Here is an 89,751-nt window from a genome sequence, read left to right as displayed (position 1 = left end):
TGGGATTCACCTGTGGGGGCGATTTCAATCGCAATGCGGACCGCAGGTTCGCCCTTCGGCCCTGAAGGGGGGACAGCTTCGCCGCCCTTGGCGAATGAATTCGCCCCCACGAAAAGCTGCCCAACCACCGAAGGTCGGCCTTGGGATTCACCTGTGGGGGCGATTTCAATCGCAATGCGGACCGCAGGTTCGCCCTTCGACCCTGAAGGGGGCAGCTTCGCCGCCCTTGGCGAATGAATTCGCTCCTACAGAAATGCAGCACGCAGTCGCTCGATCACCTCTCCCCTCCCCGGCCCCTGGATCGCGGGCGGATCGGGCCGCTCGCAGAACTCCCTCCAGACGAACAGGGTCAGTTCAGCACCATCGGTGGCGGTCTGTGGTTCGCCACCAGCGAAGGTCTCCAGCAGTCGATAGCGTTCATCCCGCCAGAACAGCTCCTCGACCCAGCCGTAGACGGGGATGCAATGGAAGTGGATCGGCCAGCCCGGCACATGGCCGTAGCGGCCGATATAGAGGCGGCACGGTTCGAGCAGTCGCTCCATGACCCGCTGCGTGCGCGCCATCAGCGGCCCCAGTTCCAGCAGAGCCTCATCTGGCAATTCATGAAAGGCCTCGACCCGCGCCCGGCTGCCCAGCATCAGGTAGCCCGGCAGCGCTGAATCGAGTCGGTGGTTGAGAATCCAGTGGTCGGTCTGGTGGACGATGAGGTCGGCGGGTATTTCCATGTTGCGTCCTTGCAGGTTTGGTACAGGGCGTGAATTCACCTGTAGGGGCGATTTCAATCGCCAAGCGGGCTATAGGTTCGCCCTTCAATCGCTCGATGATGGGTATCGCTCCGCTCCACCGCATCCTACGGAACCGTTCGATGCAGCAATGCAGGTGTGGGAGCGATTTCAATCGCGAAAGAATTTGCCCCCCGCAGAATGAAATTCAACGGCTAAGCAGCAGCCTGCCGCCCATGCCCAGCAGGAACACCCCCATCAGGGTCTCGAACACCGCCTTGAAGCGCATGAAGCCACCGCGCACGGCGGGGCTGGAGAAGAGCACCGCCATCCCGCAGTACCAGAGGCAGGAGACGCTGGCGCCGATACTGACGATGGCCGCGTAGAACCAGGCCGGCGCATGGGCCGGGACCATCACGGCGAAGATGCTGCCGTAGAAGGCCAGCGCCTTGGGGTTGGTCATGCTCACCAGGTAGCCCTTGCGGGCTGCGGCGAAGACGCCCGATTCAAGCGTGTCGGGCGCGGTGGCCAGCGGCTTGCGTGCGCCGAGAATCATCCGCACGCCGATCCAGATGAGATACAGGGCACCGGCCAGTTTGATGCCAAGGTAGAGCCATTCCACCTGCGTGACGATCAGGCCCAGCCCTGCCACGGCCAGCAGCGCCCAGGTGGCGGAAGCGGCGGCAAGGCCCAATCCGGTAGCCACACCAGCACGGCGGGAGCGCAAGGTCGCGGTGGAGGTGACGATGGCGAAGTTGGGGCCGGGGCTGACGACGCTCAGCATCAGGACACCGGAAATGGCCAGCAATGCACCGAGGTAATCCACGGCACCCTCCAGTCGTATGGGTCAGGGGAGATGCCGGCGAGTATATCCGGGAGCCGGGCCAGCCGGGATAGGCCGGTGACCAGGATTCAGACCGCGGTGACGGATTGGCGAAATCGGCGCCCCTCCCTCCGGAGAGAGAGGGAGCCATCAGTGGAAAGAGAAAGACCAGGACTTCAAGGCATGGCCGGAGGTTCGGCTGGCGGTGGGTTATCAATCGGAGGTTCTTCGTCCGGCTGGACGATCCTGGCCCGCGGGATACCCGCTGCGAACCAGCTCTGATTGGCCGCATTGCGAATCAGCAGCACGGGGCTGTCGCATGGGGTTGGTGGTGCGGGGGTGAACACGTCACGGATCACGAAGTCACCTTCGTCGGTCAGCGGCACGCCGGCCAGGTCGGTGCTGTGCTCCGTGAACGGTGCCACTGCGCCACAGAACAGCGTGGCGAACACCGACTGCCCGGTAGCCCTACCGATGTTGTTGCCCCCACCCAGGATCAGGCCACGGCCGCGTGCCACAAGGTCACCGGTCGCGCTCACCTGCGCATTGAAATTGCGGATCACCCAGATCTGCCCGGCTGGCTGCACACCGCGCACCAGGTTGCGGTTGACCACAGTGGCGATAGCCTCCAAACCCTGCCCACTGGAAACCGGAATCACACCAATGCCGCCCCTGAAGCGCAGCACTGCGTTGACGGCGGCCGGGTCAGCGGCCAGCGGATCACCGGCAGCCAAGCCACTGGCCGCCGGGTCAGTGGCAGCCAGAACACTGGCCGCCAGCGCTCCGGCGAGCAGCAGGACAGGAATGGTGAGGGCTGTGGGTCTTTTCATGTCGATACCTCCTCGCAGGCGCCCACTGGGGTGTCCGGCGGGCCGCCGCAATACAGAGAGAGGGAGTGCTCCATGAACCCTTGTGGCAAGGGCGAGCTGGCCTCGTGACCTGAGGGCCTCCGGAAATGAAAAAGTCGCTGCAGGGTCGCTGGCCGTGATGGGGTGGACCGGGCGAACTGCCTCTCTCCTCCGGTTGGTGAATGGGCCTTGCGCCGCGTCAGATAAACGCTGGGCCCTACCTTCCGTCAGAGCCGGCACGAACACGAACAACAGGATGGCGAGGGTGCGAAACTCTGGATGTATTGCACGGACCATTATATGCCCGTGCTACCAGCCCCCGGGCCCGCCTGTCCCGTGATGGCGTCCTGGCACTACCCTTCGTCGGGAAAGCGCCTCCCCGGCCTGGCAATGGCTGCCGGCCACAAGGGCCGGCAGCTGCACTTCATTAGAAGCTGAAATCCACCTTGGTCCAGAGCGTACGCCCCGGCTCGTTGATCGCCACCGGATCGGCCGGGAAGCCGAAACCAGCGTCTCCCGCACGATTCAGGTGTTCCGCGTAGGCCTTGTCGAAGAGGTTGTCGACGCCCGCGCTGACCTTGAGCTCCGGGCTCAGGCGGAAAGCGGTGTTGAGGGAGAACACGCCAAAGCCGGCGCTCTTGCCGAAGTCTTGCCCCACCACGTTGCCCTTGCCTTCGGCCACACGATTCTGCGCCGCCACCACGCGCCACAGGCCGCCAGCGCTCCAGTTGTCCTGCTCATAGGTGAGGCCGAGGCGTGCTTCCAGCGGAGGCATCTGCGGCAGGGCCTCGTCGTCCGAGCTGTTCTTGCCCCAGGCGTAGGCCAGGGTGGCGTCGCTCTTCCAGTGGCGATCCAGGCGCCAAGCCGCTCCCAGCTCACCGCCCATGATGCGGGCGTCGATGTTCTCGGCGCGGGAGGTGGGGCCCATCATCCCCGGCGTATAGGTGAACAGGATGTAGTCGCGCACCTGGCCCACATAGCCGGACGCCCAGGCTTCCAGGTCGCCGCTCTGGTACTGCACGCCGAAGTCGAGTTGGGTGGTCTTCTCTGGCTTCACCCCGTCGAAGGCATTGGCCGAGCCGGCTGGGCCGCGTCCCGGCGAGAACAACTCCCAGTAATCGGGGAAGCGCTGCACGTGGCCCAGTCCGGCGTAGAGGGTGGTGGGCGAATCGGCCAGGTCGTGCTCGTAGCGCGCGAAACCGCTGGGCAAGGTGTCGGCGCGGGTTTCGCCGAAGGTGGGGTTGGCCCGGCCCATCATGCCGCTGGTGGCGCGGAAGTCCTCGGCCGAGGCGCGATCCAGGCGGCCGCCGGCCACCAGACGATCGCGCGGCGCGAAGTTCCAGGTGGCCTCGGAGAACAGGCCGTAGTTGTGGAACAGCGCGTCCTTGCTCCAGGGGAACTGGTCGGCGTCGGTGAAGCGGCCGCTCATCATGTCGAAACGCGAGCTGCGCTTGCGGTGTTCGCTGCGCATCAGGTCCAGGCCGGCTACCCATTCCACGTCGGTCCAGCTGAAGGTGGCGGCGAAACGCCCGCCCACCGTGCGGCGGTCGACGTTCGAAGCCATCGGCATGGGCATCGAGCTGGCGGGATCGGGGCTGCGCAGGCGGAAGTTGTCCATCACGTGGTCGGCGTAGTTGTAGTAGAGCTGCGCCTCCAACTTGTCCAACACACCGCCGAGGTTGCTGCGCTCGAATCGCAGGCCGAGGCTTTCCCGCAGGAACTGGCTGCCGTCCATGCCGCGTCCAGCGTAGCGTGCTTCGCCGTCGCCCCTGCCGGCCGTGAGTTCCACCAGGGTGTCCGCGTCCGGCGTCCAGCCCAGGGCCACGTCACCGTTCCACTTGTTCCAGCGCGACGGCACGGTATCGCCGTTGCCATCCTCGTAGTCGTCCGCCTGGGCCTGGTTGCCCACCACGCGCAGGTAACCAAGTTCACTGCCCAGGGCGCCATCCAGCACCTTGTCGAAGCGTCCGTTGGAACCGGCCAGCACGCTGCCGCGCAGGCGGCTGCCGAGTTCGCCGAAGCGCTCCGGTTCACGGTCGAAGCGCACGGTGCCGGCAGAAGCGCCGGGGCCCCAGAGCACTGTCTGCGGCCCCTTGATCACGGTGAGCCGGTCGAAGGTTTCCGGGGAGATGTAGGAACTCGGCGCGTCCATGCGGCCCGGGCAGGCGCCGATCATCAAGCCGCCGTTGGTGAGCAGGTTGAGCCGCGAGCCGAACATGCCGCGCAGCACCGGATCTCCATTGGTGCCGCCGTTGCGGATGACGGAGAAGCCGGGAATGGTCTTCAGGTAGTCCGCCGCATCACTGGCGGGAACGGGTTGGCGGGGGTCTTTCGGGTTCGTCACCACGGTCAGGGGCGAACTCTGCTGCACGGCGGTAACGACCGTGGGCTCGATTTCTTCCGGCAGTCGTTCTTCGGTCACGCCGAGTCCGGACAGGGAGAGGCCGAGGAACAGGGCGAAACCCTGTTGCCAGCGCAGGCCGGCGGTGGTCGGTGTGAAAGGACGGGGGCAGTGGCGCGCAGCAGCGCGGCCTTGATGGTTGGGCTGTTTCATGAGTCTTCCAGAATCGATGGTCAGGCTGCCCCTCCGGGGCAGTGCGTCGGCGAATCAGGAAGAACGGGGTGGCGCGCGTGGCCGGGCGCCGGGGAACAGCGGCGCCTGCGCGGGCAGGCCAATGAACCGGGTTCGCTCCGGAGCACCTTCTACTGGCACCGCCAGGGCGGCAGCCGGCAGCGTGTTGCCCAGGGCCGGGCTCGCCGCCAGCAGGTTGCAATAGCCGCAGGCATCCAGAGGTGATGCCGGCCCATGGTGGCTGGGCATCGGAGACGGCTGTTCGCCGTGGTCGCAGGCCAGCTCCGTGAGCCAGCCGGGCAGCTCCGCTTGCGCCACGCGAACCTGCGATGCCAGGGCACCGAAATAGATCGCCAGCATCGCGAACAGCCCCAGCCACAGGCCCAGCCGCATCCGCACGGGCAAGGCCGTGGAATGGGCGTGACGATGGCGGATGCGTGGAGCAGCCATGGGCATCGGCGAATCCGGTTGCGTGGACAATCGAGCCACAGCGGCACCCCGAGAAAGGGATGCCGGCAGCAGCGTTCAGACGGAAGAATCCGGGTCTGGAGCGATGTCAGGCGAGCGGGGATGCCCGAGGATTGGCCGAAGGCCAGGCATGGCGCGGCGGGTGTTGGTCACCCCCGGCGCGGGGAAGCAACGGCGCCCTGCCCGCGCCGAGCAGCCAGGACAGCAGCACCACGGCAACAGCGCCGAGAATGACGCCAGAACAGAGCGGACAATTGAAGAGGCTGGACAAACTACTGGCGGCGCTGCCGCCGAGGTCGCCGTCCAGGGCCAGACCGCTGGCGGAATCTCCGGAGCAGAACTGCCCGCCGATGCCGCTCAGTTCCAGCCCCATCGCCTGGCCGTGGTGCAGGCCGCAGGCGAACAGATTGAACAGGACGCAGGCGTACAGCATCCAGGCAATCAGCGAGCGGTCTTGGCGGGCGAATTTCATGGGCGGGGACTCTAGCACCGGCGTTCCAGGGCCGGAAGCGGCAATGCCGTGTGGTGGATTGCCGCATGGAGACCGGCACGATCCGCTGCGCTCTCCCTGCTCCGCCCGGCTCCAGACTGGGAACATTGCCGAAAGGCCGGGCGGCGTCCGGATATCAAAAGGTGTCGATGGGAATCTTCAGGTAGCGGATACCGTTGGCTTCGGCGGGCGGCAGCTGGCCGGCACGCATGTTCACCTGCACCGCCGGCAGGATCAGGGCGGGCATGTTCAGGGTGGCGTCCCGCGCGGTGCGCATGGCGACGAAGGTCTCTTCATCGATCCCCTCGCGGGCGTGGACATTGTTCGCGCGCTGCTCGGCCACCGTGGTCTCGAAGCAGAACTCATCGCGCCCCGGTGCCTTGTAGTCGTGGCAGAGGAACAGGCGGGTTTCGCCCGGCATGCCGAACAGGCGCCGGATGGAACGGTACAGGGCACGGGCGTCACCACCGGGGAAATCGCAACGAGCGGTGCCGTAGTCGGGCATGAACAGGGTGTCGCCGATAAAGGCGGCATCCCCGACCAGGTAAGTCATGCACGCCGGCGTGTGGCCCGGCGTATGGATGGCGAACAACTCCAGGTTACCGATGGCCAGGCGATCGCCATCCTGCAGCAGAATGTCGAACTGACGGCCGTCGATGGGGAAGTCCTCTCCGGCATTGAACAGCGCACCGAAACGCTGCTGCACCTGGGTGATATGTCCGCCGATGGCCAGCGCCCCGCCCAGCTCGTGCTTGAGCCAGGCGGCGGCGGACAGGTGATCGGCGTGCACATGGGTTTCCAGCAGCCAGTCCACCGTCAGCCCCTGCTCGCGCACGTAGGCGGCGATCCGCTCGGCCCCCGCATGGGAGATGCGCCCGCTGGCAGCGCAGTAGTCCAGCACTGGATCGACGACGGCGCAGCGCCCGCTGACCGGGTCGCTGACCACATAGCTGTAGGAACAGGTGGCCACGTCGAAGAAGGCTTCAACACGGGGGGTCATAGGGGGCTCTCCTGGCCAGGTTTTCTCAAGCTTAGTTGCCTCCGCGCCAGGAGCCCGTAGAGAAGCATTCCCACCACCATGGCCATGGCGAACACCCAGGCCTGCCAGTGACCAGTCAGCAGCAGCGCGATGGCCGGCCCCGGGCAGATTCCGGCAATGCCCCAACCCACGCCGAACAGCAGGCTGCCACCCATCAGGCGACGATCGGGGTCGCGCCTCGGCGGCAGCTGGATTGGCCGGCCAAGCAAGGATACGGGCCGCTTCCGGACAAGGGTAAACACCGGCAGGGCCACCGCGATAGCGCCGCCCATGACCAGCGCCAGAGACGGGTCCCAAGCACCAGCCAGGTCGAGAAACGCAAGAACCTTCGCCGGGTTGGTCATCCCGGCCAACATCAGGCCCAAGCCGAAGACCAGACCGGCGATAAAGGCACTGAGCCGGTTCACAACGCTCCTCCCAACAGATGGCGCAACACGAAGACGGTCAGGAACCCCGTCGCCATGAAGCCGAGGGTCGCTACCAGGGAGCGCAGTGACAGCCTGGCCAGCCCGCAAACACCATGTCCGCTGGTGCAGCCAGAACCCAAGCGCGTGCCAACGCCCACCAGCAGACCGGCAATGAGCAGGCCCGCCCAGCCCGTCTCGATCCGGACCTCGGGCGCCTCGCTCAAGGCCACCCAGAGCAGTGGTGAGAGCAACAGGCCAAGCAGGAACAGGGCCTTTTCACCCAGCCCGCCGTCCTCTCGCTGAAGCAGGCTGCCAAGCAGGCCGCTGATGCCGGCGATACGGCCATTGGCAAGGATGAACAAGCTGGCGGACAAGCCGATCAGTGCGCCGCCGGCCAGGGCGCTCCAGGGAGTGAAAGCAGGCCAGTCGATATACATCGGGACTCCTGGCCAGACCGGCCACGGCAATTGGAATCACGCGATCATATACCCCCAGGGGTATGTAATCCTAGCCGGCAACCGACCCGGATGAGCGGCAACCACAGTTGCCGCCCCCGCAATCAGGTGTACTTGGTGAAGATGGCGCGAACGCGCTCGAGGGTCTCGCTAGCGTCCTGGGCCGGGTCGAGCATGGCCTCTTCCAGCAGGCAGACCAGCATCTGCTGGTAGGCCCGGTCCAGCGCTTTTCGCGAGGCGCTGAACTGTTGGGCGATTGCCTCGCAGTCCTCGCCACGGCGAATCATCGCCTGCAGGCCGCGAAGCTGCCCTTCGATGCGGGCCAGACGCTTGAGCATGGCGTCCTGGTGCGCGGCTACCACGGGGTTGGTCATCGATTGCCTCTCCTGGCGATTACCGGGGGGAGTATGACGTCAGCCAGGGCGCCCGTCTCGCCCGGCGCTCCCCTCCCCCTCAGGCCAACGCTTCAGAGCAGGCCATGAACTGATCCGCCGGCACCGGCTTGCCGAACAGGAAGCCCTGAAGCGAGTCGCAACCCAGCCCCGTCAGGAAGGCCTGCTGGGATTCGGTCTCCACCCCTTCGGCGACAATCCGCAGGTCCAGTGCCTGGCCGAGGGCGACGATGGCGGAGATGATGGCCGCGTCATCGCTGTCGCGCTCCAGGTCACGAACGAAGCCACGGTCGATCTTCAGTTCGTTGGCCGGCAGGCGCTTGAGGTACAGCAGGCTGGAGTAGCCGGTGCCGAAGTCATCGATGGACAGGTCGACACCCATCTCGGCCAGCTTGCGGAGGATCGCCAGGCTGGCGTCGGCGTCCTGCATGGCAGTGGTTTCGGTGATTTCCAGGGTCAGGCAGTTGGCCGGCAGCGCGTGGCGCTCCAGGGCGTTGCGCACGCTATCGATCAGACCAGCGTGGCAGAACTGAAGGGCCGAGAGGTTCACCGCCACCCGCCAGTCGTGGCGGCCCTCGGCGTACCACCGGCTCATCTGCCGGCAGGCTTCGTTCAGCACCCAGTTGCCAATGGGGATGATCAGGCCGGTCTTCTCTGCCAGCGCAATGAACTGGTCAGGCATCAGCAGGCCACGGCGCGGGTGCTGCCAGCGCAGCAACGCCTCGGCGCCGATTACCCGCTGGGCGTCAGCGGCGGCGAACTTGGGCTGGTAATGCAGCTCCAGCTCCCGGGCATCCAGCGCCTGTCGCAGGTCGTGGAGCAACTGAAGTTGATTGCGCGCGTTGGTATTCATCGACTGTTCGAAGAAGCTGTAGCCGTTCTTGCCCGCACCCTTGGCGTGGTACATGGCAGCGTCGGCATTCATCAGCAGGTCTTCGCGGGTAGCGCCATCGCCGGGGTACAGGGCGATGCCGACACTGGTAGAAACCCGCAACTCTTGACCGCCCACCATGAAGGCATTGCCCACCAAGGCCACCAGCTGGCTGGCGAGGGTCACGGCGTCGTCGGGTTCGCCAAGGTTTGCCAACAGGACGAACTCGTCGCCACCGATGCGCGCCAGGGTGTCCTCGGTGCGCAGATGGCTGCTCAGCCGCTGGGCCACCGCCCGCAGCAGCAGGTCGCCCACGTGATGGCCGAAGGCGTCGTTCACCGGCTTGAAGCCGTCCAGGTCCATGAACAGCAGGCCGAAGCAGCCACCATTGCGGTCCACCCTGCGGATCGCCTGGTCGATGCGGTCCTCAAGCAGGGTGCGGTTGGGCAGCTTGGTGAGATTGTCGTGCAGGGCCAGGTGCGTCAGCTCCTGGTTGGCCCGCTCCAGCGAGGCGGTGAGCTGGGCGGTTCGCGCTTCCAGGCGGGCATCCAGCACAGAAGTGAGCAGCGCGATGGCGAGGATCGCCAGGGTGACCGCGATCACCAGACTGGCCAGCCAGCGGCTGTCGAGCCCGGCTATCGCGGCGCCGCAGACACTGCCCAAGGGGAAATTGGCCGCTGCCATGCCGGTGTAATGCATGCCGACGATGGCCACGCCCATCACCAGAGCCGCGCCGATCCGTGCCAGGCGCACATAGGGGGTGTCCTGGCGCAGACGGAAGGCGATCCACAGCGCCGCACCGGAGGCGGCCACCGCAATGGCCAGGGAGAGTGAGAACAGGCCGGGGTCATAGTCGATGCCAGGCAGCATGCGCATGGCGTGCATGCCCATGTAGTGCATGGAGCTGATGCCGGCGCCCATGGTCAGTGCGCCGCAGAGGAGCTGCAACCAGGGCTGCTCGGGCTGGCTCACCAGCCACAGGGCGAAGCCGGATACCAGCACCGCGATCAGCAGCGACAGCAAGGTCAGCGGCAGGTCGTAGCCCAACGGAATGGGCAGGCTGAAGGCGAGCATGCCGATGAAGTGCATGGACCAGATGCCGATGCCCATCGCAACGGCACCGCCGCCGATCCACAACACCGCGCCACGTCCCTGGCTGCTGGTCACCCGCCCGGCCAGGTCCAGCGCCGTATAGGACGCGAGAATGGCCACCAGCAGGGAAATGAGAACAAGGGAATAGTCGTAGCTGCCCGTGAGCATGAAAAACCTATCAAGCGGAAAGCCAACCCGGAACGGGCGGCTGAAAACGGGTCGCATTCTAAACAAAGTCAGCCGGGGCGGTGACACCGTATGGCAGATTGCCGCCATATGACAGAAACGAGCAGCGCAGCTCGCTAATTACCTGTAGGGGCGATTTCAATCGCCAAGGGCGGCGCAGCTGCCCCCTGCAGATTCAAAGGCCGAACCTGCGGTCCGGTTGGCGAATGAATTCGCCCCCACAAGGATTTCCACCGGCAATACCGTGACCAGAACACACACCCTGTGGGGGCGATTTCAATCGCCAAGGGCGGCGCAGTTGCCCTATATCGAGCGGTCAATCGCGCGGCGGCTCCACGCCACGCAGGGGAATAGGCGCGGACATGACAATGGACGTCCGCGTCTCGCCAAAGTGGTTGATGCTGCCGACAAAGCGTTCCAGGTGGCGGATGTCGCGGGTCACCACCCGCAGGATGAAGGAGTCCTGCCCGGTGACATGCAGGCACTCCAGCACCTCGGGCATCTGCTGCAACTGGGCGATCAGTCGCGCCTTGTCCGGCTGCGGGGTGGTCATGCCGATCAGCGCCATCACCCCGTACCCGGCCTTCTCCGGCGAGACCGTGGCGCAATAGGCCTCGATCACCCCGGCCTCCTCCAGGCGCTTGAGCCGCTCGGAGGTGGCCGGCAAGGACAACGCTACTCGTGAGGCGAGGTCCGTCAGGGAAATGCGCCCTTCCCGCTGCACCACTTGCAGGATTTTCCAGGACTTGGCGTCGAGCTCCATTTTTCTCAGGCCTCCCGGGCTAACTTCGTAAATTATTCAGGCGATCACCCAAAACTTCCGTAATCCCTGCATTCAGCCTCAATGCAGTGCAACGCAAAATATTGCCCACGTCCACTGCCTCCGGAGCCTGATCATGGCGGCCCTGCTGTTTCTCAAATCCGTCCTGATCGGCCTGTCCATCGCCGCGCCTGTCGGCCCCATCGGCCTGCTGTGCATCCAGCGCACCCTGGGCCATGGCGCACGCATCGGTTTCATCAGCGGCCTGGGCGCCGCGGCGGCGGATGCCTGTTACGGGGCACTGGGAGCCTTCGGTATCGGAGCCATCACCCGCGCTTTCGTGGCGCTGGCCACCCCGCTCGCCATAGTCGGCGCCCTGTTCCTGGCCTGGATGGGCCTGAAGATGCTGCGCGCCACCCCGCCCGAGCGCGCGGCCAGTGCCAGCGACCCGGTGCATGCGCTGCCGGCGTTCGTCTCGGTGTTCCTGCTGACCCTGAGCAACCCGCTGACCATCCTGTCCTTCATCGCCATATTCGCCACCCTGTCCGGCGGCGAGGCCCTGGCCGGGGTGGACGGCCTGGTGATGGTGCTGGGCGTGTTTTGCGGCTCAGCCCTCTGGTGGCTGGCACTGAGCTTGGGCGTGTCCACCGTTCGCCACCGTCTGGGTGTGGGCGCCATGCAGTGGATCGACCGTACCGCCGGCGTCTTCCTGCTGGGCTTCGCCGCCTGGCAACTGGTGCGGGTGGTGGCTAGCTGAATCCAACACTCCGGCTAGCCAGCAGACCGGGTTCTTGTAGGGGCGAATTCATTCGCCAAGGGCAGCGCAGCTGCCCCTGAAGCATCAGGAGGCCGGACTTGCGGCCCGGTTGGCGAATGAATTCGCCCCTACAACGGATTCGTAGCCCCTGAGAACTGGGTAGCCCGGTGCCACTGCTCGTTACGCCCGGTAATCCCCACGCTCCCCAATCCTCGCTCCCTCGACCAATTAACCGATCTATATCGGCCTTTCCATTTATATGGCGCGGCATTTGCTTTCATATTTGCGACCTAAACAGATAGATATCGATTTAGGCCCCACTCAAGCCCACCCAAAGGTTGCCGCAATTGATCAAGCACAGACTCCCCCGCCTCCTGGGCGCCGCTTTGTGCGGCCTGCTCGCCACCCAGGCCCTGGCCGAAGAACGCACCCTGCGCGTCTACAACTGGTTCGACTACATCACCCCGCAGACGCTGGACAACTTCAAGAAGGAGAACGGCGCCAAGCTGATCTACGACATCTTCGACACCAACGAAGCGCTGGAAGCCAAGCTGCTCACCGGCAACTCCGGCTATGACGTGGTGGTGCCGTCCAACGTCTTCCTCGCCAAGCAGATCCAGGCCGACGTGTTCCAGCCGCTCGACCGCAGCAAGCTGCCCAACTGGAATCACCTCGACCCGCAGCTGATGAAACTGATCGAGGCCAACGATCCGGGTAACCGCTTCGCCGTGCCCTACATGTACGGAACGGTGCTGATCGGCTTCAACCCGGCCAAGGTCAAGGCGGCCCTGGGCGAGAACGCCCCGGTGGACAGCTGGGACTTGATCTTCAAGGAAGAGAACATCGCCAAGCTCAAGCAATGCGGCGTGGCGCTGCTGGACTCGCCGTCGGAAATCCTGCCCATTGCGCTGCATTACCTGGGTCTTCCGCCCAACAGCAACCAGCCCAGGGACTACGACAAGGCCGCCGAGCTGCTGCAAAAAATCCGTCCCAACGTCGCCTACTTCCACTCTTCCAAGTACATGGCCGACATCGCCAACGGGGACATCTGCGTAGCCGTCGGCTACTCGGGCAGCTTCTCCCAGGCGGCCAACCGTGCCAAGGAAGCGGGCAACGGCGTGGTGGTGGACATGCGCCTGCCCAAGGAAGGTGCACCGGTGTGGTTCGACATGCTCGCCATCCCCAAAGGCGCGAAGAACCCAGAGGACGCCCATGCCTTCATCAACTACCTGCTGCAGCCCCAGGTGATCGCCCCGGTCAGTGACTTCGTCGGCTACCCGAACCCGAACAAGGACGCCACCGCTCTGGTCAACCCGGAAATCCGCAACAACCCCAACCTCTATCCCACCGCCGAGGCCCAGGCCACGCTCTTCACCCTGCTGCCGCTGGAGCGCAATGCCGAACGCGCCCGCACCCGCGCCTGGACGAAGCTGAAGTCGGGGACCTGACGGTCGAAAAACCCGTGGGGGCGATTTCAATCGCTAAGGGCAGCGCGGCAGGCCTTCGGCCTGCTCAGCGACTGAAGTCGCCCTCACAAGTTTTCCCCCGCAACACCGAGCCCTGTAGGGGCGATTTCAATCGCCAAGGGCAGCGCCGCTGCCCCCGATTCACTCCCGCAATCAGCCCCTCCCCCATCACATCCCGCACCGGGTCTATGCTTTCTGGCGCGTTCTCCAAAGCGTTGGCAGCCTGCCAAAAGAAGTGGCACAGGCACACAAGGGGTTGGCACGGACAACAAGCTCCACGCCGACCGCCAGGGGCAGACTAGGACTGCAGATTTCTGCCCTGCACCCGCAACAAAGTCCAATAATTCAGGGAGCCGCCCCAATGCGAATAACCAGGATCCTCGCCCAATCAACGCTGGCCCTGGGCGTCTCGCTCATCGGCCTCGGCAATGCCAGTGCCGAGCTGCCGGCCGATACAGGCATCGGCCAGACCACCTTGCCCTTCCCGCCGGAACCGCACCGCGCATATATCGTCGACGTCGAGTTCGAGAGCTTCGTCGCTGGTCGCGTGACTGTGGTCGACCCCGAGAAGAAGAAAATGCTCGGCATGGTGCCCACCGGCTTCGCCGCGCCCTCTACCCTGAGCCGCGACGGCAAGACGCTGTTCACCGCCGACCTGTTTTACTCCCGTGGAACCCGTGGCACCCGCACCGACGTGCTGACCGCGTGGGACACCAGCACCCTGTCCCCCTCCTACGAAGTGCTGATCCCCACCAAGCGCGCCGAGGCCCTGACCCAGCGCTACTCCCTGGGCACCAGCTCGGATGACCGCTTCGTCTACGTCTACAACTTCACCCCGTCCACTTCGGTGACCGTGGTCGACGTCAAGGCCAAGGCCGTAGCCGGCGAAATCGCCATCCCTGGTTGCGTACTGAACTACCCGGTGGGCAAGCGTTCCTTCGCCTCCCTGTGTGGTGACGGCAGTCTGCAACTGCTGACGCTGAACGACGAAGGCAAGGAAGTCTCCCGCACCCACACCGCCTTCTTCGACCCCAACGCCGAGAAGCTGGTTGAGCGCGCCTACGCCGTGGGCGACATCTACTACTTCGTCACCACCACCGGCACCGTGCGCGGCGTGGACTTCTCCGGCAAGCAGCCGAAAGTCCTAGAAGCCTGGGAGCTGGTGACCGACGCCGCCGAGAAGAAGGCTGGCTGGGCGCCTGGCGGCTGGCAGCTGATCACCGTCGCGCCGAAGCTGAATCGTCTGTATGTGCTGATGCATGACGCCCATGAAGCGATGAAGTGGGAAGACCCGAGCCCGATCGTCTGGGTTTACGACCTCAAGACGCACAAGCGCATCGGTACCCTGGAAGCACCGAACCCGATCTGGAGCCTGCAAGCCACCAGCGACGAGAACCCCCTGCTGCTGGGCACCAACATCGCCGGCGGTCTGGAAGTATTCGACCTGAAGAGCGGCAAGCACACCGGCACCATGGAACGGATCCAGAAGACCGCGACCCAGATCCTCAGCCACTGACGAGGTGCAGCCATGCAACTTGATCCCATATTCATCATCGCCGCCGCCCTCGCGGTCGCGGTGATCCTGGCCAGCGCGGCGACCCACAAGCTGCGTGCGCCAGCGCGCTTCGCCAACCAGGTGGAGGATTACCAGTTGCTGCCGCGCGGTCTGGTACGCCCGGTGTCGCGTCTCGTGCCCTTCATCGAAGTGGCCGTGGCCTTCGCCCTGCTGGTGCCCGCCAGCCGTCACGCTGCAGCACTGGCCGCCGCCGCGCTGCTGGCCGGCTACGCCGGGGCCATCGCCATCAACCTGTGGCGCGGCCGCCGCGACATCGACTGCGGTTGCGCAGGCCCTGAACAGGCCCAGCCGATCCGCCCGGTGCTTCTGGCGCGTAACGCCGTACTGGTGAGCCTGGCGCTGGTCGCCAGCGTCGCCCCCCACAGCCGCGAGCTGGGCGCATTCGACATCTTCGTCGTGATCGCCTCCAGCGCCGCGACCCTGCTCCTGTATGCCGCTGCGGATGGCCTGATGGCCAACGCTCCCCGTCTGCTCAAACTCATTGGAAGGTGAATCATGGAAGCCCTAATCGTTTCCAACGTCCTGCTCTGGTGCCTCTTGATCGCTCTGGCCTTCGCCGTCATGGGCCTGGTGCGTCAAATTGGTGTACTCCACGGCCGTCTGGCCCCGGCCGGCGCGCTGATGGTCGACAAAGGCGTGGCCGTCAACGAACCCGCCCCGAAAGTCACCGCTGCCGACCGTAACGGCCGCCCGGTGAACTTCGGCTACGCCGGCGAGAAAGCCCAACTGCTGTTCTTCCTCTCGCCCACCTGCCCGATCTGCAAATCCCTGCTGCCGGCCATCAAGTCCATCGCCAAGGACCAGGCCGACCGCCTCGAAGTGATCTACGTCAGCGACGGCGACATGGACGCCCAGCAAGCACTGATCGCCGAGCACAAGCTGGAAGACGCCACCTACGTGGTCGGCCCGGAAGTGGGCATGACCTACCAGATCGGCAAGCTCCCCTACGCCGCCCTGGTCGACAAGGCCGGTGTGCTGCGCTCCAAGGGCCTGGTGAACTCCCGCGAGCACCTGGACAGCCTGTTCGAGGCCGAACACCTGGGCAGCGCCACTCTGCAGCATTACCTGCACAACCACGCGCACGACCACGGCGCGCACAACCACTAAGGAAGGGAGCCCTCCATGAAACTGCTAGACCGCCTTTTCGAGCGCTCCACGCGCCATGTCGCCGACACCACCTCCCGGCGCAAACTCCTTGGCCGCATCGGCTCCCTGATGGTTGCCGGCGCCGCCCTGCCGGTGCTGCTGCCCATCGACCGCACCGGCAAGGCCCTGGCCGCCGACAAGCCGATGGCCGGCGACCCGGGTGATCCCAACAGCTGCGACTACTGGCGCTACTGCTCCGTCGACGGCTTCCTGTGCAGCTGCTGCGGCGGCTCGGTGACCTCCTGCCCGCCCGGCACCGAGGCCTCCCAGGTGACCTGGATCGGCACCTGCCGCAACCCGGCCGACAACAAGGACTACATCATTTCCTACAACGACTGCTGCGGTAAGCACAGCTGCGCCCAGTGCGCCTGTACCCGCAACGACAGCGAGGAACCGGCGTACCGTCCGTTCAACAACAACGACGTCAACTGGTGCCTGGCGGCCAAGTCGCACATTTACCACTGCACCGTTTCCATCATCCGCGGCGTCGCGATCTGACCCGCCGGAGGGCTGCCATGCGTTACCTGTTGATTGCCGGACTGATGTGCGCAATGGCGGCCCCGCTGGCCATGGCCCGCGCCATTCCGGACCCGAACCAGAAGCACGCGCCAGGCAACGAAGCGCCGCAAACGCCTATCTCGCAGGCCGGCTACAGCACCCCGGTGAACTACCAGCTGCAATGCGCTGGCTGCCACCTGGGCGACGGTACAGGCTCCAAGGCCAACGACACGCCGAAGATGAAAGGCTTCGTCGGCAACTTCCTCAAAGTGGAAGGCGGCCGTGAGTTCCTGGTGCGTGTGCCGGGCATGTCCCAGTCGGCGCTGAACAACGCCCAGCTCGCCGAACTGATCAACTGGATGATGCGCAAGGACGGCATAGCCGGTAGCAGCGTGCCTGACGACTACAAGCCCTACACCGAGGCTGAAGTCGCCAAGATTCGCAGCGTCACCCTGCTCAACCTGCCGGACACCCGCGCCGGCCTGATCAAGCAGATGCGCGAAAAAGGCATCGCCATCGACGATGGCATGGACAACGCCTACTGAGTTTTAAGCTGGACGGCTTGTAGCCCGCCTCTATGGCGGGCTTTTTTTTGCGTGCCCCTTGTAGGTTGGTGCGGGCGGCGTTCCGCTAGAGCGAAGCGAAACCCAACAGCCGAGGTCCAGTGCTGCGATCAATCCTTCGACCTCGTGGCTCAACCACCTGGCTTACTGACCAGGAGCGCCGAAAGATGGCTCAAGACGGCTACTTCCACGGCCCCTTGATCATCGCCCTCGCTGAAAACAGCGCAGCTTGCAGAGTTGCCTGCGTGAGCACAGCGATAGACCGCGACTGTGCTGCCCGGTCCGCTTCCCGTGTGTCCGCAAAGGGTAAGACCGTCGCTCACCCCGCCAATCATCAAGCCGAGGCCATATCCGGGAGCGGTCCAGGGTCTACCAGGCATTGGTCCCCCAAGGACGAGCGCCGCCTGCATCTCCTGAAGCAACGAACGAGGGAGCAGTTGCCCGCTCAACAACCGCTCCAGCAGCAAGGCCGCGTCCGAAAGCGTGCCAAGCAGCAAGCCGTGATAAACCCAGCCCGGATCGTAACCGGACATTACTCCCCGACAGATACCGTCCAGCTGTTCGCCTGGCTTTGCGAGCGACACATGCGGTACGGCGAGAGGCGTCAAGACACGTTCCTTCAACGCCTCCTGCAGCGAAAGGCCAGTCAGACGCTCAATAAGTTGCGCCACGAACAGGTAACCCACATTGGAATATCGCCATTGGGTTCCGGGCGCGTATCGCAATCTGGAGGCGTCAAGCCGATTCAGCATCTCGTCGGTCGTCCAGGCCGTATCACCACGAGCAACGGCTGCATGGTATTCAGCCAGCTCACCGTAGTCCGCCAACCCCGCCTGATGGCGCAGCAATTGACGCAAAGTGAACGAGCCTTCCGGGAGAACTTCATCAAGCTCAATCAGGCCGTCACGCACTAATGACAAGGCAGCAGCAGACAACACGGTCTTGGTAAAGCTCCACCAGGGCACCACTGCATCGGGCTGCGTGGGCGCTAGCAGATCACCGTTCGATACGTCGGAAAAAAGCATTGGATAAATGTCCTTATCTGGTAGGCAAAGCCGAGCTTCCAGATGCCTACGGCAAGTCGTTTCACCGGGTAGCGGGAGATTACGCGGGATTGATCAGCGATCAAGGGGGGCCGCTTGCTCTAGCGCGCCGCTGAATTGAGGAGGCTTGTTCCTGCCTGTGAGCGGCCGTTTGCGAGCGGCTGCTGTCGGCTGGTGATTGCGGAGAATCGCCACCAGCGTCGCAGCGACCACCGATAAATGGATGCGCCTCCGTGCAGCGGGCTCGGTGACTCGCAGCCCCGAATCACACCATCACGCTCCTTTGGACAAGGGCTGCTCCATGGAAAGCCCGACACCTACTCGCATGCCTTTCATCTGCCGGCCCGCCTGGCTTTCCGAGCTGATCCGCTCTAGTCCGGCCTTCTGCTGGCTGCGATCCCTCCCCTCTCCCCGATGCGTTTTACGGCACGCAGTTTTTTCCTTGCATCAGTGGCAAAACGGATGCTAATTTTTTTTCATTGAGTGACCAATGAAAAAAGAGACAACGCCATGCCTAAGGTAGGAATGCAGGAAATACGCAAGAAGCAGTTGGTGGAGGCCACGCTCTCGCTAATCGGCGAGCAGGGCCTTGCCGGCACGAGCATGGCGCAAGTGAGCGCAAGATCGGGGATGTCCAACGGGATAGTGCATCACTATTTTTCGGACAAGAACGCCCTGCTTGAAGCGACCCTGCGGGAGCTGAACAAGCGGATCAACGCCGAGATCTTCAACCATCTCCGTCAATCCAAAACGCCCTCCGAACGGGTGCAGGCCTTCGTCGAAGGCAACGTCAGTGCATTGAACCTGACACGCGAGAACGTCGCCGCGTGGCTGGCCTTCTGGGCGCAGGTCCCGCAATTCCCACAGTTCCAGCGAATTCAGAACATTGTGGCTCGCCGCAGCCACTCGCTGCTTTTCCATGCCCTGGCGAAAAGCATGGACAAGACAACCGCTCGCTATAAGGCACAGATGATTGCGGTCTTCATCGACGGCCTGTGGCTGCGGGCAGCGGTTGACCCAACCCCGGAAACCATCGGCGATTCCCGACGCCTGGCTTATGAGTTCCTCAACAACCTCCTTGGCTATGACCTGAAGGTGTAGATATGAATAGCGATGAATATAAGAACTTCGATGCGGTGAGCCTTGTTCAACTGGTGCAGGCTGGAGAAGTCACCGCCCGGGAACTGGTCGACCTGGCGCTCAACGAAATCGAAGCCCAGGACCACGAACTGGGGGCAGTCGTGTCCATCGATGCCGAATCCGCCCGCCAGGCAGCCAGAAGCCATGGGCAAGGTGCACTGGCAGGGCTGCCTGTACTGATAAAGGACACGAATATCGATGTCCGTGGCTTTGCCACCAGACATGGATCGCGCTTGTACAAGGATGCCCCTGCGGCAGAGACAGATAGCGAACTCGTCGGGCGTATGCGCAAGGCTGGCGCCATCATTCTTGGAAAGGCCAAGACGCCAGAGTTTGCAGGGGATTTCGTCACCGAGCCCGAGTACTTCGGTCCCTGTCGAAACCCCAGGAACCCCAAGTACGCTTCCGGCGGTTCCAGTGGCGGCTCGGCCTGCGCAGTAGGAGCCGGCATGGTGCCCGTGGCCCACGGCACCGACTGTGGCGGCTCGATCCGCGTTCCTGCATCCGTCTGCGGTGTGGTGGGACTGAAACCCAGTCGTGGACGCAACCCTGTCGGTCCCCATGTTGGGGAGTTCGTCGGCGGCCTGGATAGCGAACACGTACTGACAAGGACTGTCCGCGACACCGCCTTGTTGCTGGACGTACTGGCCGGCTTTGAGTCTGGTGCGCCTTATGCGGCCCCACCTGCGCCAGCCTCCTGGCTCGAGAGCCTGAACAAGGCTTCTCCCTCGTTGAAAATAGCCTTCAGCTGCACCCGTCCCGACGGAACGGAAATTGACGAGTCCATTCGTAATGCAGTGCTCAATGTCCTGGAATTCCTCGGCTCGGAAGGCCACAAGTTGCGGGATTTTGGCTGGCCGGACCTTACTGGCGCAGGCGATGCCGCCGCCGTGTTCTGGCAGCTGGAGATCGAAGCACTGATGACACAGCAGGCAGCAGCTCTGGGCCGTCCCATAGCCGAAGGCGATGTCGAATGGATCACTTACGAAATGTACAAGCAGTCGAGCCGCCGCTCCGCTCTCGATGTACATAACGCGAGATCGGTGCAGAACCGCGTCTCACGTCGTATTGCCAACTGCTTCGAAGAGTTCGATGTGCTCATCACGCCGACTGTGGCCCTTGCACCACCCTTGATCGGCGGCTTCACGGCATCTGGAGAGAAGAAGCTGAATGTCTGGTACGAAAATGCATATGCCTTCTCTCCCTTCACCGAAATCTTCAACCTGACGGGACAACCAGCCCTTAGTTTGCCGGTCGGCATTATGGCTAATGGCCTGCCCATCGGATTGCAAATAGTCGGCAGATTTGGCGATGAAGAAACCATTCTCAGACTCGCCAATGAAATTGAAAGAAATTTCCCGCAAAAGTCCCCCCCCAGCCAGAATTGAAGTTCAGACCCTGATATTCCAACCCCGGCAGTTCAGCGAGAACTAGCCAAAAGACCACACGCAGGACGCAACCAACTAATGGCATGAATAGGCATGATGCTTATTCACCAATAGCGCTACGCTGCACCCGCCTCAAAGACATTGATCAATTTCAAGAGAGATAGATTCGATGAAAAGATAGACAACCATTAAACCTGGAGTTCAAAGATAGAAGCCTTGCACGCTTTCAGACAAAAATCTGAATACACCGCAGCCCTCGGGCGGAACTCCAACCCAGCAAACAAGTAAAAGTGGACCCAATCGCCAGTGGCATAGGGAACGCACCTTGAAATGGAAACTCAACTCTCCACCGGCGACTGAAAAGCCTGCGACCTGAATACCACTCAACTTATTTGCTCTTCTGCCTAACAAATGTACTACGACAAGAAATATAGGTACGACGATCATGTTAGCCAAAGAAACCCCCTCACCTGCTGGACGATTCAATCTGGAAGTACGCTCCATTGACCACGTTCCCTTATCGGAGCGCCATGGCAAAGCCTGGCATCTGTGGCCAATCTGGTTCTGCGGTGGAGCACAACTGACGACCCTGGCCGTAGGAATCATCGGGATCGGCATGGGCGCCAATCTGTTGTGGTCGGCCATTGCCATCATTCTTGGTTGCGCTTTCGGCACCTTGTTCATGGCCGGGCACTCCACTCAAGGCCCGCAAATGGGACTGCCCCAACTCATTCAGTCCCGTCCCCAATTTGGCTATCTCGGCGCCCTGCTCGTCTACTTGGTGGCCATCGTTACTTATGTCGGATACAACGCCTTCAACCAGTTGCTCGTAGGGCAAACCTTGCATGAACTGCTCGGTGTCTCCGAAAACGGATCGGCGATGGTCTTTTCCTTGTTGGCGATCATCATGGCGGTCGTCGGATACAACTCTTTCCATAAGGTACAACGCGGCCTGGCTTTTCTGATGGTCGCACTGATGCTGGTGCTGACTTTCGGCCTGGTCATGTTTACCAAGCTTCCAGCCAATCAGCTGGCTATTGGTGAGTTTAAACTTAATGCCTTTCTGGCCCAGTTCTTTGCTGCAGCCGCCTACCAACTGAGCTGGGCCATCTACGTCTCCGACTATTCCCGATACTTGCCCGCCAACGTCAGCGTGCGCGCCTCGTTCTGGTGGACATACATGGGCGCCATGATTGGCGGCGTCTGGATGATGCTGATCGGTGCCACAGCCGCGGCGCTCAGCCCTGGCCAGAATCTGGCGGCCGGCCTGGTCATGCTGGGAAACATGGTTTTCCCAGGGTTCGGCGAAACGCTCGTGATCATCTCGGTGCTTATTCTGATTACCAGCGCAGCGCAAAACTTCTACGGCGCTTCGATTACCTTGCTTAGCATCATCGACACGATAAAAACCCAAAAATCGACGCTCCTCAAACGTATTATTTCGATGTTGGCTGTAGGCGGCTCTGCAATGTTGATTGCGTTGACGGCTTCTGCTGACTTCGTCAAGGAGTTTGGTGATTTCCTGGCGATTCTGCTTTATCTGTTCACCCCGTGGACTGCAATAAATCTGGTTGATTTCTATGGCATCCGCCACGGGAAATACTCGATCAAGGAAATATTCAATCCGAACGGCATTTACGGAAAATGGAACTGGCGCGGAATTGGTGCATACATTGTTGGCTTCGTGGTTATGCTGCCTTTCTCCAATACCGGCCTCTACATGGGATATGTATCTGAAAAGTTGGATGGTGCTGATATCAGCATGCCAATCGGACTAGCCGCATCAGCCCTCGCCTACTGGTGGCTCTGTCGTTCGCAGAACATTCAGAAGGAATTGAGCAACGTACCGTCCTTTGACGCTATCCAACACATCTGAGACTACGTGGAGTTTCCAATGATGAAGCTTGCAATTCGTTGTGGTTGTGCGCTGGCAGCATTCATGTCTTTTGCCATTCAAGCAGAAGAACCGACGAGCTGTATGTCTCCTCGATTCGCAAAAATCGGATGGGCGGATCTCGAGTCAACGACGGCGCTTGCAAAGAACATACTTGTAGGGATCGGATATAAACCCACCGACGTTACACTCTCGATCCCCCTCGCCTGGGCTGGTCTGAAACGCAAGAATATTGACATTTATCTTGGCTACTGGAAGCCGTCGCAAGATGCGAATGCCAAACCTTATCTCGATTCCAATTCCGTTACGCAACTGCCGACACCGAACCTGACAGGTGCCAAGTTCACTCTGGCCGTACCTAGTTACGCGTATGAAAGTGGTTTACGCAGCTTCGATGACATTGCAAAGTTCAAAGACAAGCTTGGCGGAAAAATTTACGGAATTGAGCCCGGTGACGATGCGAACGTAGTCATTCAAAAGATGATTAAAGGCAATGAGCACAATCTGGGCGATTTCAAACTGATAGAGTCCAGCGAAGCGGGCATGCTGGTATCAATTCAACGTGCAGTTTCCCGCAAGGAGTGGATTGTGTTTCTCGGCTGGGAACCCCACCCCATGAACTTGTCCTACAAGATCCAGTACCTGTCCGGAGGAGATAAGGAATTCGGCCCCAATTACGGCTCGGCCGAAGTCTATACCGTCGTTGCAAACGGCTACCAAGAACGCTGCCCGAATGTCGCGAAACTGCTCGACAATCTCAAGTTCGACGTTTCCATGGAAGACGAGATCATGGCCCGGGTCGTCAAGAAGGAAGATCCAATGGAGGTCACGAAGGAGTGGTTGAAGGATCATCCAGAAGTCGTGGCGAAGTGGCTCGAAGGCGTCACTACGTTCAGTGGCGAACCTGCCCAGCAGAAAATCATGGCCTATTTGGGGCTCTAAGCCCGATTTCCTCGTCTGGATTTTTCGGGACGGATGTCTGCGTCACGTAGTGGCGTATTCGACAATGGACGTTCCAGAACCCAACGAAACCCTTGGCCCGGACTCTCCGGGCCTTTTTTCGTCATGGTCATGGCCCATTTGAATCCATTATTTCCACGGAGATGGAGAGTGGTGTCAGCTCAACGAGCTCTGCGCGGTGTCCAGGGCTTGCAGCAGTCTCGCCAACGCGTTTGTTGGCGTTTGTCCTTGTCGGGTTATGCAATGGAACGCCGCACTGTACGCAAGTCGCTGCGGTGCAATCGGACGGAGCATGGCGCGAGCGACCCAGATGTTGGCGTAGTGCGTCGGTAGATAGCCGATACAGGTGCCGGACGCTATCAAGGTGGCACTTGAGCGCAAGACGAGGCATTGAGCCCAGAACGGCCGTCAACCTGGCGTTACGAGGCCAGGCGCAATGCCGCCCAAACGAAGAAGCCCGCATAAAGCGGGCTTCTTGCTGGGATGGGACTGACTTCAGTGGAGGTCAGTACTCAAGCTTGGTGTACCGAAGCCTTCCAGGGACGCGTTTGATGCCTTGAGATACTGAGACCAGAACTGGCCGAGCGCATCCATGGTCTTGCCGGAGCGGTAGGCGTGCTTCACCGAATCGGTAACCAGGCCGGCGCCTGACACATAGACACGAGATCCTTGCAGATCAGCGTACAGCCCCTTGCTTTGCGCGAGCTTCAGCTCGTTGCTCACATTGAGCTGCTTGATCTGGTTGGCGGCGTAGAAGCTTGTGTAGTCGGAGTGCTCGAGCATATCCGAGATCAGGAAGACCACCCGATCATTCACGCCTTGCTCGCGCTCCATGTCTTCGCCCACTTTACGCAGGGAGTTCATGATTTCGCTCTTCGGGATGTCCTGACGAGCTTGGCGCAGGCCGTTCACGAACTGCTTGCCGAAGCCAGTCTGGAATGCCTTTTTCTGAGTGGTCAGGCACTGGTCCAGGCCACGCAGCTTGCGCATGTTCACATCATCACGGACTTCGCCTTCGAGCGGCATGTCCAGCTCCCCAGCGTAGGTCAGGCGCAGATACTCGCCAGGCAGGAATGCCGAGAAGGTGTACAGCTTGACGCGGTCACCGGCCTGAACGAAGCGATCGATCTGCCCCCAGCTGCTGCGCTGCAGATCCTCGGGCATCGGGATGGTCTGGTCGATGATGACCACCAGTTCGCGCCCCGTACCAGCTGGTTTGATCTCGCTCAGACCACTGCGCTCATAGCAGCTCTGCAAGTCGTTCCGTTCGGTGGCTAGCGCGGCACAAGGCAGCGCCAGCGCAAGAATCAACGCCTTGGCAGCTCTCACGACAGTGCTTCCTCTTTCTTGGCCGGGAAGAGCCCCAGCGCTTTCAGAGCCTGTTGCTGCTCACGAATATCGCGCAGCTGAGCTTCGGTGACGTTCAGCGCTCGGCTAGCCGCTGCAAGGCTTTCCTCTGGCAGGCCAGTGACATCATGGAAGTCAGACGCTTTGATAGCGGCGGCCGGTTCTACAGTCGGAGCAGTTACAGGAGCAGCAACAGCCGGTGCAACAGCGGATTCAGCCTGAGCGATCGGTGCAGCCGGAGCTACGGGGGCCGGCTGTACCGCAGGATTGGGTTGAGCAACGGCTTTCTGGGATACCTTGCCAGCCTTGTACTCGACATAGGCCAGGAAGTTGCGGTGAGCTGAATTCACACCCTCCAGGGCACCGAGTACGCCGGAATCGGTATGGTCGCGACTGGAAAGCATCGTCTGGAGGCGGCGCAGTTTGTCATCAGCGTGGCTGGCAATGGCAGTACGCTTCTGGTCCATGGCGTCCATCATTTCCTCAGCAGTGGCGTACTCATGAGTCAGGCGCCATGCGGTGTAGGAATGAGTGCCGGCGAAATAGTATTTGCTGGCCAGCCAGATACTGATGCCTTGGATGGCGATGTAGATCAGGGACAGCATGACGTAGGTGGTCAGGCTGGCCTGGCGGATGGCCTCCATCTTGTCTTCGATAGTGGCGTCCTGAGCGTCGTCATTGATGGCCTGAGACTCTTCCGGCAGATCAAATGGCGAGCCAACGCTGCTGTCGCTCTGAGCGGTGGCCTCGGCACGCATGCTGTTGACCATCTCAGTCTCAATGCTGTCGAGAGTGGCAGAGCGGACTACGAACGCACCAACGGCCATACAGGTGACGAAGGCACCGCAAACGATCAGCCAGAGGAATTTGCGGGAAACGCTGGAATTGACGTCACTCAAGCGAGCCAGCAACTGCTCATAGTCAGCGCTGTTGCTGTCCGAGAAGGAGTCTTCCAGGTTGATTGCCCTGTTAGCCTTCAGGGTACGGGAACGCTTGCTCGGCTCCTCCCCCTGCCACCAGTGACGTGCACGGGCAATCAGGGTGTTGTGGTGCACGGTATGGCCGGCGGCCTCAGCAAAGATCGCAGACGCCACTGCCAGCAGGATGGCGGTACCCGCCGTCAGGAGGTGACGGTCATTGGTAGAGGCATCCATGTTCATCCAGCCTGCGAGCACATAGGCAAACCCCATCGCCTCGATCAGAACCAGACCAACTACCAGGAACAGAACCCATGCCGGACGCGGAGAGCGGCCAGCTTCTCCGGCCTTGGCCAGGTAGTCGAGGGAGGCGTTATAGGCCTCCGGCCCCTTCATGTACTTCTTGAATTCGCGGTTGTACACGTTGGCCAGAGTAACTTCGTGATTGATCCAGCCATCGCTATCGACCGAGGACGGTTTGCGCGACAGGCGAGCAACAGTGCCGATCAGGGGGAAGCTATGCCAGACGCGGATCAGGAAGTAGGAAACCTGTTCCCAGTACTTCCATACGACCACGGCGCTTGCGAGCAGCAAGATGACGCCGGAGGTCAGCATCTGGTGTGCGAGGATCAACGACTTGAGTGCAGCAAAAGATAAGTCTTCCATTTAGGACTTCCATGACTTGTTTTATTTGGTGGCGGGAATTGGCATGTAGGACGCCACGTAGGCTTCCGATCCGGCGGCATAGAACAGGGCACCTTCGGTAACTTGCGCGTTGCCCTTGCTGAACACGAGATCCATGCAGGACACGGATGCCTTGTCACCCGTGGCGAACACCCGGTACAGCACCTGACTCTCTCCTTCGTAGGTGTTAGCCACCGCCTTGATCGTCTGAGCCTTGTTCTTGGTGTTTTGGTCGTAGTTCTGCACAACCTGCAGAATTGGCTGGCGATCAACTTGCGCGTTCTCGCGCAGGATCGAAACAGGCGACACCGTGACCAGGTGCCCATTTACGGTGTTGGCCCAAACGCGGTTGTTGTAGCCCGGCAGGTAATCCTTGGTAGCGTGGCGCTGCAGAGGTTTGTCATCGGCCATGCTCAGGACTTCGCCTGCATTCCGCGGCATATCGGCTTCGCAGCTGGCCATAGGCATTTCGTTAGCGTGAGCGGAGCCAATCAACTCAAAGCCGCTGCTCTTGGGCTTGATGCTCTGGGCCATGGACCAGTTGTATGCGTCAACAGGCTTGCCAGCGAAATCGACAGCGGGCTTGGTCTTTGCAATCGTCATAGCAGGAGCGCTGGTGCTGGCAGCAGTAGTCACAGGAGCAGGCTGCGCGGTGGCTACCGGTGCACTCGTGGTTGCAGATGCCTTAGCTGCCTGGCTGGCGGCCACGTGTGGCTTGACGGTCGTGGATGTACCGTAGTGCAGGTACTTGGTATTGCCTTCTTCAGCCTGAGCTCGCATGACCAAGGCCTGCTCGTTTGCCAGCTCCACGATTTCTACACGGCGGTTCTGGCCACGTACAAATGGATCGCTGTTGTCGGCGATCGGGCGAGAAGAGCCTGCGCCCTGGTAGAAGATCGCGGTGGCAGGAATCCCGGCCTGCATCAGTACCTTGCCTACGGTTCTTGCGCGGCGCTCCGACAGCTTCTGGTTGTACTCAGCGTTGCCGGTAGCATCGCTGTGGCCAACCACTAGCAGACGACGCTCCAGACGCTGCTCGGCTGCGACCTTCTGATCGGTAGACGCTGGCTTGGAGTACATTTGCGCCAGCTTGCCGACTGCACGCTGACCGCTTTCCGTAAGCTGGTCAGAGCCAGTGGCGAACATGCCACTGTCTTCGATCTGGGTAACTAGACCGGCTTCTTTCGGCACGGCAGTAACAACCGCGCTGGAAGCTACAGTCAACTGCTCGGTAGTGATCTTCAGATTTTCTTCCTTGGCGATGCGATCCAGCTCCTGGAGTCGAGACTGCCAGGCATAACCAAGCGCGCAACCGAGTGCGCCGCCAACCGCGCCACCAGCTATGGCGCCGTTCTTACCATTGAGTGCATACCCCGCTGCTGCGCCACCGACGACGCCGACTGTGCAAAGAACAGCCATGCCGTAGTCCTTGCCAACACTGTTGACGGAGTCTTTGAGGCCCTGCATTTGCTGGCTGGAGCAACCTGCTGCCGTTAGAAAGGCGCAACTGAGCGCCGTAAGGCGAAACGATCCCTGCATGATAGCTCCTTGCCGATCCACTTATTGACGATGGCAAATTGACACTTGCCAGCGCGTGGAATTTACAACGAGATGTGTCATATGGCCACTACGAAGCTGTCGCCGATCGTTCGCTTGGCGGTTGCAAGGTTATGGGGACGCGATCGTCTGCCCAGTTAGAAAGCCGCACCATAACGGCGTCGCCCCAAGCGAATGAATTCGCCCCCACAGCAAAAAGGGAGCGCTATGACACGGCTCGGTCATGTGTGCGGAAAGTGGATAGAACGGGTTCGCCCCTGCGAACGAAACTATCCCCGCGGCCTGGTAGCAACCTGCTGCTGGCACGCGCTCATTCCGAAACCATGAACCTTCCGAGGCTTGTATGACCACCCCCGCCGAGCAGCTGGAGCAACGGCTAAAACAACAAAAAATCACCGAAGTCGAATGCCTGGTCAGCGACCTGACCGGCATCGCCCGCGGGAAGATCTCCCCTACCAACAAGTTCCTCGGCGAAGGCGGCATGCGGCTCCCGGAAAGCGTCCTGCTGCAAACGGTCACCGGTGATTTCGTTGACGACGACGTCTACTACGACCTGCTGGACGAAGCCGACATCGACATGTTCTGCCGCCCCGACCCCGACGCGATTTTCCTTGTGCCCTGGGCGCTGGAGCCGACCGCCATGGTCTTCCACGACACCTTCGACCGGTACGGCAATCCGATCGAGCTGTCGCCGCGCAACGTACTCAAACGCGTCCTGAAGCTGTATGCGGACAAGGGTTGGAGGCCGGTCGTGGCGCCTGAGATGGAGTTCTATCTGACCAAGCGCAGCAGCGACCCGGACTTCCCCCTTGAAGCGCCGGTGGGTCGTTCGGGGCGCCCGGAAAGCGGCCGCCAGAGTTTCTCCATCGATGCCACCAACGAGTTCGACCCGCTCTTCGAGGACGTCTACGACTGGTGCGAAGCGCAGGGGCTGGACCTGGACACGCTGATCCATGAAGACGGCCCCGCACAGATGGAGATCAACTTCCGTCACGGCGACGCGCTGAGCCTGGCCGACCAGATCACCGTGTTCAAACGCACCATGCGCGAAGCCGCGCTCAAGCACGACGTTAGCGCCACCTTCATGGCCAAGCCCATCACCGATGAACCGGGCAGCGCGATGCACATCCACCAGAGCGTTCTGGATGTCGCCACCGGCAAGAACATCTTCGCCAACGCAGATGGCTCCAAGAGCGAACTGTTCCTCCACTTCATCGGCGGCCTGCAGAAGTACATTCCGAAGGTGCTGCCAATGTTCGCGCCGAACGTGAACTCCTTCCGTCGCTTCCTGCCGGACACCTCGGCCCCGGTGAACGTCGAGTGGGGCGAGGAAAACCGCACCGTGGGGCTGCGTGTTCCGCCCTCCTCGCCCGAGGCGATGCGGGTCGAGAACCGCCTGCCCGGCGCAGACGCCAACCCCTACCTCGCGCTGGCAGCCAGCCTGCTTTGCGGCTACCTGGGCATGGTCGAGAAGGTTGCCCCCAGCACCCCGGTGCAAGGGCGTGGCTATGAGCGCCGCAACCTGCGTCTGCCGATCACCATCGAGGACGCGCTGGCCCAGATGGAAGACTGCGAAGTGCTCGGTGAGTACCTGGGCCGCAAGTTCGTGCAAGGCTACGTGGCCGTGAAACGCACCGAGCACGAGAACTACAAGCGAGTGATCAGCTCCTGGGAGCGTGAGTTCCTGCTGCTGAGCGTCTAACCCGCCCCACCGCCATCACAACAAAAATACGGGAGTCGATATGAGACTGCTGCGCTACCTTGCGCCCTTTGCCCTGGCCACGATGGCCCAGGTCGCCCACGCTGAACCGACGATCAGCGTCTACAACTGGACCGATTACATAGCCCCCGACACCCTGGGCGAATTCCAGAAGACCACCGGCATCAAGCCGATCTACGACGTCTTCGATTCCAACGAAACCCTGGAGGGCAAGCTGCTCGCGGGCCGTTCGGGTTACGACGTGGTGGTGCCGTCCAACCACTTCCTCACCCGCCAGGTGCAGGCCGGGGTTTTCCTCGAACTCGACCGCAGCAAGCTGCCGAACTGGAAGCACCTGGACCCGAAGCTGCTCAAGCTGCTGGAACAGAACGACCCGGGTAATCGCCATTCGGTGCCCTACCTGTGGGGCACCAACGGCATCGGCTACAACGTCGAGAAGGTCAAGCAGGTGCTGGGCGTCGACCACATCGACTCCTGGTCGGTGATGTTCGAGCCGGAGAACCTGAAGAAGCTGCATGCGTGCGGCGTCGCCTTCATGGACTCCCCCGACGAGATGATCCCCTCGGTGCTCAACTACCTGGGCCTGGACCCCAACAGCACCAACCCGGCCGATTACCCGAAAGCCGAGGCCAAGCTCGCGGCGGTGCGCCCCTACGTCACCTACTTCCACTCGTCCAAGTACATCTCGGATCTCGCCAACGGCGACATCTGCGTGGCATTCGGCTACTCCGGAGACGTATTCCAGGCGGCGGCGCGGGCGAAGGAAGCCAAGAACGGCATCGAGATCGCCTACAGCATTCCCAAGGAAGGCGCGAATCTGTGGTTCGACCTGATGGCCATCCCGTCCGATGCGAAGAACCCGGACCAGGCGCTGGCATTCATCAACTACATCCTGGAGCCCAAGGTGATCGCCGGCATCAGCGAATACGTCGGCTACCCCAGTGCCAACGTTGACGCCAAGACGCTGCTCGACCCGGAGATGCAGAACAACCCCGAGGTCTATCCGAGCCAGGCCGTGCTCGACAAGCTGTACATCGCCAAGGCGCCGCCGCCCAGGATCATGCGCCTGATGACCCGCAGCTGGAGCAAGATCAAGTTCAACCAATGAATCGAGAACGACCCATGACTCACACCGAGGAGCATGCCGCGTCCTATTACGCCGCAACCGCCCGAGACAAACAGCTGTATCCCTCGCTCAAGGGGGATGTTCGTGCGGACGTTTGCGTCGTCGGCGGTGGGCTCACAGGCGTCAACACTGCACTGGAGCTGGCCCAGCGTGGCCACTCCGTCGTGCTGCTGGAAGCCCGGCGCATCGGCTGGGGCGCAAGCGGACGCAACGGCGGCCAATTGATACGCGGCATCGGCCACGACGTGAGTGGCTTCGCCAAGTACGTGGGCGAGGAAGGAGTCCGCTACCTGGAACGCGCGGGCCTCGACTCGGTGACCCTGGTGGCGGAGCGCATCCGTGACCTGAACATCGAATGCGACCTGCGCTGGGGCTTCTGCGAGCTGGCCAATACTCCCGCCCAGTTCGCCGCCATGGCCGAGGAGCAAGCGGAGCTGAATGCGCTGGGCTATCCGCATCAGACCCGGCTTGTGGGCGCCAGCCAGATGCGTGAGGTGGTGGCAAGCGACTGCTACGCCGGCGGCCTGATCGACATGGGCTCAGGCCATCTGCATCCGCTGGACCTGGTAAAGGGCGAAGCGCGCGCCGCCAAGGCCTTCGGCGCACAGATCTTCGAGCAGAGCCCGGTGCTGCGCATCGAGCACGGCAAGACTGCGATCGTCCACTGCGCACAGGGACGCGTGCTGGCGGACAACCTGGTGCTCGGCTGCAATGCGCACCTGGACGAGCTGGAACCCAGGCTGACCGGCAAGGTGCTGCCCGCCGGCAGCTACGTGGTCGCCACCGAGCCGTTGTCCGAGGAACTGGCAGCGCAGCTGATCCCGCAGAACATGGCGCTGTGCGACCAGAAGGTGGGGTTGGACTACTACCGCCTGACGGCTGATCGGCGCCTGCTCTTTGGAGGTGCCTGCCATTACTCCGGTCGGGACCCGAAGGACATCGGCGCCTACATGCGGCCGAAGGTGCTCAAGGTATTCCCACAGCTTGCGCAGGTGCGGATCGACTACCAGTGGGGCGGCATGATCGGAATCACCGCCAATCGCTTCCCTCAGGTAGGACGGCTCAAGGCGCATCCGAACGTGTTCTTTGCCCAGGGCTATTCCGGTCACGGACTGAACGTGACGCACTGGTCGGCCAAGCTGCTGGCAGAAGCCATCCATAGCGGTCAAAGCAAGGGGCTGGACCTGTTCAGCGCGGTACCGCATCTCACCTTCCCCGGCGGCAAACTGCTGCGCTCCCCGCTGCTGGCTCTGGGCATGGCGTGGTATCGGGTGCGGGAATTGCTGGGCTGATAAATCGGCCCTTGTAGGATGGGTGGAGCCTGGGCGATACCCATGCTGCGGCGAACGCGATTGATGGGTATCGCTTCGCTCCACGCCATCCTACGGTCTATGCCAACGATCAGGCCCGGCCGCCCTGCTTGACGGTGGTCTTGGGGTATTCGCCGAAGAGCGCGTGGTAGGACTGGGAGAAGCGGCCCAGGTGCCAGAACGACCACTTCATAGCCACTTCGGCCACCGTCATGCCCGACTCGGCGGCGCCCAGCAAGTCGCGGCGAGCCGCATTCAGGCGACGGTTTCTGAGCCACACGATGGGCGGGATGCCGGCATAACGCAGGAAGGATTGCTGCAGGCTGCGCGTCGAGACGCCCGCTTTCGCGGCCAACTCGGTCATCCCGAAGTTCTCTTCGGGGCAATCGTTCACCACTTCCTTGACCCGCTGCACGACCCGTTTGGCCTGGACCATGGAGCGCGAGCGATGCCCGTCGCCCAACGGAGCCTCGCAGAGCAGGGAGAAGCAGTCGGACACGATGGTTTGCGCGACGCCGGGAGCATCCATTTGGTGCTGGCCGCCGGACGCGCCCGTGAGCATGTTGCTGAGCGAGGCCGCGACCGACCTGCAGTTGTCGGATCGAAGCGGCGTCAGCACGAGGTCATTGAACCCATCGAGCGGTTGACCCCACTGCCCCGCCTGCTTGATCACCACCGCCACCTCGCGGTAGTTCTCCGGCGTGACCCAGGCATTGCGGGTCTCGCCATCGAGCAGATAGAGCGTGTTTTCCGACATGTCGAAGCTGAAGACCAGGGCGCCGGGGGGAGCATGGAATTCCTGCTCCACACGAAGGTTCATCTGCTCTTCATAGAGCTCGATCCCCTCGACCTCGGCATGCAGGATTCGCCCCGCGAATCGCCCGGCAGACATCTGCGTGTACTGCTGCTCCCAACCGGGAATGGCTATCCGCTGCTGGTCTACTTCTTGTGCTTCGACAACCCTGATTACCATACCCAGGCCTGCTGGTTTCTTAGGCCCGGAAGGCTATCAACCGCCATGAGCCACGTGCAAGTCGGGAAGCGCGTGGCAGTTACTGATAAGAGGCGCCACGCCCCATCAATTGGGGTTGTGCTCAAGCTCCGTGAGATAACGCCTGCCAGCCTCCACGTCGTAGATGTGGAAGTTGTTCATCATCCGCCCATACAGGTGCAGGCTCACGGCGCGCTCGCGTTCGACGGGAACGCCAGTGATGTGAATGTGATCGGGGTTGGGCACGAAGCTGGTAACCGCACCAGGCGGCAGAAGAATGACACCCCCGCGAACCAGTTCGATTCCCTCATCACGGGAGCGATCTGCAGACAGGCAGACGTAGCTACGCTCCTCCAGCACGCCTTCGACTATCCCCACCACACCCCAACTGCCGTGGTCATGCACGGGCGTCCACTGCCCGGGCATCCACACCAGGGCGTACAGCGACAGGCCGTCGTCCTCGGCCCGATAGATGAGATTGCGCGAGTAGTGCCCGGCATCGCTGCGATAGTGCTCCGGCTCCAGAAAGCCGGGGGCAACGTCGATCAATTCCCGCATGAGCGGAGCCAGGGCCGCCACGCATTCGCAAGGCTCCGACTTCATGCGGCTCAGTTCCGTCGCGCGGTCGATGAATCTGCTCAATATCAAGTTCGGCACGTGCCCTGCCCTCCGAAAGCTCCGGTCGGTCTGATCACGGGCAAAGGGAATTCCGGCTTTCCCGCAACGAAACTCAATGTAGTAGGTTTTCGCGCCGATACCGTCGACCTCTTTAGCTCGGCCTGGATCGTAGGATGGGTTGAGCTTGCGATACCCATCGGCCGAGGTCCGCATGGCTTACGTGCCCCCCCCACCGTGCGTGTCTGCACCAGGGCGTTGGAGGGGGCAACTGCGTTGCCCTTGGCGAATGAATTCGCCCCCACAGATTCCGAGTCAGTCGCCTGCCGAAGCCTCAGCTGACCGGCTCAAGTGCACTGGAAAGTACCACCCGGTTCCGCCCGGCTTTCTTGGCCTTGTAGAGAGCCAGGTCGGCCTCGATCAGCAGGCGCTCGATGCTCAAACCGCTGCCATTCTCGACCACCACGAGGCCGATGCTCATGGTGACCGGGATCGATGTGTGGTTTGGCAGGCCGACCTTGGAATCCGCCACCGTGTGCCGAATACGCTCGGCCACGGCGATGAGTTCTTCGGCGGAGCGGCCCGGAATCAGAATCGCGAACTCCTCCCCACCCAGGCGGCCCAGCAAGTCACTGCCCCGCAGGCAACGCTGGATGCGCCCCGCTACCGCGATCAGCACGGCGTCGCCGGCGGAGTGGCCGTGGGTATCGTTGATCTCCTTGAAGTGATCCAGGTCGATCATCATTACCCCGACGGAGGACGAGACGTCGTTCAGTTGTTCCTGGGCCCTGTCAAGAAAGTCCAGGCGGTTGCTCACGCCGGTCAGGCCATCGCGCGCGGCCATCTGCTTGAGGGTGATCAGCAGCTTGTTATTACTCTGCATCACGCTGGACAGCATGATCGGACCGGGGACGATCAGGAACACGCCAAGCCGGAGGGAGATGAGCAGCGCCTCATCGTAAGGAAAGGAATGGGAAAAGTTGATCAGCATCCAGGCGCTGGCCATCAGGGTGAGCAGCGAGGTGGCGAATACCGAGTAGGTCACCGCGCACCACAGCAGCGCGGGCACCGGAAATGCGATGGCGCCAGGGCCGCCGATGACGATGGCGCCCATGCAGGAGACGAATAGCCCGAACACCGGAAGCATGCCGCGCCAGCGGATCGGTGCGGCGCTGTGGCTCACCATCCTTCGCGTCAGCGCGGCGGGCTCGGGCATGCTCAGGATGACGGGCAGTATGCCGATGTAGTTGGCGAACTCGGTGACGAACCAGAAGATGAAGCCGATCAGCATGCCGCCGCCGAACAACAGCGGATTGGCGACCGCCCCCACCAGTCCGGACGCCGCAGCACCGCACGCACCGGCGATGGCGAGCTGAAGTACCGCCATCGGCTGGCGGATACCCATCACACCCTTGGACAGACGCTTGTAGACCGTATAGGTCGCCGCCACGCCCAGGAGGTTGGCGACGGTGAGAATCCCCGCCTTGAACAACCCGGAGCCGGTCAGCAGGTCCGCAGCGAGGAAGGCCGCTGTCGAGAAGAGCCAGCCAAGCGGGCTCGCCGAGGCCGGCACCCTGAGCATGAAGCCGGCCATGGTGGCGTTGGCCAGCCACAGCGAGGCGAGATGGTTTTCCGGACGGGTGAGGATGCCCAACAAGCACCCGATGAATACGAGCACCGCGAGCGCCAGAGGTGCGCCCAGCTTTCCTTGGTAAACGTGCCAGATACTGCGTTCGTTATTCTTCTGGTCTTCACTCATGGCATGTCCTGGAAACTGCCGACTACTCCGACACTTAGCGTGACTGATGGGCGTAGTGTCAATTTACAATCAGTGAAGACCGACGGGCTGCACTCTGCCATCTCCAGTGGATGGTGGGCTGGCGTGCTGGTTCGAGGGGGCAACGCTGTTGCCCTTGGCGAATGAATTCGCCCCTACAGGGAAAGCGGTTTGGGTATACGGGTTAGTTTGGAGCAGGCCCGTCTGCCCCTCGCCCTGAATCGCGCTGGATGGCTTGGCCCGGCAACTGTAGGGGCGATTTCAATCGCCAAGCAGACCGAAGGGCTGCCCTGGTAGAGCGTTGCGTTTGGCAGAAACCTTCAGGGGCGGTAGCCCTGGGACAGGAGCCAGCCCTGGACCATGCGGCGCTGCGGCTCGGGCAATCCAGCCAGGGCCTGGTTGAGTTCCCCTCGCTTAAGTGCGGCGACGAGGGGCGCGAGTTCGATGCCTTGCAGATGCCAGATACCCAAGGGCTGGTCGGCCGTGATCACAACGTCCACCTCTTCAATCAGGTCGCCGTGAATCACCGGTGCCCGCTCTACCCTCACCTGGCTGAAATCCGCCGGGACGTGCATGGGCTCGGCATCCGGCCAGCTGCGCCGGTCGCGCCAGAAGGGTTGGTCGGGCCAGCGTTGTTCCAGGGCGTAGAAGTCTCGGCCAGTGCGGGCGAAGCGCAGGAAGAGATGCTCTACCCGGCTCTGGTGGAACTGTCGGGCCAACTCAGCTCGGTCAGGGCGTTGCAGCATCGTGTTGATGACGGCCGGAGCCTGCAGCGCAGAGGACAGGGACTGGAAGATGCCATTGCCGGAAAGCGGGTCCACCGCCATCGCCGCATCCCCTACCCGCAACCAGTTGGGGCCGCTGGCCTCATAGAAGAGGATCGCCGTGCTGCTGCGGGCGTGGAGGCTGGCGGGCTCCAATGCGGCGGCGCCGAACAGTTCGCGCACCAAGGCGGATTCGGCGCGGCGCTTGGCGCAGTAGTCCGGCAGCTGGTCCTTGGGCGGCAGGCCACCGGCGTCCTGGGTGATCTGCCAATAGCAGCGGCCATCAGCGAGGCGCGCCATCCAGGCCCAGCCATCGGGCAGGCTTTCCACCGCCGAACCGCGATAGCCCGGCGCCTCCTGCCACTGATTGAGCAAACTGAGGGTTTCCGGCCCGCGCAGGCGGCCGCCGGCCAGCGGTGCTGAACGGCCTCGGGCTTCGACGAGGAAGTCGGCGCGCAGCGGTTCGTTGGAGTCGAGATGGATCAGGTGGCCGGCATCGGTGCTTTCCACTTTCAGCACGCGGGCTTCCAGCGCTTCGATTCCCGCCTCGCGGAGGTCTTCGCGGATGGCCGCATCGAATTGTGGGCGGTCCAGCAGGCATTCCTGGTTGATGGACTGGCCGTCGCCATTCCACAGCACGCGTCGAGGCGACGGCGCGGCTGCACAGGCCAGCGCACGTTGGAGGCCGGCCTGGCGCAGGCCGTCCAGCACGCGCTGGGACACGCCTTCCACCGCCGCAAAGCGCCGCCATTCGCTGGCCACACGCACGGAGTAACCCAGCCGCTTCAGCCCCAGGGCCACCGCCGCGCCGGCCGGTCCGGCGCCGAGTACGACGATGTCAGTCATGGCCACGGCGCTCCGGGCCGATGAAGGTTGCACCGTCCCGTAGCCACTGGAGCACCGCCTCGCGGCTTGCACCAGGCTGGGACCGCAGGTAGCCCGCGATGATCCCGGAGAGTGCCGCGCAGCCCACGCTGGAGCCGGCCACGCCATTGGCGGCGGAGACATGGGCGCCGAAGTCGGCCTGGGGACTGTTCAGCCAAGACCATTGCCCCGGTGCGCAGCGGGCGTCGCCGGTTACACGGATCACGCCCGGATAGGCGGCCGGATACACCGGCTCGCCCTGCGCCGGGCTGGAAGCGCAAAGCAGGATGCCGGAGGCCTGGGCCAGCACGCAGGCCTCGCGCAGCACCGGGCGGTCGTTGCGCAGGCCGAGACTCATGTTCACCAGCGCAACGTCCTGCTCGATCAGCCAGTGCAACGCGGCGGCGACCTGCAGTGGGCTGGTCTGCCAGCGGTCGCCGAAGACCTGGGCAACGCAGAGGCGAATCGGGCCACTTTCGCGAGTCAGGGTGTCCAGTACCACGCTGCCATGACCCAGGGAGTCGGGTTGGGATTCGCCCTCCTGCAACTCCCCGCCGTCCAGCCAGAAGCGCCTGGCCAGTGCGACCTGATCGCCCTGCCCAGGCGCAAAGCCGCTGTCGATGATGCCAATGGCAAGCTCAATGGCCATGGCTCACCTGCTCCGGCTCCAGGCTGTGCAACTGGCCTTGTTCCAGGCGGAAGGCGATCTCGGCCTGGGCCAGGGTGGACGGACGGTGGCTGATGAGAATGCGGGTACGGCCAAAGAAGAGTTGGTCGATGGCGGCGATCACTTCCCGTTCGGTGGCTTCGTCCACCGCCGAGGTGGCTTCGTCCAGCACGAGGATGAGCGGGTCTTGCAGCAAGGCGCGGGCAATGGCGATGCGTTGTTTCTGGCCGCCGGAAAGCTGCTGGCCGCGCTCGCCCAGGGGGCTGTCCAGGCCCATAGGCAAGGATTCGATCAGGCTGTCCAGCCGGGCCAGCCGCGCCACCTGCTCCAGGGCATCGCGCGTGGCCTCTGGGGCACTGTAGGCAAGGTTCTCGGCCAGGGTGCCACGGAACAGAACGATGTCCTGGCTGACCACGGCGATGCGCCGGCGCAGGGCGAAGAGGTCCAACTCGCGCAGGTCCGCGCCGTCCAATAGCACGCGGCCCTGATCCGGGTCGTAGAAGCGTTGCAGCAGGTCGATGAGGGTCGATTTGCCGACGCCCGAAGCGCCGCTGATGGCCACCTTGAGGCCAGCGGGGATCACCGCATCCACCCCGCTCAGCACAGCGCCGGCGCGCTGTTCATGGGCGAAGTGCACGCCCTCAAGGCGCAGCTCTCCCCTGCCCTCCGGCATGGGTTTGGGCGACTCGGGCTGGCGTACCGGCACCGGTTCCTGTTGCAGCTCCATCACCCGGCCAAGGCTGACGGTCATGCGTTGCAGCGCCACGTAGAGGCCGAGCAGGCTCTGCACCGGGCCCACGGCCATGCCGAGATAAGTGGAAAAGGCGATCAGCGCGCCCAGTTGCCAGGTGCCCTGGATCACCCAGTAACCGCCGATGAGGAACGCGCAGGCGCGAGACAGCGAGGTAAGCGTGCCGGGCACGGCGTGGGTGAAGAATTCGGTGACCTGCACCCGCAGCAATTGGCTCATGTAGCCCTGCCCCAGCCCTTCCAGACGGCGCGACTCGCGCTTCTGCTGGCCGGCGGCCTGGATGAATTTCATCGCCGGCAGGGTTTCTACCAGGAAGGACGACACATCCGCCGAACGCTCACGCAGGCTGCGTACTTCGCGCTCTACCTTGCGCCGCATCCAGCGCAGCCAGAGCACTTCGATGGGAATCAACAGCGCCAGCAGCAACGACAGTTGCCAGGACAGCAACAGCATCAGCGCCACCGCGCCGATCAGGCCAATGACACTGGAAACCGCCGAGAACAGCGAATCCACGGCGAAACGCTGGATCTCCGCCACGTCGCCATCGAGCCGGGACAGAATGTCGCCGATGCGCTTGCGGCCGTAGAAGGCTGGCGAGAGTTGCTGGAGATGGCGATAGAGGTCGTCCCGCAGGGCGAAGAGGATGCGCCCGGAAAGCCGCGTGTGCAGGTAGCGGTTGATGCCGGACAGCATCGTGCCGAGGATGCCGACGGCGATCATCGCGACGGCCACCTGCACCAGCTTGCTGAAATCCTTTGCCAGCAGGCCGTCGTCGATCAGGGTCTTGGTCAACCAGGGCTGGGCCAGCACCAGCAACGAGGCACCGAGGGACAGGCCGAGCAGCACCAGAATGGCGCGCAGTTGTGGACGGATGAAGCCGTAGAGCCAGGCCAGGGCACGGCGCAGCAGGTCGGGGTTGCTGGTTTCTACAAGTTTGAGGAAGAGGCGGGTCATGGATTCACTGCCAAAGTGGGCCGTAACCCTGTAGGGGCGAATTCATTCGCCAAGCAGGCCGAAGGTCTGCCTCTGGATATTCGGGGCAACTGCGTTGCCCTTGGCGAATGAATTCGCCCCTACAAGGACCGTTCGCCCCTACAAGGAATTGAGTCATCCCCGCAGCTGCTTCAACTTGCGATACAGCGTCGCGCGGCTGATGCCCAGGGAATCGGCGGCGGCCGAGACATTGCCCTGGTGGCGGTCCAGCGCGCCGCGGATCAGCTCCAGTTCGTTCTCGCGGATGCTGCCCGGCTGGCGGCAGCTGGCGGTCAGGTCGTCCAGCAGGCTGTCGGTGAGGTGGTCGAGGCCAAGCACCGTCTCGCCCTCTTCACGCATGGCCAGGGCCGAGCGCAGGACCATTTCCAGCTGGCGAATGTTGCCCGGCCAGTCGTAGCCGGCCAGCAACTCGTTGAGGTCCTTGTCGAGACTGACGTTGGTAGCGCCGAACTTGTGCAGCACGCTGCCGATCATCCCCGCCAGGTCATCCCGCTCACGCAGGGCCGGCAAGCGCAGGCTGACGCCGTTGATGCGGTAGTAGAGGTCCTCGCGGAAATGCTTGTCCTGCACCAGGCGCTTGAGGTCTCGGTGGGTCGCGCAGATCACCGCAACGTCGATGTCCTGCTCTTCGCCGGCACCGAGCGGCGCCACCCTGCGCTCCTGCAACACGCGCAACAGGCGCGCCTGCAGGCTGAGCGGCATATCGCCGATTTCATCGAGGAACAGGGTGCCACCGTGGGCCTGCATCAGCCGGCCAACCATGCCGCCCCGGCGAGAACCGGTGAAGGCGCCTTCGCGGTAGCCGAAGAGTTCGGATTCGATCAGGCCCTCGGGAATGGCGGCGCAGTTCACCGCCACGAAGGGCTTGTCGGCACGCGGGCCGGACTGGTGCAGCGCGCGGGCCACCACCTCTTTGCCAGTGCCGGTCTCGCCCAGCAGCAGCACCGGCAGCTCGTTGGCCAGCCCCTGACGGGCCATGCGCAGAGCGCGGGCGAAACGGCTGTCGCGGCCGGCCAGTTCTTCAAGTATCTGGGTTTTCTGCGCGGACGGAGCCTTGGCAGCGGGTGCTGGACCACTGAGGTTGGTATGGCGCGGCACCTGCAAGGCGCGGAAGAAGAATTCGCCTTTGGCGGTCTGCACGCTGCTCACCCCGCCCTGCAGCAGGCGTGCGATGAACTGCGGCGAACGCTCACCGATGAGGTCGCTGGACCGCCGGCCCACCAGGGCTTCGCGGCGAATCTGCAGCAGGTCGCAGGCGCGCTCGTTGGCAGCCAGCACTTCGCCATCCAGGCTCAGCGCCAGCAGGCCGTGCCAGGCGCTGCCGAGATATTGCGGGCGGTTGTGGAAGGCCAGCACCAGTTGGTCCGGGTAGCAGAGGCCGAACATGCGGCTCTCGATGTTTCCGGCCGCCAGCATCAGCGTGGAGAGGTTGTCCTGAGGCTGGGCCATGACGCCTTCGCGGGTCAGGTCGAGCACGCCCACCACGCGGCCCTGCGGGTCACGCAGCGGCACCGAGGTACAGGAAAAGGGGCTGAGGCGGTCGAGGTAGTGCTCGCCGCAGTTGATCAGCGTCGGGCGCCCTTCGACCACGGCGGTGCCGATGGCGTTGGTGCCACGCAGGGATTCGCTCCAGCAGCTGCCGGGCTTGAGGTCGCGCAGGCCGAAGGTCTTGAGGTATTCGGTCTGGCCCTCGATGGCGAGGACGTTGGCCTGGGCGTCGCCGAGGATGATCAGCCCGCCCTTGCCCTGCTGGCTGACCAGGTATTCGAGTTCCGGGGTGGCGGCGTCGATCAGCAGGCGATTGCTGTCCAGCAGCAGTTGCAGGTCGTGGCCCTGCTCCAGCCCCACCTGGTCGCCTTCCAGGCAGTTGAGGCCGTGCTCCAGGCTGCGTCGCCAGGAGGCATCGATTTCGTCGCGTAGCACGCCCTGGGGCAGTTCGCCCTCGCTGGCCAGCTTCAGGCGGAACTCCCGCGACTCTTGCAATGGATCGGCAGCGGTTTTTATTCGAATGTCTTGCGCCATCTCTCGCTCCAGCGTGCGCCCCGGCTTGGGCCGGCGGTTGGTCGCACGCCTTGAATGTCTACACCCCCGGCCCGCGTCCGTAAAGAGCGGGCCACTTCCCCCGCAAGGAGCAAGTATCAAGCCATTCCGGCCGTCGCTTGCCGTTGCGGTGCGTAGTTGACAGTCAGGTTGGCACAGGTTTACGTTAACGTAAAGGTAAACACAGAGACGGCCCCTTCCATGCCCACCACCTACAGCATTTCCGACCTGGCCCGCGAACTGGATGTCACCACCCGCGCCATCCGCTTCTATGAAGAGCAAGGCATGCTCAGCCCGGAGCGCCGTGGCCAGGAACGCATCTACAGCCCGAAGGACCTGGTGGCGCTGAAGCTCATCCTGCGGGGCAAGCGCATCGGCTTCTCGCTGGCCGAATGCAAGGAACTGATCGACCTCTACGACCCCAGCAGCGGCAACCGCAAGCAGTTGGAAACCTTCATGGGCAAGATCGCCGCGCGCCGCGCGCAGCTTGAACAGCAGCTGTTGGACATCCAGCAGATGCAACTGGAACTGGATACGGCCGAGGAACGCTGCCTGGCGGCCATGGCCGAAACCGAACGCAAACAGGGCGTCAATGCCTGACCCCTCCCCCACTCACCGACAATGACAAGCACAGGTGTAACGATGAGCTATCCCACCCTCAACTTCGGTCTCGGCGAGACCATCGACATGCTGCGCGACTCCGTCTACCAGTTCGCCCAAGCCGAACTGGCTCCGCGTGCCGCCCAGATCGACCGCGATAACGAGTTCCCCATGGACATGTGGCGCAAGTTCGGCGACATGGGCTTGCTGGGCATGACCGTGGAAGAGGAATACGGCGGCACCAACATGGGCTACCTGGCCCACGTGGTGGCCATGGAAGAGATCAGCCGCGCGTCCGCCTCGGTCGGCCTGTCCTACGGCGCCCACTCCAACCTGTGCCTCAACCAGATCCGCAAGAACGGCACTCACGAGCAGAAGCTCAAGTACCTGCCCAAGCTGTGCTCCGGCGAGCACGTCGGCGCGCTGGCCATGAGCGAGCCCAACGCCGGCTCGGACGTGGTGTCGATGAAGCTGCGCGCCGAGAAGAAAGGCGACCGCTACGTGCTCAACGGCAACAAGATGTGGATCACCAACGGCCCGGACGCCAACACCTACGTGATCTACGCCAAGACCGACGTCAACGCCGGTTCGCGCGGCATGACCGCCTTCATCGTCGAGCGCGACTACAAGGGCTTCTCCCGCCACCAGAAGCTGGACAAGCTGGGTATGCGCGGCTCCAACACCTGCGAGCTGGTGTTCGAAGACGTCGAAGTGCCGGAAGAGAACATCCTTGGTGCGGAAGGCCGTGGCGTGGCCGTGCTGATGAGCGGCCTGGACTATGAACGTACCGTGCTCTCCGGCGGCCCGACCGGGATCATGACCGCCTGCATGGACGTGGTGCTGCCCTACGTGCACGAGCGCCAGCAGTTCAAGCAGTCCATCGGCGAATTCCAGTTGGTGCAAGGCAAGCTGGCCGACATGTACGCCGGCATGAACGCCTCCAAGTCCTACCTGTACAACGTGGCCAAGGCCTGCGACCGCGGCGAGGAATCGCGCAAGGACGCTGCCGCGGTGATCCTCTACACCGCCGAAATGGCCACCAAGATGGCCCTGGACACCATCCAGCTGCTCGGTGGCAACGGCTACACCAACGAGTACCCGGCCGGCCGCCTGCTGCGCGACGCCAAGCTCTACGAGATCGGCGCCGGCACCAGTGAAATCCGCCGCATGCTGATCGGCCGCGAGCTGTACAACGAAACCCGCTGATCGCCACACCTCGCTCCTGTAGGAGCGAGCTTGCTCGCGAACAAGCATTCGCCAGCAAGCTGGCTCCTACAGGAAAGCGCCGGTACAGACACTCGACGGAGCGCGCCAGATGGCCATCCTGCACACCCAGATCAATACCCGTTCCCCGGAGTTCGCCCGCAACAGCGCGGCGATGCTCGACCAGGTCGGTGCCCTGCACACGCTGCTCGGCCGCATCCATGAAGGCGGCGGCGCCAAGGCCCAGGAACGCCACACCTCGCGCGGCAAGCTGCTGCCCCGCGAGCGCATCAACCGCCTGCTGGACGCCGGCTCGCCCTTCCTCGAAATCGGCCAGTTGGCCGCCCATGAGGTGTATGGCGAAGACGTACCCGCCGCTGGCGTGGTGGCCGGCATCGGCCGCGTGGAAGGCGTGGAATGCATGATCGTGGCCAACGACGCCACGGTGAAAGGCGGCTCCTACTACCCGCTGACCGTGAAGAAGCACCTGCGCGCCCAGACCATTGCCCAGCAGAACCGCCTGCCGTGCATCTATCTGGTGGACTCGGGTGGCGCCAACCTGCCGCGCCAGGAAGACGTGTTCCCCGACCGCGAGCACTTCGGCCGCATCTTCTTCAACCAGGCCAACATGAGCGCCATGGGCATTCCGCAGATCGCGGTGGTCATGGGCTCCTGCACCGCCGGCGGCGCCTACGTGCCGGCGATGTCCGACGAAACCATCATGGTGCGCAACCAGGCCACCATCTTCCTCGCCGGCCCGCCGCTGGTGAAGGCCGCCACCGGTGAAGTGGTGACCGCCGAGGAACTGGGCGGCGCCGATGTGCACTGCAAGACCTCGGGCGTGGCCGACCACTACGCCGAAAGCGATGAACACGCCCTGGCCCTGGCACGCCGCAGCATCGCCAACCTCAACTGGCGCAAGGCCGGCGAGCTGAACCTGCGTGCCCCACTCGCCCCGCGCTTCGCCAGCGATGAGCTGTACGGCGTGATCCCGGCCGACGCCAAGCAACCCTTCGACGTACGCGAAGTCATCGCCCGCCTGGTGGACGACTCCGAATTCGATGAGTTCAAGGCGCTGTTCGGTACCACCCTGGTGTGCGGCTTCGCCCACCTCCACGGCTACCCCATCGCCATCCTCGCCAACAACGGCATCCTCTTCGCCGAAGCCGCGCAGAAAGGCGCGCACTTCATCGAACTGGCCTGCCAGCGCGGCATTCCGCTGCTGTTCCTGCAGAACATCACCGGCTTCATGGTGGGCAAGAAGTACGAGGAAGGCGGCATCGCCAAGCACGGCGCCAAGCTGGTGACAGCAGTGGCCTGCGCCAAGGTGCCGAAGTTCACCGTGATCATCGGCGGCAGCTTCGGCGCCGGTAACTACGGCATGTGCGGCCGAGCCTACGACCCGCGCTTCCTGTGGATGTGGCCCAACGCGCGCATCGGCGTGATGGGCGCCGAACAGGCCGCCGGCGTGCTCACCCAGGTCAAGCGCGAGCAGAGCGAACGCGCTGGTCACAGCCTGAGCGCCGAAGACGAAGCTCGCATCAAGCAGCCGATCCTCGAGCAGTACGAGCGCCAGGCGCATTCGTACTACTCCAGCGCGCGGCTGTGGGACGACGGCGTGATCGACCCGGCGCAAACCCGCGACGTGCTGGGCCTGGCGCTTTCCGCCAGCCTCAACGCCCCGATCGAGCGGACCACCTTCGGCGTGTTCCGGATGTAACCCCTGCTTGCGACCGGTGGAGCCATCGTAGGAGCCAGCTTGCTGGCGAACCCGGGTTCCACCGCTGATCGCGAGCAAGCTCGCTCCTACAGGAGAGCACGATGACCGACTTCAACACCCTGCAACTGGACATCGCCGACAACGGCGTCGCCACCCTCTGGCTGAACCGCCCGGAGAAGAACAACGCCTTCAACGCCGGCATGATCCGCGAACTGATCCTCGCCCTGGACGCCGTCAAGGAACATGGCAAGGTGCGTTTCCTGATCCTGCGCGGCCGTGGCCGACACTTCTCCGCCGGCGCGGACCTGGCCTGGATGCAGGAATCCGCCCAGCTCGACTACAACGCCAACCTCGACGACTCCCGCGAGTTGGCCGAGCTGATGTACAACCTCTACCAGCTCAAGGTGCCGACCCTGGCCGTGGTGCAGGGAGCCGCATTCGGCGGTGCACTGGGCCTGATCAGCTGCTGCGACATGGCCATCGGCGCCGTGGACGCGCAGTTCTCTCTGTCCGAAGTACGCATCGGCCTGCTGCCGGCCGTCATCAGCCCCTTCGTGGTCCAGGCCATCGGCGAGCGCGCCGCGCGCCGCTATGCCCTGACCGCCGAGCGCTTCAGCGGCGAGCGTGCCCGCGAACTGGGCCTGCTCGCCGAGTGCTACCCGGCCGAGGAGCTGGATCAGGCCGTGGAGAGCTGGACCGCCAACCTGCTGCAGAACAGCCCGCAGGCCATGAGCTCCACCAAAGACCTGCTGCGCGAAGTCGGCAGCGGCGTTCTCTCCCCCAACCTGCGCCGCTATACCGAAAACGCCATCGCCCGTATCCGCGTAAGCCCCGAAGGTCAGGAGGGCCTGCGCGCCTTCCTGGAAAAACGCAAACCGTCCTGGCAGGAGCAATAACAATGATCACCACCCTGCTGATCGCCAACCGCGGCGAAATTGCCTGCCGCGTGATGCGCACCGCCAAGGCGCTGGGCATCCGTACCGTCGCCGTGCACAGCGCCATCGACCGCAACGCCCGCCATGTCCGCGAGGCCGATATAGCCGTGGACCTCGGCGGCGCCAAGCCGGCCGAAAGCTACCTGCTGGTGGACAAACTGATCGCCGCCGCCAAGGCCAGCGGCGCCCAGGCCATCCACCCCGGCTACGGTTTCCTCTCCGAGAACGCCGGTTTCGCCCGCGCCATCGCCGACGCCGGCCTGATCTTCCTTGGCCCGCCGGCCACCGCCATCGATGCCATGGGCAGCAAGTCCGCCGCCAAGGCCCTGATGGAAGCCGCCGGCGTACCGCTGGTGCCCGGCTACCACGGCGAAGCCCAGGACCTGGAAACCTTCCGCACCGCCGCCGAGCGCATCGGCTACCCGGTGCTGCTGAAAGCCGCCGCTGGTGGTGGTGGCAAGGGCATGAAAGTGGTCGAGCGCGAAAGCGAGCTGGCCGAAGCCCTGGCCTCCGCCCAGCGTGAAGCCCAGTCCGCCTTCGGCGACTCGCGCATGCTGGTGGAGAAGTACGTCCTCAAGCCGCGCCACGTGGAAATCCAGGTGTTCGCCGACAGCCACGGCAACTGCCTCTATCTGAACGAGCGCGATTGCTCCATCCAGCGCCGTCACCAGAAGGTCGTCGAGGAAGCCCCCGCCCCCGGCCTCTCGCCGGAAATCCGCAAGGCCATGGGCGAGTCCGCCGTCCGTGCGGCCCAGGCCATCGGCTACGTCGGTGCCGGCACCGTGGAATTCCTGCTGGATGAACGCGGCGACTTCTTCTTCATGGAGATGAACACCCGCCTGCAGGTGGAACACCCGGTCACCGAAGCCATCACCGGCCTGGACCTGGTGGCCTGGCAGATTCGCGTCGCCCGTGGCGAAGCGCTACCGATCACCCAGGAGCAAGTGCCGCTGATCGGCCACGCCATCGAAGTGCGCCTCTACGCCGAAGACCCGGACCAGGACTTCCTGCCGGCCAGCGGCCGCCTCGCCCTCTACCGCGAAGCCAATGCCGGCCCCGGCCGCCGCGTGGACAGCGGAGTTGCCGAAGGTGATGAAGTCTCCCCCTTCTACGACCCGATGCTGGCCAAGCTGATCGCCTGGGGCGAAAACCGCGAGGAAGCACGCCAACGCCTGCTGGCCATGCTCGATGAGACCGCCGTGGGCGGCTTCAAGACCAACCTGGCCTTCCTCCGTCGCGTGCTGGCCCACCCCGCCTTCGCCGAAGCCGAGCTGGACACCGGCTTCATCGCCCGTCACCAGGAGCAGCTGCTGCCCACCCCGGCCGCCCTGCCCCCGGCCTTCTGGCAGGTAGCCGCCGAAGCCTTCCGCCAGGGCGAAGCCGGGCGTGTGCGCGGCGATGACCCGCACTCGCCGTGGAGCCGTAACAGCGGCTGGCGCGCCGGCCTGCCGAGCGAAACCGACCTGCATCTGACCTGCGGCGACGAGCGTCAGGTGGTCCGCCTGCGTGGTGCCGCCACCAGCCCGATCCAGCTCAAGGGCGAGCAGATCACCCTGGAACAGGACGGCCTGCGCCGCCAGCACCTGGCAATCCGTCGCGGTGAAAACCTTTACCTGGAATGGAACGGCGAGCTGCGCAGCGTCACCCGCGTCGACCCCATCGAGGAAGTGGAAGCCAGCCACGCCCACCACGGCGGGCTGACGGCGCCCATGAACGGCAGTATCGTGCGCGTCCTGGTGGAAGCCGGGCAGAAAGTCGAAGCTGGCACCGCGCTGGTTGTGCTCGAAGCCATGAAGATGGAACACAGCATCCGCGCGCCCCACGACGGCGTGGTCAAGGCGCTGTATTGCAACGAGGGCGAGCTGGTCAAAGAAGGCACCGCGCTGGTGGAGCTGGAAGAGATCAGCGTTTGATCGGCTTTCGGTAGGATGGGTGGAGCCCCGCGATACCCATCGCGGGGTTGATGGGTTTCGCTCCGCTCGCGGAACGCCGCCCGACCCATCCTACGGTCGTGAACTCCGGTGAATTTGAGAGATGACGCAATGAACATTCCCAGCAAGGTCCGCCTGGTCGAAGTCGGCCCACGCGATGGCCTGCAGAACGAGAAGCAACCCATCAGCGTCGCCGACAAGGTGCGTCTGGTGGACGACCTCACCGCCGCCGGCCTCGGCTATGTCGAAGTCGGCAGTTTCGTATCGCCCAAGTGGGTGCCACAGATGGCAGGCTCCGCCGAAGTCTTCGCGCAGATCCAGCGCAAGGCTGGCGTCACCTACGCGGCCCTGGCACCGAACCTCAAGGGATTCGAGGCGGCCGTGGAGGCCGGGGTGAAGGAAGTGGCGGTGTTCGCTGCCGCGTCCGAGTCCTTCTCGCAGAAGAACATCAACTGCTCCATCGCCGAGAGCCTGGAACGCTTCGTCCCTGTGATGGAAGCGGCCAAGGCCAACGGCATCAGCGTGCGCGGCTATGTGTCCTGCGTGCTGGGTTGCCCCTATGACGGCGAGGTGCCCGCCGAACAGGTGGCTGCCGTCGCCGCCGAGCTGTACGCCATGGGCTGCTACGAAGTCTCCCTGGGCGACACCATCGGCACCGGCACCGCCGGCGCGACCCGCCATCTGATCAACGTGGTGGGCACCCGCGTGCCGCGCGACAGGCTCGCCGGCCACTTCCACGACACCTTCGGCCAGGCCGTGGCGAACATCCACGCCAGCCTGCTGGAAGGCATCGCCGTGTTCGATAGCTCGGTCGCTGGCCTCGGCGGCTGCCCCTATGCCAAGGGTGCCACCGGCAACGTCGCCACAGAAGACGTGCTCTACCTGCTCAATGGAATGGGCATCGAGACCGGTATCGACATGGGCAAGCTGGTGGACGCCGGCCAGCGTATCTGCGCGGTGCTCGGCAAGGAGAATGGCTCGCGGGTTGCGCGGGCGATTCTGGCCAAGAGGGGCTGACCTCAGCTCGCGATTCGCCCCTCTTCTGTGGGGGCGAATTCATTCGCTAAGGAGCGCGTAGCGCTCCTATTGCTGTGTCCATTTGAAGCTCTGGCCAGGTGATCAGCATTTCCCCCTCACCCCAACCCTCTCCCTCAGGGAGAGGGGGCTGTCCGTGCGACCTGTGACCAATAGGGCTCACATCAGCTCGTAGGGTGGGCTTCAGCCCACGTGGCTCGTTGATGGTGGGCTGAAGCCCACCCTACCTGCCTTGCACGCGTTACGGCATCACCGGCGGCACATACGTCAGCGTCGTCCCCAGCGCCCACAGCAACACCATCACCAGCGGGATATGCACCAGCAGCTGGACGAAGGAGAAGCCGATCAGGTCGCGCGCCTTCAGGCCCAGCACGCCCAGCAATGGCAGCATGTAGAAGGGGTTGATCAGGTTCGGCAGCGCTTCCGCGGCGTTGTAGATCTGCACCGACCAGCCCAGGTGGTACTGCAGCTCGTTCGCCACCTGCATCACGTAGGGCGCCTCGATGATCCACTTGCCACCACCGGACGGGATGAAGAAGCCCAGCACAGCCGAATACACGCCCATCAGCAGCGCGTAGGTGTCGTGGTTGGCGATCTGCACGAAGAAGGTGGAGATGTGGTGCGCCAGGGTCTGGCCATCGCTGCCGTTGACGGTGGTCATGATGGCGGCGATGGAGCCATACAGCGGGAACTGGATCAGCACCCCGGTGGTGGTCGGAACGGCGCGGGCCACGGCGTCGAGGAAGCTGCGCGGGCGCCAGTGCAGCAGCGCGCCGGCCATGATGAACAGCAGGTTGTAGGTGTTCAGGCCGGAGATGGCGGTGATCGCCGGCTTGCTGGCGAACTCCTGGGCCAACCAGCCGCCGGCCAGGGCCACCAGCAGGATGATCAGCAGCGGGCTGTGTTCCAGCCATTCGCCCGGACGGGTCGGCTTGACCTGGGGCGGCGCGGTGAAGCTCGGGTCAATGCCGCAGGCCTTGGCGTCACGAGCACTGGCAGCGCTGGGTGCGGTCATGTAGGCGATCACCAGGGACACCACGATCAGCGCCAGCAGCATCACACCCGACTGCCAGAGGAAGATGGTCTCGGTGAAGGGAATCACGCCGGTGATGGCAAGGATGGACGGCGGCAGGCTGGCCGGGTTGGCCTGCAGCTGCGCGGCCGAAGAGGACAGGCCCAGCGCCCAGACCGCGCCCAGGCCCAGGTAGGCGGCGGCACCGGCGGCGCGGTAATCCATCTTCAACTCTTCACGGCGGGCCAGGGCGCGCACCAGCAGGCCGCCGAACACCAGGGAGAGGCCCCAGTTGAGCAAGGACGCGACCATCGAGATCAGCGCCACCCAGCACACGGCGGAGCGGCCGTTCTTCGGCACGCGGGCCAGCAGGTCGATCAGGCGCGAGGCCGGGCCAGAGCTGGCGACCACGTAGCCGCCGATGACCACGAAGGCCATCTGCATGGTGAAGGGAATCAGGCTCCAGAATCCGTCGCCAAAGGCCTTGGCGGCCTGGCTGGCCGGTGCACCCATGCCCAGCGCGGCCACGGTGACAAGCAGTACGGCGACTGCGGCGAAAACCCAGGAGTCGGGGAACCAACGTTCCGCCCAGGCGGAGCAGCGCATGGCAAAGCGGGCTGAACGGCTTTCTTGAAGTGTGGTGGCCATCGGGTACCTCGGGAGTGTTGTTTTTATCGGCATTCACCCAGCCAGGGCCGGGTGCCGGGACAGTGGTCTTGAAAAGAATCCGAGGGTCTTTGCCCTCTTTTCTGTCTGAAACAACGACGCCACGCCCGGGAGGGGCATGGTGAGGTCGGGTGCCCGTGACCTTTCAGCCGTGGGCTCTTGCGTGATGGCCTTGCGAGAACCAGGTGGGCCCGGTCCATTGGAGCTTTCTAGTTATGGGTGGAGCTTCCGTAGGTTGGTCCGAGCCTGCGAGGCCCAACGGTTGGACTCGTTGGGCTTCGCTTCGCTCTGACCAACCTACGGGTAGTGCGATACGGAACTAGCGCTCGATGGCCAGGGCTACGCCCATGCCGCCGCCGATGCACAGGGTCGCCAGACCCTTCTTCGCATCGCGCTTGATCATTTCGTGCAGCAGGCTGACCAGTACGCGGCAGCCGGAAGCACCGATGGGGTGGCCGAGGGCGATGGCGCCACCGTTGACGTTGACCTTGGCCATGTCCCAGCCCAGTTCCTTGCTGACCGACAGGGACTGCGCGGCGAAGGCTTCGTTGGCTTCGATCAGGTCGAGGTCGTCGAGGCTCCAGCCGGCCTTGTCCAGGCAACGACGGGTAGCGGTGACCGGGCCGATGCCCATGATCGCCGGGTCGACACCGGAGTTGGCGTAGCCAGCGATGCGCGCCAGTACCGGCAGGCCCAGGGACTTGGCCTTCTCGGCGCTCATCAGCACCACGGCGGCGGCGCCGTCATTCAGGGTGGAGGCGTTGCCAGCGGTGACGCTGCCGTCCTTCTTGAAGGCGGGCTTCAGCTTGGCGAGGGAGTCGGCGGTGGTGCCGGCGCGCGGGCCTTCGTCGGTATCGAAGGCAATGGGGTCGCCCTTCTTCTGCGGAATCAGGATGGGAGTGATCTCATCCTTGAAACGGCCGGCCTCGATGGCGGCGGCGGCTTTCTGCTGGGAAGCGGCGGCAAAGGCGTCCTGCTGTTCGCGGGTCAGGCCGTACTTCTCCACCAGATTCTCGGCAGTGACGCCCATGTGGTAGTTGTTGAAGGCGTCGGTCAGGCCGTCGTGGATCATGGTGTCCAGCGCCTTGGCGTGGCCCATGCGCATGCCGGTACGGGCGGCCGGAAGGATGTAGGGAGCCAGGCTCATGCTTTCCTGGCCGCCAGCGATGATCACCTCGGCATCGCCGCAACGGATGGCCTGGATGCCCAGGTGCAGGGCCTTGAGGCCGGAACCGCAGAGCTTGTTCAGGCTCATGGCCGGTACTGCATGTGGCAGGCCGGCGAGGACGGCAGCCTGGCGCGCCGGGTTCTGGCCGGCACCGGCGGTGAGGACCTGGCCGAGGATCACTTCATCGATCTGCTCACCCTTGAGGCCGGTCTGCTCCAGCAGCTGGCGGATCACGGCAGCGCCCAGTTCATGGGCGGGAATGTTGGCCAGCGCGCCCTGGAAGCTGCCGATGGCAGTACGGGTGGCGGCGACGATTACGACGTCTTGCATGGGGATCTCCATTTGATCCGTAGGAGCGACCGTGCTCGCGAGTCGAAACGATCTTCGCGAGCAAGCTCGCTCCTACCTAAACATTGAAAAAACCGCGCCGGAGGAGAGCCATGCGTGGTGGCCTCCTCCAGAGCGGCAGAGCAATCAGAACGTCATTTCAACCACGTCGTCCGGGACGATCAGGCGGCCGGCGGTCTTCTCGGCGATCTCGGCGATGCTCACACCCGGCGCGGTTTCACGCAGGATGAAGGCGCCATTCTCGATTTCCAGGTAGGCCAGGTCGGTCAGCACCTTGCGGATGCAACCGGCGCCGGTCAGCGGCAGCGAGCAGCTTTCCAGCAGCTTGGACTCACCGTCCTTGGAGGCGTGGGTCATGGTGACGATGATGTTCTCGGCACCGGCCACCAGGTCCATGGCGCCGCCCATGCCCTTGACCAGCTTGCCCGGGACCATCCAGGAGGCGATGTTGCCCTGCACGTCCACTTCGAAGGCGCCGAGCACGGTGAGGTCCACGTGACCGCCGCGGATCATCGCGAAGGACTCGGCGGAGGAGAAGATCGAAGCACCTTTTACCGCGGTGACGGTCTGCTTGCCGGCGTTGATCATGTCGGCGTCGACTTCATCTTCGGTGGGGAAGGCGCCCATGCCCAGCAGGCCGTTTTCGGACTGCAGCATCACTTGCATGCCTTCGGGTACGTAGTTGGCGACCAGGGTCGGAATGCCGATACCCAGGTTCACGTAGTAGCCGTCTTTCAGTTCGCGGGCCACGCGCTGGGCCATCTGTTCGCGGGTCAGTGCCATGTCGGTTTCCTCGAATTCTTCTTGTCGTGATCAGGAGCGGACGGTGCGCTTTTCGATGCGCTTCTCGAAACTGCCAACAATCACGCGGTCAACGTAGATGCCCGGCGTGTGGATGTGGGCAGGGTCCAGTTCGCCCGGCTCGACGATTTCTTCCACCTCGACCACGGTGATACGGCCGGCGGTGGCCGCCAGCGGGTTGAAGTTCTGCGCGGTGTGGCGGTAGATCACGTTGCCGAAGTGGTCGGCCTTCCAGCCTTTGACGATGGCGAAATCGCCGGTAATCGACGGCTCGAGGATGTACTTGCGGCCGTTGAACTCACGCACTTCCTTGCCTTCGGCAATCGGTGTGCCGTAGCCGGTGGCGGTGAAGAAGGCCGGGATGCCGGCACCGCCTGCGCGCATCTTCTCGGCGAGGGTGCCCTGGGGAGTCAGTTCGACTTCCAGTTCGCCGCTGAGCAGCTGCTGCTCGAACAGGGCGTTCTCGCCCACGTAGGAGGCGATCATCTTGCGGATCTGGCGGTCTTCGAGCAGCACGCCCAGGCCGAAACCATCGATGCCGCAGTTGTTGGAAACCACGGTGAGGCCCTTGACGCCACGGCGGCGGATCTCGGCGATCAGGTTCTCGGGGATGCCACAGATGCCGAAACCACCGGCCAGGACGGTCATGTCGTCTGTCAGCCCGTCCAGGGCTTCCTCGTAGCTGTATACGCGCTTGTCGAGTCCACTCATGCTCATGTGCCTCTTTGTCTTTATTGGTCGCGGCGGGGATACCGCCGTTGAGTGGGTCAGAGCTTCTCCCGCGCAGACTGATTTGTTAAGTTTGTTTTTCCTAACGATTAATAAGCAAACCAAATCAATGACCATCAAGCAGCTGCGCGCCTTCCTCGCCGTGGCGCAGAGCCTGAGCTTCGCCCAGGCCTGCGAGCGGTTGCACCTGTCCCAGCCGGCCCTCTCCCTGGCGATCAAGAACCTGGAAGATTCCCTCGGTGGCCAGCTGCTGGTGCGCACCACCCGCAGCGTCGCCCTGACGCCCGAGGGCGAAACCCTGCTGCCCATCGCCCGGCGCCTGCTGGCGGACTGGGACAACGCTGAGGAGCTGCTGCGCCAGCACTTCACCCTGCAGCTGGGCAAGGTTTCCATCGCCGCCATGCCTTCCTTCGCCGGCAACTTGCTGCCGGCAGCCCTCAAGGCCTTTCGTGACCAGCACCCCAAGGTCAACGTGGCGGTGCATGACGTGATCAACGAGCAGGTGCTGGAGATGGTGCGCAACCGGCGGGTGGAACTGGGCATCGCCTTCGAGCCGGAGTCCCTCGACGGCCTGGATTTCCTGCCCTTCTATACCGACCGCTTCGTTGCCGTGGTACCCGCCGACTGCGAGCTGGCGCAGCGCGCCGAGATCGGCTGGACGGAGTTGCTGCAGGGCAACTTCATCACGCTGCAGCGCCCGTCGGCCGTGCGCCTGATGCTCGAACAAGTGCTCGCGCCGCAACACGGCCGCCTGCCGGTCGCCTTCGAGAGCCACCAGTTGGTGACCGTGGGCCGCATGGTGGCCCAGGGGCTGGGCGTCAGCGCCGTGCCCAGCCTGTGCATCCAGCAGATGGAGGAGCTCGGTGCCCGCTGCATTGCCTTGCATAGCCCGCAGGTGGAGCGCCGCGTGGGCCTCTTTCGGCTGGCCGAGCACCAGCTCTCCACCGCCGCCCAGGCCCTCAGCGACGTGCTGCTGAAGGCCCACGACTGGAGCCGCATGGACCTGCCCCGGCCCTGAGCCAGGGCCTATGCTGAATAGCAACCGGATGACCCACGTCTCGCCAGATGAGGATGCGCAGATGGATAAGCCACTGTGGACCCCCAGCCCGGTGCGGATCGCCGCCACCCGCATGGACGCCTTCCGCCGCCAGGTCTGCCAGCAACAGGGCCTGGACCTGCCCGACTACCCTGCCCTGCACGCCTGGAGCCTGGACCGCCGCGAGGCCTTCTGGCAGGCCATCGTCGAGTTCTTCGACATCCGCTTCAGCACGCCGCCCACGGCCGTGCTGGAAGAAAGCGCCGCGATGCCCAGCGCCCGCTGGTTCCCCGACGCCACCCTGAACTTCGCCGAGCACCTGCTGCGCCGCCGCGACGAGCAGCCGGCACTGGTCGCCATCGGCGAAGACGGCAGCCGCGTGCAATTGACCTATGCCGAGCTGGCCAACCATGTCGCCGGCCTGCAGCAGAGCCTGAAAGCCCTGGGCGTGGGCGTCGGCGATCGCGTTGCGGCCTTCATGCCCAATACTTGGCAAGCGGTGGCGGGCATGCTCGCCGCGACCAGTCTGGGCGCCACCTGGTCGTCCTGCTCGCCGGACTTCGGCACCCAGGGGGTGATCGACCGCTTCGGCCAGATCGAGCCGAGGGTGCTGATCGCTGCCGCCGGCTACCGCTACGCCGGCAAGAACCTGGACCTGACCGACAAGCTCAACGAAATCCTCGAACGCATGCCCTGGCTGGAACAGCTGGTGCTGGTCCCCTACTCCCGCCCTGAGGCACAGCCGACGGACTTAACCACGCGCGCCCGCGTCGCCCTGTGGAACGACTTCTACCAGCCCGGCGGCGAACCTGAATTCACCCCGGTGCCCTTCGACCAGCCGCTGTACATCCTCTACTCCAGCGGCACCACCGGGGTGCCCAAATGCATCGTCCACGGCGTTGGCGGCACCCTGCTGCAACACGTCAAGGAACACGGCCTGCACTGTGACCTGTCGGCCTCGGACACGCTGTTCTACTTCACCACCTGCGGTTGGATGATGTGGAATTGGCTGGTGTCCGGCCTGGCCCTGGGCGCCACCCTGGTGCTCTACGACGGTTCACCTTTCCACCCCGGCCCCGAACGCCTGATGGACCTGATCGACTACGAGGGCATCAGCATCTTCGGTGCCAGTGCCAAGTACCTGGCCGCCCTGGAGAAGGCTGGAATCAAACCGTGCCAGAGCCACCGCCTGGAGCGTCTGAAGGCGCTGCTTTCCACCGGTTCACCGCTGTCCCACGAGAGCTTCGAGTTCGTCTACCGCGACATCAAGGGCGAGCTGTGCCTGTCTTCCATTTCCGGCGGCACCGACATCGTTTCCTGCTTCGCCCTGGGCAACCCGGTGCTGCCGGTATGGCGCGGCGAACTGCAGTGCAAGGGCCTGGGCATGGACACGCAGGTGTGGAACGAGGACGGCAGACGGGTATTCGGCGAGAAAGGCGAGCTGGTCTGCGCCCGGCATTTCCCGTCGATGCCGGTGGGCTTCTGGAACGACCCGGACGGAGCGAGGTTCAGGGCGGCTTACTTCGAGACCTTCCCCGGCGTCTGGGCCCACGGCGATTACGCCGAGGAAACCGCGCACGGCGGCCTGGTGATCCACGGGCGCTCGGACGCCGTACTCAACCCCGGCGGCGTGCGCATCGGCACCGCCGAGATCTACCGCCAGGTGGAGAAGGTGGAAGAAGTGCTGGAATCCATCGCCATCGGCCAGGACTGGCAAGGCGATGTACGGGTGGTGCTGTTCGTTCGCCTGCGCGATGACGCGGTGCTGGACGATGCCCTGCGCGAGCGCATCCGCCAGGTGATCCGCACCAACACCACCTCGCGCCACGTGCCGGCGAAGATCATCGCCGTAACCGACATCCCCCGCACCCTGAGCGGCAAGATCGTCGAACTGGCGGTGCGCAATGTGGTGCATGGCAAGCCGGTGAAGAACACCGATGCCCTGGCCAACCCGCAGGCGTTGGAGTTGTATCGGGATCTTCCAGAGCTTCAGAGTTGAAGGGGCGGCCCGCGCATGCTCAAGGGGGTTGCCTTGTAGGGTGGGCTTTAGCCCACAGCTGACCTGCAATGGTGGGCTGAAGCCCACCCTACGGCCTGGCTCGATCTTGTGTGGGGGCGATTTCAATCGCTATGGCGCGTCCAGCGCCCCCTGAGAAATCGTGGACCTTGCCTTCGCTCCGGTCAGCGAATGAATTCGCCCCCACAGGAAAAGCGAGGTCCGAACCGGATTACAAGTAGGGCCGAATCACACCCAGCGCCCGCTCCACATAGGCCTCTTTCTCCCCTACCGGCGCCACGTAGTGCAGCACGGAAGCTGCGGCGTCTTCGCCGGCCAGCTTGGCGATCGCCCAGGCGGCCAGGTAGGGGGCGGACAGGCAGCCACCGGCGGTCGCGAGGTTGCCGCTGGCGAAGAAGGGCTGATCCAGCACCCGTACGCCGGCCTCGATCACCCAGGGCTTGGTGGTGAGGTCGGTACAGGCCGGCAGATTGTCGAGCAGGCCGAGTTTGGCCATGAGCAAGGCGCCGGAGCACTGGGAGCCGATCAGCTGGCGCTGCGGGTCCAGTTGCAGGCGGTCGAGGATGCTGCGGTCCTTGGCGATGTCGCGGGTCAGGATGCCGCTACCGAACAGCACCACGTCGGCGCTGTTGGCGAACTCCAGCGGTTGCTGGGCCTGGACCCGCACGCCGTTCATGGACGTCACCCAGTCGCTGGGCGAGGTGATCTCCGCCTGCCAGCCCTGCCCGCGCATGCGGTTGAGCAAGGCGGCGGCCACGAAGGAATCCAGTTCGTTGAAACCTTCGAATGTCAGTACGGCGATTCGCATCACGACCTCCCGGATCGCATGGGTGCATGCAGCGAATCTATGCGGGCCGCGAGACGGCTGCTATGTACAGACAGATTTAAATTTGGCCATACAGGTTGACCGGTAGTTGGTGGAAATCGGTCGTGCTTCTATCTGTGGGGGCGATTTCAATCGCTAAGGGCAGCGAAGCTGCCCCAAGGCACGGCCGAACCTGCGGTCCGGTCAGCGAATGAATTCGCCCCCACAACGAACTAACCCATCCGAGGCCCCGGCTCTTCTGGCGCGTCTTCTTCCAGGTCTTCCAGCTTCAACTCCAGGCCCCAGCCGGCGGAATCCGGGGTGGCGCTCGGGGCAGCTGCCGGTGCTGGCGACGCTGCGGCCGGTGCGGGCGTTGCAGCAGGGCCTTCGCGATAAAGCTTGAGTTTCAGGCGCAGGTTGTTGGCGGAGTCGGCGTTCTTGATCGCCTCTTCTTCCGGAATGGCACCTTCCACCACCAGGTCGAACAGCGCCTGGTCGAACGTCTGCATGCCCAGGCCGCGGGACTTTTCCATGATCTCCTTGATGGAGTGGAATTCACCGCGCTTGATCAGGTCGCTGATGGTCGACGTGCCCAACAGCACCTCCACCGCCGCTCGGCGCTTGCCGTCCTGGGTGCGTACCAGGCGCTGGGAAACGAAGGCCTTGAGGTTGTTGCCCAGGTCGTTGAGCAGTTGCGGACGACGCTCTTCAGGGAAGAAGTTGATGATGCGGTCCAGCGCCTGGTTGGCGTTGTTGGCGTGCAGGGTGGAAATGGCCAGGTGGCCGGTGTCGGCGAAGGCCAGCGCATGTTCCATGGTCTCGCGGTCGCGAATCTCGCCGATCAGGATTACGTCCGGCGCCTGGCGTAGGGTGTTCTTCAGCGCGGCGTGGAAGCTGCGGGTGTCCACCCCCACCTCGCGTTGGTTGATGATGGACTTCTTGTGCCGGTGCACGTATTCCACCGGGTCTTCGATGGTGATGATGTGGCCGCCGGTGTTGCGGTTGCGGTAGTCGATCAGCGCCGCCAGCGAGGTGGACTTACCAGAGCCGGTTCCGCCGACGAAGAGCACCAGGCCGCGCTTTTCCATCACCATCTTGAGCAGCACTTCGGGCAGCTTGAGGTCTTCGAAGCGCGGGATATCCAGCTTGATGTTCCGCGCGACGATGGACACCTCGTTGCGCTGGCGGAAGATGTTGATACGGAAGCGGCCGATGTTCGGCAGCGAGATGGCCAGGTTCATCTCCAGTTCGCGGTCGAACTCGGCACGCTGCTCGGCGTCCATGATCGACTCGGCGATCCTGGCCACGTCGCCGGCCTTCAGTGGTTCGTTGCTGAGCGGCCGCAACAGGCCGTTGAACTTGGCGCAGGGCGGCGCGCCCGTGGACAGGTAGAGGTCGGAGCCATCCTGGGTAGCCAGGATCTTGAGCATCGCAGAGAGGTCCATCGAAGGTGCACATCCCGTGTCAGGTGAAGGCATCCGCTTGGCGGATCACCGGTGCCCAACTGTATGGCGGCTGCCCGTACTGGCACAATGAACCGCTCCACAGTCCAAGAGGAATTCCCATGGCCAAGGCCCTTGCCCGCCATATTCTGGTCAAGACCGAGGCGGAAGCCGAACAATTGAAGAAGCGCCTGGACAAGGGCGAAGACTTCGCGGTCCTGGCCAAGAAGCACTCCATCTGCCCGTCTGGCAAGCGCGGCGGCGACCTGGGCGAAGTGCGCCCTGGCCAGATGGTGCGAGTGATCGATCAGGTAATTTTCAAGAAGCCCGTGCGCGTCATCCATGGCCCGGTGAAAAGCCAGTTCGGCTATCACCTGGTGCAGGTGTTCTTCAGGGAGTGAGGGGCATCTGGCGAGAATGGGCACCGTCCGTGGCGCAGAGCCTATTCTCGCGCCGGAATGTGAAGGCCTTATTGCAGCGCCTTCACTCCGTGCCCCGACGCCATCATTGCAGTGTTTCGCGAGCGCACGTACGCGAGATATCGGTGAGGACCGTCAATTCGTCTTCGGTCGGCTTCCGGCCTTCGGTCACGCTCACCAGCTGCTGCGAGGTGAAGGCCTCCTGCATCATGCCGTTGGAGCAGTTGCAGTAGGCGACGGCCTTGTCCTGCGGAACCTGCCTGGCCGCGCTGGCAACGCATTCCTGGGTGAACTTCTCGCCACCACCTTGCGGCCACTCCCCCGCCACCGCTGCGAAGGTGCAGGCCTGCAAGGTCAGTGCAACGAAAATCAGAGCTCTCTTCACGTGCCTTCTCCTTCTGGTCCGGAAGGCACATTTTTGCCCCAGCCCAGGCCCGCCACGCAATAGCTGGAACCGACAAGAAATTGAGCCTCAGGTCTGAACATCATCCTGATCGGGTGTGCCCGGTAGCAGATGGGGCGCTTCCACGCGCTCCTGCAGCCTGATCGCGAAGGCCAGCGCAGCCGCCTTGTCGCGGAAGGAAACCTTCATGCCGAAGACCTCCACCTGCCACTCTTCCCTGTCGCTGCGGCTGACCTGCTGGATTGCGATGTCCATGGATACTCCGACTGGTCCACGGCGGAACGGCAGAAAGAAAAAAGGCCAACTGATCAGGTTGGCCTGCATCGCGTAGCGTGGGCAGCGCGATCGAGAGTCAAAGTGCCGTGGAAGCCAGGTCAGGCTAGCGCTGGTTCTTGACGGTTTCGTGATAGCGCCGTGTACAGGCCAGAGCGGGTATTCCGCACCTTCGCAGCCTCTGCAGACCGCGCTACCAGCTGACCAGGAACATCGCCTTGGCCAGGAACAGAATGCCAAGCATCTGAACCAGCACGCTGAGGTGGATCAGACGGGAGCGGGCCGGCGTCATGCGCCCACTGCGCATCAGCAAAACGACCAACAGGAAGTGCCCGAGGATGCTCAGTGCCAGGCAGATCTTCAGCACCAGCAAGGTGCCGAAACTGCTGGAGAAAGGGTCCTGCAGCACAGCTCGGTAATGCCAGGCCAGCGCCAGGCCGGCGCCGAAGAGTATGAGGATGACCCAGTGCATGACACGCCGGGCGCGCTGCCCCAGGGCCCTGGACAGCTGTTCACGAGGCCCCGCCTCCAGACTGCGGGCCGCCCGGCTGAGGATCATGACCTCGAAGAACACCCCGCCTATGAAAAAAGCCGCTGCCGTGAGATGCGCGAATTTGTGCAGTAGATAGAGCATGTCACTTCCCCCTCGTCCTTAATGGGTGTTCATCATGCTCATCGTGGCGAGGCGCATCGTGATGGGGATCAATTCCCCCTCGGGCATGAATCCCCCATAGACGCCGAGACCCTATTCCCGTTCGAAGGGTGTCGGCGAACTAGCACGCCCTTTCGTCCCACAGCCGCCGAAGGTTCACCCCAGCCCTGGGCAAAACCGCTACAATCGCGCCTTTTTTGCGCGCGAGCGCCCCCAAGCTCAGGATTCCATCGTGATCTCTACCGCCAACATCACCATGCAGTTCGGCCCCAAGCCGCTGTTCGAGAACGTTTCCGTCAAGTTCGGCAACGGCAACCGCTACGGCCTGATCGGTGCCAACGGCTGCGGCAAGTCGACCTTCATGAAGATCCTCGGCAGCGATCTGGAGCCTTCTGGCGGCCAGGTGATGCTGGAACCCAACGTGCGCCTCGGCAAGCTGCGCCAGGATCAGTTCGCGTACGAAGAATTCAGCGTGATCGACACCGTGATCATGGGCCATGCCGAGCTGTGGCGAGTCAAGGCCGAACGTGACCGCATCTATTCGCTGCCTGAAATGAGCGAGGACGACGGCATGGCCGTGGCCGAGCTGGAGACCGAGTTCGCCGAGATGGACGGCTACACCGCCGAATCCCGCGCCGGCGAGCTGCTGCTTGGCCTCGGTATTCCGCTCAGCCAGCATTTCGGTCCGATGAGCGAAGTCGCTCCCGGCTGGAAGCTGCGCGTGTTGCTGGCCCAGGCGCTGTTCTCGGACCCGGATGTGCTGCTGCTGGACGAGCCGACCAACCACCTGGACATCAACACCATCCGCTGGCTGGAAAACATCCTCACGGCGCGTAACAGCACCATGATCATCATTTCCCACGACCGCCACTTCCTGAACAGCGTGTGCACCCACATGGCGGACCTGGATTACGGCGAGCTGCGTCTGTTCCCGGGCAACTACGACGAGTACATGACCGCCGCGACCCAGTCCCGCGAGCAACTCCTGGCCGACAACGCCAAGAAGAAAGCGCAGATCGCTGAGCTGCAGACCTTCGTCAGCCGATTCTCCGCCAACGCCTCGAAAGCCAAGCAGGCCACCTCGCGCGCCAAGCAGATCGACAAGATCCAACTGGCCGAGGTCAAGCCGTCCAGCCGCGTCAGCCCCTTCATCCGCTTCGACCAGCACAAGAAGCTGCACCGCCAGGCGGTGACCGTGGAGAAGCTGGCCAAGGGCTTCGAGGGCAAGCAACTGTTCAAGGGCCTGGACCTGCAGATCGAGGCTGGCGAGCGCGTCGCCATCATCGGCCCGAACGGCATCGGCAAGACCACCCTGCTGCGTACCCTGGTCGGTGAGATGAACCCGGACGCCGGTAGCGTGAAGTGGACCGAAAGCGCGGACCTCGGCTACTACGCCCAGGACCACGCCCATGACTTCGAAGACGACATCACCCTGTTCGACTGGATGGGCCAGTGGACCCAGGGTGGCGAGCAGCTGGTGCGCGGCACCCTTGGCCGCATGCTGTTCTCCAACGACGAGATCCTCAAGTCGGTGAAGGTGATTTCCGGTGGTGAGCAAGGCCGCATGCTGTTCGGCAAGCTGATCCTGAAGAAGCCCAACGTGCTGGTGATGGACGAACCCACCAACCACCTGGACATGGAATCCATCGAGGCGCTCAACCTGGCGCTGGAGAACTACCCGGGCACCCTGATCTTCGTCAGCCACGACCGTGAGTTCGTCGGTTCCCTGGCCACCCGCATCATCGAGCTGGACGAGAACGGCGTGACCGACTTCAGCGGCACCTATGACGATTACCTGCGTAGCCAGGGTGTGATTGTCTGATCGGAACCGCCCGGTGCGGTATCGCGTCATTTGTGGGGGCGAATTCATTCGCTAAGGGGTGCGAAGCGCCCCCTTGAGGTACAGACGGCCGAACCTTCGGTCCGGTCAGCGAATAAATTCGCCCCCACAGGTAAAGCAGACCATGCCTCTTGAGATTGATCGCTCGCTGTAAACGACAAAGCCCCGCAATTGCGGGGCTTTGTGTTTTCCGGCGTACCGAATCAGGCAGTGGCGAACAGCTCGCCAATCTGCTGCTTGGCCGCGCTGATGGCATTGGCGCGGGGCTCTTCGCCGTAGGCCAGGCCTTCGGCACGGACGACTTCGATGTCGGTCACGCCGAGGAAGTTCAGCACCAGCTTCAGGTAATCCTCATGGGCCTGGCCGGTCACCTGGCCGGTGTGGATACCGCCTGCGGTGTTGACGATCACCACCTTCTTGCCACCCGCCAGGCCTTCCGGGCCGTTCTCGGTGTAACGGAAGGTCTTGCCGGCAACGGCGATGCGGTCGATCCAGGCCTTCAGTTGGCTCGGGACGCTGAAGTTGTACATCGGCGCGCCGATGACGACCGCGTCGGCGGCGAGGAACTCGTTCAGGGTGGTTTCACCCAGTTCGGCTTCGTGCTTCTGGGCGGCGTCGCGCAGGTCAGCCGGAGTACCGCCGGCAACCAGGCTCAGGGCGGACAGGTGGCTGATGGCATCGCTTGCCAGGTCGCGGTAGGTGATCTGGGCGGTCGGCTCGGCGGCTTTCCAGGCGGCGACCACGTCGCGGCTCAGTTGGCGGGAGGCGGAGGCGTCGCCGAGGATGCTGGAGTCGAGGTGCAGGAGTTTCATGGTTGGTTACCCTCAGTTGGGCGACCGGCGACGGCCGATCGGATTGGGGGTAATCCTATCCATGTCGATAAAAGCTGATTAGACGGCGATTTCGTGATTCAGCGTCTCACTCATGGGACAAAAATTTCTGCGTAGGGTGGATCACGCTTCACCGATCCACCATTGGAGGCGTGATCTAGCCCCAATGGTGGATAGAAAAAGCGCGCCGCTATGCGTCAGACCCCGCCCAGGTAATCCATCTTGCCCACGTCCACGCCGTTGTGGCGGAGGATGGCGTAGGCCGCGGTGACGTGGAAATAGAAGTTCGGCATGGCGAAACCGAGCAGGTAGTCGCGACCGCTGAAGCTGATTTCACCGCTGCGCATCTTCAGCACCACGGTGCGGGTTTCACTGCCTTCCAGCTTGGCGGCGTCGATGCCCTTGATGAAATCCAGGGTCTTGGCAATACGCGCCTGCAATTCGTCGAAGGTGTTTTCGGTGTCTTGCCAGCTCGGCACTTCGACGCCGGCCAGACGGGCCGCGCAACCCTTGGCCATGTCGCTGGCGATCTGGACCTGGCGGGCAAGGGGATACATGTCAGGCGCCAGGCGCGAATCGATGAACACCTTGGGGTCGATGCTGCGCACCTGGGCGTTGGCTTCGCCCTTTTTCAGCAGGTTGGAAAGGTTGCCGAGCATGCGCGTCAGGACCGGGATGGACGCCTCGTACATGGACAAGGACATGGTGATCGCTCCGTTTTCGGGTGGATGGGAAAGGCTCAGGTATAGCCCCTGACCGGCCACCCGGCAATGCGCGTGAATGCCGGGCCGCACCCTCCCCGCGCGACTTCGTTCCATCCGCGGGACGCCTCCGGCGCGGTCAGCGGAACGGGTCCTGGGGATCTTCCAGGGTCCGGCTGAAAAAGCGCACCGCCTCGTCGTTCAGCTCCTCATGGATCGCCGCCCGGTCGACGCCTTCGGCATCCTGGCAAACGTGTGGCGCCACGGCATCCAGCGCTCGCGGGCAGGGTGCCATGAAGACGAAGTGCCCCGCTCCGGGCAGCAGGCGGAAATCCGGCGGACTGGGCAGGCGCCGCACCAGCGCGCCGGCGTTCTGTTCCAGTTGCAGGATGCGGTCATCGTCCCCGCTGTAGATCAGCACCGGAACCTTTACCGGCTCCAGCCCCTTGCGATCGAACATCAGCCCCAGCGGCGCCATCAGCATCACCGAACCCACCCGGGGATCGGCGAAGGCCGAAAGGTCGTCCCGGTCGACGATCAACTTGCCGCCGCGACTACAGGCATCCCGGTCATCTGGCCATTGCCGGCAGTAGTCATGCAGCCGTTCCGGGGTGGGCTGGGCGCCTGCCAATATCAGGGCCGACTCACCACCGGCGGAGTAGCCGATCACGCCCACCCGCTCGGTATCCAGCCCGCCGGCCAGCAGATCATCGGACGCCGCCGCATCAATGGCGGCGGACAACTGCAACGGACGGCCGTAGAGGTTGCTGAAGGTCCCGGCGCGGCTCTGGTCCTGGTAGTTGTCGCCGGTGTGCTGCACGGCCAGCACGACAAAACCGGCCCTGGCCAGGGCGGTCGCCAGGTCATGGTGGGCCAGCGGCGAGCCGCCGTTGCCGTGGGAGATCAGTACCAAGGGGAAATGCCCGTCCGCCATGGGCGCATCGTCGCCGGCTTCCACGTGATAGAGGTCGACATCCGTGCTGCGTGGCTTGCCCTGCGCGGGGTAGAAGGCCACCGCGCTCAAGCGCTGGCCTTCGTCCAGCGGGTCGGCCAGTTCCAGGCGGTGCATGCCGACAGCCGGGGCGCCGAACGCCACCAGCGGGACAAGAAGAGCCAGGATTGCTGAAAGACGAACCAACATGGTGCTCACCTTCCGTACCGGGAACCGCTGTCAGGCATACCTGCCGGCGTGCACGCCGTCCCTCGCTCACCGAGTAGGCGAGCCTCGCTGTCGATTGCGGGTATAGCGCCACGGATCGATGACCAGCATAGGCAGGCCCCACGGCCCGGTCGACTGATTCCCGGCGCATCGTACCGCCAGCGAAAACGATGGCTGCCGAACAGGCTCCGGTGCGATAGTTCGTACCCCACACGGAACAATCCAGCCATGCAGGATCTCAACGACCTTTTCTACTTCGCCAAGGTGGTGGAGCACGGTGGCTTCTCGGCGGCCGCGCGTTTGCTCGGGGTGCCGAAATCTCGCCTTTCCCGGCGCATCGCGGAGCTGGAAACCCGCCTGGACGCCCGCCTGCTGCAGCGCACGACCCGCAAGATGGCGCTGACCGACGTCGGCGAGCGCTTCCTGCGCCATTGCCAGGCCATGCTGCTGGAGGCCGAACAGGCCGAGGAAGTGGTCGCCAGCCTCACGGTCGAGCCACGGGGCCGTCTGCGGGTGTCCTGCCCAACGGAACTCGCGCACGCGATGCTGAGGCCGATGATCACCGACTTCCTCCAGCAATACCCCCTCGTGCAGCTGGACATGATCCTGACCAACCGCCGGGTGGACTTGCGCGAGGAAGGGGTAGACGTGGCGCTACGGGTTCGCGAGGAAGGCGATGAAGACCCGACCCTGATCGCCCGCGTCCTGAGGCCGGCGCAGGCATTCCTGGTCGCCGCCCCCAGCCTGGTTGAGGGCCGGAGCATCCTCACACCCGACGACCTCCAGTTGTTGCCGGCCCTTGGCGGCCTGGAAGCCGACCGACGCATCCATCACGACCTGCGGGACGCCCAGGGCAATCGCCGGGAGGTGGTGCTGGAGGCGCGCCTGGGCATCGAGGATTTCGATGTGCGCAAGCACGCGGTACTGGCGGGCCTCGGCTTCAGCATGTTGCCGCAGATGAACTGCGAGGCCGAACTGCGCGACGGCAGCATGGTACGTCTGTTGCCGGACTGGCATCTGCCGGGTGGCAACCTACAGGCGGTCTACACCCACAGACGTGGCTTGCTGCCTGCGGTTCGCGCCTGGATCGAACACCTCGCGGAAGCCTTCTCCCGCCATCAGGGAACGGTGATCTGAACGCTGCCAAGCAAGACAACCATTAGCCAGCTTCCTTTGCCGCAGGGAGTCAGGGATGATGGACGGCATCCACGCCCGTCTCCCCGATTCCAGGTTCTGCCATGAGCACGCCACGGCTGCCCGCGTCCTCCAATACCCTGCAGATCATCACCGTCGTCTTTTTCACCTTCATCAGTTTCTTCTGCGTCGGCCTGCCTATCGCGGTGCTGCCCGGCTACGTGCACGACGACATGGGCTACGGCTCGGTGATGGCGGGGATCGTCATCAGTACCCAGTACCTTGCCACCCTCCTCTCCCGCCCCATGTCCGGAAGCCTGGCCGACCGGCTAGGCGCCAAGCGCGCGGTGATGTATGGCATGGCCTGCTGCGGCCTGTCCGGGGTGTTGACCTTCCTGTCCACCTCCCTGGCGCAATTCCCCATGACGAGCCTTGCGCTGCTGCTGGGCGGGCGCGTGCTGCTGGGTATCGGCCAGGGGCTGGTGGGCACCGGTTCCATCAGTTGGGGCGTGGGCCTGGTGGGCGCGGAGAACATGGCGCGGGTCATCTCGTTCAACGGCATCGCCTCCTACGGCGCCGTGGCGATCGGCGCGCCCCTGGGTGTGGTGATGGTGGATTCACTGGGCCTGTGGAGCATCGGCGGGCTGATCGCCCTGCTTTGCGCCATCGCCCTCCTGCTGGCCTGGCCGAAGCGCCCCTCGCCTATCGTCCATGGTGAGCGATTGCCCTTCAGCAACGTGTTCCTGCGCATCGCCCCCAACGGCACGGCGCTGGCCTTGGGTTCCATCGGCTTTGGGACCCTGGCCACCTTCATCACCCTCTACTACGCCAGTGTCGGGTGGGAAGGCGCCGCCTACTGCCTCACCGCGTTCGGCTGCGCCTTCATCGGTGCGCGGCTGTTGTTCGTGGGCACCATCAAGCACCTGGGCGGCTACCGGGTGGCCATTGTCTGCCTGGCCGTGGAGAGCCTCGGCCTGTTCCTGCTGTGGGCCGCCACCTCACCCTGGCTGGCCCTGGCCGGCGCGGCCCTCACGGGCTTCGGCCTGTCGCTGGTCTACCCTGCCCTGGGCGTCGAGGCGGTCACACGCATTCCAGCCGCCAGCCGTAGTTCGGCGCTGGGCGCCTACGCGGTATTCTTCGACCTCGCCCTGGGCATCGCCGGGCCATTGATGGGCGCCATCGCCGGTGGCGCGGGCTTTGCCGCCATCTTCCTGGTCGCTGCCCTGATGGCGCTGACCGGCATGCTGCTCAGCCTGTGGCTGCTGCGCGGCGAAACCCGAACCTGACGGAACAGGAGCCCCCATGACCCCCGACCAAGTCGCTGCCTTCTGCCTGCAACTGCCCGGCGCCCGGGAAGACCTCAAATGGGGCAGCAACCGGGTGTTCTCCATCGCCGGCAACAAGATGTTCGCCATCCTCGACTTCCTGGGGGATGGCCTGACTTTCAAGGTCGACAAGGACCTCTTCCTCGGTTACGTCGACCGCCCTGGCATCAGCCCTGCCCCCTACCTGGCCCGCGCCCACTGGATCGCGATGCAACGGCCCTACCCCATGGGCGACGAGGAGCTGCGTGATCTGATCACCCGCTCCCACCAGCTGGTGGTGGCGCGCCTGCCGAAGGTCCGGCAGGTGGGGCTACGCCTCGACTGAATCCCCCAACGACAAGGAAAGTCTCATGTCCATTCGCTCCTTCGCCCTGGTCGCCCTGGTCCTGTTCGGTGGCTACACCCTCTGGGTCATGGCCATCAGCGAACAGCCCCTGCTGGAGTTCGGCGCACAGTTGATGAGCCGCGCCGATACGGCCCAGGTCGTGATCGACCTCTACCTCGCCTGTGCGCTGATCGGCATCTGGATGTACCGGGACAACCGTCGCCAGGGCCGCAGCCTGGCCTACTTGCTACCCTTCTACGTGCTGACCGCGGTGTTCGCCTCCATCGGGCCGCTGCTCTATCTGGTCATGCGCAAACCCCAGCGCCAGGAAGCCTGAAGCGATGAGAACCACCGCCCTCTGGACCCATCTGTGGAACAACCGGGCGCCCACCCAGGGCCTGGAAGACTTCCGCCTTGAGGGACGCCGTGCGGACAGCGGAATGCTGGCCTTCGACGACGACGGCAAGTCCTATCGTCTGAATTACAGCGTGGAGTACGAGAAAGGCTGGGAGCCCCGGGGTTTCAACGCCACGGTGCGTGACGGACGTGGCAGCCGCAACCTGACCCTGCGCCGGGATGGCCTGCACTGGTTTGATGGCAACGGCCAGAAGCTGCCGGAGCTGTCCGGCAGCCTCGACCTGGACCTCTGGCCCACGCCCTTCACCAACAGCCCGAGCATCTGGCGGCTGTTCCTCAACCCCGGCGAGCGGCGGGAGATCGAGACGGTCTTCGTCGAAGCCCCGCAACTGACCGTACGGCGCATGCGCCAGGCCTACACCCGCCTCGACCAGACCCATTACCTCTACCAGAACCTCGACGGCAGTGGCTTCGAGGCGGTGTTGACGCTGGATGAGGACGGCCTGGTGAATCGCTATCCGCTGTTCTTTCAGCGGTTGTGATCTGCCGCAGACATTGCTGTGGGGGCGAATTCATTCGCTAAGGGCAGCGCAGCTGCCCCGAACGCCCCAAGGGCAGACCTGCGGTCTGCTTAGCGATTGAAATCGCCCCCACAGGTGACCTGCCCTGTGAATGACCTCACGCCGGCGCGGTCTCCAGCCGGTGAATCGGCTTCCAGCGGCGCAGCTGCTGGTAGAGGGTCGGCACCACGAAGAGGGTGAAGAAAGTGCCCACCAGCAGGCCGCCGACGATCACCATGCCGATCTGCTGCCGGCTTTCCGCGCCGGCACCGCTGGCGATGGCCAGGGGCACCGAGCCCAGCACCATCGCGCCGGTGGTCATCAGGATTGGCCGCAGGCGCTTCACCGAGGCTTCCATCACCGCTTCGTGCAGGTCCACGCCCTGGCGCAGGAGCTGGTTGGCGAACTCGACGATGAGGATGCCGTGCTTGGTGATCAGGCCGATGAGGGTGACCATCCCCACCTGCGAGTAGATGTTCAGGGTGCCGCCGAAAATGGTCAGCGCAAGCAGCGCACCGGCCATGGAGAGCGGCACGCTGAAGAGGATGATCAGCGGGTCGATGAAGCTCTCGAACTGCGCCGCCAGCACCAGGTAGATGAACACCAGTGCCAGGGCGAAAATCAGCGCCACGCCGCTGCTGGAGTCCTTGAAGTCCCGCGAGGTGCCGGTGTAGTCGAACTGGGTATCCGGCGGGAACACCGCGCGAGCCGCTTCCTCCAGATAATCCAACGCCTCACCGAGGGTGTAGCCGGAGCCGACGTTGGCGGTGACGGTTACCGCGCGCAGCTGGTTGAAGTGGTTGAGTTCGCGGGGTGCCACGGTTTCCCGTACGTCGATCAGGTTGGCCAGTTGCACCATGCTGTCGTTGCGGCCGCGCACGTAGACGCGGTTGAGGTCGTCAGGATTGCTGCGGTCGACGTTGGCCAGTTGCACCAGCACGTCGTACTGCTCGCCGTTCTGCTTGAAGCGGGTCACCTGGCGGCTGCCGAACAGGCTTTCCAGGCTGCGACCGATGGCGGCCACATCGGTACCCACGGCCACTGCCTGCTCGCGGTTGACCGTGACCTTGAGTTGCGGCGAGTTGAGCTTGAGGTCGCTGTCCAGGCTCTCCAGCCCCGGGTAGTCGCGCACCCGCTCCATCAGCTGGTCGACGTAGGTCTGCAGCTCGCTGTACTCCAGCGAGGAGCGGATCACGAAGTTCACCGGCTGGTTGCGGGCGCTCTGTCCCAGGGGTGGCCGGTTGATGGGGAAGGCACGCACGCCGGGGATGTCGCGCAGCTTGGGTAATAGCTCGTCGCGAATCTCGAACTGGCTGCGCCCACGCGAGTCCCAGTCCTCCAGCTTGAGGAATGACAGCCCCTGGGCCACGGTCGGGAAACCCACCACCACCATGTAGCGGTTGGCTTCGGGGATCGACTGGTAGGCCTCTTCCAGCATCTTCGCGTAGCGGCTGGTGTATTCGATGGTGGCGCCGTCGGGGCCATTGATGGAGCCGACGATGGTGCCGGTGTCTTCGGTGGGCGCCAGCTCACTGCGCAGGCCGCTGAACAGCACCAGGCAGAGCACGAGGATGCCCGCCAGCAGCAGGATGATCAGCATCCAGACCCGCAGCACCCGCTCCAGCAGGTGGCGGTAGCTGTAGGTCAGCGCGTGGAGGAAGGATTCCACCAGGTTGTAGAAGCGCCCGTGCTGCTGCGCCGCGTGGGGCTTGAGCAACCGGCCGCACATCATCGGCGACAGCGTCAGGGCGACGAAGCCGGACACCAGCACCGCGCCGGCGAGCGTCCAGGAGAACTCCGTGAAGAGTTTGCCCGACGTGCCCTGCATGAAGCCGATGGGCGCATAGACCGCCGCCAGGGTGAGGGTCATGGCGATCACCGCGAAGGCGATCTCGCGACTGCCCTTGTAGGCCGCCTGGATCGGCGACATGCCCTCCTCGATGTGCCGGTGGATGTTCTCCAGCACCACGATGGCGTCGTCCACCACCAGGCCGATGGCGAGCACCATGGCCAGCAACGTCAGGGTGTTGATGGAGAAGCCCAGCAGCACCATCAGGCTGAAGGCGCCAATCAGCGAGACCGGGATGGTGACCAGGGGAATCAGGGTGGCGCGCAGGGAGCGCAGGAACAGGAAGATGATCAGGATGACCAGCACCACCGCTTCCCAGATGGTGGTGTAGACGTTGTCGATGGACTCGCGGATGAACAACGAGTTGTCGTTGGCGATGGTCATTTTCATGCCGTCGGGCAGCAACGCACGGACTTCCGGCAGCGCGGCATCGAGCCCGTCGGAAATCTCCAGCGGGTTGGCCGTGGCCTGCTTGACCAGTCCCAGGGACACTGCCGCGCGTCCGTTGAAGCGCACGATGCTGCGCTCGTCCGCCGCGCCCACTTCGGCGTGGCCGACATCGGCCAGGCGCAGCAGGTAGCCGCGCTGGTCGTTGAGGATCAGGTCGTTGAATTCCTCCGGGGTACGCAGGTCGGTTTCCGACAGCACGCTGAACTCGCGCTGCACCGACTCGATGCGGCCGGCGGGAATCTCCACGTTCTGCCGGCGCAGGGCATCTTCCACGTCCTGCACCGTGAGGTCGTGGGCGGCGAGTTTTTCCGGGTCCAGCCAGATGCGCATGGCGAAACGCCGGGCACCCCGGATCTGCACCTCAGAGACACCCGGGATGGTCTGCAGGCGGTCCCGTATCACCCGCTCCAGTACGTCGGTGATCTCCATCGCCGAGTGCTGCTCGCTGTAGAAGGCGATCCAGATCACCGGCTGGGCGTCGGCCTCGACCTTCTGCACGATGGGTTCATTGATCTCGTCCGGCAGCAGGCCACGCACGCGGCCCAGGCGGTCGCGCACGTCGTTGGCCGCTTCGTCGGCGTTGGTGCCGAGGCGGAACTGGGCGGTGATCTGGGTGTTTTCCGAACGGCTGATGGAGGCGACGAAGTCCAGGCCCTCGATGCCGGACAATACGTCCTCGATGGGCTGGGCCACCTGGGATTCCATGATCTCCGGGCTGGCGCCGGGGTAGATCACGTTGACGGTAACGATGGGCACGTCGATGTTGGGGTATTCCCGCACCGCCAGCCGCTGGTAGGCCAGCAAGCCGAGCAGGACCAGGATCAGTGACAGGACGGTGGCGAATACCGGCCTGCGGATGCACACATCTGAGAGGGTCATACGCCACCCCGCGCTACGGTGCGGACCTCCAGCCCTGGGCTGACTTTCTGCCAGCCCGCGGTAATGACCTGCTCGTCGCCCTGCAGGCCTTCACGGACCTCGGCCTTGCCGCGCAGGCGCTGGCCGATCTTGATGGGGCGCCGCTCCACCTTGCCGTCCACCACCAGGTTGACGAACAACTGGTGTCCCAGGGGCATTACGGCTTCCTCGGGGATCAGCAAGGCTTGCGGGCGCTCGGCGAGGATCACCGACACCTTCACGAATTGGCCGGGCTTGAGGCGGTGGTCCTGGTTGGGGATCTGCGCGCGAATCGCCTGGCTGCGGCCGACCTCATCCAGGCGTGGATTGAGGGCGATGATCGCGCCCCGGAAGCGTTCGCCCGGGTAAGCGTCCAGGCTCAGCTCCACCGCCTGGCCGATGTTCACCTGGCTCACCGCCTTCTGCGGCACGCGGAAATCCACCTTGAGTGGGTCCAGCACCTCCAGGTTGACCATGTCCTGGCCGGCGCTGAGGTAGTCGCCGACGCTTACCAGACGCAGGCCGAGGGTGCCGTCGTAGGGGGCGCGGATCTGGGTCTTGTCGAGGCGCGCCTGGGCCAGCGCCAGGCTGGCGCGGGCGGCCTGTTCCTGGGACAGGGATTCGTCCTGGGCCTGGGCATTGCTGGCGCCGCGAGCGAACAGCATCTTCGCCCGCTGGTAGCTCTTCTCCGCCAGGTCCAGGTTGGCCCGTGCCTGCGCCAGCTCGGCGCGGGCGATGGCGTCGTCCAGGCTGATGAGCAAGTCGCCGCCCTTGACCGCCTGGCCTTCCTGGAAATGCAGGGTGGCCACCCTGCCCTCCACTTCCGGGCGGATCATCACCGACTCGTCCGAGCGCAGGGACCCGAAGGTCACCAGCTCGTCGCGCACCAGCGCCCGTTGCGGTTCGGCCACTTCCACCAGAGGCGCCTCCTGGGCCATGGCGGACAACGAGGCAAGCGCCCCGAACAACAGCCAAACACTGCGACGGACCTTCATCTGGAGCCTCTGGGACGATTCGGAAGGAAAGGAGCCTGCCGACTATATCGGCAGGCTCGCCAGTGGCATTACAGAGATAATGCCACTCTGTGCCGCATTGTTTCGCCTTACTGACGCATGCCCCGTCCGCTCACCAATAGACGGATGCAGGCGGTGTAGAGGATGACCATGGTCAGCAGCATCAGGGCGATGGCGACACCAATGTTGATGTCGGAAACGCCGAGGATGCCGTAACGGAAGGCGTTGACCATGTGCAGGATGGGGTTGCCCAGGGACACCGCCTGCCAGAACGGCGGCAGCAGGTTGATCGAGTAGAACACGCCGCCCAGGTAGGTCAGCGGGGTCAGCACGAAGGTCGGGATGATCGAGATATCGTCGAAGTTGCGTGCGTAGACGGCGTTGATGAAGCCACCCAGGGAGAAGATGGTGGCAGTCAGCAGCACCACCAGCGCGGTCACCCCGATGTGGTGCACCTGGAGCTTGGTGAAGAACAGCGACAGGAAAGTCACGATCACCCCCACCGCCAACCCGCGCAGCACGCCACCGATGGTGTAGCCGAGGAGGATGGTGTGCGCCGACACCGGCGATACCAGGAGCTCCTCCACCGAACGCTGGAACTTGCTGCCGAAGAAGCTCGACACCACGTTGCTGTAGGAGTTGGTGATCACCGACATCATGATCAGGCCGGGGACGATGTAGTCCATGTAGCTGAAGCCGCCCATGTCGCCGATCTGCCGGCCGATCAGGTTGCCGAAGATGACGAAGTACAGCGCCATGGTGATGGCCGGGGGCAGCAGGGTCTGCGGCCAGATCCGCATGAAACGGCGGACTTCACGGGTGACGATGGTATTGAGGGCGACCAGGTTGGCGGAGAGTTCCGAACTCATACGGCCACCTTCGCCAGGTTTTTCTCCACCAGGGACACGAACAGCTCCTCGAGGCGATTGGACTTGTTACGCATGCTCAGCACGTCGATGTTCAGGGCGGCGAGCTGGCGGAACAGCTCGGTCAGGCCCTGGCTCTTCTCCACCTGCACTTCCAGGGTGTGGTCATCCACCAGTTCGGCCGGGTAGCCGTTGAGCTGCGGCACCACTTCCAGGGGCTCCTTGAGATCGAGCAGGAAGGTTTCCTTGTGCAGCTTCTTCAGCAGCTCCTTCATGCTGGTGTTCTCGACGATCCGACCGTGGTCGATGATGCCGATGTTGCGGCAGAGCTGCTCGGCCTCTTCCAGGTAGTGCGTCGTCAGGATGATAGTGATGCCCTGCTCGTTGAGCTCGGTGAGGAAGCTCCACATGGAACGGCGCAGCTCGATGTCCACGCCTGCGGTGGGTTCGTCGAGGATCAGCAGGCGCGGTTGGTGGATCAGCGCGCGGGCGATCATCAGGCGGCGCTTCATGCCACCGGACAGCTCGCGGGATGCCGAATTGCGCTTCTCCCACAGGCCGAGCTGGTTCAGGTACTGCTCGGCGCGCTCCTTGGCGACCTTCGCCGGAATGCCGTAGTAACCCGCCTGGGTCACGACGATGTCGAAGACCTTCTCGAACTGGTTGAAGTTGAACTCCTGGGGCACCACGCCCAGGCAGCGCTTGAGCGCATAGGGCGATTTGTCCAGGTCGTTGCCGAAGACGCTGACGCTGCCGCTGGTCTTGTTCACCAGGGTGGACAGGATGCCGATGGTGGTGGACTTGCCCGCGCCGTTGGGGCCGAGCAAGGCGAAGAAATCACCTTCGGCCACTTCCAGATCGATGCCCTTGAGGGCCTGGAAGCCATTGCCGTAGGTCTTGGTCAACTGCCGGATGGACAGGGCGGAACTCATAGTGGATTCGTCTGCTTCAAGGGGAAGTGGCTAGATAAGGCTAAATGCCAGCAAATTCAACCATGCATCGCTGCACATCAGCCTAGGTTCCAATGGCCAGGTCGGCGAGCTGGGGACTCAGGTGAGCGCCGTCATCACTGCCTTGCGATACGCAGGCCGCGCCGTCAGGCGTTCGTACCAGGCCTGGAGGTGGGGCAGCTCCGGCCGCAGGATGGGAATCTCGAACCAGGCATAGGCGAAGCAACCCAAGGGGATGTCGCCCATGGCGAAGGCGTCGCCGGAAAGGTACGGACGCTGGGCCAGGGCCCGGTCGGGAATAGCCAGCAGCTCGCCGCAACGGGTCAGCGCGGCGTCGATCAGCGCCTGGTTGCGCTCGGCCGGCGGTGTGCGCAGGGTGCCCCAGAACAGGTCGCGGAAGGGCGTGGCGAAGCTGGAGGTGGTCCAGTCCATCCACTTGTCACCCTCGGCGCGCGCCACCGGGGATTCCGGGTACAGGGTGCCTGCTGCATAACGCGCGGCCAGGTAGCGGACGATGGCGTTGGACTCCCAGAGCACCAGGTCGCCATCCTCGATCATCGGCACCAGGCCGTTGGGATTGCGCGCACGGTAGGCCGGCTCGTTGACCAGCCCGAAAGCGCCGCCGGCATCCCGCTGTTCGTACGCGACACCGACTTCTTCCGCCGCCCAGAGCGCCTTGCGCACGTTGGTGGAATTGATTCGCCCCCAGATCTTCAGCATTGCGACACTCCAGGCCGGTTGGACAGGGGCACCATTCTAGGGCGCCGCGTCAGGCGACGGAATGCCGAATCCTCCAGATCTTCTCGTTCGCGGTGGACTTCCGGCACCGCTGCCAGGTCTGTTCGAAAAGTCGTCGAGCGAAGGTCAGGCTAGGCAAAAAACGGTGAGGAAGCGGAGTTAACGAGCTGTTAATGAGCATTCCGAACCGGTTTTTAACGACGCATCACCGAGCGCAGGCACTTTTCGTACAAGACCTAGAGGCGGAAATTCCCCGCCATACCCTGAAGCTCCTGGCCCAGGCGGGCCAGCTGCACGCTTGAGGTCGCAGTTTCATCCATGGCCGCGGCGGACTGGTCGGCAATGTCGCGGATGCTGGTGACACTGCGATTGATCTCCTCGGCCACCGCGCTCTGCTGCTCCGCTGCCGCCGCGATCTGCTGGTTCATCTGATGGATCAGGGTCACGGCTTCGGCGATGCCGGCCAAGGCCTCTTCGGTCAGGTTGGCGTCGCGTACGGTCAGGTCCACCAGGCTTTCGCTCTGCTGCATGTGCTCCACCGAGTTGCGTACGCCTTCTCGCAGGGTGGCGATCAGCCGCTCGATCTCGGCGGTGGACTGCTGGGTGCGCCGCGCCAGCGCCCGCACCTCGTCCGCCACCACGGCAAAACCGCGGCCCTGCTCACCGGCGCGGGCTGCCTCGATGGCAGCGTTGAGCGCCAGCAGGTTGGTCTGCTCGGCGACGCTCTTGATCACATCCAGCACGGTGCCGATGCTCTGGGTGTCATGGCTCAGGCGCTGGATGCTGGAAGTGGTTTCTTCCATCGCATGGGCCAGTTGGTTGACCCGCTCCAGGGTCTGGCGCACCACCTGGCTGCCCGTGCTGACGCGGTTGTCGGCCGCCTCGGTGGAGCTGGCAGCGGCCTCTGCGTTGCGCGCCACCTCCTGCACCGTGGCGGCCATCTCGCTCATGGCGGTGGCCACCTGATCAGTTTCCTCCTTCTGGCCGTTGACGCCGACGCGGGTCTGCTCGGTGACGCTGGACAGCGCCTGCGCCGAGGCGGAAATCTGCGCGACCCCGCCCTGCAGGCGGCCGACCATGTCCCGCAGGTTGGCGGACATGCCCCGCATGGCTTCCATCAATTGGCCGATCTCGTCGCGGCGCTGCACCTCGATGCTGGCACTGAGATCACCCTCGGCAATCTGCTGTGCCAGACCGATGACTCGCCGCAGCGGCCGGACGATCAGCAGGCTGATCAGCACCGTGGCGGCCAGCCCGATCACCAGCGCCAGCGCCGCCGCCAGCAGAATCAGCAGCGAACTGGAATCCTGTTGGGCGCGCATGTCGGCCTTCTGCAGTTCATAGGCCCGTTCCACGGCCTGCACCACGCGATCAGCCTCGGCGGCCAGGTGCGCGTACTCCTGGCGCTGCTGGGCCAGGGTGGCGGTGTAATCCTTGAGGCGTTCGTTGAAGGAGTCGACGTTGCCGATCACTTCGGTGAGCACGGCGGCGTAGCCGGGATCCTGCATGCCGTCACGCAGTTCGGCGGCAAGCTTCTGGGCGTCCAGGGCTTCCTGGATCTGCGGCGCGCCGGCTTCCTCGCTGCCGCGGCTCTGCTCCAGGCGCAGACGGGCCTGGTTGAGTGCCTGCAGGAGCAACTGATAGACGCGGCCGATCTGCCCACCCTGGGTCACCAGGTCGGCACCTTCAGCACCCTGGGAGCTTTTCAGCAAGTCGACGCCATCCTCGTTCAGGCCGCTCTGCAGCACATCGAGGCTGTTGGAGGCGCTGACCACCAGCCAGTTGGCCGCTTCCAGGGCCAGGCGCTGGTTATCGGTGAGTTCCACGTAGCGGTCGAAGGCGCCACGGTATTCGGCCATGGCCTGGGTGACTTCGCCCAGGGCGTCGTGACCCGGTCCGCTCAGTTGCGCGGCCAGCGCCTCGCTGCGGGCGACGATGGCTTCAGCCTGCTGGCGCAGCGCGTCGGCATGCTTGGCGTCGGAGGTGAGGGCGTAGTCCTTTTCCGTGCGGCGAATCACCAGCACGTCGCCGCTGATGGCGCGCATCTCTTCCAGCAGACGGGCCCTGTCGTCCACGGCACGCAGGGCGGTGAAGCCGGTGGCGGCCACCACCAGGGTCAGCGCCAGCACGACGCCGAATCCCAGCATCAGCTTGCTGGCAGTACTCAGGCTGGCCAGCCGGTGTTGCAAGACAGTCCACATGCTCCTACCTCCCCGCAAGGCGACAACTGCATGGACGCGATCTGTCATCCGCTTCCCTGAAAGGGCGAACATAGGAGCAGCCGGATGCTGGCGACAAGCCACAATCCCGCCGCCCGGATTGACCTGCTGTTTTTGGCTAAGTGGAGGTCGTTTCTGGATCGCTTTCTATGCTTCCTACGGAACCTCGGGGAACTGACCCAGGCCAATAAAGGAACTTGGCCTGAGAATTAGGCTTGACTCAGGACTCGCCAAGGAGGACGTCATGACCACGCCATCACCCACCCATTGGCACGCCCAGACGGTCGAGGACAGCCTGCAGCGACTGGACAGCGGGCCGACCGGACTGGACGCGGAGGAAGCCGGGCGCCGCCTGGCCAGCTTTGGGCCCAACCGCCTGCCCGAACGTGCCGGGGCCGGGCCGCTCAAGCGCTTCCTGCTGCAGTTCCACAACCTGCTCATCTATGTATTGCTGGCCTCGACCCTGGTCACCCTGGCCCTGGGCGAATGGCTGGATAGCGCCGTGATCTTCGGCGTGGTGCTGATCAATGCCGTGGTCGGTTTCATCCAGGAAGGCAAGGCGGAGTCGGCCATGCGCGCCATCCAGAAGCTGCTGACCCTGGACAGTCGGGTCAAACGCAGCGGCGAAGTGCGCCAGGTGCCTGCCGAGGAACTGGTACCGGGCGACCTGGTGCTGCTGGAAGCCGGCGACCGCGTACCAGCGGACCTGCGCCTGGTGGAAACCCGTGACCTGCGCATCGAGGAAGCCGCGCTCACTGGCGAGTCCGTTCCCGCCGACAAGACCAGCCGTCCCGTCACCGTCGACGCCAGCCTGGGCGACCGGCAGAGCATGGCCTACTCGGGCACCCTGGTCAGCGCCGGTAGCGGCGTGGGTCTGGTAGTGGCGACCGCAGGCGAGACCGAGCTGGGGCGCATCAGCCACCTCTTGGGCTCCGTGGAGCAGCTGCAGACCCCGCTTCTGGCGGACATGGCCCGCTTCGCCCGCCAGCTCACCCTGATCATCCTGGTGCTGGCAGCGGCCACCTTCGTCTTCGGTATCCTGCTGCGTGGCTACAGTGCCGACGACATGCTGATGGCCGCCGTGGGCCTGGCCGTGGCCGCCATTCCCGAGGGTCTGCCAGCGGTGCTGACCATCATCCTCGCCCTGGGGGTGCAACGCATGGCTCGCCGCCAGTCGATCATCCGCCGGCTACCAGCCGTGGAAAGCCTGGGGGCGGTGACGGTGGTCTGCTCCGACAAGACCGGTACCCTGACCCGCAATGAAATGACGGTGCAGCGCGTCTACACCGCTGCCCGCCGCTACGAGATTTCCGGCGTGGGCTATGCGCCCGAAGGCGATGTCAGCCCCAGTGGCGACCTGGCCCATGACCTTCACGAGCTGGCGCGGGCCGGATTACTGGCCAACAGTGCCAGCCTCTGCGAAGTGGACAACCAGTGGTGCATCACCGGCGATCCCACCGAAGCCGCCCTGCTCACCCTGGCCGGCAAGCTGCAACTCGATTCGAGCGACGAAGCCTTGCGCCAGCCCCGGGTGGACGCCATTCCCTTCAGCTCCGAGCGCCGCTATCTGGCCAGCCTGCACCGCGATGAAAAGGGCCAGGGCGTGATCTACCTGGTTGGCGCACCGGAACGCTTACTGGAAGTTTGCGACCAGCAATGGCGCGATGCTGCCGCCGAGCCGCTGGACCCACGCATCTGGGACGACGTGTTGGATGAAGGCGCGGCCGCCGGCCTACGCATGATAGGCCTGGCCCGTCGCGCTATCGGCAGCGGCCAACACGAGCTGGATCATGCCGACCTGGACAGCGGCTTCGTGCTGCTGGGCCTGGTGGGGATGATGGACCCGCCGCGAGAAGAGGCCATCCTCGCCATCGAGGACTGCCACAACGCCGGCATCCACGTGAAGATGATCACCGGCGACCACGCCGCCACCGCCGCCGCCATCGCCGAAAGACTGGGCCTGCCGTCCGGTACCCCGCTGACCGGCGCCGACCTGGACGACCTGACCGACACCGAACTGGATGCCCTGCTCCGGGAAACCAGCGTGTTCGCCCGCACCAGCCCGAGCCACAAGCTGCGCCTGGTGGAGCGCCTGCAGGCGATCGGCGAGCGGGTGGCCATGACCGGCGACGGCGTCAACGACTCCCCTGCCCTCAAACGCGCCGACATCGGCATCGCCATGGGCATCAAGGGCACCGAGGCGGCCAAAGAAGCGGCGCAGATGGTGCTGGCGGACGACAACTTCGCCACCATCGCCCACGCCGTGGAGGAAGGCCGCACCGTCTACGACAACCTGAAGAAGTCCATCCTCTTCATCCTGCCCACCAACGGCGCCCAGGCCTTCGTCCTGCTGACCGCCATCCTGCTCGGTCTGACGCTGCCGATCACGCCGCTGCAGATCCTCTGGGTGAACATGATCACCGCGGTCACCCTGGCCCTGGCGCTGGCCTTCGAGCCTGCCGAAGACGACCTTATGGCGCGGCCGCCGAGGGACCCCAAGGCTCCGCTGCTGTCCGGCGAATTGCTCTGGCTGATCCTGCTGGTATCGGTGCTGCTGACCCTGGCCAGCCTGGGGCTGTTCATTCACTCCCAGCAGCTCGGCTGGAGCATGGAAGCCAGCCGCACCCTGGCGGTGAACGCGCTGGTGTTCGGCGAAATCGGCTACCTGTTCAGCAGCCGGCGCCTGAATGGCCCGGCGCGCTTCGGCATCCGGGACAACCCGATGGTCTGGGCCATGGTGGGCCTGATGGTGCTGCTGCAACTAGGCTTCACCTACGTGCCCGCGCTGCAGTCGCTGTTCGGCACCCGTGGGCTGAGCCTGGAAGGCTGGGGCTGGTGCCTGGCCACGGCGGTCGCCACCTGTGCGGTAGCCGAGGCCGACAAGTGGCTGCGCCACTACATCGCCAGTAAAAGACGCCCGCCCCTGACCTGACGCCGATCGAGCAACGTGACGTTGCGGACGACGGTTGCGCCCCTTGGTGGTGATCTACGGGCAAGTCAGGTGGTGCGGCTCAGGTCGGCCGCACCATGTTGAAGGTGTCACGGGTGCGGGTATAGGCGCTGCCGCCCAGGCGCCCCACCAGGTCCAGGCGTTGCGGGTCCACCCTACCCACGTCGGTCAGCACCGAATCATCGATGTGCGCCAGCAGCACCTCAGCGAACACCAGGTGGCAATTGGGATTGGCGCGCGGATAGGGCTGGATTTCCGCCAGCTTGCACTCGAAAGCCACCGACGCGCCCTGCACACGCGGCGGACGCACGCGCAGCGAAGGCTCCGTGGCGATACCGCAGGCCTCGAACTCGCTCTCGCCGTGGGGCAGCAGAGCCGCGCTGGCATTCATGGCCTCCGCCTGCTCGAAGGAAACCAGATGGATCACCAGCTCGCCGGTGTCCTGCACGTTGCGCAGGGTGTCCTTGAGCTGCCCGTCGCCACGGGTGTTGATATTCACCAGCAGCGTCGCCGGGTTGTCACTGATGATCTGGAAGAAACTGAACGGCGCCAGGTTGCTGACCCCATCCTTCGACAGGGTGGAAACCCAGGCAATGGGACGCGGGGTGATGGTTGAAGCTAGCCAGCGATAAGCATCCAGCGGCGCCAGCTGGGAGAAGTCGAGCTGCATGGAAAAGCTCCAGCGAGGAGGAAACAGCGATTATGCCCTGCCGCCGAAGTCACGACATAGACGCCTCAAGGCCGCGCGCCCCAGGGGAGGGTCAATAGGCCTCAACCCCACCGGCGGAGACACCCGCCTCATGACGAGCCGGTATGTACTGATCGAGACCGACCCGGACCTCGGCCTGCTCATCCACCTCCACTTCCGCCTCCGAGCCGCCCGCTACACCCGGCCCCATGGCCTGTCGCGCCGACTGGATCAACTGAAGATTGCGACTGCGCAGATCGGCATCGTTGCGTGTTCGTGCGTTGGACCGCATCGCCAGCGCCACAGCCTGCGCATATTGCCCTTGCTGGAACCGCACCTGACCCAGCTGATGCAGGATCGCCGGATTGTTCGGCTCGATACGCAGGGCGCGCTCCAGGGTGTCGCCCGCCAGCTCTACCTCGCCGTACTCCAGCTGCAGCGCCGCTGCTTCCAGAAAAGCGCCCGACGCACCATTGCTCCGCGGACCAGAAGCGAACGCGGGTAAGGTGACGGCCGCGCAGACGGCAAGCAACAGAGTCGGGAAGAATTTCCTGTGGCGCATCGGGGTGCTCTCACCTGAGTTCAGATAGGACGGGATGGGAAAATCTCGGCGAACTCCGACTCTCGCCAATGCCTGAAGTTCCCGTTGGTCCTGGGGCTTGGCTAGCCCGACCAGAACGGCAATTTCGGCATGGAGCAGTTCGCCAAGGCCGTATCCCCAGGAATCCTGGTGGGTGGTGCCGGCAGTGGCCCTTTTGGCGGCCATGCCTCGATCAACCAGGGCAGCGACGGAGGTTGTTTCGCCAGGCCCAACAGCGGCAGTAGAGACGCTGGCTCGAGGCGATCGAAATCTCCCACCTGGACCAGACCAACGAGAGCGACCTCAACCTGGCACGAGGCAGGCCAGACCTGAGCCCGGAGTGGCGTTATCGGGTGCAGGGGATCAAGGCGCAGATTGACAAGACGAAGTGGCTGGGGGAGCAGGTGGTGCATCGGTTGGGCGATGGGGGCATGACGACCGCAATGGAACTCGAAAACAGCCGACAACATCCCCCAATAGAGTCGAGCCCTCCAAAGTTGACAATTTAGCAACCTCACCCTAAGGTTGCTAAAACATCAACAAGGACGGACATGCACGTTTTCAAGAAGAAGGCTTTCACTGATGCATGTGAGCAGTACCCCGTGAAAGCAACGAGCATCATGGAAATCTTCAAGGTCTTGGACAAGTCCACCGCCCGCACCCCGCTGGAGCTCAAGGCGACCTTGTCATCGCTGGACAACTTCACCCACCGACACGGCTGGTGGGTGATCGACATAGGCGGCAACGAACTGCGCCTGATTGCCGCCATCGATTTCGAGAAGCAACGGATTTTCGTCAAACACATCTTCAACCACGCCGAGTACGACAAGGCCAACAAGTGGTACCGAAGCCCCAAGAACACAGGAGTCATGCCATGAGCGCCGTCGCCATCGACTACGCCCCGACTGCCGGCATCCACGAACTGGCGGAGCACCTCAAGAAATTCCAGCGCAGCCTCGAGCGCGCTGGCGGCACCATTATCCAGAGCATCACCAGCGAAGCTGAGTACGACCGCGCCCTGGCACTGCTGGACGAACTCACCGAAGTAGCCGAGCAAACCCCGCAAACCGAGCGTCTGGTCGACCAGCTCTGCCTGGCCATCAAACGCTATGAGGACACCGCCCCCCAGTTCGCCGAGTTCAATGCCGGCGTGGAGGCCATCACCGGCGTGCAGATGCTGAAGTTCCTGATGGCTCAGAACCATCTCACCGGTTCTGACCTACCAGAGATCGGCGACAAGACCGTGGTATCGCGCACCCTCAATGGCAAGCGCACCCTGAGCAGCGCGGATATCCAGGCGCTGTCGAAGCGCTTCCATGTAGAGCCGAGCGTGTTCTTCCCAGTGGTCTGAGCCTCTCAATGCCAGGCACAGGCCCCGCGGGGCCTGTGTCCAAGTCTCAAGGACGCTGACCATGAAATGCCCAGCCTGCGGCCAGGCTGACCTGGTCCACGACGTTCGCGACATTCCATACATCTACAAGGGCGAGAGCACCCTCATCCCCAACGTAGAAGCGGACTGGTGCAATACCTGCGGAGAGTCCCTCACAGGTCCGGCGGAATCCAAGCGAGTCATGCTGGCCATGAACCTTGCCCGGCAGCAGGTCAACGCACGAGCCGGACAGCTCGAACTGATCTGAGCGGCATGACATCAGCGCTAGCTCACCCAAGTTGCAAGCACGGGAAATATTCAGCGGTGATCCTATCCAGCCTCTACAAGAATGGCGACGCGGACGGGCCAGTGCTTAGTGTTTCGAAGGGTGGTCCATCGTCCTTATACTGCCGCCCCGGGGCTCAGGCTCGTGCCGCCGTCGCTTCAAGGAAGAGAAGATGAACTCGCTGTACTGGATGTTCCTGCTGTACTTCGCCTTTCCAGCCGCGTCAGGCGCAACTGCCCACTACTCCTCAAAGACAAGCCTCTTCTCCAGGGCGTCAGCTCGAATCAAACCTTACCTTTCACCCCTAAAAAACTTACCCCAAGCTGCCTTTCAAGGTAATTGCTCAATCCCTAGTACCACGCTGGTTTCAGGCCACTCAGAAGCCCGAATTACCAAAATTATCTTTTCCGATAGCGTTCCTAGGAATCAGAGAGAACGCCTCCCCTTTCTATTGGGCCATACGACACCTGCAGGTAGACCGCCAGCAGCAGAAAGGGACCAATTCGCATTGTCAACGTTCAGCCAGCAGCCAGCCTGCCCGCTTTCCAGGGCACCGAAGAAATGCAGAAAAATCGACCCATCTAGCGCGCAGGCGTGGCGGGGGGGCCGACGGCGCGCGCCAGGAATGACACTTTCGCCCCCCAATGCTGCGCGCAACGATGCCCGGTCCCAGTCATAGCTGGTACCGCCCCCCTTGAACTGGAACGCTTCGAGAAACACCCAATGCTGGGGAATATCCCCCACTGAAACGGGGGCTTCACTTTCGGACTCCGCAGGTGAACGCCTCGGTGCCCCCTCCCATAGCCATTCTGTCCTGGGGTAGCACCGGTGGTACGGCAGTTGCTTAGTTCCCGGCACCTGGCCGACGGAGCATCGGTCGCCTAGAAGGCCTGCTTACATTGCAAACCAGTGCCTTTTCAGGTGTCCGTCCCGCCGGAGGTGCGGTCGGTTACATCAATGCATACCGCAGCCAGCTGGGTGATTGGTCACGGCCGTTTTGATTACGTCCTGTCCATCTCCCCCGGTAGAGAGACCCTGATGCAGAAATTGGCCTGATTCGATTCACGGCTCCTCATCTGGCCACAGATCTCGTGCTGGTTGTCGCATAGCTCGTCCCCAGGCTGGGGCGTTTCGAGACGATGCCGTAACGGAGAATCACCATGCTTGTAAAACAATGCTTACTGGCGCTGGCAATCGGTGGCGCCTTTTCCGCAGCAACCGTGCTAGTGCCCGACTCCATTACGAGCTTCTCCAGCGCATATGCCAAGGATGGTGGTGGTAACGGCGGTGGGGGTGGTAGCGGAGGCGGTGGGGGTCATGGAGGAGGTGGCGGTGGTCATGGTGGGGGTGGCCACGGCGGAGGTGGAGGTCATGGGGGAGGTGGCCATGGAGGAAATGGCAGTGGTGGAGGCCATGGCGGCAATGGCGGTGGCCACGGAGGTTCGAGCCATGGAGGGGATAGCACGGGGCGCGGCAGCGACAGTGATCACGGCGGCGCGCGCAGTGGGCGTGGCGACGATGACGGTGCAAGTCATGAGGCGGGCGGACCACATGGTGTGGGGCATAGTGCCGACGATGGCCCAGGGCATGACGTAGGCGAAGCCCACGGTGTGGGTCATGGAGCCGATGATGGGGCCGACCACGATGTCGGCGATGATCATGGCGGGCGGGCGGCCGGCGAGCCCGGAGATGATCGAGGCGGAGTCTGAGCGGCGCCCCGGGAGAACCTCGGAAGCCTTCCGAGGTTCCCGGAGCCTTCCGGCCACCTCTCCTGTAACCCGTAATCAATCTTGGTCTTGCAGATCGATGATCGGGCAGCACGTATCGCTAACATTCGCATCACACTCGTAAAGGCCTGCAGAACCGCTAAAGAACATGGTCTGACCGGCTGCGCCGCGTTGAGCCTGTTGCCAAGGAACTTCAGCGCGTGAAATGTCGGCCGAAAGCAGTCGGTACGCCGAGGTGCAATACAGCGAGTGGGAGATGTTAGGAGTCAGTGAAGGAGATCTGGAGCGGATCAGAACCAGGCTGTTGGAGCTTCTTGTCAGGACCTGAGCTGCCTTTACTCAACCATGATCGTCCGGTAAAGCGCCGGGTATCCGCTCGTGGCACACCGAGTTGAAATTGTCTGAAATTGCTTTTCAGTAATACCAAGTAAGTGCAGCAGCGACTAGCACGCTATCGTCATTGGACCCCAGAATCTCTTCGGCAGCCTTACCCGGTCGCGCGTATCCTCCCAAGAAATATGCCGAGAGACGTTCGGTTGCCTGCCACTCCACGTAGAGATTGATATCCGATGAAAAATCGCTATACGCACTAACTCCGCGCTTGTCATACAGGCGAGTGTCATAGAACATCAGTCCAGTCTTCAATGTGTCAATTGGCTGCACAGAGACCTTGTACATATTTACGCGGGAATTCTTGAAGAACCATATATTGTCGGTGATCTTGCCTTGGTACCAGTTGCCGTACGTATCCATGCAACCATATGCCAGTAAATCGTATCCAGGACTGAATTCCGAGTGCATGTATTTCAGGCTTGGGCGCCAAGGCTTATCTGAGAAGGTGTACTCGACACCCGCGTACCAGGCATGTTCGTTATCGCTCTTTTTCTGGTCGACATAGCCTGCATTGAGATCCAGATCGGGGACGCCAACTACATTGGCGAAGTTCAGTCTCACCATGCTCACATCCAGATCATCTCGCTGTTCAACGTCCGCATCACGCGTCCGCAACCGAGTCAATCCGAGCAAATTTTCCTCACCTCGCCACTCGATGTTGACGCCTCGCATGCCGAGCCGGTCGCGGTAGTCCAAGGCATCAATGTCGTAGTTACCGAGTAGATCGAACATGTCCACATGCAGATTTTCGTGATCCAGTTGGGCAACTACGGCTCGATCGAATGCCAGGCGCAGGCCCATTAATCCTGCGCCGTCGCGACCTTGGTCAAGGTGGCCGTCACCGATCAGGAAGCCATCACCAATATAGAAGGCCTGTCTACCAGCGCTCAGCTTGAGAGCATCCTGTCCGAGTTGCGGAAACAGATCGGCGCTTTTCCAGCCGACATACAGCTCCTCCACCGCAGCTCTCCGCGGATTACCGCGCGCAAGCCCTACAGCGTCGGTATCGCCATGACTGAACGCGCCCATGACCGAACCGGCGCCGTAGAAATCACCGAAACCTTCTGTTTCATGGGTCAATTTCAAACCCGGTAGAGCCATACCTTCGAAGCGCTTTGAACTTCGATCAATCTTTGAACCAATAATACTGGATGAGCTACCGAAGTCTTGGTTCTTGCCATTGATATAACCAAGAGTAACCATTAATGATGGCTCAAGCACCCAATCTTCATGGCGAATTGGTTCAGCAGCACTTGCATATGCCGCCCATACAACGCACGAAGCAATAGCGCTCGCGGCAATCAGATTTCTTGTATTTTTCATTTTTTGCCCAACTTAGAAACGATGAAGTCCGGAGCTGCCAAATAGAAAATTGGCACCTCGCGAGTATTGTTATTGTCATTACACCAGCCGCTTCAATCAGGAATTCAGCCTCTACCTCCAAAACTCCTTAGATATCCATCCTCAAAGACCAGCAATAGATCGAACTCTCGATGCAAGAGCCATGTTTAAACAAGGCCTCGTCGCTCGACTTCAAAGAAAGCCATTTTTGGAATACCGCAAAAGCGCCAACCACACCTTGATAGTAATTAGTGCGCGCTTGGAAGTCGTGTTATATCCAATATTAGAAATACAGATAGAACACTCAGAATTTGCAAATCAGACGTGAAGTGTGCACGTTACGCGAGATCAAGTCGCCGATTGCCAATGACACTTGTTCCGCTTCTCGACGAGCATTAATGATCAAGCCGTGATCCTGTGACTTGCCACACACCGGGTCGGTCTTGCTGGCATCTCCGGTGAGCATGAAGGCTTGGCATCGGCATCCTCCGAAGTCTTTCTCTTTTTCGTCACACGAGCGGCAGGGCTCGGGCATCCAGTCGTAGCCGCGGAAGCGGTTGAAGCCGAACGAGTCGTACCAGATGTGCCGCAGGTCGTGGTCGCGCACGTTGGGGAACTGCACCGGCAGCTGACGCGCGCTGTGGCAGGGAAGCGCGGTGCCGTCGGGGGTGATGGTCAGGAACAGGCTGCCCCAGCCGTTCATGCAGGCCTTGGGACGTTCTTCGTAATAATCCGGGGTAACGAAGATCAGTTTGCACGGGTTGCCGTCGTCCTTGAGCCTGGCCCGGTACTCGTTGGTGATGCGCTCGGCTCGCTCCAGCTGGGCGCGGGTCGGCAGCAGGCCGAGGCGGTTGAGGTGCGCCCATCCGTAGAACTGGCAGGTGGCGAGCTCGACGAAGTCGGCTTCCAGGGCAATGCATAGCTCGATGATGTGGTCGATCTTGTCGATGTTGTGCCGGTGGGTAACGAAGTTCAGCACCATCGGGTAACCGTGGGCCTTCACCGTCCGGGCCATCTCCAGCTTCTGCGCGAAGGCCTTCTTCGAGCCGGCCAGCAGGTTGTTCACCTGCTCGTCGCTGGCCTGGAAGCTGATCTGGATATGGTCCAGCCCGGCTTTCTTGAACGCAGCGATCTTCTGCTCGGTGAGGCCGATGCCGGAAGTGATCAGGTTGGTGTAGTAACCCAGGCGCCGGGCTTCGCCGATCAGCTTGGCCAGGTCCTGGCGCACCAACGGCTCGCCGCCGGAGAAGCCGATTTGCGCGGCGCCCATCTCACGGGCTTCGGCCATCACCTTGAACCACTGTTCGGTGCTCAGCTCCTTGCCCTGCTCGGCGAAATCCAGCGGGTTGGAGCAGTACGGGCACTGCAACGGGCAGCGATAGGTGAGTTCGGCCAGCAGCCACAGCGGCAGGCCGACCGGCACCTCAGGCGAGGGTGATCCAGTGTTCGACACGGGCCACCTCCATGAATTGCTCGATGTCGTCGGCGACCTCGGATACACCGGGGAACTCCTGCTCCAGTTCATGGACAATCGCCGCGACAGTGCGCTGCCCATCGATCAGTCCACCGATCAGGCCGGCGCTGCGGTTGAGCTTGATCATCCCCTCGGGGTACAGCAGCACGTGCCCCTTCTGCGCCCGTTCGTACTGGAAACGATAGCCGGGGCGCCAGGCGGGAACTTTTTGACGATCGAAACTCATAGGGCGATCCCCTTGTGCCAGACCCGCTCGCTTGTGACGCTGTGATACGGCGGGCGGTTCAGTTCATAGGCCATGCTAATGGCGTCCAGCATGCTCCACAGGATATCCAGCTTGAACTGCAGGATTTCCAGCATGCGCGACTGCCCTTCGCGGGTGGTGTAGTGCTGCAAGGTGATCGCCAGGCCATGCTCCACGTCGCGCCGGGCCTGGCCCAGGCGGGTGCGGAAGTACGCGTAGCCGGACGGGTCGATCCAGGGGTAATGCTGCGGCCAGCTGTCCAGGCGCGACTGGTGGATCTGCGGGGCGAACAGTTCGGTCAGCGAGCTGCTGGCCGCCTCCTGCCAGGTCGCGCGACGGGCGAAATTGACGTAGGCGTCCACCGCAAAACGCACCCCCGGCAGCACCAGCTCCTGCGAGAGCACCTGCTCGCGGTCGAGGCCCACCGCCTCGGCCAGGCGCAGCCAGGCCTCGATGCCGCCTTCCTCGCCGGGGGCGCCGTCGTGGTCCTGGATGCGCTGGACCCATTCGCGGCGGGTGTCGCGGTCCGGGCAGTTGGCGAGGATGGCGGCGTCCTTCAGCGGGATGTTCACCTGGTAGTAGAAGCGGTTGGCCACCCAGCCCTGGATTTGT

General features: G+C 63.4%; 81 protein-coding genes and 1 pseudogene. 33 read left to right on the top strand and 49 right to left on the bottom strand.

Features of this window, described 5'->3' with window-relative positions:
• Positions 1 to 245: 245 nt before the first annotated feature.
• From E8F06_RS24850 to E8F06_RS24795, 12 genes are all read right to left on the bottom strand, one after another.
• Positions 246 to 725: an HIT family protein gene (locus E8F06_RS24850; RefSeq protein WP_280371968.1), complete on the bottom strand. Its 480-nt coding sequence runs from the start codon at positions 723 to 725 to the stop codon at positions 246 to 248.
• Positions 726 to 930: 205 nt separating this feature from the next.
• Positions 931 to 1,548 carry a LysE family transporter gene (locus E8F06_RS24845; RefSeq protein ID WP_280371967.1) on the bottom strand — a complete coding sequence of 206 codons (618 nt, stop codon included), beginning with the start codon at positions 1,546 to 1,548 and terminating at the stop codon, positions 931 to 933.
• A 173-nt stretch (positions 1,549 to 1,721) separates the two neighbouring features.
• Positions 1,722 to 2,375, bottom strand: a complete 654-nt coding sequence (locus E8F06_RS24840) for a hypothetical protein (protein WP_280371966.1) — start codon at positions 2,373 to 2,375, stop codon at positions 1,722 to 1,724.
• A gap of 445 nt (positions 2,376 to 2,820) precedes the next feature.
• Positions 2,821 to 4,947: a TonB-dependent copper receptor gene (locus E8F06_RS24835; RefSeq protein ID WP_280371965.1), complete on the bottom strand. Its 2,127-nt coding sequence runs from the start codon at positions 4,945 to 4,947 to the stop codon at positions 2,821 to 2,823.
• A 54-nt stretch (positions 4,948 to 5,001) separates the two neighbouring features.
• The gene (locus E8F06_RS24830) at positions 5,002 to 5,421 is read right to left on the bottom strand and encodes a DUF2946 domain-containing protein (protein ID WP_280371964.1); all 420 of its coding nucleotides are present in this window, start codon (positions 5,419 to 5,421) and stop codon (positions 5,002 to 5,004) included.
• A 100-nt stretch (positions 5,422 to 5,521) separates the two neighbouring features.
• On the bottom strand, positions 5,522 to 5,905 hold the full coding sequence (locus tag E8F06_RS24825; RefSeq protein ID WP_280371963.1) for a DUF2946 family protein: 384 nt from the start codon (positions 5,903 to 5,905) through the stop codon (positions 5,522 to 5,524).
• Between the two features lie 154 nt (positions 5,906 to 6,059).
• Positions 6,060 to 6,923, bottom strand: a complete 864-nt coding sequence (locus E8F06_RS24820) for an MBL fold metallo-hydrolase (protein ID WP_280371962.1) — start codon at positions 6,921 to 6,923, stop codon at positions 6,060 to 6,062.
• Positions 6,920 to 7,369, bottom strand: coding sequence for a YeeE/YedE family protein (locus tag E8F06_RS24815; RefSeq protein WP_280371961.1), 450 nt, complete (start codon positions 7,367 to 7,369; stop codon positions 6,920 to 6,922). The genes E8F06_RS24820 and E8F06_RS24815 overlap by 4 nt, the downstream gene beginning before the upstream one ends.
• Positions 7,366 to 7,806 carry a YeeE/YedE family protein gene (locus E8F06_RS24810; RefSeq protein ID WP_280371960.1) on the bottom strand — a complete coding sequence of 147 codons (441 nt, stop codon included), beginning with the start codon at positions 7,804 to 7,806 and terminating at the stop codon, positions 7,366 to 7,368. The genes E8F06_RS24815 and E8F06_RS24810 overlap by 4 nt, the downstream gene beginning before the upstream one ends.
• 122 nt (positions 7,807 to 7,928) lie before the next feature.
• Positions 7,929 to 8,198: a metal-sensing transcriptional repressor gene (locus E8F06_RS24805; protein WP_280371959.1), complete on the bottom strand. Its 270-nt coding sequence runs from the start codon at positions 8,196 to 8,198 to the stop codon at positions 7,929 to 7,931.
• A 79-nt stretch (positions 8,199 to 8,277) separates the two neighbouring features.
• A complete protein-coding gene (locus E8F06_RS24800; protein ID WP_280371958.1) occupies positions 8,278 to 10,347 on the bottom strand; it encodes an EAL domain-containing protein in 2,070 nt (689 codons plus the stop codon).
• Positions 10,348 to 10,681: 334 nt separating this feature from the next.
• Positions 10,682 to 11,128 carry an Lrp/AsnC family transcriptional regulator gene (locus E8F06_RS24795; protein WP_179059408.1) on the bottom strand — a complete coding sequence of 149 codons (447 nt, stop codon included), beginning with the start codon at positions 11,126 to 11,128 and terminating at the stop codon, positions 10,682 to 10,684.
• 133 nt (positions 11,129 to 11,261) lie between these two features.
• Between E8F06_RS24795 and E8F06_RS24790 the strand changes: the two genes are divergently transcribed.
• From E8F06_RS24790 to E8F06_RS24760, 7 genes are all read left to right on the top strand, one after another.
• A complete protein-coding gene (locus E8F06_RS24790) occupies positions 11,262 to 11,882 on the top strand; it encodes a LysE family translocator (RefSeq protein WP_280371957.1) in 621 nt (206 codons plus the stop codon).
• Positions 11,883 to 12,256: 374 nt separating this feature from the next.
• On the top strand, positions 12,257 to 13,330 hold the full coding sequence (locus E8F06_RS24785; RefSeq protein WP_280371977.1) for a polyamine ABC transporter substrate-binding protein: 1,074 nt from the start codon (positions 12,257 to 12,259) through the stop codon (positions 13,328 to 13,330).
• A gap of 379 nt (positions 13,331 to 13,709) precedes the next feature.
• Positions 13,710 to 14,864, top strand: coding sequence for an amine dehydrogenase large subunit (locus E8F06_RS24780; RefSeq protein WP_280371956.1), 1,155 nt, complete (start codon positions 13,710 to 13,712; stop codon positions 14,862 to 14,864).
• Between the two features lie 12 nt (positions 14,865 to 14,876).
• Positions 14,877 to 15,416, top strand: coding sequence for a MauE/DoxX family redox-associated membrane protein (locus tag E8F06_RS24775; RefSeq protein ID WP_280349114.1), 540 nt, complete (start codon positions 14,877 to 14,879; stop codon positions 15,414 to 15,416).
• 3 nt (positions 15,417 to 15,419) lie between these two features.
• A complete protein-coding gene (gene mauD / locus E8F06_RS24770) occupies positions 15,420 to 16,031 on the top strand; it encodes a methylamine dehydrogenase accessory protein MauD (protein ID WP_077524622.1) in 612 nt (203 codons plus the stop codon).
• A gap of 15 nt (positions 16,032 to 16,046) precedes the next feature.
• Positions 16,047 to 16,568, top strand: coding sequence for a methylamine dehydrogenase light chain (locus E8F06_RS24765; protein ID WP_190832086.1), 522 nt, complete (start codon positions 16,047 to 16,049; stop codon positions 16,566 to 16,568).
• Between the two features lie 17 nt (positions 16,569 to 16,585).
• A complete protein-coding gene (locus E8F06_RS24760; RefSeq protein WP_179059414.1) occupies positions 16,586 to 17,113 on the top strand; it encodes a cytochrome C in 528 nt (175 codons plus the stop codon).
• A gap of 149 nt (positions 17,114 to 17,262) precedes the next feature.
• Here the strand turns inward: E8F06_RS24760 and E8F06_RS24755 are convergent, their stop codons facing one another.
• A complete protein-coding gene (locus E8F06_RS24755; protein WP_280371955.1) occupies positions 17,263 to 18,156 on the bottom strand; it encodes a serine hydrolase domain-containing protein in 894 nt (297 codons plus the stop codon).
• A 528-nt stretch (positions 18,157 to 18,684) separates the two neighbouring features.
• Here E8F06_RS24755 and betI point away from each other — a divergent pair.
• From betI to choX, 4 genes are all read left to right on the top strand, one after another.
• Positions 18,685 to 19,275 (top strand): transcriptional regulator BetI, encoded by a 591-nt coding sequence (gene betI / locus E8F06_RS24750; RefSeq protein ID WP_280371954.1) that lies wholly within the window; start codon positions 18,685 to 18,687, stop codon positions 19,273 to 19,275.
• A 2-nt stretch (positions 19,276 to 19,277) separates the two neighbouring features.
• On the top strand, positions 19,278 to 20,702 hold the full coding sequence (locus E8F06_RS24745) for an amidase (protein ID WP_280371953.1): 1,425 nt from the start codon (positions 19,278 to 19,280) through the stop codon (positions 20,700 to 20,702).
• A 445-nt stretch (positions 20,703 to 21,147) separates the two neighbouring features.
• Positions 21,148 to 22,578, top strand: coding sequence for a cytosine permease (locus E8F06_RS24740; protein WP_280371952.1), 1,431 nt, complete (start codon positions 21,148 to 21,150; stop codon positions 22,576 to 22,578).
• An 18-nt stretch (positions 22,579 to 22,596) separates the two neighbouring features.
• On the top strand, positions 22,597 to 23,538 hold the full coding sequence (choX, locus tag E8F06_RS24735) for a choline ABC transporter substrate-binding protein (protein ID WP_280371951.1): 942 nt from the start codon (positions 22,597 to 22,599) through the stop codon (positions 23,536 to 23,538).
• A gap of 174 nt (positions 23,539 to 23,712) precedes the next feature.
• Here the strand turns inward: choX and E8F06_RS24730 are convergent.
• From E8F06_RS24730 to E8F06_RS24715, 4 genes and pseudogenes are all read right to left on the bottom strand, one after another.
• Positions 23,713 to 23,937, bottom strand: a pseudogene (locus tag E8F06_RS24730) (LysR family transcriptional regulator); the annotation flags it as partial.
• A gap of 114 nt (positions 23,938 to 24,051) precedes the next feature.
• Positions 24,052 to 24,885: a hypothetical protein gene (locus E8F06_RS24725; protein ID WP_280371950.1), complete on the bottom strand. Its 834-nt coding sequence runs from the start codon at positions 24,883 to 24,885 to the stop codon at positions 24,052 to 24,054.
• Positions 24,882 to 26,486, bottom strand: a complete 1,605-nt coding sequence (locus tag E8F06_RS24720) for a hypothetical protein (protein WP_280371949.1) — start codon at positions 26,484 to 26,486, stop codon at positions 24,882 to 24,884. Before E8F06_RS24720 ends, E8F06_RS24725 begins: the two co-directional genes overlap by 4 nt.
• Before the next feature lie 21 nt (positions 26,487 to 26,507).
• Entirely contained in the window at positions 26,508 to 28,043 is a 1,536-nt protein-coding gene (locus tag E8F06_RS24715) for an OmpA family protein (protein WP_280371948.1), read from the bottom strand.
• Between the two features lie 361 nt (positions 28,044 to 28,404).
• Between E8F06_RS24715 and E8F06_RS24710 the strand changes: the two genes are divergently transcribed.
• Genes E8F06_RS24710 through E8F06_RS24700 form a run of 3 tightly spaced genes read left to right on the top strand, consistent with a single transcriptional unit; the run spans position 28,405 to position 32,199 of the window.
• Positions 28,405 to 29,763, top strand: a complete 1,359-nt coding sequence (locus E8F06_RS24710; protein ID WP_280371947.1) for a glutamine synthetase family protein — start codon at positions 28,405 to 28,407, stop codon at positions 29,761 to 29,763.
• Positions 29,764 to 29,803: 40 nt separating this feature from the next.
• Positions 29,804 to 30,889 carry a polyamine ABC transporter substrate-binding protein gene (locus E8F06_RS24705; RefSeq protein WP_280371946.1) on the top strand — a complete coding sequence of 362 codons (1,086 nt, stop codon included), beginning with the start codon at positions 29,804 to 29,806 and terminating at the stop codon, positions 30,887 to 30,889.
• Positions 30,890 to 30,903: 14 nt separating this feature from the next.
• The gene (locus E8F06_RS24700) at positions 30,904 to 32,199 is read left to right on the top strand and encodes an FAD-binding oxidoreductase (RefSeq protein ID WP_280371945.1); all 1,296 of its coding nucleotides are present in this window, start codon (positions 30,904 to 30,906) and stop codon (positions 32,197 to 32,199) included.
• A gap of 109 nt (positions 32,200 to 32,308) precedes the next feature.
• On the opposite strand, the gene E8F06_RS24695 is transcribed toward E8F06_RS24700, so the two are convergent.
• The 7 genes from E8F06_RS24695 to E8F06_RS24665 form a co-directional block, all read right to left on the bottom strand.
• Complete coding sequence (locus E8F06_RS24695) at positions 32,309 to 33,190, bottom strand: helix-turn-helix domain-containing protein (protein WP_280371944.1); 882 nt, start codon at positions 33,188 to 33,190, stop codon at positions 32,309 to 32,311.
• Between the two features lie 105 nt (positions 33,191 to 33,295).
• Positions 33,296 to 33,811, bottom strand: coding sequence for a cysteine dioxygenase family protein (locus tag E8F06_RS24690; RefSeq protein WP_280371943.1), 516 nt, complete (start codon positions 33,809 to 33,811; stop codon positions 33,296 to 33,298).
• A gap of 346 nt (positions 33,812 to 34,157) precedes the next feature.
• Positions 34,158 to 35,582: a diguanylate cyclase gene (locus E8F06_RS24685; protein WP_280371942.1), complete on the bottom strand. Its 1,425-nt coding sequence runs from the start codon at positions 35,580 to 35,582 to the stop codon at positions 34,158 to 34,160.
• 338 nt (positions 35,583 to 35,920) lie between these two features.
• Positions 35,921 to 37,210, bottom strand: a complete 1,290-nt coding sequence (locus E8F06_RS24680) for a lycopene cyclase family protein (protein WP_280371941.1) — start codon at positions 37,208 to 37,210, stop codon at positions 35,921 to 35,923.
• The gene (locus E8F06_RS24675) at positions 37,203 to 37,877 is read right to left on the bottom strand and encodes a peptidase S8 and S53 subtilisin kexin sedolisin (RefSeq protein WP_280371940.1); all 675 of its coding nucleotides are present in this window, start codon (positions 37,875 to 37,877) and stop codon (positions 37,203 to 37,205) included. The genes E8F06_RS24680 and E8F06_RS24675 overlap by 8 nt, the downstream gene beginning before the upstream one ends.
• Positions 37,867 to 39,600: an ABC transporter ATP-binding protein gene (locus E8F06_RS24670; protein ID WP_280371939.1), complete on the bottom strand. Its 1,734-nt coding sequence runs from the start codon at positions 39,598 to 39,600 to the stop codon at positions 37,867 to 37,869. Before E8F06_RS24670 ends, E8F06_RS24675 begins: the two co-directional genes overlap by 11 nt.
• 153 nt (positions 39,601 to 39,753) lie before the next feature.
• Positions 39,754 to 41,661, bottom strand: coding sequence for a sigma-54-dependent Fis family transcriptional regulator (locus E8F06_RS24665; RefSeq protein ID WP_280371938.1), 1,908 nt, complete (start codon positions 41,659 to 41,661; stop codon positions 39,754 to 39,756).
• Positions 41,662 to 41,880: 219 nt separating this feature from the next.
• Between E8F06_RS24665 and E8F06_RS24660 the strand changes: the two genes are divergently transcribed.
• From E8F06_RS24660 to E8F06_RS24635, 6 genes are all read left to right on the top strand, one after another.
• Complete coding sequence (locus tag E8F06_RS24660) at positions 41,881 to 42,279, top strand: MerR family DNA-binding transcriptional regulator (RefSeq protein WP_280349630.1); 399 nt, start codon at positions 41,881 to 41,883, stop codon at positions 42,277 to 42,279.
• Between the two features lie 42 nt (positions 42,280 to 42,321).
• Positions 42,322 to 43,485 (top strand): isovaleryl-CoA dehydrogenase, encoded by a 1,164-nt coding sequence (locus E8F06_RS24655; RefSeq protein WP_077526199.1) that lies wholly within the window; start codon positions 42,322 to 42,324, stop codon positions 43,483 to 43,485.
• A gap of 109 nt (positions 43,486 to 43,594) precedes the next feature.
• On the top strand, positions 43,595 to 45,202 hold the full coding sequence (locus E8F06_RS24650; protein WP_280371937.1) for a carboxyl transferase domain-containing protein: 1,608 nt from the start codon (positions 43,595 to 43,597) through the stop codon (positions 45,200 to 45,202).
• 101 nt (positions 45,203 to 45,303) lie between these two features.
• Positions 45,304 to 46,098, top strand: a complete 795-nt coding sequence (locus tag E8F06_RS24645) for a gamma-carboxygeranoyl-CoA hydratase (RefSeq protein WP_280371936.1) — start codon at positions 45,304 to 45,306, stop codon at positions 46,096 to 46,098.
• Between the two features lie 2 nt (positions 46,099 to 46,100).
• Positions 46,101 to 48,050 (top strand): acetyl/propionyl/methylcrotonyl-CoA carboxylase subunit alpha, encoded by a 1,950-nt coding sequence (locus E8F06_RS24640; protein WP_280371935.1) that lies wholly within the window; start codon positions 46,101 to 46,103, stop codon positions 48,048 to 48,050.
• A gap of 129 nt (positions 48,051 to 48,179) precedes the next feature.
• Positions 48,180 to 49,085, top strand: a complete 906-nt coding sequence (locus E8F06_RS24635) for a hydroxymethylglutaryl-CoA lyase (RefSeq protein WP_280371934.1) — start codon at positions 48,180 to 48,182, stop codon at positions 49,083 to 49,085.
• Positions 49,086 to 49,344: 259 nt separating this feature from the next.
• Here the strand turns inward: E8F06_RS24635 and E8F06_RS24630 are convergent, their stop codons facing one another.
• The 4 genes from E8F06_RS24630 to E8F06_RS24615 all read right to left on the bottom strand — a co-directional run bounded on the left by E8F06_RS24630 (position 49,345) and on the right by E8F06_RS24615 (position 53,809).
• Complete coding sequence (locus E8F06_RS24630; RefSeq protein WP_280371933.1) at positions 49,345 to 50,763, bottom strand: TIGR00366 family protein; 1,419 nt, start codon at positions 50,761 to 50,763, stop codon at positions 49,345 to 49,347.
• A 337-nt stretch (positions 50,764 to 51,100) separates the two neighbouring features.
• A complete protein-coding gene (locus E8F06_RS24625; protein ID WP_280371932.1) occupies positions 51,101 to 52,279 on the bottom strand; it encodes an acetyl-CoA C-acetyltransferase in 1,179 nt (392 codons plus the stop codon).
• A 144-nt stretch (positions 52,280 to 52,423) separates the two neighbouring features.
• Positions 52,424 to 53,080 carry a CoA transferase subunit B gene (locus tag E8F06_RS24620; protein ID WP_179059794.1) on the bottom strand — a complete coding sequence of 219 codons (657 nt, stop codon included), beginning with the start codon at positions 53,078 to 53,080 and terminating at the stop codon, positions 52,424 to 52,426.
• A 30-nt stretch (positions 53,081 to 53,110) separates the two neighbouring features.
• Entirely contained in the window at positions 53,111 to 53,809 is a 699-nt protein-coding gene (locus tag E8F06_RS24615; RefSeq protein ID WP_077526232.1) for a CoA transferase subunit A, read from the bottom strand.
• A gap of 127 nt (positions 53,810 to 53,936) precedes the next feature.
• Between E8F06_RS24615 and E8F06_RS24610 the strand changes: the two genes are divergently transcribed.
• Together E8F06_RS24610 and E8F06_RS24605 are read left to right on the top strand one after the other, a co-directional pair.
• A complete protein-coding gene (locus E8F06_RS24610) occupies positions 53,937 to 54,845 on the top strand; it encodes a LysR family transcriptional regulator (protein WP_280371931.1) in 909 nt (302 codons plus the stop codon).
• Between the two features lie 61 nt (positions 54,846 to 54,906).
• Positions 54,907 to 56,862, top strand: a complete 1,956-nt coding sequence (locus E8F06_RS24605) for an acetoacetate--CoA ligase (RefSeq protein WP_280371930.1) — start codon at positions 54,907 to 54,909, stop codon at positions 56,860 to 56,862.
• Positions 56,863 to 57,091: 229 nt separating this feature from the next.
• Here E8F06_RS24605 and E8F06_RS24600 read toward each other — a convergent pair whose 3' ends face one another.
• Positions 57,092 to 57,688, bottom strand: coding sequence for a DJ-1/PfpI family protein (locus E8F06_RS24600; protein ID WP_280371929.1), 597 nt, complete (start codon positions 57,686 to 57,688; stop codon positions 57,092 to 57,094).
• A gap of 230 nt (positions 57,689 to 57,918) precedes the next feature.
• Positions 57,919 to 59,130 carry a PilT/PilU family type 4a pilus ATPase gene (locus E8F06_RS24595; protein WP_280371928.1) on the bottom strand — a complete coding sequence of 404 codons (1,212 nt, stop codon included), beginning with the start codon at positions 59,128 to 59,130 and terminating at the stop codon, positions 57,919 to 57,921.
• 119 nt (positions 59,131 to 59,249) lie between these two features.
• On the opposite strand from E8F06_RS24595, the gene E8F06_RS24590 reads away from it, so the two are divergent.
• Positions 59,250 to 59,528: a peptidylprolyl isomerase gene (locus E8F06_RS24590; protein ID WP_280371927.1), complete on the top strand. Its 279-nt coding sequence runs from the start codon at positions 59,250 to 59,252 to the stop codon at positions 59,526 to 59,528.
• Between the two features lie 103 nt (positions 59,529 to 59,631).
• Here E8F06_RS24590 and E8F06_RS24585 read toward each other — a convergent pair whose 3' ends face one another.
• From E8F06_RS24585 to E8F06_RS24575, 3 genes are all read right to left on the bottom strand, one after another.
• Positions 59,632 to 59,931 carry a hypothetical protein gene (locus tag E8F06_RS24585; protein WP_280371926.1) on the bottom strand — a complete coding sequence of 100 codons (300 nt, stop codon included), beginning with the start codon at positions 59,929 to 59,931 and terminating at the stop codon, positions 59,632 to 59,634.
• 87 nt (positions 59,932 to 60,018) lie between these two features.
• On the bottom strand, positions 60,019 to 60,204 hold the full coding sequence (locus E8F06_RS24580; protein ID WP_280371925.1) for a hypothetical protein: 186 nt from the start codon (positions 60,202 to 60,204) through the stop codon (positions 60,019 to 60,021).
• Positions 60,205 to 60,415: 211 nt separating this feature from the next.
• Complete coding sequence (locus tag E8F06_RS24575; protein WP_280371924.1) at positions 60,416 to 60,856, bottom strand: hypothetical protein; 441 nt, start codon at positions 60,854 to 60,856, stop codon at positions 60,416 to 60,418.
• Between the two features lie 250 nt (positions 60,857 to 61,106).
• Here E8F06_RS24575 and E8F06_RS24570 point away from each other — a divergent pair, with 250 nt between their 5' ends.
• Positions 61,107 to 62,696 carry an ABC-F family ATPase gene (locus E8F06_RS24570; RefSeq protein ID WP_280371923.1) on the top strand — a complete coding sequence of 530 codons (1,590 nt, stop codon included), beginning with the start codon at positions 61,107 to 61,109 and terminating at the stop codon, positions 62,694 to 62,696.
• Between the two features lie 221 nt (positions 62,697 to 62,917).
• Here E8F06_RS24570 and E8F06_RS24565 read toward each other — a convergent pair whose 3' ends face one another.
• The 3 genes from E8F06_RS24565 to E8F06_RS24555 all read right to left on the bottom strand — a co-directional run bounded on the left by E8F06_RS24565 (position 62,918) and on the right by E8F06_RS24555 (position 65,383).
• A complete protein-coding gene (locus E8F06_RS24565) occupies positions 62,918 to 63,526 on the bottom strand; it encodes an FMN-dependent NADH-azoreductase (RefSeq protein WP_280371922.1) in 609 nt (202 codons plus the stop codon).
• 215 nt (positions 63,527 to 63,741) lie between these two features.
• On the bottom strand, positions 63,742 to 64,248 hold the full coding sequence (locus E8F06_RS24560) for a DUF1993 family protein (RefSeq protein WP_280371921.1): 507 nt from the start codon (positions 64,246 to 64,248) through the stop codon (positions 63,742 to 63,744).
• Between the two features lie 136 nt (positions 64,249 to 64,384).
• Positions 64,385 to 65,383, bottom strand: coding sequence for a dienelactone hydrolase family protein (locus tag E8F06_RS24555; RefSeq protein WP_280371976.1), 999 nt, complete (start codon positions 65,381 to 65,383; stop codon positions 64,385 to 64,387).
• Between the two features lie 249 nt (positions 65,384 to 65,632).
• Here E8F06_RS24555 and E8F06_RS24550 point away from each other — a divergent pair, with 249 nt between their 5' ends.
• The 5 genes from E8F06_RS24550 (at position 65,633) to E8F06_RS24530 (ending at position 69,087) form a co-directional block, all read left to right on the top strand.
• On the top strand, positions 65,633 to 66,541 hold the full coding sequence (locus tag E8F06_RS24550; RefSeq protein ID WP_280371920.1) for a LysR substrate-binding domain-containing protein: 909 nt from the start codon (positions 65,633 to 65,635) through the stop codon (positions 66,539 to 66,541).
• A 101-nt stretch (positions 66,542 to 66,642) separates the two neighbouring features.
• Complete coding sequence (locus tag E8F06_RS24545) at positions 66,643 to 67,824, top strand: MFS transporter (protein ID WP_280371919.1); 1,182 nt, start codon at positions 66,643 to 66,645, stop codon at positions 67,822 to 67,824.
• 16 nt (positions 67,825 to 67,840) lie between these two features.
• A complete protein-coding gene (locus E8F06_RS24540; protein WP_280371918.1) occupies positions 67,841 to 68,188 on the top strand; it encodes an MmcQ/YjbR family DNA-binding protein in 348 nt (115 codons plus the stop codon).
• A gap of 25 nt (positions 68,189 to 68,213) precedes the next feature.
• Positions 68,214 to 68,525: a DUF2834 domain-containing protein gene (locus E8F06_RS24535; protein ID WP_280371917.1), complete on the top strand. Its 312-nt coding sequence runs from the start codon at positions 68,214 to 68,216 to the stop codon at positions 68,523 to 68,525.
• Positions 68,526 to 68,529: 4 nt separating this feature from the next.
• The gene (locus E8F06_RS24530) at positions 68,530 to 69,087 is read left to right on the top strand and encodes a putative glycolipid-binding domain-containing protein (RefSeq protein ID WP_280371916.1); all 558 of its coding nucleotides are present in this window, start codon (positions 68,530 to 68,532) and stop codon (positions 69,085 to 69,087) included.
• A 136-nt stretch (positions 69,088 to 69,223) separates the two neighbouring features.
• On the opposite strand, the gene E8F06_RS24525 is transcribed toward E8F06_RS24530, so the two are convergent.
• The 6 genes from E8F06_RS24525 to E8F06_RS24500 all read right to left on the bottom strand — a co-directional run bounded on the left by E8F06_RS24525 (position 69,224) and on the right by E8F06_RS24500 (position 78,069).
• Complete coding sequence (locus tag E8F06_RS24525) at positions 69,224 to 72,283, bottom strand: efflux RND transporter permease subunit (RefSeq protein WP_280371915.1); 3,060 nt, start codon at positions 72,281 to 72,283, stop codon at positions 69,224 to 69,226.
• Positions 72,280 to 73,296, bottom strand: coding sequence for an efflux RND transporter periplasmic adaptor subunit (locus E8F06_RS24520; RefSeq protein ID WP_280371914.1), 1,017 nt, complete (start codon positions 73,294 to 73,296; stop codon positions 72,280 to 72,282). Before E8F06_RS24520 ends, E8F06_RS24525 begins: the two co-directional genes overlap by 4 nt.
• A 107-nt stretch (positions 73,297 to 73,403) precedes the next feature.
• Entirely contained in the window at positions 73,404 to 74,183 is a 780-nt protein-coding gene (locus E8F06_RS24515; RefSeq protein ID WP_280371913.1) for an ABC transporter permease, read from the bottom strand.
• Positions 74,180 to 75,112 (bottom strand): ABC transporter ATP-binding protein, encoded by a 933-nt coding sequence (locus tag E8F06_RS24510; RefSeq protein ID WP_190832258.1) that lies wholly within the window; start codon positions 75,110 to 75,112, stop codon positions 74,180 to 74,182. Before E8F06_RS24510 ends, E8F06_RS24515 begins: the two co-directional genes overlap by 4 nt.
• Before the next feature lie 117 nt (positions 75,113 to 75,229).
• Positions 75,230 to 75,850, bottom strand: a complete 621-nt coding sequence (locus E8F06_RS24505) for a glutathione S-transferase (protein ID WP_280371912.1) — start codon at positions 75,848 to 75,850, stop codon at positions 75,230 to 75,232.
• 254 nt (positions 75,851 to 76,104) lie between these two features.
• Positions 76,105 to 78,069, bottom strand: a complete 1,965-nt coding sequence (locus tag E8F06_RS24500) for a methyl-accepting chemotaxis protein (protein WP_280371911.1) — start codon at positions 78,067 to 78,069, stop codon at positions 76,105 to 76,107.
• A 262-nt stretch (positions 78,070 to 78,331) separates the two neighbouring features.
• Between E8F06_RS24500 and E8F06_RS24495 the strand changes: the two genes are divergently transcribed.
• Positions 78,332 to 81,019 (top strand): cation-transporting P-type ATPase, encoded by a 2,688-nt coding sequence (locus tag E8F06_RS24495; RefSeq protein ID WP_280371910.1) that lies wholly within the window; start codon positions 78,332 to 78,334, stop codon positions 81,017 to 81,019.
• Positions 81,020 to 81,098: 79 nt separating this feature from the next.
• On the opposite strand, the gene E8F06_RS24490 is transcribed toward E8F06_RS24495, so the two are convergent.
• Both E8F06_RS24490 and E8F06_RS24485 read right to left on the bottom strand, forming a co-directional pair.
• Positions 81,099 to 81,707 (bottom strand): flavin reductase family protein, encoded by a 609-nt coding sequence (locus tag E8F06_RS24490; RefSeq protein WP_280371909.1) that lies wholly within the window; start codon positions 81,705 to 81,707, stop codon positions 81,099 to 81,101.
• 91 nt (positions 81,708 to 81,798) lie between these two features.
• Complete coding sequence (locus tag E8F06_RS24485; protein ID WP_280371908.1) at positions 81,799 to 82,491, bottom strand: tetratricopeptide repeat protein; 693 nt, start codon at positions 82,489 to 82,491, stop codon at positions 81,799 to 81,801.
• Between the two features lie 416 nt (positions 82,492 to 82,907).
• Between E8F06_RS24485 and E8F06_RS24480 the strand changes: the two genes are divergently transcribed.
• From E8F06_RS24480 to E8F06_RS24470, 3 genes are all read left to right on the top strand, one after another.
• Positions 82,908 to 83,183: a type II toxin-antitoxin system HigB family toxin gene (locus E8F06_RS24480; protein WP_280371907.1), complete on the top strand. Its 276-nt coding sequence runs from the start codon at positions 82,908 to 82,910 to the stop codon at positions 83,181 to 83,183.
• Positions 83,180 to 83,656, top strand: a complete 477-nt coding sequence (locus tag E8F06_RS24475) for a transcriptional regulator (RefSeq protein WP_280371906.1) — start codon at positions 83,180 to 83,182, stop codon at positions 83,654 to 83,656. Before E8F06_RS24480 ends, E8F06_RS24475 begins: the two co-directional genes overlap by 4 nt.
• Before the next feature lie 61 nt (positions 83,657 to 83,717).
• Positions 83,718 to 83,942, top strand: a complete 225-nt coding sequence (locus tag E8F06_RS24470) for a type II toxin-antitoxin system MqsA family antitoxin (RefSeq protein ID WP_280371905.1) — start codon at positions 83,718 to 83,720, stop codon at positions 83,940 to 83,942.
• Between the two features lie 1,241 nt (positions 83,943 to 85,183).
• Here E8F06_RS24470 and E8F06_RS29360 read toward each other — a convergent pair.
• The 5 genes from E8F06_RS29360 to pqqC all read right to left on the bottom strand — a co-directional run.
• Positions 85,184 to 85,621 carry a hypothetical protein gene (locus E8F06_RS29360; protein ID WP_348532267.1) on the bottom strand — a complete coding sequence of 146 codons (438 nt, stop codon included), beginning with the start codon at positions 85,619 to 85,621 and terminating at the stop codon, positions 85,184 to 85,186.
• A gap of 480 nt (positions 85,622 to 86,101) precedes the next feature.
• On the bottom strand, positions 86,102 to 87,403 hold the full coding sequence (locus tag E8F06_RS24460; RefSeq protein WP_280371904.1) for a hypothetical protein: 1,302 nt from the start codon (positions 87,401 to 87,403) through the stop codon (positions 86,102 to 86,104).
• Between the two features lie 322 nt (positions 87,404 to 87,725).
• Positions 87,726 to 88,874: a pyrroloquinoline quinone biosynthesis protein PqqE gene (pqqE, locus tag E8F06_RS24455; RefSeq protein ID WP_280371903.1), complete on the bottom strand. Its 1,149-nt coding sequence runs from the start codon at positions 88,872 to 88,874 to the stop codon at positions 87,726 to 87,728.
• A complete protein-coding gene (pqqD, locus tag E8F06_RS24450) occupies positions 88,846 to 89,121 on the bottom strand; it encodes a pyrroloquinoline quinone biosynthesis peptide chaperone PqqD (protein WP_280371902.1) in 276 nt (91 codons plus the stop codon). The genes pqqE and pqqD overlap by 29 nt, the downstream gene beginning before the upstream one ends.
• Positions 89,118 to 89,751: pyrroloquinoline-quinone synthase PqqC (gene pqqC, locus E8F06_RS24445; RefSeq protein WP_280371901.1), on the bottom strand; the 634-nt coding region annotated here is incomplete at its 5' end. The genes pqqD and pqqC, both read right to left, overlap by 4 nt.

Origin of the sequence: Pseudomonas sp. BN411 (assembly GCF_029871235.1) — a bacterium.
GTDB lineage: Bacteria > Pseudomonadota > Gammaproteobacteria > Pseudomonadales > Pseudomonadaceae > Metapseudomonas.
This window is presented reverse-complemented; position numbering and strand designations above follow the sequence as displayed.

Excerpts from the sequence above, each read along its gene's own strand:
- E8F06_RS24485 (WP_280371908.1), bottom strand. The coding sequence starts at position 82,491 with ATGGCCGCCAAAAGGGCCACTGCCGGCACCACCCACCAGGATTCCTGG.
- E8F06_RS24515 (WP_280371913.1), bottom strand. The coding sequence starts at position 74,183 with ATGAGTTCGGAACTCTCCGCCAACCTGGTCGCCCTCAATACCATCGTC.
- E8F06_RS24620 (WP_179059794.1), bottom strand. The coding sequence starts at position 53,080 with ATGGCACTGACCCGCGAACAGATGGCCCAGCGCGTGGCCCGCGAACTG.
- E8F06_RS24475 (WP_280371906.1), top strand. The coding sequence starts at position 83,180 with ATGAGCGCCGTCGCCATCGACTACGCCCCGACTGCCGGCATCCACGAA.
- E8F06_RS24635 (WP_280371934.1), top strand. The coding sequence starts at position 48,180 with ATGAACATTCCCAGCAAGGTCCGCCTGGTCGAAGTCGGCCCACGCGAT.
- choX (WP_280371951.1), top strand. The coding sequence starts at position 22,597 with ATGATGAAGCTTGCAATTCGTTGTGGTTGTGCGCTGGCAGCATTCATG.
- E8F06_RS24530 (WP_280371916.1), top strand. The coding sequence starts at position 68,530 with ATGAGAACCACCGCCCTCTGGACCCATCTGTGGAACAACCGGGCGCCC.
- E8F06_RS24590 (WP_280371927.1), top strand. The coding sequence starts at position 59,250 with ATGGCCAAGGCCCTTGCCCGCCATATTCTGGTCAAGACCGAGGCGGAA.
- E8F06_RS24520 (WP_280371914.1), bottom strand. The coding sequence starts at position 73,296 with ATGAAGGTCCGTCGCAGTGTTTGGCTGTTGTTCGGGGCGCTTGCCTCG.
- E8F06_RS24460 (WP_280371904.1), bottom strand. The coding sequence starts at position 87,403 with ATGAAAAATACAAGAAATCTGATTGCCGCGAGCGCTATTGCTTCGTGC.
- E8F06_RS24505 (WP_280371912.1), bottom strand. The coding sequence starts at position 75,850 with ATGCTGAAGATCTGGGGGCGAATCAATTCCACCAACGTGCGCAAGGCG.
- E8F06_RS24600 (WP_280371929.1), bottom strand. The coding sequence starts at position 57,688 with ATGCGAATCGCCGTACTGACATTCGAAGGTTTCAACGAACTGGATTCC.
- E8F06_RS24665 (WP_280371938.1), bottom strand. The coding sequence starts at position 41,661 with ATGGCGCAAGACATTCGAATAAAAACCGCTGCCGATCCATTGCAAGAG.
- E8F06_RS24675 (WP_280371940.1), bottom strand. The coding sequence starts at position 37,877 with ATGGCCATTGAGCTTGCCATTGGCATCATCGACAGCGGCTTTGCGCCT.
- E8F06_RS24790 (WP_280371957.1), top strand. The coding sequence starts at position 11,262 with ATGGCGGCCCTGCTGTTTCTCAAATCCGTCCTGATCGGCCTGTCCATC.
- E8F06_RS24745 (WP_280371953.1), top strand. The coding sequence starts at position 19,278 with ATGAATAGCGATGAATATAAGAACTTCGATGCGGTGAGCCTTGTTCAA.
- E8F06_RS24710 (WP_280371947.1), top strand. The coding sequence starts at position 28,405 with ATGACCACCCCCGCCGAGCAGCTGGAGCAACGGCTAAAACAACAAAAA.
- E8F06_RS24540 (WP_280371918.1), top strand. The coding sequence starts at position 67,841 with ATGACCCCCGACCAAGTCGCTGCCTTCTGCCTGCAACTGCCCGGCGCC.
- E8F06_RS24805 (WP_280371959.1), bottom strand. The coding sequence starts at position 8,198 with ATGACCAACCCCGTGGTAGCCGCGCACCAGGACGCCATGCTCAAGCGT.
- E8F06_RS24550 (WP_280371920.1), top strand. The coding sequence starts at position 65,633 with ATGCAGGATCTCAACGACCTTTTCTACTTCGCCAAGGTGGTGGAGCAC.
- E8F06_RS24575 (WP_280371924.1), bottom strand. The coding sequence starts at position 60,856 with ATGCTCTATCTACTGCACAAATTCGCGCATCTCACGGCAGCGGCTTTT.
- E8F06_RS24820 (WP_280371962.1), bottom strand. The coding sequence starts at position 6,923 with ATGACCCCCCGTGTTGAAGCCTTCTTCGACGTGGCCACCTGTTCCTAC.
- E8F06_RS24670 (WP_280371939.1), bottom strand. The coding sequence starts at position 39,600 with ATGACCCGCCTCTTCCTCAAACTTGTAGAAACCAGCAACCCCGACCTG.
- E8F06_RS24830 (WP_280371964.1), bottom strand. The coding sequence starts at position 5,421 with ATGCCCATGGCTGCTCCACGCATCCGCCATCGTCACGCCCATTCCACG.
- mauD (WP_077524622.1), top strand. The coding sequence starts at position 15,420 with ATGGAAGCCCTAATCGTTTCCAACGTCCTGCTCTGGTGCCTCTTGATC.
- E8F06_RS24660 (WP_280349630.1), top strand. The coding sequence starts at position 41,881 with ATGCCCACCACCTACAGCATTTCCGACCTGGCCCGCGAACTGGATGTC.
- E8F06_RS24610 (WP_280371931.1), top strand. The coding sequence starts at position 53,937 with ATGACCATCAAGCAGCTGCGCGCCTTCCTCGCCGTGGCGCAGAGCCTG.
- E8F06_RS24535 (WP_280371917.1), top strand. The coding sequence starts at position 68,214 with ATGTCCATTCGCTCCTTCGCCCTGGTCGCCCTGGTCCTGTTCGGTGGC.
- E8F06_RS24510 (WP_190832258.1), bottom strand. The coding sequence starts at position 75,112 with ATGAGTTCCGCCCTGTCCATCCGGCAGTTGACCAAGACCTACGGCAAT.
- betI (WP_280371954.1), top strand. The coding sequence starts at position 18,685 with ATGCCTAAGGTAGGAATGCAGGAAATACGCAAGAAGCAGTTGGTGGAG.
- E8F06_RS24630 (WP_280371933.1), bottom strand. The coding sequence starts at position 50,763 with ATGGCCACCACACTTCAAGAAAGCCGTTCAGCCCGCTTTGCCATGCGC.
- E8F06_RS24625 (WP_280371932.1), bottom strand. The coding sequence starts at position 52,279 with ATGCAAGACGTCGTAATCGTCGCCGCCACCCGTACTGCCATCGGCAGC.
- E8F06_RS24760 (WP_179059414.1), top strand. The coding sequence starts at position 16,586 with ATGCGTTACCTGTTGATTGCCGGACTGATGTGCGCAATGGCGGCCCCG.
- E8F06_RS24765 (WP_190832086.1), top strand. The coding sequence starts at position 16,047 with ATGAAACTGCTAGACCGCCTTTTCGAGCGCTCCACGCGCCATGTCGCC.
- E8F06_RS24525 (WP_280371915.1), bottom strand. The coding sequence starts at position 72,283 with ATGACCCTCTCAGATGTGTGCATCCGCAGGCCGGTATTCGCCACCGTC.
- E8F06_RS24810 (WP_280371960.1), bottom strand. The coding sequence starts at position 7,806 with ATGTATATCGACTGGCCTGCTTTCACTCCCTGGAGCGCCCTGGCCGGC.
- E8F06_RS24470 (WP_280371905.1), top strand. The coding sequence starts at position 83,718 with ATGAAATGCCCAGCCTGCGGCCAGGCTGACCTGGTCCACGACGTTCGC.
- E8F06_RS24655 (WP_077526199.1), top strand. The coding sequence starts at position 42,322 with ATGAGCTATCCCACCCTCAACTTCGGTCTCGGCGAGACCATCGACATG.
- E8F06_RS24565 (WP_280371922.1), bottom strand. The coding sequence starts at position 63,526 with ATGAAACTCCTGCACCTCGACTCCAGCATCCTCGGCGACGCCTCCGCC.
- E8F06_RS29360 (WP_348532267.1), bottom strand. The coding sequence starts at position 85,621 with ATGATCATCGCCGACATCGTGGTCGGCCCCATCATCGGCTCCATGACC.
- E8F06_RS24795 (WP_179059408.1), bottom strand. The coding sequence starts at position 11,128 with ATGGAGCTCGACGCCAAGTCCTGGAAAATCCTGCAAGTGGTGCAGCGG.
- E8F06_RS24560 (WP_280371921.1), bottom strand. The coding sequence starts at position 64,248 with ATGTCCTTGTCCATGTACGAGGCGTCCATCCCGGTCCTGACGCGCATG.
- E8F06_RS24650 (WP_280371937.1), top strand. The coding sequence starts at position 43,595 with ATGGCCATCCTGCACACCCAGATCAATACCCGTTCCCCGGAGTTCGCC.
- E8F06_RS24495 (WP_280371910.1), top strand. The coding sequence starts at position 78,332 with ATGACCACGCCATCACCCACCCATTGGCACGCCCAGACGGTCGAGGAC.
- E8F06_RS24825 (WP_280371963.1), bottom strand. The coding sequence starts at position 5,905 with ATGAAATTCGCCCGCCAAGACCGCTCGCTGATTGCCTGGATGCTGTAC.
- pqqD (WP_280371902.1), bottom strand. The coding sequence starts at position 89,121 with ATGAGTTTCGATCGTCAAAAAGTTCCCGCCTGGCGCCCCGGCTATCGT.
- E8F06_RS24740 (WP_280371952.1), top strand. The coding sequence starts at position 21,148 with ATGTTAGCCAAAGAAACCCCCTCACCTGCTGGACGATTCAATCTGGAA.
- E8F06_RS24595 (WP_280371928.1), bottom strand. The coding sequence starts at position 59,130 with ATGGACCTCTCTGCGATGCTCAAGATCCTGGCTACCCAGGATGGCTCC.
- E8F06_RS24775 (WP_280349114.1), top strand. The coding sequence starts at position 14,877 with ATGCAACTTGATCCCATATTCATCATCGCCGCCGCCCTCGCGGTCGCG.
- E8F06_RS24690 (WP_280371943.1), bottom strand. The coding sequence starts at position 33,811 with ATGAAGTCGGAGCCTTGCGAATGCGTGGCGGCCCTGGCTCCGCTCATG.
- E8F06_RS24645 (WP_280371936.1), top strand. The coding sequence starts at position 45,304 with ATGACCGACTTCAACACCCTGCAACTGGACATCGCCGACAACGGCGTC.
- E8F06_RS24840 (WP_280371966.1), bottom strand. The coding sequence starts at position 2,375 with ATGAAAAGACCCACAGCCCTCACCATTCCTGTCCTGCTGCTCGCCGGA.
- E8F06_RS24705 (WP_280371946.1), top strand. The coding sequence starts at position 29,804 with ATGAGACTGCTGCGCTACCTTGCGCCCTTTGCCCTGGCCACGATGGCC.
- E8F06_RS24545 (WP_280371919.1), top strand. The coding sequence starts at position 66,643 with ATGAGCACGCCACGGCTGCCCGCGTCCTCCAATACCCTGCAGATCATC.
- E8F06_RS24715 (WP_280371948.1), bottom strand. The coding sequence starts at position 28,043 with ATGCAGGGATCGTTTCGCCTTACGGCGCTCAGTTGCGCCTTTCTAACG.
- E8F06_RS24755 (WP_280371955.1), bottom strand. The coding sequence starts at position 18,156 with ATGCTTTTTTCCGACGTATCGAACGGTGATCTGCTAGCGCCCACGCAG.
- E8F06_RS24780 (WP_280371956.1), top strand. The coding sequence starts at position 13,710 with ATGCGAATAACCAGGATCCTCGCCCAATCAACGCTGGCCCTGGGCGTC.
- E8F06_RS24720 (WP_280371949.1), bottom strand. The coding sequence starts at position 26,486 with ATGGAAGACTTATCTTTTGCTGCACTCAAGTCGTTGATCCTCGCACAC.
- E8F06_RS24835 (WP_280371965.1), bottom strand. The coding sequence starts at position 4,947 with ATGAAACAGCCCAACCATCAAGGCCGCGCTGCTGCGCGCCACTGCCCC.
- E8F06_RS24700 (WP_280371945.1), top strand. The coding sequence starts at position 30,904 with ATGACTCACACCGAGGAGCATGCCGCGTCCTATTACGCCGCAACCGCC.
- E8F06_RS24580 (WP_280371925.1), bottom strand. The coding sequence starts at position 60,204 with ATGGACATCGCAATCCAGCAGGTCAGCCGCAGCGACAGGGAAGAGTGG.
- E8F06_RS24605 (WP_280371930.1), top strand. The coding sequence starts at position 54,907 with ATGGATAAGCCACTGTGGACCCCCAGCCCGGTGCGGATCGCCGCCACC.
- E8F06_RS24615 (WP_077526232.1), bottom strand. The coding sequence starts at position 53,809 with ATGAGTGGACTCGACAAGCGCGTATACAGCTACGAGGAAGCCCTGGAC.
- E8F06_RS24500 (WP_280371911.1), bottom strand. The coding sequence starts at position 78,069 with ATGTGGACTGTCTTGCAACACCGGCTGGCCAGCCTGAGTACTGCCAGC.
- E8F06_RS24680 (WP_280371941.1), bottom strand. The coding sequence starts at position 37,210 with ATGACTGACATCGTCGTACTCGGCGCCGGACCGGCCGGCGCGGCGGTG.
- E8F06_RS24695 (WP_280371944.1), bottom strand. The coding sequence starts at position 33,190 with ATGGTAATCAGGGTTGTCGAAGCACAAGAAGTAGACCAGCAGCGGATA.
- E8F06_RS24800 (WP_280371958.1), bottom strand. The coding sequence starts at position 10,347 with ATGCTCACGGGCAGCTACGACTATTCCCTTGTTCTCATTTCCCTGCTG.
- E8F06_RS24490 (WP_280371909.1), bottom strand. The coding sequence starts at position 81,707 with ATGCAGCTCGACTTCTCCCAGCTGGCGCCGCTGGATGCTTATCGCTGG.
- E8F06_RS24685 (WP_280371942.1), bottom strand. The coding sequence starts at position 35,582 with ATGAGTGAAGACCAGAAGAATAACGAACGCAGTATCTGGCACGTTTAC.
- E8F06_RS24640 (WP_280371935.1), top strand. The coding sequence starts at position 46,101 with ATGATCACCACCCTGCTGATCGCCAACCGCGGCGAAATTGCCTGCCGC.
- E8F06_RS24850 (WP_280371968.1), bottom strand. The coding sequence starts at position 725 with ATGGAAATACCCGCCGACCTCATCGTCCACCAGACCGACCACTGGATT.